91 protein-coding genes and 1 tRNA gene (1 of these 92 running past the window's edge) are annotated in these 112,321 nt (G+C 59.9%); 32 read left to right on the top strand and 60 right to left on the bottom strand.

The genetic code is table 11. The annotated features are described in order from the left end of the window. From C8K61_RS20240 to C8K61_RS20265, 6 genes are all read right to left on the bottom strand, one after another. Positions 1-6,005 carry the 5' portion of a non-ribosomal peptide synthetase gene (locus C8K61_RS20240; RefSeq protein ID WP_108098100.1) on the bottom strand. Its footprint begins 1,873 nt before the window's first position, so only the first 6,005 of its 7,878 coding nucleotides appear in the window; its start codon is at positions 6,003-6,005; its stop codon lies off the left edge, out of view. A gap of 2 nt (positions 6,006-6,007) precedes the next feature. Beyond that, the gene (locus tag C8K61_RS20245; protein WP_108098101.1) at positions 6,008-9,400 is read right to left on the bottom strand and encodes a non-ribosomal peptide synthetase; all 3,393 of its coding nucleotides are present in this window, start codon (positions 9,398-9,400) and stop codon (positions 6,008-6,010) included. Positions 9,401-10,152: 752 nt separating this feature from the next. Further along, the gene (locus C8K61_RS20250; RefSeq protein ID WP_178086483.1) at positions 10,153-11,088 is read right to left on the bottom strand and encodes an aliphatic sulfonate ABC transporter substrate-binding protein; all 936 of its coding nucleotides are present in this window, start codon (positions 11,086-11,088) and stop codon (positions 10,153-10,155) included. After that, positions 11,085-12,125 carry an L-glyceraldehyde 3-phosphate reductase gene (mgrA, locus tag C8K61_RS20255; RefSeq protein WP_108098103.1) on the bottom strand — a complete coding sequence of 347 codons (1,041 nt, stop codon included), beginning with the start codon at positions 12,123-12,125 and terminating at the stop codon, positions 11,085-11,087. The genes C8K61_RS20250 and mgrA overlap by 4 nt, the downstream gene beginning before the upstream one ends. A 49-nt stretch (positions 12,126-12,174) precedes the next feature. Continuing rightward, positions 12,175-13,500 carry an LLM class flavin-dependent oxidoreductase gene (locus C8K61_RS20260; protein ID WP_108098104.1) on the bottom strand — a complete coding sequence of 442 codons (1,326 nt, stop codon included), beginning with the start codon at positions 13,498-13,500 and terminating at the stop codon, positions 12,175-12,177. A gap of 151 nt (positions 13,501-13,651) precedes the next feature. After that, on the bottom strand, positions 13,652-15,877 hold the full coding sequence (locus tag C8K61_RS20265; RefSeq protein ID WP_108098105.1) for a TonB-dependent receptor: 2,226 nt from the start codon (positions 15,875-15,877) through the stop codon (positions 13,652-13,654). 267 nt (positions 15,878-16,144) lie between these two features. Between C8K61_RS20265 and C8K61_RS20270 the strand changes: the two genes are divergently transcribed. Next, on the top strand, positions 16,145-17,191 hold the full coding sequence (locus C8K61_RS20270) for a LacI family DNA-binding transcriptional regulator (RefSeq protein ID WP_108098106.1): 1,047 nt from the start codon (positions 16,145-16,147) through the stop codon (positions 17,189-17,191). A 242-nt stretch (positions 17,192-17,433) separates the two neighbouring features. Beyond that, entirely contained in the window at positions 17,434-18,594 is a 1,161-nt protein-coding gene (locus C8K61_RS20275; RefSeq protein ID WP_256589500.1) for an MFS transporter, read from the top strand. 10 nt (positions 18,595-18,604) lie between these two features. On the opposite strand, the gene msrB is transcribed toward C8K61_RS20275, so the two are convergent. Beyond that, complete coding sequence (msrB, locus tag C8K61_RS20280; protein ID WP_108098108.1) at positions 18,605-18,997, bottom strand: peptide-methionine (R)-S-oxide reductase MsrB; 393 nt, start codon at positions 18,995-18,997, stop codon at positions 18,605-18,607. Between the two features lie 176 nt (positions 18,998-19,173). Here msrB and C8K61_RS20285 point away from each other — a divergent pair, with 176 nt between their 5' ends. The 3 genes from C8K61_RS20285 (at position 19,174) to htpX (ending at position 21,816) form a co-directional block, all read left to right on the top strand. After that, positions 19,174-20,385 (top strand): pyridoxal phosphate-dependent aminotransferase, encoded by a 1,212-nt coding sequence (locus C8K61_RS20285; protein WP_108098109.1) that lies wholly within the window; start codon positions 19,174-19,176, stop codon positions 20,383-20,385. Between the two features lie 15 nt (positions 20,386-20,400). Beyond that, positions 20,401-20,853, top strand: a complete 453-nt coding sequence (locus tag C8K61_RS20290; protein ID WP_108098110.1) for a hypothetical protein — start codon at positions 20,401-20,403, stop codon at positions 20,851-20,853. Positions 20,854-20,943: 90 nt separating this feature from the next. Further along, positions 20,944-21,816 (top strand): protease HtpX, encoded by an 873-nt coding sequence (gene htpX, locus C8K61_RS20295; protein ID WP_108098111.1) that lies wholly within the window; start codon positions 20,944-20,946, stop codon positions 21,814-21,816. A gap of 99 nt (positions 21,817-21,915) precedes the next feature. Here the strand turns inward: htpX and C8K61_RS20300 are convergent, their stop codons facing one another. The 27 genes from C8K61_RS20300 to mtnA all read right to left on the bottom strand — a co-directional run bounded on the left by C8K61_RS20300 (position 21,916) and on the right by mtnA (position 53,065). Next, positions 21,916-22,248 carry a ComEA family DNA-binding protein gene (locus C8K61_RS20300; protein WP_108098112.1) on the bottom strand — a complete coding sequence of 111 codons (333 nt, stop codon included), beginning with the start codon at positions 22,246-22,248 and terminating at the stop codon, positions 21,916-21,918. 68 nt (positions 22,249-22,316) lie between these two features. Beyond that, positions 22,317-24,320 carry a nucleoside-diphosphate sugar epimerase/dehydratase gene (locus C8K61_RS20305; RefSeq protein ID WP_108098190.1) on the bottom strand — a complete coding sequence of 668 codons (2,004 nt, stop codon included), beginning with the start codon at positions 24,318-24,320 and terminating at the stop codon, positions 22,317-22,319. Positions 24,321-24,402: 82 nt separating this feature from the next. Further along, entirely contained in the window at positions 24,403-25,413 is a 1,011-nt protein-coding gene (locus C8K61_RS20310; RefSeq protein WP_108098113.1) for a glycosyltransferase family 4 protein, read from the bottom strand. Beyond that, on the bottom strand, positions 25,410-26,390 hold the full coding sequence (locus C8K61_RS20315; protein ID WP_108098114.1) for an SDR family oxidoreductase: 981 nt from the start codon (positions 26,388-26,390) through the stop codon (positions 25,410-25,412). Before C8K61_RS20315 ends, C8K61_RS20310 begins: the two co-directional genes overlap by 4 nt. Then, a complete protein-coding gene (locus C8K61_RS20320; protein WP_108098115.1) occupies positions 26,390-27,535 on the bottom strand; it encodes a glycosyltransferase in 1,146 nt (381 codons plus the stop codon). The genes C8K61_RS20315 and C8K61_RS20320 overlap by 1 nt, the downstream gene beginning before the upstream one ends. 31 nt (positions 27,536-27,566) lie before the next feature. Continuing rightward, entirely contained in the window at positions 27,567-28,532 is a 966-nt protein-coding gene (locus C8K61_RS20325; RefSeq protein WP_108098116.1) for an NAD(P)-dependent oxidoreductase, read from the bottom strand. Between the two features lie 16 nt (positions 28,533-28,548). After that, the gene (locus C8K61_RS20330; protein ID WP_108098117.1) at positions 28,549-29,466 is read right to left on the bottom strand and encodes a glycosyltransferase family 2 protein; all 918 of its coding nucleotides are present in this window, start codon (positions 29,464-29,466) and stop codon (positions 28,549-28,551) included. A 74-nt stretch (positions 29,467-29,540) separates the two neighbouring features. After that, positions 29,541-30,458 carry a glycosyltransferase family 2 protein gene (locus C8K61_RS20335; RefSeq protein ID WP_146174316.1) on the bottom strand — a complete coding sequence of 306 codons (918 nt, stop codon included), beginning with the start codon at positions 30,456-30,458 and terminating at the stop codon, positions 29,541-29,543. A 44-nt stretch (positions 30,459-30,502) separates the two neighbouring features. Further along, positions 30,503-31,282 carry a methyltransferase domain-containing protein gene (locus C8K61_RS20340; protein WP_146174317.1) on the bottom strand — a complete coding sequence of 260 codons (780 nt, stop codon included), beginning with the start codon at positions 31,280-31,282 and terminating at the stop codon, positions 30,503-30,505. 28 nt (positions 31,283-31,310) lie between these two features. Beyond that, the gene (locus C8K61_RS20345) at positions 31,311-32,243 is read right to left on the bottom strand and encodes a WavQ (RefSeq protein ID WP_108098120.1); all 933 of its coding nucleotides are present in this window, start codon (positions 32,241-32,243) and stop codon (positions 31,311-31,313) included. An 11-nt stretch (positions 32,244-32,254) separates the two neighbouring features. After that, positions 32,255-33,712, bottom strand: a complete 1,458-nt coding sequence (locus C8K61_RS20350) for a lipopolysaccharide biosynthesis protein (RefSeq protein WP_158272528.1) — start codon at positions 33,710-33,712, stop codon at positions 32,255-32,257. Positions 33,713-33,767: 55 nt separating this feature from the next. Then, complete coding sequence (locus C8K61_RS20355) at positions 33,768-34,877, bottom strand: DegT/DnrJ/EryC1/StrS aminotransferase family protein (protein ID WP_108098122.1); 1,110 nt, start codon at positions 34,875-34,877, stop codon at positions 33,768-33,770. A gap of 330 nt (positions 34,878-35,207) precedes the next feature. After that, positions 35,208-35,492: an integration host factor subunit beta gene (gene ihfB, locus C8K61_RS20360; protein ID WP_108098123.1), complete on the bottom strand. Its 285-nt coding sequence runs from the start codon at positions 35,490-35,492 to the stop codon at positions 35,208-35,210. Between the two features lie 211 nt (positions 35,493-35,703). After that, a complete protein-coding gene (locus C8K61_RS20365) occupies positions 35,704-36,717 on the bottom strand; it encodes an aromatic ring-hydroxylating dioxygenase subunit alpha (protein WP_108098124.1) in 1,014 nt (337 codons plus the stop codon). A gap of 34 nt (positions 36,718-36,751) precedes the next feature. Continuing rightward, complete coding sequence (locus C8K61_RS20370; RefSeq protein WP_108098125.1) at positions 36,752-37,771, bottom strand: ketoacyl-ACP synthase III; 1,020 nt, start codon at positions 37,769-37,771, stop codon at positions 36,752-36,754. A gap of 2 nt (positions 37,772-37,773) precedes the next feature. Next, a complete protein-coding gene (locus tag C8K61_RS20375) occupies positions 37,774-38,409 on the bottom strand; it encodes an acetyltransferase (protein WP_108098126.1) in 636 nt (211 codons plus the stop codon). A gap of 1 nt (position 38,410) precedes the next feature. After that, positions 38,411-39,178: an SDR family NAD(P)-dependent oxidoreductase gene (locus C8K61_RS20380; RefSeq protein ID WP_108098191.1), complete on the bottom strand. Its 768-nt coding sequence runs from the start codon at positions 39,176-39,178 to the stop codon at positions 38,411-38,413. Between the two features lie 7 nt (positions 39,179-39,185). After that, positions 39,186-40,253, bottom strand: coding sequence for a ketoacyl-ACP synthase III (locus C8K61_RS20385; RefSeq protein WP_108098127.1), 1,068 nt, complete (start codon positions 40,251-40,253; stop codon positions 39,186-39,188). 9 nt (positions 40,254-40,262) lie between these two features. After that, a complete protein-coding gene (locus C8K61_RS20390) occupies positions 40,263-40,469 on the bottom strand; it encodes a phosphopantetheine-binding protein (RefSeq protein ID WP_108098128.1) in 207 nt (68 codons plus the stop codon). Positions 40,470-40,736: 267 nt separating this feature from the next. Then, complete coding sequence (gene rpsA, locus C8K61_RS20395) at positions 40,737-42,416, bottom strand: 30S ribosomal protein S1 (RefSeq protein WP_108098129.1); 1,680 nt, start codon at positions 42,414-42,416, stop codon at positions 40,737-40,739. Between the two features lie 124 nt (positions 42,417-42,540). Next, positions 42,541-43,230, bottom strand: a complete 690-nt coding sequence (gene cmk, locus C8K61_RS20400) for a (d)CMP kinase (RefSeq protein WP_108098130.1) — start codon at positions 43,228-43,230, stop codon at positions 42,541-42,543. Continuing rightward, a complete protein-coding gene (locus C8K61_RS20405) occupies positions 43,227-45,470 on the bottom strand; it encodes a bifunctional prephenate dehydrogenase/3-phosphoshikimate 1-carboxyvinyltransferase (protein ID WP_371920012.1) in 2,244 nt (747 codons plus the stop codon). Before C8K61_RS20405 ends, cmk begins: the two co-directional genes overlap by 4 nt. Continuing rightward, positions 45,463-46,575: a histidinol-phosphate transaminase gene (gene hisC, locus C8K61_RS20410; RefSeq protein ID WP_108098131.1), complete on the bottom strand. Its 1,113-nt coding sequence runs from the start codon at positions 46,573-46,575 to the stop codon at positions 45,463-45,465. The genes C8K61_RS20405 and hisC overlap by 8 nt, the downstream gene beginning before the upstream one ends. A gap of 26 nt (positions 46,576-46,601) precedes the next feature. After that, positions 46,602-47,696, bottom strand: a complete 1,095-nt coding sequence (gene pheA, locus C8K61_RS20415; RefSeq protein ID WP_108098132.1) for a prephenate dehydratase — start codon at positions 47,694-47,696, stop codon at positions 46,602-46,604. Then, on the bottom strand, positions 47,696-48,781 hold the full coding sequence (serC, locus tag C8K61_RS20420) for a 3-phosphoserine/phosphohydroxythreonine transaminase (protein ID WP_108098193.1): 1,086 nt from the start codon (positions 48,779-48,781) through the stop codon (positions 47,696-47,698). Before serC ends, pheA begins: the two co-directional genes overlap by 1 nt. A 101-nt stretch (positions 48,782-48,882) precedes the next feature. Beyond that, positions 48,883-51,708: a DNA gyrase subunit A gene (gene gyrA / locus C8K61_RS20425; RefSeq protein WP_108098133.1), complete on the bottom strand. Its 2,826-nt coding sequence runs from the start codon at positions 51,706-51,708 to the stop codon at positions 48,883-48,885. Between the two features lie 280 nt (positions 51,709-51,988). After that, positions 51,989-53,065 carry an S-methyl-5-thioribose-1-phosphate isomerase gene (mtnA, locus tag C8K61_RS20430; protein WP_108098134.1) on the bottom strand — a complete coding sequence of 359 codons (1,077 nt, stop codon included), beginning with the start codon at positions 53,063-53,065 and terminating at the stop codon, positions 51,989-51,991. 173 nt (positions 53,066-53,238) lie between these two features. On the opposite strand from mtnA, the gene C8K61_RS20435 reads away from it, so the two are divergent. From C8K61_RS20435 to C8K61_RS20455, 5 genes are all read left to right on the top strand, one after another. Next, positions 53,239-54,579 (top strand): TRZ/ATZ family hydrolase, encoded by a 1,341-nt coding sequence (locus C8K61_RS20435; protein ID WP_108098135.1) that lies wholly within the window; start codon positions 53,239-53,241, stop codon positions 54,577-54,579. A gap of 51 nt (positions 54,580-54,630) precedes the next feature. Beyond that, positions 54,631-55,329 (top strand): bifunctional 2-polyprenyl-6-hydroxyphenol methylase/3-demethylubiquinol 3-O-methyltransferase UbiG, encoded by a 699-nt coding sequence (gene ubiG / locus C8K61_RS20440; protein ID WP_108098136.1) that lies wholly within the window; start codon positions 54,631-54,633, stop codon positions 55,327-55,329. Next, complete coding sequence (gene mupP / locus C8K61_RS20445; RefSeq protein WP_108098137.1) at positions 55,329-56,000, top strand: N-acetylmuramic acid 6-phosphate phosphatase MupP; 672 nt, start codon at positions 55,329-55,331, stop codon at positions 55,998-56,000. Before ubiG ends, mupP begins: the two co-directional genes overlap by 1 nt. Before the next feature lie 50 nt (positions 56,001-56,050). Continuing rightward, positions 56,051-56,791, top strand: coding sequence for a YciK family oxidoreductase (locus C8K61_RS20450; protein WP_108098138.1), 741 nt, complete (start codon positions 56,051-56,053; stop codon positions 56,789-56,791). Positions 56,792-57,169: 378 nt separating this feature from the next. Then, positions 57,170-58,096, top strand: coding sequence for a GGDEF domain-containing protein (locus tag C8K61_RS20455; protein ID WP_108098139.1), 927 nt, complete (start codon positions 57,170-57,172; stop codon positions 58,094-58,096). Between the two features lie 160 nt (positions 58,097-58,256). On the opposite strand, the gene C8K61_RS20460 is transcribed toward C8K61_RS20455, so the two are convergent. The 8 genes from C8K61_RS20460 to C8K61_RS20495 all read right to left on the bottom strand — a co-directional run bounded on the left by C8K61_RS20460 (position 58,257) and on the right by C8K61_RS20495 (position 66,656). Then, positions 58,257-59,858 carry a YdgA family protein gene (locus tag C8K61_RS20460; RefSeq protein WP_108098140.1) on the bottom strand — a complete coding sequence of 534 codons (1,602 nt, stop codon included), beginning with the start codon at positions 59,856-59,858 and terminating at the stop codon, positions 58,257-58,259. A 129-nt stretch (positions 59,859-59,987) separates the two neighbouring features. Continuing rightward, a complete protein-coding gene (locus C8K61_RS20465; RefSeq protein ID WP_108098141.1) occupies positions 59,988-61,055 on the bottom strand; it encodes an AI-2E family transporter in 1,068 nt (355 codons plus the stop codon). 62 nt (positions 61,056-61,117) lie between these two features. Then, positions 61,118-61,945, bottom strand: a complete 828-nt coding sequence (locus C8K61_RS20470) for a DUF4892 domain-containing protein (RefSeq protein WP_108098142.1) — start codon at positions 61,943-61,945, stop codon at positions 61,118-61,120. After that, positions 61,942-62,607, bottom strand: coding sequence for a glutathione S-transferase family protein (locus C8K61_RS20475; protein ID WP_108098143.1), 666 nt, complete (start codon positions 62,605-62,607; stop codon positions 61,942-61,944). The genes C8K61_RS20470 and C8K61_RS20475 overlap by 4 nt, the downstream gene beginning before the upstream one ends. 59 nt (positions 62,608-62,666) lie before the next feature. Further along, positions 62,667-63,530, bottom strand: coding sequence for an alpha/beta fold hydrolase (locus C8K61_RS20480; protein ID WP_108098144.1), 864 nt, complete (start codon positions 63,528-63,530; stop codon positions 62,667-62,669). Continuing rightward, positions 63,527-64,327: an alpha/beta fold hydrolase gene (locus tag C8K61_RS20485; protein ID WP_108098145.1), complete on the bottom strand. Its 801-nt coding sequence runs from the start codon at positions 64,325-64,327 to the stop codon at positions 63,527-63,529. Before C8K61_RS20485 ends, C8K61_RS20480 begins: the two co-directional genes overlap by 4 nt. A gap of 199 nt (positions 64,328-64,526) precedes the next feature. Then, positions 64,527-64,970: a hotdog fold thioesterase gene (locus C8K61_RS20490; protein WP_108098146.1), complete on the bottom strand. Its 444-nt coding sequence runs from the start codon at positions 64,968-64,970 to the stop codon at positions 64,527-64,529. 18 nt (positions 64,971-64,988) lie between these two features. Further along, the gene (locus tag C8K61_RS20495; RefSeq protein WP_108098147.1) at positions 64,989-66,656 is read right to left on the bottom strand and encodes an AMP-binding protein; all 1,668 of its coding nucleotides are present in this window, start codon (positions 66,654-66,656) and stop codon (positions 64,989-64,991) included. Between the two features lie 236 nt (positions 66,657-66,892). Here C8K61_RS20495 and C8K61_RS20500 point away from each other — a divergent pair, with 236 nt between their 5' ends. Next, a complete protein-coding gene (locus tag C8K61_RS20500) occupies positions 66,893-67,768 on the top strand; it encodes a DUF2242 domain-containing protein (protein ID WP_108098148.1) in 876 nt (291 codons plus the stop codon). A gap of 102 nt (positions 67,769-67,870) precedes the next feature. On the opposite strand, the gene sixA is transcribed toward C8K61_RS20500, so the two are convergent. Genes sixA through C8K61_RS20515 form a run of 3 tightly spaced genes read right to left on the bottom strand, consistent with a single transcriptional unit; the run spans position 67,871 to position 69,741 of the window. Next, positions 67,871-68,329, bottom strand: a complete 459-nt coding sequence (gene sixA / locus C8K61_RS20505; protein ID WP_108098149.1) for a phosphohistidine phosphatase SixA — start codon at positions 68,327-68,329, stop codon at positions 67,871-67,873. Then, positions 68,329-68,679 carry a DUF4389 domain-containing protein gene (locus C8K61_RS20510; protein ID WP_108098150.1) on the bottom strand — a complete coding sequence of 117 codons (351 nt, stop codon included), beginning with the start codon at positions 68,677-68,679 and terminating at the stop codon, positions 68,329-68,331. Before C8K61_RS20510 ends, sixA begins: the two co-directional genes overlap by 1 nt. A 39-nt stretch (positions 68,680-68,718) precedes the next feature. Further along, the gene (locus C8K61_RS20515; protein WP_108098151.1) at positions 68,719-69,741 is read right to left on the bottom strand and encodes an NAD(P)H-dependent glycerol-3-phosphate dehydrogenase; all 1,023 of its coding nucleotides are present in this window, start codon (positions 69,739-69,741) and stop codon (positions 68,719-68,721) included. A gap of 247 nt (positions 69,742-69,988) precedes the next feature. Here C8K61_RS20515 and C8K61_RS20520 point away from each other — a divergent pair, with 247 nt between their 5' ends. The 3 genes from C8K61_RS20520 (at position 69,989) to fabB (ending at position 73,977) form a co-directional block, all read left to right on the top strand. Continuing rightward, complete coding sequence (locus C8K61_RS20520; protein ID WP_108098152.1) at positions 69,989-71,923, top strand: ATP-binding protein; 1,935 nt, start codon at positions 69,989-69,991, stop codon at positions 71,921-71,923. A 306-nt stretch (positions 71,924-72,229) separates the two neighbouring features. Next, positions 72,230-72,745: a 3-hydroxyacyl-[acyl-carrier-protein] dehydratase FabA gene (fabA, locus tag C8K61_RS20525; RefSeq protein ID WP_108098153.1), complete on the top strand. Its 516-nt coding sequence runs from the start codon at positions 72,230-72,232 to the stop codon at positions 72,743-72,745. 11 nt (positions 72,746-72,756) lie between these two features. Continuing rightward, complete coding sequence (gene fabB / locus C8K61_RS20530; RefSeq protein WP_108098154.1) at positions 72,757-73,977, top strand: beta-ketoacyl-ACP synthase I; 1,221 nt, start codon at positions 72,757-72,759, stop codon at positions 73,975-73,977. A gap of 104 nt (positions 73,978-74,081) precedes the next feature. On the opposite strand, the gene rluB is transcribed toward fabB, so the two are convergent. Next, complete coding sequence (gene rluB, locus C8K61_RS20535; RefSeq protein WP_108098155.1) at positions 74,082-75,347, bottom strand: 23S rRNA pseudouridine(2605) synthase RluB; 1,266 nt, start codon at positions 75,345-75,347, stop codon at positions 74,082-74,084. 361 nt (positions 75,348-75,708) lie between these two features. On the opposite strand from rluB, the gene C8K61_RS20540 reads away from it, so the two are divergent. Beyond that, positions 75,709-76,185: a hemerythrin domain-containing protein gene (locus C8K61_RS20540; RefSeq protein WP_108098156.1), complete on the top strand. Its 477-nt coding sequence runs from the start codon at positions 75,709-75,711 to the stop codon at positions 76,183-76,185. A gap of 85 nt (positions 76,186-76,270) precedes the next feature. Continuing rightward, complete coding sequence (locus C8K61_RS20545) at positions 76,271-76,558, top strand: DUF6021 family protein (RefSeq protein WP_108098157.1); 288 nt, start codon at positions 76,271-76,273, stop codon at positions 76,556-76,558. Between the two features lie 12 nt (positions 76,559-76,570). On the opposite strand, the gene C8K61_RS20550 is transcribed toward C8K61_RS20545, so the two are convergent. Further along, the gene (locus C8K61_RS20550) at positions 76,571-76,798 is read right to left on the bottom strand and encodes a hypothetical protein (RefSeq protein ID WP_108098158.1); all 228 of its coding nucleotides are present in this window, start codon (positions 76,796-76,798) and stop codon (positions 76,571-76,573) included. 255 nt (positions 76,799-77,053) lie between these two features. Between C8K61_RS20550 and C8K61_RS20555 the strand changes: the two genes are divergently transcribed. The 3 genes from C8K61_RS20555 to C8K61_RS20565 are packed head-to-tail and all read left to right on the top strand — an operon-like array spanning position 77,054 to position 82,390. After that, a complete protein-coding gene (locus C8K61_RS20555; RefSeq protein WP_108098159.1) occupies positions 77,054-78,226 on the top strand; it encodes an efflux RND transporter periplasmic adaptor subunit in 1,173 nt (390 codons plus the stop codon). Beyond that, complete coding sequence (locus C8K61_RS20560) at positions 78,226-79,314, top strand: efflux RND transporter periplasmic adaptor subunit (protein WP_108098194.1); 1,089 nt, start codon at positions 78,226-78,228, stop codon at positions 79,312-79,314. The genes C8K61_RS20555 and C8K61_RS20560 overlap by 1 nt, the downstream gene beginning before the upstream one ends. A gap of 13 nt (positions 79,315-79,327) precedes the next feature. Further along, positions 79,328-82,390 carry an efflux RND transporter permease subunit gene (locus C8K61_RS20565; RefSeq protein WP_108098160.1) on the top strand — a complete coding sequence of 1,021 codons (3,063 nt, stop codon included), beginning with the start codon at positions 79,328-79,330 and terminating at the stop codon, positions 82,388-82,390. On the opposite strand, the gene C8K61_RS20570 is transcribed toward C8K61_RS20565, so the two are convergent. Continuing rightward, positions 82,387-82,680 (bottom strand): DUF1652 domain-containing protein, encoded by a 294-nt coding sequence (locus C8K61_RS20570; protein WP_256589502.1) that lies wholly within the window; start codon positions 82,678-82,680, stop codon positions 82,387-82,389. The two genes, C8K61_RS20565 and C8K61_RS20570, sit on opposite strands and share 4 nt — an antisense overlap. Before the next feature lie 177 nt (positions 82,681-82,857). Between C8K61_RS20570 and C8K61_RS20575 the strand changes: the two genes are divergently transcribed. Together C8K61_RS20575 and C8K61_RS20580 are read left to right on the top strand one after the other, a co-directional pair. Then, positions 82,858-83,949, top strand: coding sequence for a DUF3182 family protein (locus C8K61_RS20575; protein ID WP_108098161.1), 1,092 nt, complete (start codon positions 82,858-82,860; stop codon positions 83,947-83,949). Continuing rightward, the gene (locus C8K61_RS20580) at positions 83,936-84,706 is read left to right on the top strand and encodes a S9 family peptidase (RefSeq protein ID WP_108098162.1); all 771 of its coding nucleotides are present in this window, start codon (positions 83,936-83,938) and stop codon (positions 84,704-84,706) included. The genes C8K61_RS20575 and C8K61_RS20580 overlap by 14 nt, the downstream gene beginning before the upstream one ends. A gap of 6 nt (positions 84,707-84,712) precedes the next feature. Here C8K61_RS20580 and C8K61_RS20585 read toward each other — a convergent pair whose 3' ends face one another. Together C8K61_RS20585 and C8K61_RS20590 are read right to left on the bottom strand one after the other, a co-directional pair. After that, on the bottom strand, positions 84,713-85,057 hold the full coding sequence (locus C8K61_RS20585) for a response regulator (protein WP_158272529.1): 345 nt from the start codon (positions 85,055-85,057) through the stop codon (positions 84,713-84,715). An 88-nt stretch (positions 85,058-85,145) separates the two neighbouring features. Next, a complete protein-coding gene (locus C8K61_RS20590; protein ID WP_158272530.1) occupies positions 85,146-88,439 on the bottom strand; it encodes a response regulator in 3,294 nt (1,097 codons plus the stop codon). 493 nt (positions 88,440-88,932) lie between these two features. On the opposite strand from C8K61_RS20590, the gene C8K61_RS20595 reads away from it, so the two are divergent. From C8K61_RS20595 to egtB, 6 genes are all read left to right on the top strand, one after another. Next, positions 88,933-90,132, top strand: a complete 1,200-nt coding sequence (locus C8K61_RS20595) for an EAL domain-containing protein (protein ID WP_158272531.1) — start codon at positions 88,933-88,935, stop codon at positions 90,130-90,132. A 58-nt stretch (positions 90,133-90,190) separates the two neighbouring features. Then, the gene (locus tag C8K61_RS20600) at positions 90,191-93,883 is read left to right on the top strand and encodes an ATP-binding protein (protein WP_108098166.1); all 3,693 of its coding nucleotides are present in this window, start codon (positions 90,191-90,193) and stop codon (positions 93,881-93,883) included. Positions 93,884-93,899: 16 nt separating this feature from the next. Further along, positions 93,900-94,526, top strand: coding sequence for a response regulator transcription factor (locus C8K61_RS20605; protein WP_108098167.1), 627 nt, complete (start codon positions 93,900-93,902; stop codon positions 94,524-94,526). A gap of 137 nt (positions 94,527-94,663) precedes the next feature. Further along, entirely contained in the window at positions 94,664-95,167 is a 504-nt protein-coding gene (locus tag C8K61_RS20610) for a response regulator (RefSeq protein ID WP_108098168.1), read from the top strand. A gap of 102 nt (positions 95,168-95,269) precedes the next feature. Next, a complete protein-coding gene (locus C8K61_RS20615; protein WP_108098169.1) occupies positions 95,270-95,587 on the top strand; it encodes a hypothetical protein in 318 nt (105 codons plus the stop codon). Between the two features lie 272 nt (positions 95,588-95,859). Continuing rightward, the gene (gene egtB / locus C8K61_RS20620; RefSeq protein ID WP_108098170.1) at positions 95,860-97,986 is read left to right on the top strand and encodes an ergothioneine biosynthesis protein EgtB; all 2,127 of its coding nucleotides are present in this window, start codon (positions 95,860-95,862) and stop codon (positions 97,984-97,986) included. A 49-nt stretch (positions 97,987-98,035) separates the two neighbouring features. On the opposite strand, the gene C8K61_RS20625 is transcribed toward egtB, so the two are convergent. The 5 genes from C8K61_RS20625 to C8K61_RS20645 all read right to left on the bottom strand — a co-directional run bounded on the left by C8K61_RS20625 (position 98,036) and on the right by C8K61_RS20645 (position 100,470). Then, complete coding sequence (locus C8K61_RS20625) at positions 98,036-98,479, bottom strand: hypothetical protein (RefSeq protein WP_108098171.1); 444 nt, start codon at positions 98,477-98,479, stop codon at positions 98,036-98,038. A gap of 298 nt (positions 98,480-98,777) precedes the next feature. Then, on the bottom strand, positions 98,778-99,209 hold the full coding sequence (locus C8K61_RS20630) for a surface-adhesin E family protein (RefSeq protein ID WP_108098172.1): 432 nt from the start codon (positions 99,207-99,209) through the stop codon (positions 98,778-98,780). 34 nt (positions 99,210-99,243) lie between these two features. After that, positions 99,244-99,600 (bottom strand): Rap1a/Tai family immunity protein, encoded by a 357-nt coding sequence (locus tag C8K61_RS27330; RefSeq protein WP_108098173.1) that lies wholly within the window; start codon positions 99,598-99,600, stop codon positions 99,244-99,246. 35 nt (positions 99,601-99,635) lie between these two features. Continuing rightward, the gene (locus C8K61_RS20640) at positions 99,636-100,088 is read right to left on the bottom strand and encodes a hypothetical protein (RefSeq protein ID WP_108098174.1); all 453 of its coding nucleotides are present in this window, start codon (positions 100,086-100,088) and stop codon (positions 99,636-99,638) included. A 292-nt stretch (positions 100,089-100,380) separates the two neighbouring features. Next, positions 100,381-100,470: transfer RNA gene (locus C8K61_RS20645), tRNA-Ser, on the bottom strand. Between the two features lie 246 nt (positions 100,471-100,716). Between C8K61_RS20645 and C8K61_RS20650 the strand changes: the two genes are divergently transcribed. Both C8K61_RS20650 and C8K61_RS20655 read left to right on the top strand, forming a co-directional pair. Further along, positions 100,717-101,406: a crotonase/enoyl-CoA hydratase family protein gene (locus C8K61_RS20650; protein ID WP_108098175.1), complete on the top strand. Its 690-nt coding sequence runs from the start codon at positions 100,717-100,719 to the stop codon at positions 101,404-101,406. A 164-nt stretch (positions 101,407-101,570) separates the two neighbouring features. Further along, complete coding sequence (locus C8K61_RS20655) at positions 101,571-102,329, top strand: 1-acylglycerol-3-phosphate O-acyltransferase (RefSeq protein ID WP_108098176.1); 759 nt, start codon at positions 101,571-101,573, stop codon at positions 102,327-102,329. Positions 102,330-102,382: 53 nt separating this feature from the next. On the opposite strand, the gene C8K61_RS20660 is transcribed toward C8K61_RS20655, so the two are convergent. Continuing rightward, on the bottom strand, positions 102,383-102,919 hold the full coding sequence (locus C8K61_RS20660; RefSeq protein WP_108098177.1) for a hypothetical protein: 537 nt from the start codon (positions 102,917-102,919) through the stop codon (positions 102,383-102,385). Between the two features lie 11 nt (positions 102,920-102,930). Next, positions 102,931-103,719, bottom strand: a complete 789-nt coding sequence (locus C8K61_RS20665) for a DUF2092 domain-containing protein (protein WP_108098178.1) — start codon at positions 103,717-103,719, stop codon at positions 102,931-102,933. A gap of 188 nt (positions 103,720-103,907) precedes the next feature. Between C8K61_RS20665 and C8K61_RS20670 the strand changes: the two genes are divergently transcribed. The 3 genes from C8K61_RS20670 to C8K61_RS20680 are packed head-to-tail and all read left to right on the top strand — an operon-like array spanning position 103,908 to position 106,706. Beyond that, positions 103,908-104,879, top strand: coding sequence for a magnesium and cobalt transport protein CorA (locus C8K61_RS20670; RefSeq protein WP_108098179.1), 972 nt, complete (start codon positions 103,908-103,910; stop codon positions 104,877-104,879). Positions 104,880-104,924: 45 nt separating this feature from the next. Beyond that, positions 104,925-106,082 carry an MFS transporter gene (locus tag C8K61_RS20675; RefSeq protein WP_108098180.1) on the top strand — a complete coding sequence of 386 codons (1,158 nt, stop codon included), beginning with the start codon at positions 104,925-104,927 and terminating at the stop codon, positions 106,080-106,082. Between the two features lie 33 nt (positions 106,083-106,115). After that, entirely contained in the window at positions 106,116-106,706 is a 591-nt protein-coding gene (locus tag C8K61_RS20680; protein WP_108098181.1) for a GNAT family N-acetyltransferase, read from the top strand. 60 nt (positions 106,707-106,766) lie between these two features. Here C8K61_RS20680 and C8K61_RS20685 read toward each other — a convergent pair whose 3' ends face one another. From C8K61_RS20685 to imuA, 3 genes are read right to left on the bottom strand one after another with little or no spacing between them, the layout of a single operon-like run. Continuing rightward, the gene (locus C8K61_RS20685) at positions 106,767-109,850 is read right to left on the bottom strand and encodes an error-prone DNA polymerase (RefSeq protein ID WP_108098182.1); all 3,084 of its coding nucleotides are present in this window, start codon (positions 109,848-109,850) and stop codon (positions 106,767-106,769) included. Next, complete coding sequence (locus C8K61_RS20690) at positions 109,847-111,271, bottom strand: DNA polymerase Y family protein (protein ID WP_108098183.1); 1,425 nt, start codon at positions 111,269-111,271, stop codon at positions 109,847-109,849. Before C8K61_RS20690 ends, C8K61_RS20685 begins: the two co-directional genes overlap by 4 nt. A gap of 2 nt (positions 111,272-111,273) precedes the next feature. Beyond that, a complete protein-coding gene (gene imuA, locus C8K61_RS20695) occupies positions 111,274-111,924 on the bottom strand; it encodes a translesion DNA synthesis-associated protein ImuA (RefSeq protein WP_108098184.1) in 651 nt (216 codons plus the stop codon). Positions 111,925-112,321: the final 397 nt, after the last annotated feature.

Raw genomic sequence — 112,321 nt, forward strand, 5'->3', positions numbered from 1 at the left:
GCCGATTGGTTGAAGGTGTGCAGCAGTTGCTGACGTTCGCTGGCAGCCAGCACCGGCAAGGCGTCGAAACGTTGCTGCGGCTCGGCGGCCAGTTGCAGCAGCAGGTAGCGAAAGTCGTTGAGCAGCTGCTGCACGGTGCTGGCGTCGAACCAGCGCTGGTCGTAAGACAGGTGCAAGCCCAGCGCCGGGCCTGGGTAGACGACCACGGTGAGCGGGTAGTTGGTGTGGGTGCGGCCGGAGTCGGCGGTCACGTTGAGGCTCTGCGCCTGCTCCATCACGCCCTCTTCCATCGGCGCGTTTTCGAACACAAACAGGCTATCGAACAGTGGCTGGCCCTTGCCGATTTCGCTGCAGGCCTGGATGTCCACCAGCGGCAGATGCTCGTGCTCACGCAGGCGCAGGTTGAGGGCGAACAGCGCCTGCAACCACTGGCCAACGCTGGTCTCGCTGCCGGCCGGCGGCAGTTGCACGCGCAAGGCGATGCTGTTGATAAACAGGCCGACGGTGCGCTGCATCTCCGGCATGTCCACCGGGCGCCCGGCCACGGTGACGCCAAACAGCACATCACGCTCGCCGCTGTAGCGCTGCAGCACCAGTGCCCAGGCGGCTTGCACCAGAGTGTTGACGGTCAGTTGCAGGCGCTGCGCGGTGGCTTGCAGTTGCTCGGTTTGCGGGCGGTCGAGCTGGGTCTGCAGGTCACCGATCAGCGAATGCCCGGCATCGCGCAGCGGCTGGCGGTCGAACGGCAGGCAGGTGGGCTGCTCGAAACCGGCCAGTTGCTCGCGCCAGAAGTGCTCGGAAGCTGGGCGGTCCTGCTGCTGCAACCAGCCGATAAAGTCGGCATAACGCGTGGCCGGCGCCAGGTTGGCCACACGGCCTTCACCGAGGGCGGCATAGATGGCGAAAAACTCGTCCATCAGCAGCGAGCGGCACCAGGCGTCGATAAGGATGTGGTGGTTGCTCAGGACAAAACCGAAGCGCTGAGCGTCGAGCTGAATCAGGCGCAGGCGAAACGGCACGGCGTGCTGCAGATCGAAACCGGCGCGGCGCTCTTCGGCGAGCATCTGCAGCAGCTTGGCCGGGTGCTCGCTGGCCGGCAGTGCACGCCAATCGTGAATCTGCACGTCCGGCGTGGCGGTGCGCTGCACCACCTGCACCCAACGCTCGGCGACGCCCCAGGAGAACCGTGTACGCAAGGCATCGTGGCGCTGGGCCACGGCCTGCCAGGCCTGACGGAAACGCTCGGGGTCGATGGCGCTGTCGACGGTGTAGCAGTACTGCATCATGTAGATGCCCGACCCCGGCTCCAGCAGGGTGTGCATCAGCAGACCTTCCTGCATCGGCGACAGCGGGTAGATGGCCTCGACCTGACGCAGGTCCAGCGGCAGTTGTTGCAGCTGCTGCTGGGTAAAACCGGCCAGGGGGAAATCGCTGGGGGTGGCGCCGCCGGCTGAATCGCTCAGGCAATGGGCGATCAGTTGTTGCAGCTCGTTCAGGTAGCGTTCGGCCAGGGTGGCGATGACGGATTCGTCGAACATCGCCCGGCTGAAGGTCCAGCCCAACTCCAGCTCGCCATTGAGCACCTGGCCATTGATGGTCAGCCAGTTGCCGAGGTCATGGTCGGCACTCTGGGTGGCGCCGACGCTTTCGCTGGCCGGCGCGAACAGGCCATCGGCGGCCAGGCTCTGGTCGAACTGACCGAGGTAGTTGAAGGTCACCCGCGGTTGCGGCAGCGCGGCCAGCGCCGTTTGCTGTTCGGCAGTGCCAAGGTAACGCAAGGCGCCAAAACCGACGCCCTTGTTGGGCACCCCGCGCAGTTGTTCCTTGATGCTCTGGATCGACTCGGTGAGCTCGGCGGCCGGAGTCAGCGCCAGGGGGAACAGGCTTGTGAACCAGCCGACACTGCGCGACAGATCGATGTCGTCAAACAGCCCCTCGCGGCCGTGGCCTTCCAGTTGAATCAGCGCGCTACCCTGCCCGCTCCATTGGCACAGAGTGCGCGCCAGGGCGGTAAGCAGCAGGTCGTTGACCTGGGTGCGGTAGGCCGCCGGGGCTTGCTGTAACAGCTGGCGGGTGTGCTCGCTGTTCAGGCGGCAATACAGGCTGTGGCCGTCGGCGATTTGCAGGCTGGCGTCGGTGCGCGCGCCCGGCAAGTCGGCATGCACACCCTGCAAGGCACCCTGCCAATACTCCAGCTCCTGAGCAGCGGCCTGCTGGGTCCACTGGGCCAACTGTTCGGCCCAGCGCTGTTGGCTGGGGGCCGGTTCGAGGGGTTGCCCGGCGCACAGTGCGTGCAGGTCTTCCAGCAGTACGCGCCAGGACACACCGTCCACCACCAGGTGATGGACCACCAGCAGCAGGCGCTGGCTGCCATCGGCCAGGTTGAACAGCACGGCGCGCAGCAGTGGGCCGTTGTGCAGGTCGAGGCTGCGCTGGGCTTGGTCGGCAATGGCGCTCAGATCGGCAGCATCGGCGGCTTCGCGTTGCCAGAGCAGGTCGGCATCGGTGGTGGCGCGGGTGCGGGCCAGCCACTGGCCGTGTTCTTGGATAAAGCTGAAGCGCAGGGCTTCGTGGTGTTGCTGGAGGCGTTGCAACGCCTGGCTCAGGACTTCTGCTGCCAGGGGATGACGAGGTGTCAGCAAGATGGCCTGGTTGTAGTGCTGCAAGCGCATCGCGGCTGAAGCGGATCGCCGCCCGGCCGCTCCTTCAGCCCCTACTCCGTCATCCCAGCGCAGGCTGGGATCCAGGTACGGTACTGCCCGCTCAAAAAAGCGTTTCTGCACGGGCAGCAGTGCGGTGTCGGTATTGGCTGCAACGGGCGCGGCCACCTTGGCGGCCACCGGTTTGGCCACTTGCGCGAGCTGCGCCACGGTCTGTTTTTCAAACAGCTGACGCGGGGTGAGTTTCAGGCCCTGGCGTTTGGCGCGGGCGATGATCTGCAGGCTGAGGATCGAGTCGCCACCCAGTTCGAAGAAGTTGTCGTGTACACCCACTTGAGCAACCTTGAGCACCTCCTGCCAGATCGCCGCCAGGGTGCTTTCCACCTCGTTGGCCGGGGCGGTATAGGCCGACTGTTGCTGCGCTTGCGGGCTGGGCAAGGCGCGGCGGTCGAGCTTGCCGTTGGCGGTCAGTGGCAACCGCTCCAGCACCAGGATATGGGCCGGCACCAGGTAGTCGGGAAGCTGCGCTTGCAGCTGGTGTTTGATTGCTGCGGCATCCAGCACGCCGACGCAATACGCCACCAGTTGCAGTTGTTCCTGCACCGGCAGCGCCAGCACGGCGGCGTCCTGCACGCCGGGCAATTGGCGCAACACTTTGGCCACTTCGCCGGGCTCGACGCGGTAGCCGCGGATCTTCACCTGGTCGTCACTGCGGCCAAGGAACTGCATCAGACCATCGGCGCCACGGCGTACCCGGTCGCCACTGCGGTACACCCGTGCTCCGGGCGGGCCAAAGGGGTCCGGTACAAACCGTTCGGCAGTCAGTGCGGCCTGGCCGAGATAGCCCTGGGCGACGCTGGCGCCGCCGATATACAGCTCACCGGCAACCCGCTGCGGCACCGCGTTGAGCAGTTCATCCAGCACATACAGATGGGCACCGGGCAACGCCGTACCGAGCGGCACACTGCCCGCGCTCAGCTCACCCTCCTGCTCATGGGTAAGCACGCCTACTGTGGTTTCGCTGGGACCGTAGTGGTTGATAAACCGGCAGCCCGGTTTCAGCTCACGCACACGCTGATAAAGCGCCTGGGAGCAGGCCTCGCCACCCACCAGCAACGCATGGCTGGGCAGTACATCCGCCGCCTGCGCGGCTTGCAGCAAACCATTGAGGTGGCTGGGGACAATCTTCAATACGGCGATCTGTTGCGCGGCCATATAGGCGGCAAAACGGTCGGGGTCAAAACCCAGTTCCTGCTCGACCACATGCAGCGGTCGCCCGGAGCACAGGGCACCGAATACCAGGGTGTGGCCAAGGTCGGCGGCGATGGTGGAGACCAGCGCCATGCTCGCGTCCTGTGGCAGCGCCAGGCGCTCCAGCAGGCCATCGACATAACTCGCCAGCGCGCCATGGCTGACCACCACGCCCTTGGGCTGGCCGGTGGAGCCGGAGGTGTGAATCACATAGGCCGGGCTTTGTGCATGCAGCACCACGGGATAAAGCGTGCTCTGCACTGGCCACTGTTCAGGCGCAAAAAACACAGCCTGACAGCCCAATTGAGCGTGACGGGCATCGTCGGCCGCCATGACCACCACGGCCGCCTGCGCGCGCTCAATCATCTGCGCCAGGCGCTCGCTCGGCGCTTTTATATCCAGCGGCATATACACCGCGCCGGCCTTGAGGCTGGCCAGCAGGCTCACCAACCAGTCCAGCGAACGCTCCAGCAGCACCGCCACCGGCATGCCCGGGCGCACGCCGCAGCGCTGCAGTTGCGCGGCCAAACGATTGGCCTGGGCGTCCAGGTCGGCGTGGCTCAGGCGCGTGTCGCCATACACTGCGGCCAACGCTTGCGGCTGGCGGGCGACTTGCTCATTCCAGCGTTGCAGCACCAGCGGCAGCTGGCTGCGGTCATGGGCGGGCACCACCTCGGGCTGGGCCAGCAGGCTCAGCAGTGGCGCGTCCGGTTGCGCCAATACCTGTTCGAACAGTTCACGCAGGCTGGCAATAAACCCGTCGATGCTGGCGGCCTGGTAGAGGTCGCTGGCATAGGTCATTTCCCCGAGCACACTGCTGCCGTTGTCGGTGATATCCAGGGCCAGGTCGAAGTGCGTGCCGACCTTATTCAGCGGGTATTCGCTGACGCTCAAGCCCGGCAATTGCAGGTGGCGCTGCATGCCGACGTTCTGGTTGAACTTGGCCTGGAACAGCGGGTTATGCCCCAGGCTGCGCTCCGGTTGCAGCGCCTCGACCAACTGCTCGAAGGGCAATTGCTGATGGGCCTGGGCCGCCAGGCTGGTGTCGCGCACCTGGGCCAACAGGCTGTTGAAGCTCTGGCGCAGGTCGACCTGGCAGCGCAGCACCTGGGTGTTGATGAAAAAGCCGATCAGCCCTTCCACTTCCTCGCGGCCGCGGTTGGCATTCGGCACGCCGATGCGGATGTCCTGCTGACCGCTGTGGCGGGCGAGAAACAGGCCATAACCGGCCAGGGTCAGCATAAACAGAGTCACGCCCTGGCTGCGCGCCAACGCCTGCATGCGCTGCGACAGCGGCGCGCCAAAGTCGAAGCGCACGGTGGCGCCGGCGTAGCTCTGCACCGGCGGGCGAGCGAAGTCTGGTGCCACTTCCAGCAGCGGGTGCTCATCGCCCAGCTGCTCACGCCAATAGGCCAACTGCCGCTCGCCCTCGCCCGCCTCCAGCCAGCGCCGCTGCCACAGGGCGTAGTCGGCGTATTGCAGCGGCAGCTCCGGCAGGCTGGCCTGCTGATAGAGCTGCACGAACTCACGCACCATCACGTCCATCGACCAGCCATCGGAGACGATGTGGTGCATGCACACCAGCAGCACGTTTTCCTGCTCGCCGAGGCTGAACAGGCTGGCGCGCAGCAGCGGGCCGTTGAGCAGGTCGAACGGCTTGGCCACCTCGGCGTCCACCTGCGCCTGCAGCTCGGCCTCGCTGGTTTTGATCCGGTGCAGCACCAGGCCCTGCACGGGCAACACCCGCTGCTCGGCCTGTTCGCCGTCGATCTGGAACACCGTGCGCAGCGCCTCATGGCGTTGCAGCAGGCCATCGAACGCCGCTTGCAGACGCTGCTCATCCAATTCGCCCGTCAGGCGCAGCGCAGCGGCCATGTTGTAGGCGGCGCTCTGCGGCTCCATCTGCCAGAGAAACAGCAAGCGCTGCTGGGCGTAGGACAGCGGCAGGCTGCTCTGGCTATGGCGGCTGGCGACGATGGGCAGCAGGCTGAAGTCTTTGCCGTCTTGCTGCAGCTTGGCGAGGAACTGGCGACGTTGTTCGAGCGACAACCCGATGAACTTTTCCGCGATGCGTGCTGTGGTGTTCGGGGTCATGCTCAAACCTCTTCCAGGGAATTCATAAAGGCTTCCATCTCGTCCCAGTCCTGGGCGCTATGGCGGTGCTGCGCGGCCAGTTCAGCGGCCAGCGCGGCCAGGGTCGGGTGCTCGAACAGGCTGCGCAGCGGCAGGCTCAGGCCCAGCTCACGCTTGATCCGCGCCACCACCTGGGCAGCCAGCAAGGAGTGGCCGCCGAGGTCGAAAAAGTGGTCATCAAGACCGATGCGCGGCACCTGCAACACCGCCATCCAGATGCTCGCCAAGCGCTGCTCAAGCTCGCTTTGTGGCGCCCGGTAGTGGCCTTGCAGCTGGCTGGGATCGGGGGCCGGCAAGGCCTTGCGGTCGAGCTTGCCGCTGCTGGTGAGGGGCATTTTTTCCAACAACAGCAGGTGGCTGGGCACCATGTAATCGGCCAGCGAGGCCTGCAGGCTGGCGCGCAGTTGCTGGCGGAAAGGCTGCTGGCTGGCGCTGTCGGCCAGAGCCAGCTCGGCCTGTTCGGGAACGATATAGGCCACCAGGGTGGCGCCGCTGCCGAGGTCTGGCGCCACCACCAGGGCTTCGCGCACGCCGGCGCAGTGCTGCAAACGTGCTTCGACTTCGCCCAGCTCGATGCGGAAACCGCGGATCTTCACCTGGTGGTCGACACGGCCGATGTACTCCAGCGCACCCTCGGCGCGGCAACGCACGCGGTCGCCGCTGCGGTACAGGCGCTGGCCCGGGTTGAACGGGTCGGCGACAAAACGCTCGGCGGTCAGCCCCGGCTGGCCGTGGTAACCACGGGCCAGACCAGGGCCACCGATATACAGCTCGCCGATGGCGCCAGGCGGCAGCAGGTTCAGTTCAGCATCCAGCACATACAGACGGGTGCCCGGCAGCGGCCGGCCAATGGGAATGCCACGCCAGCTCACCTGTGCGGCACGCAGGCCACTGCAGTCGTGAATGCTGGAGACCACCGTGGCCTCGGTCGGCCCATAGGTATTGAGCAAACGCACGGCGCCGAGACCAGCCTGCTGCGACAGCTCCAGGCCCTCCACCGCCATGGCTTCACCACCGACATGGATCTGCCGCAGATTGCCGAACGTGCGCGGTGCGCCCTCGGCAAATTCCTTGACCAGCATGTGCCAGTAGGCCGCCGGCAAATCGGCGACGGTGACGCCATGTTCTTGCACCGCCTGCAACCAGGTTTCGCTGTCCCAGCTGCGGCTGTCGCGCATGACCACAGCGGCACCGCGAATCAGCGGCGGGTAGAACTGCTCGACAAAGCCGTCGAAGCTGGCGGTGGCGAACTGCAGCACGCGGTCCTGGGCCTCCAGCTCGCTGTAGTCAGCGGCCAGGTGGCTAAAACCGGCCAGGGCGCCGTGGCTGATGGCCACGCCCTTGGGCAGGCCGGTGGAGCCGGAGGTGTAAATCACATAGGCCAGTTGTTCGGCGGCGGTCGGCAGGTTGAGGTTGCTGTCGTCCTGCCAAGCGGCGCCCTGCTCCACGCACAGCGCGGGAACGTTTGGCAGCGTTGGCAGGTTATCGCCCTGCCCCAGCAGCAAGCGCACGCCGCTGGCGGCACACATCTGGGCCAGGCGCTCGGCGCTGAGGCTGAGGTCCAGCGGCACATAGGCAGCACCGCTTTTCAGCACCGCGAGCAAGGCCACCGGCAGGTTCAGGTCGCGACCCAACTGCACCGCCACCAGGCTGCCATGACCGATGCCGAGGCTGCGCAAGCGCCAGGCCAGGCGGTTGGCGCGCTGGTTGAGCTCGTGGTAGCTGAGGCTCAGCAAACTGCCCGCCAGTTGCACCGCCAAGGCCGTTGGCGTGCGCGCGACCTGCTGCTCGAACAGCTGCTGCACCGCCGGGGCGGCGGCTGGCAATTGCAGGTAAACATTGTTGGCGTGCTGGCGTTGCACCTCGGCGGCATCCAGCAACGCAAGGCTGCCAATCGGCTGCTCCGGGGTCTGGGTGATCGCCCGCAACAGGTTCTGCCAATGCGCCGCCATGCGCTCAATGGTCGCCGCCTCGAACAAATCGGTGGCGTAGGTGATGGCGGCCAACAGCTGCTCGCCCTCCTCGCGCGTTTCCAGCATCAGGTCGCTGGCCGCCGCATGTTGACGCGCCACCCCGGCGCTCTGCGCGGCCTGCAGATGGGCGACCTGCACACCATCGGCCAACTGCATGCCGGCGATATCCGTTACCAGCGGCTGGTGATTGAACATCACCTGAAACAGCGGGTTATGGCTCTGACTGCGCGCCGGCTGCAAGGCTTCCAGCACCGCATCGAACGGCAGCTCCTGATGGGCCTGGGCGCCGGTGGTGGCCAGCTTGACCTGCTCCAGCAAACGGCTGAACGGCAGCGCGCCAGTGAGCTGACTACGCAGCACCTGGGTATTCACAAAGAAGCCAATCAGCCCCTCGCTTTCGCTACGGGTGCGGTTGGCAATCAGGCCACCGACGCGGATATCGCCCTGGCCGCTGTAGCGGTGCAACAGCACCTTGAAACTCGCCAGCAGCACCACAAACAGGCTCACGCCACTGCGCTTGGCCAATGCTTTCAGCGCCTGCTGCAAGCCAGCCTCCAGCCCGAACTCCAGCCGAGCCCCGGCATGGCTGGGCAACGCCGGGCGCGGGTGGTCGGTGGGCAACTCCAGCAACGGGTGCTCGTCGCCCAGGTGAGCGCGCCAGTAATCCAGCTGCCGCTCGGCTTCACCCGCCTCCAGCCAACTGCGCTGCCACAGCCCATAGTCGCGGTACTGCACAACCAAGGCCGGCGCCTGCAGCGGCTGGCCGCAGACAATGGCGTTGTAACCGGCCATAAATTCCTGGATCAGGATGTTCATCGACCAGCCATCGGCAATGATGTGATGCATGGTCAGCAGCAGTACATGCTCATCCGCCGCCAGGCGCAGCAACTGCACCCGCAGCAACGGCCCCTGCTCCAGATCGAACGGCTGCGCCGCCTGCTGTGCCACCACCTGCTGCGTACGCAACGGCTTGTCGGCCTCGGCCAACGTGCTCAGATCGGTGAACTGCAACGCCAGCGTCGCCTGCTCCGCCACCTGCTGCCAGGCCACCTCCCCCTCCTGCACAAACGTGGTCCGCAGGCTTTCATGGCGCTGCACCAACCCATCGAAACTGGCCTGCAGCGCCTCACGATTGAGCGGCCCGAGCAAACGCACCGCACTGGGCAAGTTGTACGCCGCACTGAGCGGCTCCAGTTGCCAGAGAAACCACATACGCTGCTGCGCATACGACAGGCGATTGCGCTGCGCATGCTCCGGCACCGCCACGATCGGGTACTGCCCGAAATCAATCTGCTCAGCCGCCAACGCCGCCAGAAACAACCGCCGTTTTTCCGCCGGCAACTCAATAAAACGGCGCGCCAGAGAGGTATCAGAAGTGCTCATGTATCGTCCGAACCGGTGATGGGAGTGCGGGAACTCCGCGATACCAGTTGAACGAAGAATGGGGGGTGGGATTTAGGGGGAAGTGCTGATCAAGAGCATCGCGGCTGAAGCCGCTCCTACGGACACAGTTTGCTCAGCCTAGAGCTTTTGAATTTGATCTGGCTTGTGATCTGGCTTGTGATCTGGCTGTTGATCTCGCTTTTGATCTTGATCCACCCGCCCCGTTAGCGAAGGCCGAGTGCAGGCGCTGCGTAAGGGGTTGAGCGGCCGGGAGCCGCGAAAGGCAGAGACAGGCCATGGATGGCCTGTTCTGCTGGCCCCTGGAGCGGCGCCGGAATGAGGGGACCCGAAGCGCAGCGGAGGGCCGAGGTTGGGGCAAGATTTTTTGGTTTCTTTTTTATCGACTGAAAAAAGAAACTCGCGCGTAAGGCGCGAAACAAAACGCCCAGCGCTCCCGGTAATGCAGAACACCGAAGCACGAAAAGCCAACAGCCACCGTTTGCAGGAATCGCGGCTGAAGCCCCTCCCACCAAAGCAGATCGAGCAAGCAGCACGCTTGTGACCTGGTTTGTGATCTTGATCTGGCTGTTGATCTTGCTCCACCCGCCCCGTTAGCGAAGGCCGAGGTCGGGGCAAGCGTTTTGCCTACTTTTTCGTGGCCGGCACTCCGGCGACTGGAAAAGTAGGTCGCGCGTAAGGCGCGAAACAAAACGCCCAGCGCACGCGGTAATGCAGACAAAAGCAGCCCCTACTCAGGGCCGCCAGACGGCCGCCCCAACATCCACCTTCTTCGGCAACAACCGATTAGCCAAAAACAAATCCGCCGTCGCCTGCTGCGCCGCCACAATCTCCTCACTCACCGCAATCGGCGGCGACGCCGGCCGGTGCGTAAACGTCCGCTCAATCACCGCCTCCGGCAAGCCCATAAACCCCGCCAACAAACGCACACTCGCCTCTTTATCCGAACGCGTCAGCGCCTCCGCCTTACCCAACTCATCCAACAACGCCGGAATAAACTCAGGATTGGCCTGCGCATACGGCCGCGCCGCCAGAAAAAACGGCCCGATCAAGCCCAGCCCCTCGCCATTGGCCAGCAACCGCGCCTTGCCCTCCAGCTCCAACGCCGAGTAATACGGGTCCCAGATCACCCAGGCATCCACACTGCCCTGCTCGAACGCCGCCCGCGCATCCGCCGGCGACAGGTACACCGGCTGAATATCGCTGAACGCCAAGCCCGCTTTGTTCAACGCGCGCAGCAACAGGTTGTGCGAACTGGAGCCCTTCTGAAACGCCACCTTCTTGCCCTTGAGCTCGGCCACGCTGTGAATCGGGCTGTCGTTGCCGACCACAATCACCTCGGCCTGCGGCTTGGCCGGTTCAGCGGCGATGTACAGCAGATCGGCGCCGGCCGCCTGGGCGAACAGCGGTGGGATATCGCCTGTCGAGCCGACATCCAGGGCGCCAATGTTCAGCGCCTCGAGCATCTGCGGTCCGGCCGGAAACTCGATCCATTTGATCTGCGTCTGGGCAAAGCGCTGCTCCAGCAGCTTGTGCTCTTTGGCCAGCACCAGGCTGGCCGAGCCCTTCTGGTAGCCGATGCGCAGGCTGGCCGGATCGGCCAGCACCAATTGGCTGGCGGCCAGCAGCGCCAACAGCGCAGCAACCCGTGTTGATAGCGTCATGCTCATTCCCAATCGGTGGAGGGTTTTTCCCAGAGGTTGATCCCGCCTTCAACGGCGAAGCGGTCGATCTCGGCCAGCTCCTCCGTACTGAAGGCCAGGTTGTTCAAGGCGCCGACGTTTTCGATGATCTGCTCCGGGTGGCTGGCGCCGATCAATGCAGAGGTCACCCGCGGGTCGCGCAGGGTCCAGGCCAGGGCCAGTTGCGCCAGACTCTGGCCACGGCGTTTGGCGATTTCATTGAGGGCGCGGGCGCGCTCGATATTGGCCTCGGACAGGTGCGAGGGCAGCAACGAACCGCCACCGGGACGGTTGACCCGCGAGTCCTGCGGCACGCCATTCAGGTACTTGTCGCTGAGCAGCCCCTGGGCCAGGGCGGTGAACACGATCACCCCGGCGCCGACTTCCTCGGTGGCATCCAGAAGGTCTTTTTCGATCCAGCGGTTGAGCAGGTTGTAGGCCGGCTGGTGAATCAGCAGCGGCACCTTGCGCTCGCGCAGTAAGGCGGTGAGCTCACGGGTTTTGCCGGCTGAATAAGACGAGATGCCGATGTACAGCGCCTTGCCCTGCTCGACGATGCTGGCCAGCGCGCCGGCGGTTTCTTCCAGCGGCGTAAGCGGGTCGAAGCGGTGCGAATAGAAGATGTCGACGTAGTCCAGGCCCAGGCGCTGCAGGCTCTGGTCGAGGCTGGAAATCAGGTATTTGCGCGAGCTGCCGCCCTGGCCATAAGGGCCGGGCCACATGTCCCAACCGGCTTTGCTGGAGATGATCAGCTCGTCGCGATGGCTGCTGAAGTCTTCCTTGAGCAGGCGACCGAAATTGGTTTCGGCGCTGCCGTAAGGCGGGCCGTAGTTGTTGGCCAGGTCGAAGTGATTGATGCCCAGATCGAACGCCGTGCGCAGCAGGGCGCGCTGGGTGGAGATCGGCGTGGCGTCGCCAAAGTTGTGCCACAGGCCCAGGGACAGGGCCGGCAACACCAGGCCGCTGCGACCGACGCGGCGGTAAGGCATGGAGGTGTAGCGGTCGGGGTTGGCGAGGTAGGTCATGGAGTGTCCTTTGGGTGTCGACGATCCTTGTGGGAGGGGCCGAGTTGTGTCAGAAAAATGGGTTACCAGGCTGCGCTAGCCCCAGGTGCTCACGCAATGTACGGCCCTGGTACTGACTGCGAAACAGCCCGCGGCGTTGCAGTTCGGGCACAACATAGTTGGCGACGTCTTCCAGGCCTGCCGGCAGATGTGGCACCAGCACGTTGAAGCCGTCGGCGGCGCGGCCTTCGAACCAGGCTTGCAGTTCATCGGCGATGTCAGTGGCGGTGCCGATCAGGCTGTAGTGCCCGCGCCCGCCGGCAATGCGCCGGCCCAGCTGGGCCAGGGTCAGGTGCTCGGCACCAGCCAGTTCGGTGAGCAGTTTCTGCCGGCTTTGCTGGCCGTTTTCGGTCAGCGGCAGCTCCGGTAGCGGACCGTCCAATGGATAACCGGACAGGTCGAAGTTACCCAGCATCCTGCCGAGCAAGGCGACGCCCACTTGCGGCTCCACCAGCTCCTGGAATTGCTCGAACTTTTCCTGTGCCTCGGCGGTGCTTTGCCCGACTACGACAAACACGCCCGGCATGATTTTCAATGAGTCTTCACTGCGGCCAAATTTGCCCAGGCGGCCTTTGAGGTCGGCGTAAAACGCCTGGGCCTTGGCCAGTGAGGTTTGCGCGGTGAACACCACTTCGGCGGTTTCGGCGGCCAGTTCGCGGCCGGTTTCCGAGGAGCCAGCCTGGACGATCACCGGCCGGCCCTGGGGCGAGCGCGCGACGTTGAGCGGGCCCTTGACCTTGAAGTGTTCACCGCTGTGGTTGAGCACGTGCAGCTTGGCCGGGTCGTAGAACTGGCCGGCGGCTTTGTCGCGCACAAAGGCGTCGTCGGCCCAGCTGTCCCACAGGCCCGTGACCACCTGGTGGAATTCGCGGGCACGGGCATAACGCTCGGCGTGGGGAATATGGGCGTCGCGGCCAAAGTTGTAGGCCTCGGCGGCGGCATCGCTAGTCACCAGGTTCCAGCCGGAGCGGCCACCGGAAAGGTGGTCCAGCGAGGCGAATTTGCGTGCCACGTGGTAGGGCTCGTTGTAGCTGGTGGTAACGGTGCTGATCAGGCCGATACGCTCGGTCACGGCGCTGAGGGCAGCGAGCAAGGTCAGCGGCTCGAAGTACACCGAACGCGAGGTGTGGCTGGCGATTTCATCGGTACTCGCGGCCACGCTGTCGGCGACGAACAGCGCATCAAAACAGGCCGCTTCGGCGATCTGCGCGGTGCGTTTGTAGCTGGAAAAATCCAGCGGGTTGGCCGGCACGTCGGGGTGACGCCAAGCGGCGACATGGTGGCCGCCTGCCATAAGAAAGGCGCCGAGGCTGAGTTGACGGGGTTGCTTGCTCATAACATCTGTACCTGCTCTGACGGAAAAGCCGTGGCTCGCTCTGCGGCGGTTGCCACGGGGTTTTGCACGTAGGTTGGGTTGAGCTCAAGGCGAAGCCCAAGAGGCCGGCCGAGGCCGGCGCTTGTCGGTGGATGGAAGAACCGCGTATTGCTTAAAAATCCTTACGCACCTCTACGCCGAAGTAACGTTGGTCATCCCGTGGCACGGAGCGGTACACGTAGTTGGTGCCGCTGTAGGCCAGGCCGTTGGAGTAGCTCTTGTCGGCGAGGTTCTTGCCCAGCAGCGCCACGCGCCAGCCCTGGTTGTAGTTGGCCAGGGCGACACTGGCGTTCCAGATGCCGTAGGCGCCTTGAATGGTGTTCTCGTTCTGGTCAAGGCTGTACTGCACTTGGTCTTGCCAGGCGTAGTCGGTGCTCAGCTCGATATCCAGGCCGTTATCCAGCGGGATGGTGTAGTCGCCGCGTACATAGGTTTTCCAGTCCGGGCTGTACGGCAGCGGCTTGCCATTGATGTCGCAGTTGGCGGCCGCATTGGCTGGGCAGGTGAACTCATCCACGCGCGCTTTGGTGTAGGCCAGCGCGCCAGAGAGTTTGAACTGGCTGGTGACCTGGAACGCAGTATCGAGCTCCACGCCTTCGGTTTTCACGCTACCGGCGTTGATCAAGCGGGTTACCACCGTGCCGCCGACCACGTCGTAGAAGTTGGCCTGGTAGTTGTCGTACTCGGTGTGGAACACCGCGACGTTGGCCGTCAGGCGATTGTTGAACGCCGTGCTTTTCAGGCCCACTTCCCAGGAGTTGGAGGTTTCCGGTTTCAGCGGTTGTTCATCACGCGCCTGCATGTTGAAGAACACGTTGTAGGCCGGCCCTTTGTAGCCGCGGGAATAGGTGATGTAGCTGGTCAGGTTGTCGTTGATGTCGTACTGGAAGCCCGCGCGGCCGGTAAAGCCGTCCTCGTCCACCGAGCCGTCGCTGGCGTAGTTCGGGTTGATCCCGGTAGCAGCGCCCGTGCGCACGCGCTGATGTTTGTATTCGAGGTCGTCGTGGGTCCAGCGCAGGCCGAGAATGCCGCGCAAATCATCCGTGAAGTTGAAGGTGTTTTCACCGAACAACGCGACGCTGTCGTTGGTTGCCTCGTAGTCGGCGCGGCCAGACTGGGTGGACGCCGCAGTAGTGACTGCACGCCGGTAGGTCTCCTCGCTCTTGCCGTGCATGTAGAAGGCGCCGAGCACGTACTCGTTGAACTCACCTTTGGGCGACGCCAGGCGCAACTCCTGCGAGTACTGGTTGTAGTCCAGCTGGCCTTTGTCCTGGGATTGCGGTGCGCCAACGGCGATCTGCGACAGGCGATCACCGTCCTGGTACTGGGTGTTGTTCCAGCCACGCCATGCCGTGATCGAGGTCAGGGTGAAGTCGCCCAGCGCCCAGTCCACTTGCCCGGACAAGCCCTGGTTGCGGTCGTCGACGCGGGTGTTCATTTCGCTGCTGATGCTGCGGTTGTGGTCACTCGGCGACACGCTGCTGTCGACCAGCGAACCGAAGGCAGCGCCGGTCTGGGTCAGCACGCCGTTGGGGATAGTGTCTTTGCCCTGGGTGTAGTCGGCGATCAGGGTCACTTTCAGTTCGTCGTTGGGTTCGAACTCAAGTTTGCCGCGTGCGCCTTTGCGGTCGTAGCCGTTGGCGTCGTCGCCGTTGTATTCGTTGTCGACGTTGCCGTCGTACTTGCCCAGCAAGGTGGTCAGCGAGCCTTTCAGGGTGTCGGTCAGACGCCCGCCGATGCCGAAGCGCAGGCGGTTTTCATTGCCACCACCAAAATGCGAATAGTCGACGTAACCCTGGGTTTCTTCCGGCGCCTCTTTGCTGACGATGTTCAGCACACCGGCCGAGGCGTTCTTGCCGAACAGCGTGCCTTGCGGGCCGCGCAGCACTTCGATGCGTTCGAGGTCGAGCAGGTCGAGGGTCGACTGCCCCGGGCGGCCGAGCACCACGCCATCGATTACGGTGGCGACGGTAGGCTCGATACCTGGCGAGGTGGTGATGGTGCCGACGCCGCGAATAAACAGCGAGGTGTCTTTGTTCGACGCGCCGCTGCGGTAGTTGAGGGTGGGCACTTGCTGAACGATGGTCGACACGTTGTTGCGGTTGTCGCGCTCCAGTTGTTCGCCATCAACCACCGAAACGGCCACCGGCACCTTCTGCAGCGACTCTTCGCGGCGGGTGGCGGTAACCGTCACGGTGTTCAGAACCGGCGCGTCTTCGGCTTGTGTGCCGGTAGTGGCCGGCTGCTCGGCAGCGACACTGTGTTGGCCGAGTACGGCCAGCAGAACCGCAACAGCCAGGGGGCTGCGACGGGCGATAAAAGTGTGAGTGGTATGCATCGTGAACTGCCCCTTCTAGACCAGACGTTGCCCACTGCTGCGGTGGGCTTGGGTTGAAGCTGTCGGTGTCTGGTCTCGCTCGTACGAGTGGCAGTGCGTGGCGACAGCGCGGCGCTTGTTAGCGCTAACATCGCCAGTATCAGCGGCCGATTAATAGACCGTCAAATACTATTAAATTACTTTTATATTCCATAAAGTGATTTACGAATCCTCTTTTGTTAGCGCTAACGTGGCCGCCATTCTCCCCGCCCAGGAACGGCTTTTACCGTGAGCAGCGACAAAGAACCCACCCGCAAACGCCGTGGCGCCGGCCGCGTAACCTTGAGCACGGTCGCCAAGCAAGTGGGCGTTTCGGCAATTACCGTGTCGCGCTATTTCAACCAGCCGGAGCAGGTTTCCCCGGACCTGCGCGAGCGCATTCAGGCGGTGGTGAACGAGCTGGGTTACGTGCCCAATCTGGTAGCCGGTGGGTTGGCCTCGGCACGCGGACGAATCGTTGGCATGGTGATTCCGAACATCTCCGGGCCGATCTTCGCCAACACCATTCAAGGCTTCAGCGACACCCTCGCCGCCCACGGTTATCAGCTGCTGCTGGCCTCCAGCTACTTCTCCGAAGAACAGGAAGAAAACGCCGTGCGGGCGTTTCTCGGTTGGTCGCCGGCGGCCCTGGTGGTGACCAGCCATTTCCACTCGCCCGGCACCGACAAGATGCTCGCCGAGGCCGATATCCCCCTGGTGGAAATCTGGGACTACCGCCCCGAGCGTGCGCCCATGCAGGTCGGTTTTCTCCACCATGACGTTGGCGTGCGAGCCGCGCGCTATCTGCTCGACAAGGGCTACCAGCGCATAGCCTTCGTGCAGAACAGCGTGGCCGGCGACTTCAGCGCCCTGGAACGCCGCGATGGCTATGCGCAAACCCTGCGCGAAGCCGGGCGCGAGCCCTGGGTGTTCGTGCCCAGCAGCGATGCCACACCGTTTGAAGGCGGCAAACAGGCGATGGACGCCTTGATGAAACGCAGCCCGCGTCCGGACGCGATCATCTTCGCCAACGACAACCTCGCCGCCGGTGGCCTGCTGGCCGGCCAACGCGCTGGCGTGCGCATTCCCGAAGAGTGCGCGGTGGTGGGTTTTGGTGACTACGCCTTCGCCGAAATGCTGCTGCCCAGCCTGACCACCATCAAGCCGCCGGCCCGGCAGATTGGCGAGGTGGCAGCATTACGGGTGCTGCAGGCGTTGGGCGTGATCGAGGCCGATGAGCCGTTGCAGCCACTGAATTTGCTCGAATGCGAACTGGTGGAGCGCGAAAGCGCTTAAAATGCCCGGCCTCGTTCGGGTGGGCTAAGGTTTGATCTCCGTTTGCTGAACCATTCTGGATCCCAGCCTGCGCTGGGACGACGGATGTTTTGCATGCGCTCATAGTCGTCCCAGCGCAGGCTGGGACCCCGATTCGTGAGGGTGACACCCTATTCCGCACCATCCGAAGATTCTTGCAGCCACAAGCCGCACCGTACCTTCGCCCCGATTGGAAACCCCGCTTAATGCACGCCCGCACGCTTATGTCCCTGCCCCTGCTTGCCCTCGCCCTTGGCGGTTTTGTGGTGGGCAGCAGTGAATTCATCATCATGGGCCTGCTGCCCGAACTGGCCACCGACCTGCACGTGAGCCTGGCCGACGCCGGCCTGTTGGTCAGCGCCTATGCCCTTGGCGTGGTCGTCGGTGCACCGCTGCTGGGGCCAATGCTTGACCGCGTGCCACGTCGCCAAGCGGTGATTCTGCTGATGCTGGCCTACAGCCTCGGCAACCTGGCTTGCGCCCTGGCGCCGGACTATCACTGGCTGCTGGCCGCGCGGCTGGCCACGGCGATCAGCCATGCCGGCTTCTTCGGCTGCGCCACCCTGCTCGCCCGCGACCTGGCGCCACCACATCGGCAAGCGTCGGCCATGGCCATGGTGATCAGCGGCCTGACCATCGCCAACGTACTCGGAGTGCCCTTGGGCGCCTGGCTGGGGCAAACCACCAGTTGGCGGGTGACCTTCTTTGTGGTCGCTGGCATTGGCGCGGTAACCGTCGTGGCGCAGTTCTTCTGGCTGCCAGCCACTGCCAGGCCCGTACGCAGTGCGGCGGGCAGTTGGGCCGGAATCTTTCGCCCGCCGGTGCTGCATGCGCTGCTGGTGTGCAGCCTGACCTCGGTGTCGCTGTTTACCCTGTTTACCTATATCAGCCCGTTTCTGCGCGAGGTCACCGGCTTTACCCCGGACCAGAGCAACGGCGCCCTGCTGCTGATGGGCATCGGTCTGACCCTGGGCAATATCTTTGGCGGGCGCCTGGCCGACAGGGGCGTACAGCGGGCAGTACCGAAGGCCTTGGCCACCAGCGCGCTGCTGGTGTTGGGTTTGTACTTCTTTGGCCATCTGCAGATTCCAACCCTGCTGATTCTGCTGGGCTGGGGGATTGCCACCTTTGCCGTGTCCACCCCTCTGCAGTTGCTGCTGGTGGAACAGGCCGGCGAGTCTGCGAGCTTGGCGGCGACGCTCAGTCACGCCGCCTTCAACCTGGGCAATGCGGCCGGCGCCTGGTTCGGAGGGTTGTGGTTGAGCGCCCAGCTGGGCTTGCCGCTACTGCCGGTGTTTGCCGTGCTGCTGTTGACGTTGAATGTCGCCGTGGCCTGGTGGCTGCCACGGCTCAAAGCCGTGTCGCACGATATTCCGCTGCATTAACAACGGCGCGTTAGCGCGGTACCAGTTTCAGCGACGCCGAGTTGATGCAGTAGCGCATGCCAGTCGGTGGCGGACCATCGGGGAACAGGTGGCCCAGGTGGGCGTCACACTTGGCGCAGGTGACTTCAATGCGGTGCATGCCGTGGCTGAAGTCGTCCTTGCTGGTGATCGCGGCGTTCGACGCCGGTTGGTAGTAGCTCGGCCAGCCGGTGCCAGAGTCGAACTTGGCTTCGGAGTCGAACAGCGCCGTGCCACAGCAGGCACAGTGGTAGACGCCGGGGGTTTTGTCGTCGTGGTATTTACCGGTGAAGGCACGCTCGGTGCCGCCCAGACGGCACACGTGGAACTGCTCGTCGGAGAGCTCCTCGCGCCAGGTATCCAGCGGTTTTTCAAGCTTGTCCATGGGGCTACCTCATTGGCTGAAAAAAGCCCGAGCTGTACCTTTTCCGAGGCTCGGGCCACACGTATGATTGCGGCACTTTGTTAGACGCCAGTCTGTCATCCGCGTTACAGACTGCCAAGCCGCACGGCCCACGGCGACTCGCCACGGCGCCGGCTCTTTTATTCAGGATCCCCACCATGCAGGTCAGCAAATCGAACAAGCTCGCCAACGTCTGCTACGACATTCGCGGGCCCGTGCTCAAGCACGCCAAACGCCTGGAAGAGGAAGGCCATCGCATCCTCAAGCTGAACATCGGCAACCCGGCGCCGTTCGGTTTCGAAGCCCCTGAAGAAATTCTCCAGGACGTGATCCGCAACCTGCCCACCGCCCAGGGCTACAGCGACTCCAAAGGTCTGTTCAGCGCACGCAAGGCGGTGATGCAGTACTACCAGCAGAAGCAGGTGGAAGGCGTTGGCATCGAAGACATCTACCTGGGTAACGGGGTGTCCGAGCTGATCGTGATGTCCATGCAGGCGCTGCTCAACAACGGCGATGAAGTGCTGATCCCGGCCCCTGACTACCCGTTGTGGACAGCTGCCGTGAGCCTGGCTGGCGGCAACCCGGTGCACTACCTGTGCGACGAGCAGGCCAACTGGTGGCCGGACCTCGATGACATCAAGGCCAAGATCACCCCGAACACCAAGGCACTGGTGATCATCAACCCGAACAACCCGACCGGCGCGGTGTATTCCAAAGAAGTGTTGGAAGGCATGGTCGAGCTGGCGCGTCAGCACAACCTGGTGCTGTTCTCCGACGAGATCTACGACAAGATTCTCTACGACGAAGCCGTGCATATCTCCACCGCTTCGCTGGCCCCGGACGTGCTGTGCCTGACCTTCAACGGCCTGTCCAAGTCCTACCGGGTGGCCGGTTTCCGCTCCGGCTGGGTGGCCATTTCCGGGCCCAAGCACAAAGCCCAGAGCTATATCGAAGGCATCGACATCCTGGCCAACATGCGCCTGTGCGCCAACGTGCCGAGCCAGCATGCGATTCAGACCGCCCTCGGCGGCTACCAGAGCATCAACGACCTGGTGTTGCCGCAAGGCCGTTTGCTGGAACAGCGCAACCGCACCTGGGAGCTGCTCAACAGCATTCCAGGCGTCAGCTGCGTGAAGCCGATGGGTGCGCTGTATGCCTTCCCGAAAATCGACCCGAAGGTCTGCCCGATCCACAACGACGAGAAGTTCGTGCTCGACCTGTTGCTGTCGGAGAAACTTCTTGTCGTACAAGGCACCGCGTTCAACTGGCCATGGCCGGACCACTTCCGTGTGGTGACGCTACCGCGCCTCGACGACCTCGACCAGGCAATCGGACGCATCGGCAACTTCCTCAAAACCTACAGCCAATAAGCCGCCGGGCCGACCATGGATCTGCAGATCGACGACTTCTATAAAGATGCAGCTGCCGGCTTGCTGGCGCTGTATCTGGCCTTTCCACGCAAGGTCGGGCTGTATGTCGAAGACCTGATCGGACGCGAAGAGCCGGACGAGTTCGGCCTGCCCAGCAAGCGCCACCAGGCGTGCCTGGGCGCGTTGCTGTGGTTGGCCGACGAAGGTTACCTGCGCTACGAGTCGACCATTCATTACGACGCGCTGGACCAGGCGGTGCTCAGCGAAAAAGGCTTTCTGCGCCTATCGCGCGGCGTGCCACACGCACTGCCCGAGGGCGAGGCCTTGCCGCCCAGCGTGCGCCGCGTGCACGCCACCCTCGCCCACCAACTGCGTGAAGCGCTGCATCAGCAACACAGCGAACGCATCGCACGGCTCACCCGCCTGCTGTTTACCAGCACCCTCAACGGCACAAACGACACAGTTTGAAATAGTCGCCGAGTTGTATAGGGCGGGGGGCCGCCCTTATATAGCCCGCACTAGTCGTATGTCTTTTGCTCAAAGGAGAAACCTCACACCATGATGCGCATTCTGTTGTTCATGGCCACCAACCTGGCGGTTCTGCTTATCGCCAGCATCACCCTCAAACTGCTCGGGGTGGATCGCTTCACTGGCCAGAATTACACCAGCCTGCTGATCTTCTGCGGCGTCTTCGGCTTTGCCGGTTCGCTGGTTTCGCTCTTCCTGTCCAAGTGGATGGCGAAGATGAGTACCGGTACCCAGATCATCAGCCAACCCCGCACCCGTCACGAACAGTGGCTGCTGCAAACTGTTGAAGAGCTGTCGCGCAACGCCGGGATCAAAATGCCGGAAGTCGGTATTTTCCCCGCTTACGAATCCAACGCTTTCGCCACCGGCTGGAACCGCAACGATGCCCTCGTCGCCGTCAGCCAGGGCCTGTTGGAGCGTTTCTCCCCGGATGAAGTGAAAGCCGTACTGGCTCACGAGATCGGCCACGTCGCCAACGGCGACATGGTTACCCTGGCGCTGATCCAGGGTGTGGTGAACACCTTCGTGATGTTCTTCGCGCGGATCTTCGGCAACTTCGTCGACAAGGTTCTGCTGAAGAACGAAGAAGGCAACGGCATCGGTTTCTACGTGGCGACCTTCTTCGCTGAAATGGTTCTGGGCATTCTCGCCAGCACCATCGTCATGTGGTTCTCCCGTCGCCGCGAGTTCCGCGCCGACGAAGCCGGCGCCCGTCTGGCCGGTACCAGCGCGATGATTGGCGCCCTGCAGCGTCTGCGTTCGGAACAAGGCGTTCCGGTGCACATGCCGGAAACCATGAGCGCGTTCGGCATCAACGGTGGTGTGCGTGAAGGCCTGAAAGCCTTGTTCATGACCCACCCGCCGCTGGAACAACGTATTGCCGCCCTGCAAGCTCGCGGCTGATAGCAGCGAAACAAAAAGGGCGACTTGCACAGTCGCCCTTTTTATTGCCTATAAAAAAGCCGATCACAGGATCGGCCTTTTTTGTTACACGCCTCGAGCTTAGTGCACACTCAACTTCGCTCGATTTTTCTCCAGTGTCGCCGCACCGATGCCCTTCACTTCCAGCAACTCATCCACCGAAGTGAACGGCCCATTGGCCTCACGGTGGTCGACGATAGCCTTGGCTTTCACCTGACCAATCCCATCCAGCTCGCGTTCCAGCGCCGCAGCATCGGCAGTATTGAGATTGACCATCCCCACCTCCGGCGCCTTGGCAGGTTGAGTGACAGCTGGCTGAGCAGGGTCGACCTTGGCCGGCGTTGTAGCGAAGGTGGCGAGGGAGAAACAAGCGAGGGTGGCGAACAACAGGGAAGACACGTATCCATTACGCATGGTGACACTCCTTAAGTGGTTTTACGCGGGGTGTTCAGCACCCCACGAAAGCCAACTTAGGCGCTGTCTCAATGCAGCGTCAAATCACCCGACGCCGGTGCTTCGAGGCGTTTTTTATGAATTAAATCAACGATTTCGCACTCGGGCAGATAACCGTTAACGTGCTCACGCAGCAATTCGCGCAGGCGCTCGTAATCGTCACTCTCGACCGCCAGAAAGATCGCGCTCAACACTTCCTTGAAAGTCACCCAAGGCAGGTGCTCTTCGTTGGCGCGCATGATCATCGGGTGTTCAGTGGGGCTGACGTTGTCGCCAATAAGCAGCTCTTCATAGAGCTTTTCACCCGAGCGCAAACCGGTGAACTCGATGGCAATATCGCCATGGGGGTTCTGCTCGCTGCGCACGGTCAGACCGGACAGGTGCACCATCTTTTCCGCCAGTTCGGCGATCTTCACCGGCGAGCCCATGTCGAGCACGAACACATCACCGCCCTGCCCCATGGACCCCGCCTGGATCACCAACTGCGCGGCTTCCGGAATGGTCATGAAGTAACGGGTAATATTCGGGTGGGTCACCGTAATCGGCCCGCCGCGCTTGATCTGCTCACGGAACAGAGGAATCACCGAACCGGACGAACCCAGTACGTTGCCGAAGCGGACCATGGTGAAGCGGGTTTTATTCGCCTGCCCACCGGCCTTGCTACCCATCAGCAACGGCTGCTTCTCGGCACTCAGCGCCTGCAACACCATCTCAGCCAGACGCTTGGTACTGCCCATCACATTAGTCGGCCGTACCGCCTTGTCGGTGGAGATCAGCACAAAGTGCTCAACCCCTGCCTGCACCGCCGCCTGCGCGGTTTGCAGTGTGCCAAAGACATTGTTCAACACACCTTCGGCGACGTTGTGCTCAACGATCGGCACATGCTTGTAAGCCGCCGCGTGATAGACCGTATTGACGCTCCAGGTGCGCATCACATCCAGCAAGCGCTCAGGGCTGCGCACCGAGCCCAGAATCGGAATCAGCTTGGTGCCCAGGCCCTCATGGCGAATGCGTCCTTCCAGCTCGCTCTGGATGCTGTAGAGGTTGTACTCACTGTGCTCGAACAGCACCAGGGCGGTGGGCGCCGAAGAGAGAATCTGCCGGCACAGCTCCGAACCAATAGAACCACCCGCCCCGGTGACCATTACCACCTGATTGCGAATGCAGCGCTCGAACAGATCGCTGCGCGGCGGCACCGGATCGCGCCCCAGCAAGTCGGCGATATCCACTTCCTGCAGGTCGCTGACACTGACCCGTCCGCTGGCCAGATCCATAAACCCGGGCACGGTGCGCACATGCAGCGGATACGCCTCCAACGCCGCGAGAATTTCCCGCCGCCGCGAGCGCGACGCCGATGGAATGGCCAGCAGCACTTCCTGCACACCGGCTTCTTCGATCATCAGCGGGATGTCGCGCGAGGTGTACACCTTCAGGCCGGCGACCACACGGTTGGCAATGCCCTCATCGTCATCAATGAAAGCTACCGGGCGCATGCCCTTGCCCATACGCAGCGCGGCAACCAGTTGGTTGCCAGCGGCGCCGCCGCCGTAGATGGCGACTTTAGGGAGGCCGTCGTCCTGACGAAAGAACGGCACGTGCTGGCCCGCGAGCAGCCAGTCACCCAAAAAGAACTGGCGCATGAACAGGCGCAGGCCGCCGATCATCAGCAAGCACAACCACCAGTAATTGAACATCAACGAGCGCGGCACGATGACATCGGCGCGGTACATGTAGATGTAAACGCCGAGCAGCAGCGCCGACAACGACACCGCTTTGAAAATCGCTACCAGGGCTTCATTGCCGAAATAGCGCATCACCGCGCGGTACATACCCAAGCGGATAAAAATAGGAATGGAGATGATAGGTGCGGCCAGAAACAGCCAGGCGTAGTCGCCGAAAGGATCGATCGGCCGATCAATGCCCAAACGCACTATAAATGCCATCCACAGCGCCACCCACACCAGCGCCACATCGGCAAACACCTGGAGCAAGCGCTTGTACCGCCGACGCAAGCCCACCAGGCGCTCACGCAGTACCGTACCGTTTTTTTCACTAATCCGCGCCACGCTCTCTCCTATCCTTGATCGTCCTGCCGGTTACCCACGGCATTATTCACTACTCTTGCTTCCCTGCGTCGTACCGGTTGGCCAAAAAGACTAATGGAACACAGGCCAGCACAAAGCCTAGCAACCCATCCAGCCCCCCTGCACCCACCCACAGCGCAATGGGCAGCAACCAGCAGATATTGATAACCAGCACCGCCAACGTCACCGGCAAATGGCTACCGGCGCGGCGCGACGCATACTGATAGGCGTGGCTGCGATGGGCCTCATAGACCTTGTCACCACGCAGCAGGCGCCGCATCAACGTCCACGTGGCATCGACAATGAATACCGCCAACAGAATCAACCAACTCCACAGCAACTGGGGGGCAACCCAAGCGGCCTGCAGCGAGAGAATACCCAGTACCAAACCGAGGAAACCGCTGCCGGCGTCCCCCATGAATATTTTCGCCGGAGGAAAATTCCAATACAGAAAGCCCGCGCTGGCCACAGCCAACAGGAGCGGAACCAAAGCCAGATCAGCATGGCCAACCAGCGCGTACAACGACGCTCCGGCCAGACAAACGCTCACCGCCTCGACGCCAGCGATGCCGTCGATGCCATCCATAAAGTTATAAAGATTGAGCAGCCAGACCAGATAGAACGCCGCAGCGATATGGCCGAACCAGCCTAGATTCAGACTGACCCCAGCGAACTGCAGCGGCGGCAAACCACCCAGCCAACCCAACGCCCAGATAGCCCCTGCGAAATGCGCCAACAGACGCCAGCGCGCGGCGATGTGGCCGTGGTCATCGAGAAAGCCAATTACCGCTACCCAGCCACCGGCGCCGAGTAACGCCAAGGTAAGCGCCCAGGAGATACCGCCCAGAAAAGCCACCAGCGGCAAGGCCAGAAGGAAACTCAGGACAATCGCCACACCGCCACCACGGGGAGTTGGGATGGTGTGGGAGCTGCGGGCGTTGGGGATGTCCATCAGGCTGCGGGACAAGGCATAGCGACGCAAAACATAAGTCATCAATAGCGAAGCAGCCGCTACCAAGGCGAGAAACAAGCAAATAATCATTGCGGTCTGTGCTCTAGAAAATGGCTTGCGGTTTTCTCCAATGCCGCATCAACAGTCACTACTGGATGCCAATCGAGCAGCCTTCTGGTTTTGCCGATATCCACCTGCAACGAACCGCACAGTCGCTGGGCTATATCTTTTTTGCCCAGCAGCGAGGCAGCAACACTCAACAACCACGCTGGAACGGGGACCAGACGAGCCGGCTTGCCCAGTGCACGGCCCATACGACGCAGTAACTCGCTGGTGGACAGGTCTTCACCATCGCTGGCCAGGAAAACCTGATTGGCCGCAGCCGGGTGGTCCACACAGGTCAGGATCAAATCGACCAGGTTATCCAGCGCTACCAGGCTGCGCTTGTTATCAATTGCCCCCAGAGGCAATGGTATGCCTTTGCTCAACCACTTCATCATGCTGTGGAAGTTGGCTTTTACGCCCGGACCGTAAACCAACACCGGGCGCACGATCACCACCTCCATGCCTGTCTCACGCGAAATCGCCAACAACCCCTGCTCGGCCTCCCACTTGGAAATACCGTAGGGGTCGATCGGGTTGACTACCTCGTCGGCGGAAAAAGCGCCGTTTGGTGCCGTTTGCTCACCGTTCACTTTGATGGTGCTGATAAAAATAAACCGCCGCACGCCACGCTCGGAAGCCTGCTGAGCCAGCGTCAAGGTGGCGGCCACATTGTGCTGCCTGAACGCCTGCAGCGGTTGTTGCGCCTGCTCGTTCATCACATGAACACGCGCTGCCAGGTGGATCACGCTATCGACGCCGTTGAACGCCTGCTCAAGGTCGAGGGGTTCAAGCAGATCGAACGGCACATGCTCAACATGGGGCCGCTGTACCGCGGGCGCCTGCCGCGAGGCGACAACCACCTGAGTACCTGGCATGGCGAGCAATTTTTCCAGCAACGCACGGCCGACAAACCCTGTGGCCCCGGTCACGACCACTTTTCTACTTTTTTCTTGATCAATCATCACGGCCACAACGTTTGATAAAAAAGGACCATCTGGCCAACGATATATTCTTGCGAAAAACTGCTGTTGGCTCGGTTTTGTGCAGCCTCCGCCAACTGTTCCCGTAGCGCCGTGTCGGCATACAACCTGGCCATGCAGTGGGCGATGGTGTCGATATCGCCGGGCTCATGCATTAGCCCCGTGCGCCCTTCATCCACAGCATCGGTCAGGCCATAAATTCTCGATGCAATGGCGGGCAAGCCAGCACCGGCCGCTTGAATGGTGGCCAGGCTGAAACCCTCGCGATAGCTCGGCAGACAAAACACATCGGCCGAAGCCATGAAGTCTTCCGGGCGATCGGTGAAGCCGACTCGGTGATAGCGGCCCTTGAAAGCGACCAGCAGTTTGCTCAACTCGCTGTCGAGCGACTCCTCGTCGGGCCCAACCACCAATAAATGCGCCAACGGCGCCACCTCTGCCATCTGAGCGAAGGCCTGAACCATATCGATAGCGCCTTTGGCCCGAGTGACACGGGCCATAAACAGGTACACAACCGCATCGGCCGGAATGTTCAGTTGGGTTCTGATGGCAGCGCGTGCGGCCGCATCCGTGTGAAAGCGCGTACCATCCACACCACTAATGGATCCCGGCCCCAACACGGTGATTTTTTCCCGCCGCACAATGCCCTCGTCGACCAGAAAGTCGCGCTGAGAGGGGCTGTCCGCCATCAGATGGGTTGCACAGGCGGCCAGCAGGATATCCATGGCTTTCAGCACTTTTCGCTTCAGCCCAATAGCAGTGGACCAGACCTGACCGGTGAAGATATGCACCCTGACCGGAACCCCCACCATCTTCGCCGCGATCATCGCCAACAGACCGGATTTAGGCATTAGCGCATGCACACCCGCGAAGCGTTCTGCGCGAAAGAAACGGCAGAGCTTGAACAACGAAACACAGTCATCCAGCAGTGAAATCTTTCGCTCGATGTCCAGCGACACGCAGCGCACATCAAGGCCAGCGAACAGCGCCTGCAACTCCCGAACATCGCCTGAACAAACCAACGTAATGGCGTAGGTCTGCGATAGACGCACGATGTGTTCGCGCATAAAAACCTTCAGCGCCACCGGCACCGTCGCGACCAGGCATACTTTCTTCTTGACTACCACCTGACAAATTCCCAATTCATGGTGACCCGGATCATCGACGGCCCTGCAAAATCGCGGGAATGCTCTCCGGCAAGGAACACTGGCTGCGCACTCCATAGTGCAAAGCCAACAGCGCCGGCGAGTAGGACGTGCGCTTGAGCAACGCATCGATCCGACTTTGCGTCAGCGGGAAACGGGGCACTTTGCTAAAGAGCGCGGCGAGGAAACGCGTGACTGATTGCGGAACAACGACCTTCGGCCGCGACACCTGGTAAAAATCGGCGATGGCGTTGATGACATCGCGCAGCGGGCAATCATTGGCGACGATATAGACGCCGCTCTCCTGGCGCTGCGCAAAACCACAGACCACCAGCGCTGCAATTACATCGTCGACATGGACATAATTGGCAATCGCATGCCGGTCAGCCACGTAGAAGAACATCTTCTTTTTGACCGCTAGCGACAGCTGGAAGAACGACTGATTGGACATTTCCGCGCCCACCACAATTGTTGGGCGCAGTACTACACAGCTCAATAGCTCCACTTTATTGGCTGCATTCAAAACCAGGTGATCTGCCACGGTCTTGGTAATTTCATACACGTCTTCCGGCCTTTCAGCCGTGTGAACATCAACGGTTCTCTCGCTGCTTGCTGGATGATTGCTCAACCCATAGGCACCGACGCTGCTTAACTGAATCCAGCGCACAGGCTTGGACCTGAGCACCATCTCCTGCTGAAGGAAACCGAGCAGATTGACCGTGCCATCCACATGCAGCGACAACATCCGAGCGGGGTCTACTATCTCGCCGGCACAATTGAAAAACAAATCAACACCCGCAAAAAAACCGCTGAAATCACCCTCTCCGGTGGAAATATCACCGTAAAAATATTCGACGCCTTGGATGGGTTTTTTTTGCATGTCGCGAGTGATGCCACGCACGACATAACCATGGCCAAGCAACGCCGCGCACAAATGCCGGCCAATAAAACCCGATGCTCCGGATACACATACGATCATGAGGTTCGCCCAGCCACTAGAAACGGCCGATTAATAAAATAACGCGCAACAGGAAGTCATCTACGCGGCTATTTCTGTGATAACCGCCGGTAAAAATCAGCCTCACGCGTAGAAGTAACGACTTGTTCGCAGAGCAAAGCTGCGCCAACTTGAGCTTGCGCTGCACATCCAGTTCGGTTTCGTACAAGCGGTAAAACTCCGCTAACTGTAACGATGCAGCAGAATTCTTGGTGGCCGCCAAAAACCGCTTTATACGACGGGCATAGACACCGAGAACGGTGTCTGCCGCACCAATCGCGTTACCCGCATGCTGCCTGTATTTGATGTAAACTTGGGGATCGTAAATAACCTCGCCAAACGCCGATACCACGAGATATACCCACCAATCATGCACTAGACAAAACGCCGGCAGCTTGGCAATCACCCTTTCACGCGCCACGCGGTTAATTACAATGGTGCAACCTGTCGCTACGTTTTGAACAAGCGCGTTTTCATAGCCTATACGCGATCGATTCAGCTCGGCGGAATAACCAAGGTGCTGCAGCTGCTCATTCACATACTCGGTACGCGAGAAATACATCACTGGGACGGCAGTATCTCTGGCCGCAATCTGCTCAATCGCGGTGATCAACTTCCGGGGGAGCCAAACATCATCCTGATCGCAGAAGGAAAAATACTCACACGTGCGGTCTGCACCATTCAACAATTCAAAAAAGCTGGCGACGTAGCCGAGATTATTTCCCGCGACCACGTTGATATTTTCATGCTTTGACTCGAACTCGCGAAGAATAGCGAGGGTGCCATCCTGAGAGCCATCATCTCTTATATGCAGCAGCACATGCACATAAACTTGCGAAAGCAGGCTTTCGATCTGCTCGGCGACATAACGCTCTCCGTTGTAAGTAGAGAGCAGGACATTGACGCGGGGTATCATCACCAAACCTAACCTACCTGACTATATGTTCAACCAACTTGAAACGAGAGACTCTCACGCACGGCGACCGGTCATTACTGACCTTTGCGTCCCATCTTGCCGATTAATCCATTACAAAATCCAGAAGCAAAAGACCAGAGATACTTTGCTTTGTGCGGAGCAAAAAACAGGTACGCACGAAACAATCCGAACCTGTAAACGAGGTCGTTAATCTTCCAGGCCAAAGGAATAGATAAATCCTTATACAAGTAGAAGGCATTTCGGAACTGATAGTACAAACGTAATGGACTGTGCATAGGCACATCGATTTTCTTGAAGAAACCTATACGCATCAATTCGTCGCCAACCGGGTGGACCATGCGCGCATGATATGCGCCATAACAACCGTAGCCCGCGACACCTGCGCGCAAACACCACTCGGTATCGACCAGATCAATAAATAATTCTTCGCGCATATCACCCACGGCATCAAGCACTGACAACGGGATAAGTGAACCAGAAGAAATTAATGCCGACACCTTGATGATGGGCTCAGCGCTGGACGGCGCCGCAAACCTGTATCTGAACCCGCCGACCCGGGCAAAGGGCGAAACGCTACCGTCACGCCCATCCACGTACACTGGGCCAACTGCGGCAACTTTATTCTCTGCGCAAAGACGCAACTGCTTCAGCGCAGCAAACAATTGCGGAACCATATCCTCAGCCGGGCAACTGTCTTGATCGCTTAGCAAAACATAGTCGGCACCTTGTGCTCTGGCGATGTTGATTCCGACATTCAACGCAGTGGCAATACCTTTGTTGTCGTGCAAAGCATGAACTTCAACACTGGAAAAATCCTTGAAAAGCGCAGCGACATCAACATTGGCTTGCAGCGGCGTATTATCAACGACTACCACCCGAGTGACTGCAGACGAAAAATAACGCACCAGTTCTGTAACTGCTGCCTCATCCGGATAAAATGTGACCACTACCGCAACAATATGAGCATCCATAAAAACCAACCCCAAGCTCCATATAAAAAATCAACTAAGCAAATCTAATTATCGCCTCTTTTTCGTCCAAGGACAAAAAAGTCACTTTGAGTAACGTGGCGCTGCAGAACATCAAAACCAGTAAATTCGAGAATTTCCTCTATCAGCCCCATATCAAATACATGCTGATGCAACGTTCTATTATTAAAATTATTCAGGCTACGCTGCTTGAACTGCTCTAGCGTCCCTGCATGTGGATCTCTTGCCAGGTCGTGCAACTGCAAAATCTCTGGCAAATGGGTTAGGTCATCCTCACCCACATTTTCTGTGTAATCCTCAAGCAGATGCTCGAACGTCGAAATTGGTCTTCGGTGATCAAAATTGCTTTCTTTCTTGGGTAAAACCAAAACAAATACGCCTTTGGGCTTCAGTACCCTGCACCATTCGCTAACAGCCTTCAAGGGGTTGGCGACGTGCTCCAGGCAATTGGAGGACAATAAAAAATCATATGCAGCGGATTCAATGCCACTTAAATCGGCAGCATCACTCACGTACTGCACACCCTCCTTGTTTTTGTAGAAATTATATTCACCCCCAGGCCGTAACGCCCCTTCCCAAATCGTTTCATTTGAAAAATTCACCCCATCCAGGCGATTAGCCACCTGATACAAGGGGAGAATGGTTTTAAAAACCGCGCTCGGACCACCAATTTCGACACCGTTCTTGCCTCTCACAGCGACCTGATAAGCTTTATAGAAGGGAATCTTTCGACCAAATACTGAACGCAACAAGTCAAAAATTACAGGAGGCAAAACCGCTTTCAATATTTTTGTTTTCAGCAGCATAAACTTCCCCACAAACCAAATTGATTAGCTAACGCTTATTGAAGTACTCCTCAACGTTAGCGACGAATTTCATTACTGAAGCGACAGACCTGGCCTCGCCCTTACGAAGCGTCGGCTCTAACAGCGGTGCCGTTTCCTTCGCCCATTCACGGTCCTCAAAGCCATACGCCAACCCGTAGCGCATCTCCGGATTTTTATACCACGACAACTTTTCCACGCCGGTGTCCGGCACCACAATTGACTCCGCACCACAGAGTACCGCCAGCGCAGAGTAGGCCGTATAGGTGTCGTACGAAATGAATGTTTTGACCCGCTTGAAGATAGTCGCGACTTCCGCATGCTCCAGGCCGTCGATTAAAATCGAGTCACTCAGATCGTGTTCGACCGGTTTACCTTTGCCCTTGCGAACACAATACGCCGTACCGGTGCGCGTCTCATCGCTTGCAGCCCCTGTCAGATTATACAAGTCGAATGGGTAGTGAACGACGTTGAGGGACTCCTGCGACTTATAGCAGCCAGGCAAGGCGGCATCGGTGAAGAACTCATTGAAGTCAACATGAAATTCGCCCTCACCAATGGAAATACGCCCCATATGGTAACCAGGCCGATGCAAGAACCAGCGCACCACGTTGCTGGCATGCAATGGGTTACCGAGCACGATTTCGGGGTAGATGACAATCCAGTTGGTGTTCAGATCAGCCGGCAACGAGGCCAATAACCGGGTGTTGAAAGCTGGGTTCTGAACAAACTTTCTGCGCCACGCAAATAGCCAACTGGCAAAAAAACCTGACAACTCACTGCGCCAGCGCTCCTGGCCTATCTCGAACGTTCTGAACAGCGGGTATAAGCAAGCCTCATGCCCCAAATCATTCAACAGGGAGCACAGCTTATGCAATACCACCGCCCCGCCTTCATTCGGGTTGTAAGACGGTGAAAAAATCAGAAACTTGTACGCGCGCAAAACAGGCTCCATCAGCGTGCCGGTATTATGGACTTTATCAGCCCTACCGCTCTCAGTCTAAATACATAACAAAGCGCCAGATACAGGAGAACCGCCCCCGGCCCGACCAGTAAAATATTCACCAGCGCTGGCAACGTTACCAGCACCGTCGATAAAACGTGGCACAGCCCAGCGACGATCAACGACACAAGGATATAAGGCGAAAAATCCTTGACTTGTTCAATGTATGAGTAGCCGATCAACGTCTTTGCATAGTGACTATTGACCACATAGCAAAGAATTGAACTCAACAACTGGCCAAAGAGCACGGCATACAAACCATAGTTGATTGAAACGGTGAGAATAGACACCACGATTGCAGCCTTTATAACCTCGAGCTTCAGATAGATATCTGATCGCCCTTTGACTTTAAGCAGATTGAGATTGATGGCGTGCAACGGATAAAGAACATACACGGCGCACATTACTTGAAAGTAAGGCACCGCAGCATTCCATTTGTCATTGAACAGCAAATTGAAGACTGGCGCCGCCAGCCCGGCGCCTATCGCTAAAACCGGACTGACCACGGCGGCGGATATGATGATTATTTTTTGGTAGAAGCTCTTCAGCGCTTCATCATTGGAACCAACTTTCGACAACGCTGGGTAAGTGACATTCTGAATCGCGTAAACCAACTGGCCCATCACCAGTTCCATTATCTTATCCAGCAGATAATAGATGCCGGCAGACGTAAGTCCCAAGTAGCGACCGAGGATCGTAGGGGTAATATTTCTGACGATGATAGAAATGATATTGGCAAAAAACAGCTTATAACCGAAGCCGTAGAGGATAAGGATCAGCTTCAAATCAAATTCAAACTTCGGCCGCCAGCCTGCTTTCAGAAAGATAAACACCGTAGACACCAGAGCGAACACCGCGCTCTGCATGACCAACGCCCAAACCCCGGCACCCGCATAGGCCGCGAGTAACGCTGCAGCGGCGGAAATCACCGAAGCTGGAAAATTAGCCAATAGCAGCGATTTAAATTCCAGCTTGTTTGCCAGCAGCGCTGAAGGCACGATTTGAACGGAACTGATGATAATAACGAGGCCCGCCGCACGAATCACGTCGAGCACTTTGTCATTATCATAAAACTCGGAGACAGCAGGCGCAGCCACGTACAGTAGCGCGTAGGCTACCAGGCCCATAAACAACCCGGCAAAGAACGCGGTATTCAGCAACCTGTCATTTAATTTTCTTCGACGAATTAACGCATCGCGGATCCCCGAATCCATCAAACCGCTGCCCAGCGCGAGGAAAATGGAGATAGCGGCAATTAAACCAAAGTCTTCTGGTGCGAGAAAACGAGCAAGCACCAGGGTTGCAATGGCCGCAACTCCGCGCCTCAAGAAAAATTCGAAGAAATTCCAGATAACGCCAAAAAACGTTGTATTTTTCAAAGACACGTTTTGCTTACGCTCATATTGCAAGTCGATTCGTTCATTACAAACCAACCTGGCAGTGATCTCATACGCCAGCGGTTGGCTAGCGCGCAGCGATTATCGAGATGATCCTGAGCTGATCCTCATGGCTCAGTTCCGGATAGATCGGAAGGCAAATAACCTTCTGCGACACCTGCGAAGCAATCGGCAAATTAGTCGGGTTTGCCGACTGCATACCTCGGTACATTGGAAAGTCACTGATCAGCGGATAAAAATAACGGCGAGCGAATATGTTGTTATCTTTCAGCTTCTGATACAACTCATCGCGACTCAGCGGGTATTCATCCTCGACAAGAATAGGAAAATATGAATAATTTCCCGCTACGCCCTCAATCATTTCGACCGGTCGAACACCCACTATCGCATCAAACTGCGCTCGATAATGTTCGTCTATAGCACGCCGGCGGGACACCGCACCTTCAATGTACTTGAGTTGCAGAAGACCGAACGCTGCATTGATTTCACTTAACTTCCCGTTTATGCCAGGGGCAACCACGGTTACCTCATCGACATAGCCAAAGTTTTTCAACTGGTCGATGAGTTTTTTAGTTTTTTCATCGGGGCTGACAATCGCGCCCCCTTCAAACGTATTGAATACTTTGGTGGCATGAAAGCTCAATACACTTAGATCGCCGTGACGAAGAACGCTGCCGCCACCGTCTTTTACGTTGAATGCATGCGCGGCATCATAAATCACACGCAAATTGTAATTGTCGGCAATCCTCTGGATAGCGACAACATCGCATGGATTGCCATAACAATGAACTGGCAGAATAGCTGTCGTTTGCGGAGTAATGGCAGCTTCTATTTTTCTTGGATCAAGGTTTAACGTATCGGGATCAACATCCACAAACACCGGTTTGATACCGTTCCACAACAGAGAGTGAGCCGTTGCAACGAACGAATAAGGGGTGGTAATCACTTCACCGGTAACGCGCATCGCCTGGAGGGCAGTCAACAATGCGATGGTGCCATTATTAAATAACGAAATGTACTCCACACCTAGATACTTACACAGAGCCGACTCCAGCTCCTGATGCATGGGACCGCCGTTGGTAAGTATTTTATTGTCCCAGATCGTTTGCAGATACGGGATAAACTCTTCTAAGGGCGGCAAATGGGGCTGAGTGACAAAAACCGGCTTATTATCCATTTCTTTTCTCAAAATATAAAAATCCCCACGACAGCCCGGGAGACTTTTTAAAATACTTAATTCTGGCTCTGAACACTAACTTGGATATTTAAACCGCATCAAGCCGGTTTGCTGAATTTTTCTAGAGGCTAAACGCCAGCATACTGACACTTGATCTGCCACGGCATGATGCATTGCAGAGCAGCATGCACGCCTGGGCGCAGCGGTCGCGCGATAGTCTACCGGAAATTATTATTGGAAGTGACTTCAAGAGACCTACTCTCGCCGCTATGGATGAGAGCGGAGAAAATTCAGCCCGGGCACGTCAATTCCCGGACCTGTTACAGCGGATTATTCATCCTCGTTCACTCTATCGCGCAGTTCCTTACCGGGCTTGAAGTGTGGGACAAATTTGCCATCCAGCCTGACGGACTGGCCAGTCTTTGGGTTTCGACCAACTCGAGGGGCGCGAAAATGAAGGGAAAAACTACCGAAACCGCGAATCTCGATACGATCACCAGTGGCAAGCGCCTGAGACATCTGCTCCAGCATGGTCTTGATCGCCAGCTCGACATCCTTCGGTGAAAGCAATCCCTGATGAGTAACGATGCGTTCGATCAGCTCCGACTTGGTCATGATTTTCCCTTCGTTTTCAAGCGACTAGATCATCTCTAAAGAGGTTTTAGCATGACCGAATCGGTTTGAACAGCCTTAATACGTCGAAGGAACACAAGCCGACACAGAAAACAGCAACCGCCCCCCACTCCCCCCTTGAAACCTCGCATTTACAGCCAATACCGGCGCTTTATAAGGCCAGCTGAGTCTCAACGAACTGGATCGAAGCGGCTCAATCATCCACCCATCTACGGCAGGACTGCCTGAAGTGAATAATCTTTTCTTCATGCTGCCCATAATATTTTGGGTTGTCGGTCGACCATGTTTTAGCCGGAATACGTTTGCAGATCGTGTGGTCTTCGTCGAAAACAGCTCTATTGGTACTCGCGCTTGAGAGCATGAGCGACTTCACCATTTCATCATAACGAGGATTTGATTCCCGCGCCTGGTAAAGCCGACTGGTAAAAAATGTCTTGGTTCGATCGCCAGGGAAGAAATTTTGCATCGAGTAGGAGTAGCCATGGGTGGAGGAGATCATGGCGAATGGAAAGATATAGATACTCATATAACCGGGATAACGTTCCGCAGGCTCGAAGAACTTGCCCAATTTCACCAACTTCTCATCAATCGCGTTATTTCCCAGCGGAGAAAACCAAATCGAGTTTTCTCCGTAGTAAATATTTTCGCCCGCTTGCAGTCTGAGCGGGGCAAGTGAATCGCCATGAATCATGGGAATATGGTCGGGTTCCAGCGCGTTCTCTACCGCTATCGGCCAGTACGACTCAAAAGGATATCTATTAAAGTCACTTCGGCACTTGATCGCTTGGGAGATGCTCTCCAGCCGACAAACTAGCTCAGCACCCAGCTGCTGCTGGAGATTCTGTTCGGCCGTCGGCGAAAAGAAAATAAAATCCCCGCAGCGCGCCACCTTGAATTGATTCAGCGCCGCCGAACCGATATCGCAATTGATGAACTCTTCTTTCTTTGGAATTTTCGCTTGGCCGGCAATAAAACTCCAACCGTGATACTCACATTTGATGCGACTGCGTCCAAAGTCATCCAGAAAAAAACGAGCACCTCGGTGAGGACAGAGATTATCGAATGCGATGATAGTCCCTTTGTCGTTATAGGCGACCACTTCGAAGTCGAGAAGATTAAACCGGACAAAATCCTTGTCTTCGGCCAATTCACTGGCGTGACACAGCGGATGCCAGTAGCTGTTGATTAGGCGCAGACTCAAATCCATTCACTTAACTCTTATTCAGACGTGCAGAAACCAGCTACCATTTGATGATGCAACCAGCCCACGAATAGCCAACCCCAAAACCTAGCGCCGCCATTAACGTATCATCCTTCAACAAGCCTTTTTCCTGAACGGCTTTCAACGCAATGGGAATAGTGGACGAAACAGTATTCCCGCAATGCTCATATTCAGCGATGAACTTATCTGCCGGGATCTTCAAACGCCGTCGAAGCGAATCAAGCATAAATTTGTTCGCCTGGTGCAGCACGAAGTAGTCTATCTTCTCGACAGATAAAGCCTGATCAAACAATCGATCAAATAGCTGCGGCACCCGCGTCATGGAAAACTCAAAGACCGACGGACCATCCATAAATAAGTTCGAGCTATTACGGACATTGCCGCTGTCGTCGACCGTGTCTGTCAGCAAGGACTGATCAGTAATAAAATTTCTCGCCCCGCCACTCGGTACAATCAGGTTGTGTGCACCGGCACCATCAGTCCCGTAGTTGAATCGACTTAGATACTCCTGTTCGCCCTCACACGCGGAAACCAGCGTCGCAGCCGCCGCATCCCCAAACAAGGTACGAACGCTTTTATCACCGGGATTGATGTACTTACTGTAGGTTTCTGCCGTCACCAACAAAACATTTTTAGCCTGACCGGTTTCAATCAAACCCTTGGCAATTCCAAGCCCGTAAACGAAGCCTGAGCACCCTTGGTTAAAGTCAAATGCGCCGCAGGTGATGGACAACCCAAGACGGTGCTGCAATACACAGGCAGTAGCGGGTAAAAAGTAATCCGGACTTTGGGTACAGAGAACCAGAAAATCAACATCGGCTTTTTTTATGGCTTCTGTGGCGAACAACTTCTCACACGCTTTAAATGCCAGATCAGATGCGCACTCGCCGGCACCCACTACTCGCCGAGTATTGATGCCGGTTTTGGAGAATATTTTTTCCACGTCCCACGCCGGATAGTCCGCCGCAAGCGTTTCATTACTTAAAACCCCATCAGGGAGCACATACTCGATAGCGCGTATCCGTGCATATTCTTTCATGATTACCCCGATATCTTTTTTGCAGGAACACCAAATACTGTGGATCCCGCTTTCACCGCCCGCATGGCGACACTTCCGGCGCCGACCACAGCATGACTCCCCACTTTGACCTTTGGCAAAACGACGGCGTGAGAACCGAGAAATGCACACTCCTCAGTGCTCGCCCCCCCCGTGATATCGCAGTGGGAGCTCAGGGTACTGTAAGCACCTAAGACCACGTCGTGGCCAATGGAAGTCGCTATATTGATGTTAACGAAGTCGCCGATAACACTGTCGGTTGAAATGACTACATTCGGACAAACAATTAACCCCTGACCCAGCGCAGCATTTTCCGCAACGATGGCGGTCGGGTGAATCATTGAAATGAACTCAGCGCCACGCGCGAGCATTTTCTCGACCACCCTCTTCCGATCCTGGGGCTTGGCGATGGCGCATATATGGTAAGAATCTGGTGCTGGCTGATAGTCGTCGATGGCGCCCACGATCGGAGGAAGGCCGGGAAACTTATCCAGCGCAGTGGAGTCATCGGCGATGAATCCGGCTAGTTGCCAGCCCAGGTTGGACTTGAGCCAGTCCTTCAGCCAGATACGCGTTTCACGGGCAAAACTACCAGCACCGACGATATATATATTCTTCATTTCACTCTGCCAAATAACCGCCATCGACAACCAACGACGTGCCGGTAACCCAACGTGAAGCCGCCGATAACAAGTAGTGAACGGCATAGGCCACATCCAAGGGGGTACCGATGCCTAACGGATGCTTTTGCTCAATAGCATTCATGGAATCGGTGCCCACCAATTGCCCGAGCGATTCAGCCATCTCGGTCTTTACCACTCCAGGAGCCACTGCGTTGATTCGGATGGACTCACGCGCAAGCTCAAGTGCTGCAGCGCGAACCATGGATTCAACCGCACCCTTGCTAGCGCAATAGCCCAACAGAGCAGGCTGACCAACTTTGGCCATTACTGAAGAGAGCAGCACAACACTACTGTCGGGGTTGCAAACGCCTTTTTGGCGAAACGCCTTGATCAGTGAAAACGCAGAAGTGACGTTGGTATTCATTAACGTCTCCCAATGATTAAGGCTCATCGCACGGATAGGCATGGGCGATTGCACACCTGCCGCGTGAACCAACCCATCCAGAGCAGCACTCATAGTTAGGCTTTTTAGCCAGGACGAAACATCTGACTTATCCAGAAAGTCTATGAGTGCTTGCACATGCCCGGAGCCGGTTAACGCGTTAAACGTAATATTTAACCGCTCAGAGTCACGAGCAGTAATAATCAACTGTGCACCCTGTTGACTCAGCCAGATGGCAATTTCTCGCCCGATACCTGAAGAGGCACCGGTTACCAGAATTCTTTTGCCCTGCAAACTAAAAGGAGAGCGACCAACGTTTTCCATGTTAACCCTAAGCAGCAATGGTGACCGGAGAGATATGAACATTATCAAAATCAATAATGCATGCACCCCACGAATAGCCCACTCCAAAACCAACTAACATATGCAAGCCATTTGCCGTTGAATTGGCACTTGCGTATTCAGTAGAAAGCGCCAATGGAATAGATGCACTGCTGGTATTTCCGTAATTTTCCAAGCTCATTAAAAACTTTTCAGCTGGCAACTTCATGCGCTTACCCAGATGTTCTAGCATAAAGCGGTTGGCTTGATGAAATACGAACTTCTGGATGTCTGCCTCAGCGTAGCCGGTCTCCTTTAGCAAGCCGTTAACCAGCGCAGGAATCCTCGCCAGGGTAAACGAAAAAATCTCGGCGCCGTTCATATAGAGATCAAAAGGCGTCCTTACATTGTCATGGACAAACTCACCCTGCCCCTTACGATCCCTGAAACCACCACCTGGAACAATCAAGTTTTTGGCGCCACGGCCGTCGGACCCCAGAATAAACCGCATATCAGCAGCTTGGTCGTCGTACTCAAGGAGCGTAGCCGTACCCGCATCACCAAACAGCGCTGCCACAGAACGATCGGTTTCGGACACCATCTTGCTAATGGTATCTCCTACCAACAGCAGCGCCTTGCCGCCACCATTAGCAGACAGCAAAGAGCCCGCCAGCCAGAGTCCGTAGACGTAACCGGAACAGCCCAACGCGACGTCGAACGCAGCGACAGTGACAGGTAATCCGAGCCGTTCCTGCAGAACACAAGCCGTAGCGGGCAAGGCGTAGTCGTGCGTCTGCGATACAAACACCAGCGTGGTGATGCTATCGAGATCGACGGACAGGTCTTCAAAAAGCCTAACGGCTGCAGAAACACAAAGATCGGACGTGCATTCACCGACTACAACGTGCCGACGCTTAACACCAGTACTGGAAATTATTTTCTGGATGGACTCCTCTCCGAATTTCTCCGCCAGGCTTGAGACCTCAGCCACCGTAGTTGGAACAGCGCTGGATATGCCAGCCACTCGAACATTACTTACTCGGCGAACTTGACTTTGACCATTCGAAGAATTCTCCATGACCAACCCCTAGCTATTTACAAGTTCAGCGACCGCATCAACGGTTTCACATTTATTAAGTGCATCAGCCGAAAGCGTTTTGTTCAGACGCTCATCTACAAGAGCCATAAAGGTAATAACAGCAATCGAATCCCATTCCAGCGCCTGACCACTTTTAACAGCCCCTTCATCAGCTTCCATTGCCTCTTCGATCAAACGAAATACTTCGACGTGCATGGTGTACTCCAATTATTTGATTCTTTAACGAATAAATTTTCTATATTCGAAAATGGTATTTAAAATCGATATTAACGCAATGATACGAGCGAGAGCCTGGAGGGGCAAGTGCAGCACCATTTCACCAAGAGCGGCATTTAGCCGCCGACCCGCCGCAAGGGTAGCGCATTTTAAACCATAACCCTGTGTTCACAACCTCCCCTCCTGAATGACGGAAACAAAAAAGGGCGACCGAAGTCGCCCTTTTTCTTAATGGAAGCTCAGAACTTAGTTCTGGTTTTCCATTTGTGCGCGAATCAGATCACCGATGGTGGTCGGACCAGCAGTTTCAACTTCCTGCTTGCGCATTTCTTTGATGGCTTCTTTTTCGTCTTCAACGTCTTTCGACTTGACCGACAAGCTGATTACGCGGCTCTTACGGTCAACGCTGATGATCTTGGCTTCTACTTCTTCGCCTTCTTTCAGCACGTTGCGGGCGTCTTCAACGCGGTCGCGACTGATTTCGGAGGCTTTCAGTACAGCTTCGATGCCTTCGGCCAGGGTGATTACAGCGCCCTTGGCGTCTACTTCTTTGACGGTGCCGCGAACGATCGCGCCTTTGTCGTTGGTAGCAACGTATTCGGAGAACGGATCGCTTTCCAGTTGCTTGATGCCCAGGGAGATACGCTCACGCTCTGGGTCAACCGACAGGATCACGGTGTCCAGCTCGTCGCCTTTCTTGAAGCGGCGTACAGCTTCTTCGCCTACTTCGTTCCAAGAGATGTCGGACAGGTGAACAAGGCCGTCGATGCCGCCATCCAGACCAATGAAGATACCGAAATCGGTGATCGACTTGATGGTGCCGGAGATCTTGTCGCCTTTGTTGAACTGACCCGAGAAATCTTCCCACGGGTTAGTTTTGCACTGCTTGATGCCCAGGGAGATACGACGACGCTCTTCGTCGATGTCCAGAACCATAACTTCCACTTCGTCGCCAACTTGTACGACTTTCGACGGGTGGATGTTCTTGTTGGTCCAGTCCATTTCGGAAACGTGTACCAGACCTTCAACGCCTTCTTCCAGCTCAGCGAAGCAGCCGTAGTCGGTCAGGTTGGTAACACGGGCAGTGACGCGGGTGCTTTCTGGGTAACGAGCTTTGATAGCAACCCATGGATCTTCACCCAGTTGCTTCAGGCCCAGGGAGACACGATTGCGCTCGCGATCGTACTTCAGCACTTTTACATCGATCTCATCGCCAACGTTGACGATTTCCGATGGATGCTTGATGCGCTTCCAAGCCATGTCGGTGATGTGCAGCAGGCCGTCCACGCCACCCAGATCGACGAATGCGCCGTAGTCGGTGAGGTTTTTGACGATACCTTTGACTTGCTGGCCTTCTTGCAGGGATTCCAGCAGAGCTTCACGCTCGGCGGAGTTCTCGGCTTCGAGGACGCTGCGACGGGAAACGACAACGTTGTTGCGCTTCTGGTCGAGCTTGATGACTTTGAATTCCAGCTCTTTGCCTTCGAGGTGCGTGGTGTCGCGCACTGGGCGAACGTCAACCAAAGAACCTGGCAGGAACGCACGGATGCCGTTAACGTCGACAGTGAAGCCGCCTTTAACCTTACCGTTGATAACGCCCTTAACCACTTCTTCAGCTGCGAAAGCCGCTTCCAGAACGATCCAGCACTCTGCACGTTTGGCTTTTTCGCGGGACAGCTTGGTTTCACCAAAGCCATCTTCAACCGCGTCCAGCGCAACGTGTACTTCGTCACCGACCTTGATGGTCAGCTCGCCAGCGTCGTTGTAGAACTGCTCGAGCGGGATGACGCCTTCAGACTTCAGACCGGCGTGGACAGTAACCCAGTCACCGTCGATATCAACAACGATACCGGTGATGATGGCGCCCGGCTGCATGTCGAGGGTTTTTAGGCTTTCTTCAAAAAGTTCTGCAAAGCTTTCGCTCATGTTAATTCCTGATTGATCTAGGACGGATAAACCCGCCCAGCATCCACATTCCAGACAACGTGGGTTTCGTTAGTTTAAAAGCCGGCTGTGGGATAAAGACTGGGTTCCCTACAGACCTGCTTGGTCATCCGGCGAGATCGCGGTTGGCGACTTCGCTCAGAATGCGTTCCAGCACCTGCTCGATCGAGAGTTCGGTGGAATCCAGCTGAATGGCGTCAGCCGCTGGTTTGAGCGGTGCCACCGTACGCTGAGTGTCGCGCTCATCGCGCAAACGAATCTCGTCTAGCAGACTCGCAAGATTAACATCATCACCCTTGGCCTTCAACTGCAAGTACCGGCGTCGAGCGCGCTCTTCGGCGCTGGCGGTCAGGAAAATCTTAAGTGGCGCATCGGGAAACACCACGGTACCCATGTCGCGACCATCCGCCACTAGCCCTGGCATTTCCTGGAAAGCACGCTGCCGCTGCAGCAGCGCATCCCTTACCGCGCCTAGTGCGGCGACCTGCGAAGCACCGGCACCGATCTGCTCGTTGCGGATCGCATCGGTGACTTCTTCGCCCTCAAGAATGATGCGTTGCGGCTGGCCATTGGCGGCGGCAACGAATTGCACATCCAGATGAGCGGCCAGCAGCTTCAGCGCTTCTTCATTGGTCAGGTCGACGCCATGGTTACGTGCCGCGAATGCCAGCAGCCGATACAGCGCGCCGGAGTCGAGCAAACTCCACCCCAGCTTCTTCGCCAACAGGCTGGCGATGGTGCCTTTACCGGAACCACTTGGACCGTCAATCGCGATGACTGGCGCCTGGTTGCTCATGATTTTCCCTCTTCAGTAACACGGATACCCACTTGCGCGGCCAGGCCGAGGAAGTTCGGGAAGGAGGTGGCGACGTTCGCACAGTCGTGGATGCGGATCGGCGCCGTGGCGCGCAACGAGGCGACGCTGAACGACATGGCAATGCGGTGATCGCCGTGGCTGTGCACGTCGCCACCACCCAGGGTGCCGCCGTCGATGATGATGCCGTCCGGGGTCGGTTCGACTTTCGCGCCCAACGCCAGCAGGCCGTCGGCCATTACCTGGATACGGTCGGACTCTTTCACCCGCAGCTCTTCCGCGCCACGCAGCACGGTGCGGCCTTCGGCAACCGACGCGGCGACGAACAGCACCGGAAATTCATCGATGGCCAGCGGCACCAGGTCTTCAGGGATGTCTATACCCTTAAGCTTGGCCGAACGCACGCGCAGGTCAGCAACCGGCTCGCCGCCCACTTCACGCGGGTTTTCCAGGGTGATGTCGGCGCCCATCAGGCGCAGGATGTCGATAACGCCAGTACGGGTCGGGTTGACACCGACGTGTTCCAGCACCAATTCGGAATCTTCGGCAATCGAACCGGCCACCAAAAAGAAGGCGGCCGAGGAAATATCCGCGGGCACTTCGATATGGGTAGCGATCAGCTTGTGGCCAGACTCAACGGTAGCCCTGTTGCCTTGGACACTCACCGGGTAGCCAAAGCCGCGCAGCATGCGCTCGGTGTGGTCGCGAGTCGGCGCCGGCTCGATCACCGTGGTGGAACCAGCGGCGTACAGACCCGCCAGCAACAGGCAGGATTTCACCTGAGCGCTGGCCATCGGCATTTCGTAAGTCATGCCGCCCAGGCGGCGACCGCCATGAATGGTCATCGGCGGACGACCTTCAGCAGCGGTGTCGATCAGTGCACCCATTTCCCGCAGCGGCTTGGCCACGCGGTTCATTGGCCGCTTGGACAGCGAGGCATCACCGGTCAGAGTCACGTCGAACGACTGCGCGGCCAGCAGACCAGACAGCAAACGCATCGAGGTGCCGGAGTTGCCCAGGTAGATCGGGCCAGGCGGCGCTTTCAGGCCGTGCAGGCCGACACCATGAATGGTTACGCGGCCGTGGTGTGGACCTTCGATCACCACGCCCATATCGCGGAATGCCTGCAGGGTCGCCAGGGCATCTTCACCTTCGAGGAAGCCTTCTACCTCGGTAGTACCTTCAGCCAGCGAGCCAAGCATGATCGAGCGGTGGGAGATGGATTTGTCACCCGGCACCCGAATTCGACCGGACAAACGGCCGCCAGGGTTGGCGAGGAAAATCACATTGTTGCTGTGCATGGCATCCACATAGGCCCGACGCGCCAGAATCTTGCTGAAATGTTCACGAGCCACCCGGGCGCGGGTAAAGACGCCCAGAAGCTGATGGCCATCCCCGGCATCGACCGCGTCGCGCAGGGCGTCGAGGTCGCTGCGAAAGGTGTCCAGGGTGCGCAGCACCGCCTCGCGGTTGGCGAGGAAGATGTCGTGCCACATCACCGGATCGCTACCGGCAATCCGGGTGAAATCACGGAAACCGCCGGCGGCGTAACGGAAAATCTCCAGGTTCTCGCTGCGCTTGGCCAGCGAGTCCACCAGACCGAATGCCAGCAAGTGCGGCAAGTGGCTGGTGGCGGCCAGCACCTCGTCATGGTGCTCCACGGCCATATGCTCGACATCCGCGCCGAGTGCGCGCCACAGCGTGTCGACCAGTTGCAGCGCAGCCGCATCGGTCCGCTCCAGCGGCGTCAGAATCACCTTGTGGCGACGGAACAGCTCCGAATTGGACGCCTCTACCCCGCTCTGCTCGGAACCGGCAATCGGATGACCAGGCACAAAGCGTGCTGGCAAACCGTCGAAGGCCAGGCGCGCCGCGCGCACCACGTTGCCTTTGGCGCTGCCGACGTCGGTCAGCACCGCGTCACCGAGGTCGAGCTTGGCCAGTTCGCGCAGTAGCTTTTCCATGGCCAGAATAGGGACCGCCAGCTGAATCACACTGGCGCCCTGACAGGCGGCAGCCAGATCTGCTTCGCAGCGATCGACCACACCGAGCTCTACCGCCAGGCGGCGCGACTCAGGATCGAGGTCGACACCGACCACTTCCCGGCACAGCCCGCTTTCACGCAGACCTTTGGCGAAAGAGCCGCCGATCAGCCCCAGGCCGATCACCACCAGGCGCTCGATGATAGGTGGGCGCTGTTGCGCCGCCATGACATCAGCCACTGGCCAGAACCTTGGTCAGGGCCGCCAGGAAGCGGGTGTTTTCAGCCTGAGTGCCGATGGTCACGCGCAAGAAGTTGGGCATGCCGTAGTTGGCCACCGGGCGCACGATCACGCCTTCGCGCAGCAGGCCTTGATACACGGGCATCCCTTCGCGGCCGACATCCACGGCAATGAAGTTGCCCTTCGACGCAATCCAGCTCAGGCCCAGCTCACGGAAACCCTGCTCCAGTTGCTGCATACCGGCATCGTTCAACGCACGACTGTCATTCATATAGTCAGCGTCAGCCAGCGCTGCACAGGCGGCGGCCTGGGCCAAGCTGTTGACGTTGAAGGGCTGGCGTACGCGGTTGAGCACATCGGCGATGGTCGGCGACGACAGACCATAACCAACGCGCAACGCGGCCAAGCCATAGGCCTTGGAGAACGTGCGCGAAACCAGCAAATTCGGATGATCCGCCAGGTAATCAAGGCCATCCGGCAGCTCGCCACCGCTGGCGTATTCGATATACGCCTCATCCAGCACGACCAGCGCATGCTCCGGCACCTTGGCGAGGAAACGCGCCAGGGCATCAGCGCCGAACCAGGTGCCAGTAGGGTTGTTCGGGTTAGCGATGAACACCACGCGGGTGTTGGCGTCGATGGCCGCCAGCATGGCGTCGAGGTCATGCCCCCACTCGTTGGCCGGCACCACTTTGGCCTGCGCGCCGACAGCCTGGGTGGCAATTGGGTACACGGCAAAGGCGTGCTCGCTGAACACTGCATTGAGGCCGGGCGCCAGATAGGCGCGGGCGACCAGTTCGAGAATGTCGTTGGAGCCGTTACCCAAGGTCACCTGATTGGCCTGCACGCCACAGCGCTCAGCCAGGGCGGCTTTCAGCTCGAAGCCGTTGCCATCGGGATAGCGGGTCAGCTCGGCAGCAGCCAAACGAATAGCCTCCAGCGCTTTCGGACTGGGGCCCAGCGGGTTTTCGTTGCTGGCCAGCTTGACGATGCTAGCCGGGTCCAGGTTCAGCTCACGAGCCAGCTCGTCCACCGGTTTGCCGGGGACATAGGGCGAAAGCTTTTGCACGCCGGGCTGAGCCAGGGCGAGAAAATTACTGCTCATGGGTTCTCCTCAGAGAATCAACGGGGTCACAGCACTGCCTTGGGGTAGGAACCCAATACTTTCAGTGCGACCGCTTCCTGATTGATCTTCTCCAGCACGTCACGGATCAGCGGATCACGGTGATGGCCGGCGAAGTCGATAAAGAACACATAGGTCCATTTACCGCTGCGCGATGGGCGGGTTTCGATGCGGGTCAGGTCGATGCCATTGGCATGGAACGGCACCAACAGCTCGTGCAGCGCGCCCGGCTGGTTGCGCATCGAGGCGATGATCGAGGTCTTGTCGTCACCGGTCGGCGGCACTTCCTGGTTGCCGATGATCAAAAAGCGCGTCGAGTTGTCCGGACGGTCTTCGATCTTCTCGGCCAGCTTGCTCAAGCCGTACAGGCTCGCCGCCATATCGCCGGCGATGGCCGCCGAGTTCCACTCGCTCTTCACCCGTTTGGCCGCATCAGCGTTGCTGGACACCGCTACGCGCTCAACATTCGGGTAATGGGCATCCAGCCACTTGCGGCACTGGGCCAGGGACTGGGCATGGGAGTAGATACGGGTAATGCGGTCGGTCTTGGTGACATCGCCCACCAGCAAGTGGTGGTGGATGCGCAGCTCAACTTCGCCACAGATCACCATGTCGTGTTCGAAGAAGCTGTCGAGGGTGTTGTTCACCGCGCCTTCGGTGGAGTTTTCCACCGGCACCACGCCGAAATTCACCGCGCCGGCGGCCACTTCACGGAACACTTCGTCGATGGCCGCCATCGGCACGGTAATCACCGCGTGACCGAAATGCTTCATCGCCGCCGCTTGGGTGAAGGTGCCTTCCGGACCCAGATAGGCCACTTTCAGCGGCTGTTCCAGCGCCAGGCAGGAGGACATGATTTCGCGGAACAGACGCGCCACTTCCTCGTTGGGCAGCGGGCCCTTGTTCAGTTCCATGATGTGCTTGAGCACCCAGGCTTCACGCTCAGGGCGGTAGAACACCGGTATCTCGCCTTCGGGCAGCGCGGCCATTTTCACCCGCGCCACTTCCTGGGCGCAGCTGGCGCGCTCGCTGATCAGGTCGAGGATCTTCTTGTCGAGACTGTCGATGCGTACCCGCAGCGCTTTTAGTTCGTGCTCGCTCATCAAGCGTGCTCCTTCTCGAACTCCGCCATGTAAGCCACCAGCGCCTCGACCCCGTCGAGACCGACGGCGTTATAAATAGAAGCGCGCATGCCGCCCACCGAACGGTGACCTTTGAGGTTGAGCAGGCCGCGGGCGTCGGCACCAGCCAGGAACGGCTTGTCCAGGCGCTCATCGGCCAGGCGGAACGGCACGTTCATCCACGAGCGGGCATTGATGGCAATCGGGTTGCTGTATAGGCCGCTGGCGTCGATGGCGCCGTACAACAGCTCCTTCTTGGCACGGTTGCGCTGCTCCATGGCAGCCACACCGCCCTGCTCTTTCAGCCACTCGAACACCAGGCCGGACAAGTACCAGGAGAAGGTCGCCGGGGTGTTGTACATCGAGCCGTTATCAGCCGCGACTTTGTAGTTGAGCATGGTCGGCGTGCTGGAGCGGGCGCGACCCAGCAGGTCTTCACGCACAATCACCACCACCAGACCAGACGGGCCGATGTTCTTCTGCGCACCGGCGTAGATCAGGCCGAACTTCGACACATCGAGCTCGCGGGACAGAATGTCGGAGGACATGTCCACCACCAACGGCACGTCACCGGTTTCAGGGATCCAATCGAACTGCAGACCACCGATGGTTTCGTTACTGGCGTAGTGCACGTAGGCCGCGTCTTTGCTCAGCTGCCACTCGTTCTGGCCAGGAATGGCGAAATAGTCGTAGGGCTTGGCGCTGGCTGCGACGTTGACGTTGCCGTAGCGACGAGCTTCTTCGATGCTTTTCTTCGACCAGATACCGGTATCGATATAGTCGGCCGTGCCGTCTTCGGGCAGCAGGTTAAGGGCGATTTCGGCAAATTGCTGGCTGGCGCCACCTTGCAGAAACAGCACTTTGTAATTCGACGGGATAGCGAGCAAATCGCGCAGGTCCTGCTCCGCCTTCTCGGCGATGGCCACGTAGTCATCGCTGCGATGGCTCATTTCCATGACCGAAAGGCCTTTGCCGTTCCAGTCCAGAAGTTCGGCCTGGGCACGTTGCAGTACAGCTTCGGGAAGCGCGGCTGGGCCTGCGCAGAAGTTAAAGGCTCGCTTGCTCACGTCAGTCTCTCTCAGTTCACCCACACCGCCAACGATGCGGCAGTGCATGCTGTCATTCGTGCAGGGTTAGGGCGCTCACCTCAAGTGAGCGCCCTGCCCGCTTACTCTTCGCTTGGCTGCTCTTCGTCATCAGCAACAACGTCGTCGGACACCGCGTCGATGGCATCGCTGAGATCAGCACTGTCCATGTCAGCCGCTTCCAACTCAGCGCCTTCCAGCACCTCGCCGTCTTCGCCCAGCAGCACCTGGCCTTCCACTTCCGAAGGCTCTTGCACACGCTCAAGGCCAACCAGTGTTTCGTCGCTAGCCAGCTTGATCAGGGTCACGCCCTGGGTGTTACGGCCCGAGCTGGACACTTCGTCAACGCGGGTACGCACCAAGGTGCCCTGGTCGGAGATCAGCATGATCTCTTCGCCGTCCTGCACCTGGATGGCGCCGATCAGCTTGCCGTTACGCTCTTTGGTGACCATACCGATCACGCCCTGACCGCCACGACCGCGACGTGGGAACTTGCTCAAGGCAGTGCGCTTGCCAAAGCCGCGCTCGGAGGCGGTAAGGATCTGCGCACCCGACTCCGGAATCAGCATGGAGATCAAGGTCTGACCTTTGCCCAGACGCATGCCGCGGATACCGCGAGCGCCACGGCCCATCACGCGAATGGAGCTTTCAGCGAAACGGATCACTTTGCCGGAGTCATTGAACAGCATGACTTCCTTGGCACCGTCAGTGATGGCGGCGGCGATCAGGGTGTCGCCTTCTTTCAGCTTGAGGGCGATCAGGCCGCTGGTGCGCGGACGGGCGAACTGCGACAGCGGGGTCTTCTTCACGGTACCCATGGCGGTGGCCATAAAGATGTACTCGCCGGTAGGCTCAGCCACCCATTCAGCGGTCTCGCCTTCGACTTCTTCGACCTCGGCCGCTTCTTCAGCCTCAACCACTTCGCCTTCGATCACGTCTTCAGCGTCGTCCAGATCCTCGTCGGCACCGGCGGTTTTCTGCAGGGCTTCGAGATCGATCTGCAGCATGGTGGTGATGTATTCACCTTCATCCAATGGCAACAGGTTAACCAACGGACGACCACGGGCAGCGCGGGACGCTTCCGGAATTTCGTAGGTCTTCAGCCAGTACACCTTGCCCTTGCTGGAGAACAGCAGCAGGGTGGCGTGGCTATTGGCGACCAGCAGGTGCTCGATGTAGTCCTCATCTTTCACACCGGTCGCCGACTTGCCTTTACCGCCACGACGCTGAGCCTGATAGGCCGACAGCGGTTGGGTTTTGGCATAGCCGCCGTGGGAGATGGTTACTACACGTTCTTCTTCGGTGATCAGGTCACCCAGAGTCAGGTCCAGACGGGTATCGAGAATCTCGGTACGACGCTTGTCACCGAACTCGGCCTTCACGCCTTCGAGCTCTTCGCGGATCACTTCCATCAGGCGCGTGGCGCTGGTGAGGATGCGGATCAGCTCGCCGATCTGTTCCAGAATTTCCTTGTACTCGGCCAGCAGCTTTTCGTGCTCGAGGCCGGTCAGGCGGTGCAGGCGCAAGTCCAGGATGGCCTGAGCTTGCTCAGGCGAAAGATAGTACATGCCATCGCGCAGACCGTATTGCGGGTCGAGGTCCTGCGGGCGGCAGGAATCGGCACCAGCGGCTTCGACCATGCCTTGTACGGCGCTGGATTCCCAGGCGCGGGATACCAGGGCTTCTTTCGCTTCAGCCGAGCTTGGCGAGGCCTTGATCACGGCGATGACCGGGTCGATGTTGGACAGGGCAACCGCCTGACCTTCAAGGATATGGCCACGTTCGCGGGCTTTGCGCAGCAGGTAAACGGTACGGCGGGTCACCACTTCACGACGGTGAAGGATGAACGCTTCGAGCAGATCCTTGAGGTTCAGAATCTTCGGCTGGCCGTCGATCAGCGCCACCACGTTGATACCGAACACGCTTTGCAGCTGGGTCTGGGCGTAGAGGTTGTTGAGGATCACCTCAGGCACTTCGCCGCGACGCAGCTCGATCACGATGCGCATACCGTCCTTGTCGGACTCGTCGCGCAGCTCGGTGATGCCTTCCAGTTTCTTCTCTTTCACCAGCTCGGCGATCTTCTCGATCACCCGGGCTTTGTTGAGCTGGTACGGCAGCTCGGTGATCACGATCTGCTGGCGGCCACCGACCTTATCGATGTCTTCGAACATCGCGCGGGCGCGAATCTGGATACGGCCACGACCGGTGCGGTAGGCCTCGATGATACCGGCACGACCGTTGATGATCGCCGCGGTCGGAAAGTCCGGACCCGGGATGTAGTGCATCAGGTCATCGATCGACAGCTCAGGGTTGTCGATCAGCGCCAGGCAGCCGTCGATAACCTCGGTGAGGTTATGCGGCGGAATGTTGGTCGCCATGCCCACGGCAATACCGCTGGAACCGTTGACCAGCAGGTTGGGGATCTTGGTCGGCATGACCGCCGGGATGATTTCGGTGCCGTCGTAGTTGGGCACCCAGTCGACAGTTTCTTTGTCGAGGTCGGCCAGCAGCTCGTGGGCGAGCTTGGTCATGCGCACTTCGGTGTATCGCATGGCGGCGGCGTTGTCGCCGTCCACCGAACCGAAGTTACCCTGGCCGTCGACCAGCAGGTAACGCAGGGAGAACGGCTGCGCCATCCGGACGATGGTGTCGTAAACCGCAGTGTCACCGTGAGGGTGGTACTTACCGATTACGTCACCGACCACACGGGCGGATTTCTTATAAGCCTTGTTCCAGTCGTTACCCAGCTCGCTCATCGCGTAGAGCACGCGGCGGTGCACGGGCTTGAGGCCGTCACGTGCATCCGGCAAGGCGCGCCCGACGATTACGCTCATTGCGTAGTCGAGGTAGGACTGTTTCAGCTCGTCTTCGATATTGACCGGGAGGATTTCTTTGGCCAGTTCGCCCATGAGAAGCCTGGTTCCTTTTTCTGGTGAAACTCCGCGCATTCATCCTGAATGACGTGGAGCTCGCCGTCGCGGCCTTGGGGCCAGCAACGACTCATGACAAATCAACGAGTTATGGCATGGATCTGCGCAATTTGGGTGACCATGGCAGGCCCCCTTGAAAACTGACGGAGAGTACCACACCCGATGCCCCGAACCTATCCCCGCAGAGCACGCCGCGCGTCAGGCAGCGCCATATAAATGACATCACCTGAACGCACGGAACAGCTCTTAAATGAAGGAGTTAGTGCAAACGCTTGCGGCACATCAGCAACGCCATCTTGGCCTTGTCCGGACGCTCAACCACACCCTTCTCGGTCACGATGAAATCGATCAAGTCAGCCGGGGTCACATCGAACACCGGATTCACCGCCGGCACGTCTGCCGCCACCCGTTTGCCGGCCAATTCCAGCAGCTCGCTGCCAGCCCGCTCCTCGATCGGAATGTCGTCGCCGCTTTCCAGGTTCATGTCGATAGTCGAACTCGGCGCCACCACCATGAAACGCACACCGTGGTGCATGGCATTGACCGCCAACTGGTAGGTGCCGATCTTGTTGGCCACATCGCCATTAGCGGTGATGCGGTCGGCGCCGACGATCACCCAGGTAATGCCCTTGGTCTTCATCAGATGGGCCGCCGCCGAGTCGGCATTCAGGCTGACCGGAATGCCTTCATTCAGCAGCTCCCAGGCGGTTAGCCGTGAGCCTTGCAACCACGGCCGGGTCTCGTCGGCGTACACACGCTCGACCAGGCCGTCCAGGTACGCCGCGCGAATCACCCCCAATGCCGTACCGAAACCGCCAGTGGCCAGGGCGCCGGTGTTGCAGTGAGTCAGCAAGGTTTGCAGGTTGCCCTGGTGGCGACGAATCAGGTCGACGCCCAGTTGCGCCATGGTCAGGTTGGCTTCGCGGTCACTGTCATGAATGGCCACGGCCTCGGCGTTCATGATCGCCAGGGCGTCGTCGCTATCTTTCAGGCGATACAGGCGCTCACGCATGCGGTTCAGCGCCCAGAACAGGTTAACCGCGGTCGGTCGCGAGTTATTCAGGACTTCGAAATCTTCTTCCAGGGCCATCTGCCAGTCGTCACCCTCGGCCAGGCGGGCGCGCACGCCCAAGGCCAAGCCGTAAGCGGCGGCAATGCCGATCGCCGGGGCGCCGCGCACCACCATGTCCTTGATCGCCTGTGCCACTGCCGCTGCGGATTCGTAGCGCACCCAGGTTTCCTCGAAAGGCAACGCACGCTGATCCAGCAGGTACAGCGCGTCATCCCGCCAATCGATGGCCTTGACCTTCTCTGCCGCCAACAATTGCTCGCGCATGACCATCCTCGTACTCAGAAGCGAAAAGCCGCGGATTATAGCGAGCCCCCGACTTGGGTGCTCGGGTATACTTCGCCAGCGCTAAAACCTGTCCAGGTTCTCCTTCTCAACCTGGCGTAGCCGTCGCACTACATTGCTGTAAGCCCTGTCGTTATAAACCAATGGATGCCGCCATGCCCAACACTGCCGCCCCGCTCGACCTGTTGCTCCTGCCGACCTGGCTGGTGCCTGTCGAGCCCGCCGGCGTGGTGTTGCAGGATCATGGGTTGGGTATTCGCGACGGCCGTATCGCCCTTATAGCCCCGCGTGACGAGGCCTTGCGCCATCCGGCAACGGAAGTGCGCGAGCTGCCCGGCATGCTCCTCACACCCGGCCTGGTAAATGCCCACGGCCATGCGGCGATGAGCCTGTTCCGCGGCATGGCCGACGACAAGGCGCTAATGAACTGGCTGCAAGACCATATCTGGCCGGCCGAAGCCAAGTGGGTGGATGAAGCCTTTATTCGCGACGGCACCGAGCTGGCGATTGCCGAGCAATTGCAAGGCGGCATCACCTGCTTCTCCGACATGTACTTTTTCCCGGAAGTCTCCAGCGAACTGGTGCACACCAGCGGCATTCGCGCGCAGATCACCATCCCAGTGCTGGACTTCCCCATTCCCGGCGCCCGTGATGCCGATGAAGCACTGCGTAAAGGCCTGAGCCTGTTCGATGACTTGCGCCTGCACCCGCGCATCAAGGTCGCCTTCGGCCCCCATGCGCCCTATACCGTCAGCGACGACAAGCTGGAAAACATCCGCATGCTCGCCGAAGAGCTGGACGCCGGCATTCAGATGCACGTGCACGAAACCGCCTTCGAGGTGCAGCAAAGCCTGGAACAACGTGGCGAACGGCCAATGGCCCGTCTGGCCCGCCTGGGCCTGCTGGGCCCGCGCTTCCAGGCGGTGCACATGACGCAAATCAACGATGAAGACCTGCACCTGCTGGTGGAAAGCAACGCCAGCGTCATCCACTGCCCGGAGTCCAACCTCAAGCTGGCCAGCGGTTTCTGCCCGGTGGAGCGCCTGTGGCACGCTGGGGTCAACGTGGCGATCGGTACCGACGGCGCCGCCAGCAACAACGACCTCGATCTGCTCGGCGAAACCCGCACCGCCGCCATGCTGGCCAAGGCCGTGGCCGGTTCCGCCACCGCCCTGGATGTGCACCGCGCGCTGCGCATGGCCACCCTCAACGGCGCCCGCGCCCTGGGCCTGGAAGACCAGATCGGCTCGCTGGAACTCGGCAAAGCCGCCGACATTGTGGCATTTGACCTCACCGAGCTGGCCCAGCAACCGGTGTACGATCCGGTATCCCAGCTGATTTATGCGAGTAACCGCAACAGCGTCAAACATGTCTGGGTCGGTGGTAAGCAGTTGCTCGACAACCGCCGCCTGACCCGCATGGACGAAGAAAAACTGCACGCCAGCGCCACCGCCTGGGGCCGCAAGATCGCTGCCGGCCGCGCCACTGTAGGTTAATTTGCCGCTGCCTCGCCCAGCCGCACAGAATTCGATTCGAGGAAAACCCGTATGAGCAACGTCGACCACGCCGAAATCGCCAAATTTTCCGCCCTCGCCCACCGCTGGTGGGACCGCGAGAGCGAGTTCAAGCCGCTGCACGACATCAACCCGTTGCGGGTCAACTGGATTGACGAGCGCGTCGGCCTGGCCGGCAAGAAGGTCCTCGACGTTGGTTGTGGCGGCGGCATCCTCAGCGAAGCCATGGCTCAGCGTGGCGCCACCGTCACCGGTATCGACATGGGCGAAGCGCCGCTGGCCGTGGCTCAACTGCATCAGCTGGAATCCGGCGTGCAGGTGGAATACCGCCAGTGCACCGCCGAAGCCCTGGCCGAAGAAATGCCCGAGCAGTTCGACGTGGTCACCTGCCTGGAAATGCTCGAGCACGTGCCCGACCCGGCCTCGGTGATTCGCGCCTGCTACGCCATGGTCAAACCCGGCGGCCAGGTGTTCTTCTCCACCATCAACCGCAACCCCAAGGCCTACCTGTTCGCCATCGTGGGCGCCGAGTACCTGATGCGCCTGCTGCCGCGCGGCACCCACGACTTCAAGAAATTCATCCGCCCCTCGGAACTGGGCGCCTGGAGCCGTGCGGCTGGCCTGGAAGTGAAAGACATCATTGGCCTCACCTACAACCCGCTGACCAAGCATTACAAGCTGGCCAACGATGTAGACGTCAATTACATGATCCAGACCCTGAAGGAAGCCTGATGCGCCTGCGAGCCGTTCTTTTCGATATGGATGGCACCCTGCTCGACAGCGCGCCAGACTTCATCGCCATTGCCCAGGCCATGCGCGCCGCCCACGGCCTGCCGCCGATGGCCGACAAGGACATCCGTGACCACGTTTCCGGAGGCGCCCGCGCCATGGTCCTGCGTGCCTTCGACGTAGACCCGATGTCCGAGCAGTTCGAGGCCCTGCGCCTGGAATTCCTCGAGCGCTATCAGCAGCACTGCGCAGTGCTGACCAAGCCCTTCGATGGCATTCCCGAGCTGCTTGCCGACATCGAACAGGCCAAACTGATCTGGGGCGTGGTGACCAACAAGCCGGTGCGTTATGCGGCGCCGATCATGGAGCAGTTAGGCCTGGCCGAGCGCTCGGCGATCCTCATCTGCCCGGACCATGTGACCAACAGCAAGCCTGACCCCGAGCCGCTGCTGCTGGCCTGCTCGCGCCTGGGCCTGGACCCGGCCAGCGTGTTGTACGTGGGCGACGACCTGCGCGATATCGAGTCGGGCCGCGCCGCCGGCACCAAGACTGCCGCCGTCACCTACGGCTATATCCACCCCGACGACAACCCCAACCACTGGGGCGCCGACGTGGTGGTCGATCACCCGCAGGAACTGCGCGCGGTACTCGACCGCGCCCTGTGCAGCTGCTGACCGTTCTACTGCAGGCCCACGGCCTGGCATTTTATTAAGAGAGATTGCTGATGTTCGATTACTCCGCCCGCCCCGACCTGCTCAAGGGCCGTACCATCCTGGTGACCGGCGCCGGCCGTGGCATCGGCGCTGCCGCTGCAAAAACCTATGCCGCCCATGGCGCCACCGTGTTGCTGCTGGGCAAGACCGAAAGCAACCTCAGCGCCGTCTACGACGAGATCGAAGCCGCTGGCCACCCGCAGCCGGTGGTGATTCCGTTCAACCTGGAAACCGCCCTGGCGCACCAGTACGACGAACTGGCGGTGATGATCGAAAACGAGTTCGGCCATATCGACGGCGTGCTGCACAACGCCTCGATCATCGGCCCGCGCACGCCGCTGGAACAGCTGTCGGGCGACAACTTCATGCGCGTCATGCAGGTCAACGTCAACGCCATGTTCATGCTCACCGCCACCCTGCTGCCACTGCTCAAGCTGGCGCCAGACGCCTCGGTGGTGTTCACCTCCAGCAGTGTCGGCCGTAAGGGCCGCGCGTACTGGGGCGCGTATGGCGTGTCGAAGTTCGCCACTGAAGGGCTAATGCAGACCCTGGCCGATGAAGTGGCCGACGTCACCAACGTGCGCGCCAACAGCATCAACCCCGGCGCCACCCGCACCGACATGCGCGCTCATGCCTACCCGGGCGAAAACCCGATGAACAACCCACTGCCCGCCGAGATCATGCCGGTGTACCTGTACTTGATGGGGCCGGACAGCCAGGGCGTGAATGGCCAGGCTTTCGACGCGCAGTAAGAAAGCCACACCCCAGCGGGGCAATCTCCGTCATCCCAGCGAAGGCTGGGATCCAGAATTTTCCGGGAAAACGCACTCGCCAAGCCATTCTGGGTCCCGAATCGTCGGACCGCAGCCTTCGCTGGGACGACGGTTGCTGGGTAACGGACCGCGCGGGAAACCCCTGACAAGAAATTGGCGATCACCCTCAGACGCCCACCGGCAATTTGCCACCCCTCGCCAAACAACCGGCAAACCGGCGGCAAAAGCTTGCCGCTGGCACTGTATAGATACTGATAAGTAGCTGATTTTATTAGCTTAAAAACACAAATGTGACACCTGGCACACTATTCGCAAAAGGGAAGCTGTCGCCGCATTTCGCGCTCGAGGTTCCCCGGTATGGTCCCCCCAAGCAAAACCAACACAATCGACTTTGATGCCGCCAAGCTGCAGCGTCTGGGTTTCGCCAGCAACCGCACGCAGTCCGTGCGCCCCGTTTCGCTGGCGCAACTGCGGCAGAAGCTGAACCTGCAATTGCAGACCAGCCTGGAAGTCGAGCGCATTCTCGACATTTTCTTCCGTGAAGTTCAGCGCCTGGTGCCGTTGCACGCCCTGGCCTACCAGCAGCCGTCCAGCGACCTGCGCCTGGAGCTTGGCACCCGCGCCACGCATTCGGCTGGCTACCGCCTGAACCACGACGGCGAATACCTGGGCGAGCTGATTTTCCGCCGCAACCAACGTTTTTCCGAAGAAGAGCTGACCCAGCTGGAATCGCTGCTGGCCTGCATGCTCTTCCCGCTGCGCAACGCCCTGCTCTACCGCAAGGCCGTGCAGTGCGCCCTGCGTGACCCATTGACCGACACCGGCAACCGCATCGCCATGGACCAGGCCTTGCAGCGCGAAGTCGATCTGGCGCGCCGCAACCTGCAACCGCTGTCGGTACTGATGCTCGATGTCGACCACTTCAAGAGCATCAACGATACCTACGGCCACAGCACCGGCGATGAAGTGCTGCGCGCCATGGCCGCGACGCTGAAGGCGCAGCTACGCAATATCGACATGATCTTCCGCTTCGGTGGCGAAGAGTTTCTGGTGCTGCTGTCCAACACCAGCCGCGAAGGCGCCGCGATGGTTGGTGAGCGCCTGCGCTTTGCCGTGCAGGAACTGCAGTGCACCGCGCAAAACCAGCACATCGACGTGTCGGTAAGCCTGGGTTGTGCCTGCCTGCTGCCCGGCGAGTCAGTGGACAGCCTGCTGCGCCGCGCCGACAGCGCGCTGTATGTGGCCAAACGCGATGGCCGCAACCGCTTGACCATGGCGGGCTGATAGCGCAACCGAAATGCCGACAATAAAAAAGGCCAGTCATTTGACTGGCCTTTTTTATTTATGCCTGAACGATCAAGAGCATCGAGGCTGAAGCCTCTCCCACAAGCACCGCAGACTACTTGAGGGAAAAGCTGGGCCTCGATTGCCGAGGGCTAGGGAATCACTGCTCCTCAGGCACCTCTTCCGGCATTTCTTCCGGCGCTTCTTCATCGAGGGCACCGGCTTCTGGCGCCTCGTCGTCCGGCACCATGCCTTCAGGCTGCTCGTCACCGCCCGCGCCGCCCAGGCCACCGGCCTTGGACATCACCAGCATGGCGAACTCTTCCACCGACATTTTCTGGTCGTTGAATACCACTTCGTTGTTGGCGTAGTGCAGGCTGGATTCCAGCTTCTCACCCTTGAGCGCCACCAGTTCGGTGGACAGGGCCATGCCGCTGCCCATTTCGGTGAACATGTTGGCTTGCTCTTCGATGGCTTTTTCGTCGGTCTCGCCAGCGATGGCGGCCTGTACACGCACGCCATCGCCGATCACGGCTTTGTCCACCGACAGCTTGGCGTCCGCCTGGGCGATCAGTTGCTTGGCCAGCTCAGGTGGCGGCAGCTCGAAGGATTCCGGCTTGTTGAAATCCACCGACAGGCTCAACGCGGCTTCGCCGTGGGCAGTCTTGATGCTGAATTTTTCCATCGCAATATGCGGCTTGCCGGCCAGCAATTGGCCGATGTCGGCTTTCAGTTTTTCTTCTTCGGCGGGGCTGAAGGCCATTTCCGGCGCTTCCTGACCCAGGGCCTGGGCTTGTTGCACCGGCGCCAACTTGTCTTTGTACAGTTCAACCAGCGACTGCACGGCAGCGGCATCGAAGTCCTTCATGCGCCAGAGCATTTGCACGCCGGCGATGTCTTTGCCGGCGAAGCTGATCTGACCGATGTCGTAGGACACATGGCCAGCCAACTTGCCAGCAGCCTCTTCGAAGCTACCGGTCTGCGACAGGTTCTTGATCAGCACAGGTGGTTTGTCGGCAATCTTGAATTCGGCGCTGGCCAGCTTGACGCTGCTGTCGCCGAGGTAGAACTCACCGCTGCCCAGCTTCTGGTCGCTGTCCATGGTCAGGTCACGCAGTTCGACCTTGATTGCCTCGCCGTTGGTGTCGGTGCCACTCAGCAGCAGGCTCTCCATAGCGCCTTTGATGGCGACTTTCTCGGCACGGGCACTGGCATCGATATCCAGTTTCAGACCGGAGAACTTAACGTTCTGGCCTTCCTCAGGGGCAAAATCCAACGGTGTCAGCTCGAGGGTGCCCGAGGTGGAATGGTCGTAACCCAGGCTCACCTGGCCGGTCAGCGGTGCCGCGCCTTTGGCCGCGTCGAACCACTTCTGGGTCAGCTCGTTGGGCTCCAAGGCGAAGTTGCTGGTGGCCAGTACCGGCCACAGGTTGAGCTTGGCCAGGCGCGAGGCCGGCAGCGGGCCATGCTGGATGTTGTCGACCAGCAGCACTTCCACGTGGCGCGCTTCGCCTTCGGAAGCCGGCATGTCCAGGGTCAGACGGTAGTGGGCAGTACTGGTGAACAGATGGCTGTCCAACGACAGCAATTCCAGCTTGCTGGTGATGCCGGTACCCAGCAGCGCGTCGGCGCCTTTCTGGTTGGCTTCAGCAATGGAACCTGCCAATACGTCCGGCAGTTGTTTGCCGGTGTACCAGGCACCGCCGGCGCTGAGAATACCTACAGCGACCACTACGCCTACTGCAATTCCTGTTTTTTTCATGAGTCGACTCAACCAATGTCCATGTTTAAGTGAATGTGCCTTCCTGGCCCTGAGCCTTTGCACAGCGAACGCAGTACAGCGAAAGACGGCGGCGATGGTAGCACTGCGCTACCCACGCTGCTGTGTTGCCTATCTCTCTTCGATGATTTTCACCGACGCTGTTGCCGGGTCGGTTTTCACCCAATCGCTGAGCAGGCTGTAAGCCACGGCCAGCAAGGTTGGGCCGAGGAACAGGCCCATAAAGCCGAAGGCCAGCAGGCCGCCGAACACGCCCAGCAGCACCACCACCAGGGGCAGGTTGCCGCCGCGGCTGATCAGGTAGGGCTTGAGCACGTTGTCGACGCCGCTGACGATAAAGGTGCCCCAGATACCAAGGAAGATCGCGTAGCCGTATTCGCCTTTCCAGGCCAGCCAAGCGGTGGCGGGAATCCACACCAGCGGCGGGCCCATGGGAATCAGGCTGAACACAAAGGTGAGGATGCCGAGCAGAATCGCCCCCGGCACGCCAGCAATCCAGAAGCCGATCAAAGCCAGCACAGCCTGAGCCGCCGCCGTACCAATCACGCCGTTGACCACCCGCTGTACGGTGCCGGCAATCAAGTGCAGGTAGTGGTCAGCGCGCACGCCGATCAGGCGATGCAGGCCTTTGCGTACCAGGTCGGCCAGTGCCGGACCATCCCGGTAGAAGAAAAACACCAGCACCAGGCTCAGGGTCAGTTCCAGCACCCCGCCGCCAATCCTGGCGCTACGCGCCAGCAACCAGTTACCCACTTCGCCGAGGTAGGGTTTGACGCTGGCAAACACCGCCGCGCCCTGTTGGTCGATGGTCATCCACCAGCCCACCAGACGATCTCCTACCAGCGGCACGCGGCCTAGCCACTCGGGCGGCGCAGGCAAACCTTGTACTTGCAGGTCTTTGACCAAGTTGACGGCGTCGCGCACATGGTCAGCCAGGTTGAAGCCCAGCCAGACCAAGGGGATGACCACCAGAAACATCCAGCAGGCGGTCAGAATGCCCGCCGCCAGCGATGCGCGCCCGCCCAGCCAGCGGGTCAGCAGCGGCATCAGCGGCCAACTGGCGAACGCCAATACCGCTCCCCAGAACAACGCCGAGAAGAACGGTGCCAGCACCCAGAGGGCCGCACCCAATAGCGCCAGCAGAAGGATCTGGACCAATAAGCGGTCATTGTTCGGCATGTAGCGCTCCAATACGGGAAGAGCCGCCCAGGCAGACCCGGGCGAGCAAAATGAAGCCGAGCTTAACGCAGGAGCTTGAAGGATAGGCCGTCGCTTGGCCCTTGCTGAACTTCCATGCGCGCCGCACGGACCCGCTCGGCCACCAACGCATCGCGCCAGGCCGCTGCATATTTGCCGCTCAGGCTGACGCGCAGAGTGCTGTCCTGATTGAGCGTGCGCCCCAGCAATTCGGCCCAGGCCGCCACTGGCTCGCCGTCGAGGCTGACGAAGTCCAGCTCGCCGGTGTTGCGCAATTGCCGCAGCAGGGTCGCCGGGCCTGGCAGCAGTTCGCCGAGGTCGGCTTGATTGTCCAACTGCTCCACGTGCAGATACGCGCGGCGGTTACCGCGGGTAATGCTATAGAGCGCCACGAGGGTGTTCTGCTTGGGTTCGGCGAGGCGCAACAGCAAGTAGGCCTGCTGGTCATCGGCGCCGAGCAGCTTGGCGTTGCCGAACACCGAGTTGGCCCACAGGCTGCTGGAACCGCATTCGCGGCTTTCACACCAGTAGAGCAACTCGGCGCCCTGCTCTTGCAAGGTGTCGCGGGCGGCGTTGAAGGCTTGGCCGGAGGTGTGTTCGGCCGGCAGTTCGTAAGTCACCGAGCGCATGTGGCCCTGACTGTCGATTTGCCGCTCATAACGCAGGGTGCCGCTGATGCGGCGAATCGAGCCGAGGGGATAGATCCGCTCCTGGGCGGCGACATCGCGAAAATCGACGATTTCGGCACGCGGGAAGCGCGGAAGAATTTCCAGGTCCTGGCTGCCAGGCAAGTCGGCGGCGGACAGCGGTTGCACGGCCAGGCAGGCCAGGGAAAGTGCCAATAGGCTAAACAGTCGCATTGTTCCTCTCATCGAATCAGCATGCTCTGGGCGGATTTCACCACCTTGTCGGGCGTGCCCATGGTCGCGGCCGGCACATTCAGGCCACGCTGCACCGCCGGCCGCTCACCTACCTGCTTCAACCAGCGCTGCAGGTGCTCAAGGCCTTCCACCGAAACGCCAGCCCACTCGTGGCGCAGCACCCAGGGGTAGGTGGCAATATCGGCAATGCTGTAGGCGCCAGCCAGGTATTGCTCGCGGCCCAACTGGCCGTCGAGCACTTCATAGAGGCGGCGGGTTTCGTGCTGGTAGCGGTCGATGGCGCCCTGCAGTTTTTCCGGAAAGTAACGGAAAAAGACGTTGGCCTGGCCCTGCATCGGGCCCACCCCGCCCATTTGAAACATCAGCCACTGCATCACCTGCGAACGGCCTTTGACGTCCTGGGGTAGCAGTTGGCCGGTCTTCTCAGCGAGGTAAATAAGGATGGCACCGGATTCAAAAACCGCGAAGTCGTCGTTTTCACGATCGACGATGGCCGGAATCCGGCCATTGGGGTTGATTGCCAGGAAGGCTGGGGTTTTCTGTTCTTTCTTGTCGAAGCTGAGGCTGTGCACCTGGTACGGCAACCCCAGCTCTTCGAGGACGATGGAGGCCTTGTGGCCGTTCGGCGTGGCGGCGGTATAGAGCTCGATCATGGCGAAACCTGTCTCTGCCGGGCGGAAGCTGCCGAGCCTGCGCAGTTGGCCGAGGCAAGTCAAGGCACGGCGAAGAACCGATTGAAACAGGCTGCTACCGCCTCGGCGCCGGCTTCGTCATCCAGGTGCAAATGGTGCCCGCCCGCCAGGCGCTGCACGTCGAACGGCAACCCTTGCAGCGAGTTCACCACCGCCGGCTGCGCATGCAGCATGCCGCCCTCCGCGACCACCAGGCACGCCGGGCAGGCGACGCTGCGCACGAACACCTCGGTGTGGGCCTGGGTAAAGCGCAGCGGCGATGGCAGGGTCAGACGGCTGTCGGTGCGCCAGGTGTAGCCGCCGGGCACCGGCATCAGGCCACGCTGGGCCAACAACTGCGCCGCTTCCAGGCTGACGCCACCGACCCCTTTCATCCGCGCTTTGACCGCCTGCTCGACCTTCTCGTACACCGGCTTACGCTTACCCGCCAGTGCCAGCTGCTCACGCAAAGCCGAGCCCAACTTGGCCGGCGCCGCCTCGGCTTCGCCGGTAAACGGCACCAAGCCATCGATCAACGCCAGGCGCTCGATGCGCTCGGGCATCGCCCCGGCCAGCAACACGGAAACGATGGCGCCCATCGAATGGCCGAGCAGCGAGAAGCGCTGCCAGCCGAACTGCTCGGCCACCAGCAGCACGTCATAGGCGTAATCCCACAGCTGGTAATGCGCGCCGGCCGGGCGATGGTCGGAGTGGCCATGGCCGGCGAAGTCCAGGGCAATGATGCGCAAACCATCGAGCTTGGGCGCCAGACGCGCGAAGCTCATCGCGTTGTCCAGCCAGCCGTGCAGGGCAATCACCGGGCGACCGTCTTCCGGGCCGAACACGTGGGCCGACAGTTCGATGTGCGGCAGGCTCAGGCGCACTTCTTCAAAGGAATAATTCATGCGGACTCCACGCGGGTTTGCCAACGGTCGAACAGGGTTTTCAGCAGCTCGGCAGTCGCCTGCGGGCGCTCCAGGGGAAACATGTGGCCGCCGGGCAAGGTCAGGTACTGGCAGTGCGGCAGGCGGCGGATCGAGCGGGTGTGATGGGGCAAGACCACCCGGCTGTGGCGACCACGGACCATCGCCAGCGGCACCTGCAACTGCTGCGGCCGGCCGGGGTTGCTGTGGGGCACACTGCGGTAAATGCTGATTTCGGTGGCCGGATCGAACAACAGGCGCAGGCCCTCGCCGTCGGCTTGCAGGCCGTGCTGCACGTAGGCGTCCAGGCATTCAGGGTCGAAGCGGCGGAACAGCGATTTGGCCGAGAAATAATCCCGCGCTTCAGCAAAATCGCTGAACGCTTCGCGGCGGCCCAGGGTACGCCCGGCCGGGGTGATACGGTCGATAAAGCCGAAACGTTTGGCGGCGCGGATGACGATGCGATCGGCCAGGGTCAGCACCGGCGAGTCGAGCATCACCACGCCGTGGTACAGCTCAGGGTGGCGCAGCGCCGCGTGGTAATGCAGCACACCGCCGAGGGAATGGCCTACGCCCCACACCGGCTCGGGCAATTCGCGCAGGTGGTGGACCAGCTCATCGACCAGGTTGCCCCAGTTGTCATCCACTGGAAACCGCGGGTCATGGCCGTGTTGCGGCAGGTGCAGCACTGAATACTCAGGCGCCAGCGCGGCAAACAACTTGCCGTAAGTAGCTGAGGGAAAACCATTGGCGTGAGCAAAAAACACCGATTGCGACATACGCGGAACGTCCAGAAACAAAACTCGAGCGATTGTCCGCAAGCCAGGCGCTGGCAGCAATGACCGTAACTGCCGGGAATGATGGCGATACGGCCAGGGGCAATAGAACACCTTCTCGTAGGAGCGGCTTCAGCCGCGATGCTTTTGCTTGACGGTCAAAAGCATCGCGGCTGAAGCCGCTCCTACAAAAAAATTGGGGTTAGACCGGCGGCGGCATATTACCTAAGGGCACTATCGCCATGGTCAATCGCGAGATGCAGCTCGGCTTGCCGTCATCGCCGCTCAGGCGGATATCCCAGACATGAGTGGTGCGGCCCAGATGCACCGGCCGCGCCACGGCGGTGACGCGGCCGCTGCGCACGCCACGCAGGTGGTTGGCGTTCACTTCCAGGCCCACGCAGTAGAATTTGCTGCTGTCGATGCACAGGTAGCTGGCGGTGCTGCCAAGGGTTTCCGCCAGCACCACCGAAGCGCCGCCGTGCAGCAGGCCGTAGGGTTGGTGGGTGCGCGAGTCGACCACGATGCTGGCAGTGATCGACTCGTCGTCAAAGGCATCGAAGCGCACATCCAGCGCTTCGTTGATGGTGTTTTTACGCAGGTTGTTGAGGGCCTGCAGATCCGGGGTGGTGCGCCACAAACTCATACCAGTTCCTTGTTCCAGTCAGTCATGCCAGACCAGCGCTTCGCGCCGCCCGGACCATTCGGCAAAACGCCCCGCGTAGGCGTCTTCGACCACGCTGCGTTTGATCTTCAAGGTAGGCGTGAGAAAGCCGTTGTCCACTGCCCAGACTTCCCTGAGCAGAATCAGGCCACTGAGCTGTTCGTGTTTATCGAGTGCCGCGTTGACGTCGGCCAGCAGGGTTTTAAAGCTGCCTTCCAGGGCCGGACGCGAGCCATTCAGGGCTTCTTCACGGCCCACATCGGACAGCACACACAAGGCCATCGGCTGCGGCATGCCGTCGCCGACCACACACACCTGCTCGATGCGCGGGTGCACCGCCAGCAGGTTTTCGATTGGCGCCGGGGCGACGTACTTGCCCTTGCTGGTTTTGAAGATTTCCTTGATCCGCCCGGTCAGGCGCAGGTAGTGCTCGCCGTCCTGCTCGCCTTTGTCGCCGGTGCGCAGAAAGCCGTCTTCGGTGATGGTTTCGGCGGTGCGTTCCGGGTCCTTGTAGTAGCCCTGCATGGTCGCCGGGCTGCGCACCTGCACTTCGCCCAGCTCGCTGATGCGTACTTCGACGCCGGGGCTGGCCTGGCCGATCCAGCCCGGCCGATTCTTGCCCTGGCGACAGATATGCGAGTAGCCGCAATTCTCGGTCATGCCGTACACCTCGAGCACGTCCAGGCCCAGGCGCTGATACCAGCGCAGCAGGGTTTCCGGCACCGGTGCCGCGCCCGACAACGCGCAACGCACGGCATCCAAGCCGAGACCGACCAACACCTTGTGGCCGACACGCTTGCCAATGAAGGGAATTTTCAGCAGGAAATCCAGACGCTCGGCCGGCATCTTGCTGTACACGCCCATCTGGAATTTGGTCCAGATCCGCGGCACGCCGAAGATCAGCGTCGGCCGCGCGCGACGCAGATCGACCAGGAAGGTGTCGAGGCTTTCGGCAAAAAACACCGTCTCGCCGGCATACAGCGAGTTCATCTCGACAAACATGCGCTCGGCCACGTGGCACAGCGGCAGGTAGGACAGCAGGCGGTCATCTTCGCCGGCCTCGAACAGCGCGCTGCCATGCCCGGCAGCGAAGGCGAAGTTGCCAAAGTTGTGCATCACCCCTTTCGGCGTACCGGTGGTGCCGGAGGTGTAAACGATGGTGGCGAGCTGGTCGTGGCCGCCGATGGGATTGTCGCGGATCGGCGTGCAGGCCTGCAGGTCACTCCAATCAACGTCGAAGCTGCCTTCGGGGTGCAGCGGCATGGCGATGGTACGCACGCCTGACGGCACGCCCGGGGCCATGGCTGCCCAGTCGTCAAGCTTGCCGACGAACACCAGCGCGGCCTCGGAGTGAGTCAGCACCTGGCGCACGGAATCGGCGGTGAGATTGGGGTACAGCGGCACCGACACATGGCCGGCCATCCAGATCGCCAGGTCGGTGATGATCCAGTGCGCGCAGTTTTTCGACACCAGGGCAATGCGGCTGCCTGCCGGCAGCTCTTGGGCACGAAGCCAATTGGCGGCGCGGCGGGCCTGGTCGCCAACATCCGACCAGCTCAGCTCCAGCACCTGGCCGCCGGGCAGCGGCTGCACCATGTAGCGTTTGTCCGGGTGGCGAGCTTCGCGCTGAAAGAAGATCTCTAAGGGCAAAACGGCAGCATTCGTCACAGGGCCTCCTCCTAATTATTTTTGTGGGGAAACAACATGCGGAGCACAACGTTTAAAACCAAACCAAGCACTTGCTTGGTTGGACTATTCCACGCACAACCCGCCACGCGCAAGGGGAGAAATGTTTAGAACTGTAGCCGCGGCGCCTGGCGCCGTGTCACGCGGGAAAGCGCACACCTTGTAGGATGATTCTGAGGCACAATAGGCAACGCATTATTTTTTGGCCCGGACCCCCAATGTTCAAACCATTCCCTCTGCAGGGCGCCGCCTTGGCGCTGTTGCTGGCAGGTGCTGCCGGCTGTTCATCGAACAACAACGCTGTGTATGAACATGAAGACTTCGCCGACTCGGGAACCTTCTCGCGCAACTACGCCAGCAGCGACGCCGTGTCCTGCGAGGCAGCGCGTCGTGCACTGCTGAGCCAGGGTTACATCATTACCAGCGCCGACCCCAAGCAGGTCAGCGGCCACAAGAGCTTCCAGCAGAGCGGCGACAACCACCTGGAGATTACCTTCAACGTGGTCTGCACCGACGGTGGCGCCAGCGATCACCACTCGACCATGTTCGCCAACGCTCTGCAGGACCGTTACGCGCTGAAGAAGCTGAACAACTCGGCGAGCCTGGGGGTGGGCGTGCTGGGTTCGGTGTCGATGCCGATCGGCTCCACCGACGATTCGCTGGTGAAAGTGGCGAGCGAAACGGTGTCGTCGGCCAAGTTCTATGAGCGCTTTTTTGCCCTGGTGGAACTGTTCCTGCCGCCGCCCGTGAAGCCGGCTGAGCCCGCGCCTGCGCCAGTACCCGCGCCGCAACAAGACCTCGGCATTCCAGAGCCGCAAGCGCTTGCCCCGACTACTGCGCCAGCGATTCAGGAAGTGGTTACCCCGGTGATCGAGCCGGCTGCGGCGCCGGCCGTGGAGCCGGTGGAAGAACCGCCGCTGCAACCCATGGTAATCATGCGCCCGATCAGCGATGCGCCGGTGGCGGAGCAACCAGCGGTCACACCGGATGCCACCAGCCTGCAGAACGCACCAGCAGTGGTGGAACAGCCGCTGACGGAAACCCCGGCTGACGTTGCGCAACCCAGCAGCGAAGGCGAATCAACAGCGCAATAACGCTTTTGCTGTTGTGGGAGGGACTTTAGCCGCGAGCTTTCGAGATCAAGAACTCGCGGCTAAAGCCCCTCCCACCAAAGCACATCAGCGTGGGCCGCTGCTCTAGTGCGGGTGCACCAGCGCGAGCAAATTCATCAGCCCGGCCGCAGCGAAATCCCCTTCCAATTCAGCCAGGCTTGCGGTGCGCATCGCCAGCGGCTGCTGGCGATGGCCGTGAATCAGCAAGCCGCCCAGCTCACCCAGAAACGGGTTATGGCTGACCAGCAGAATCTCCGCTTCTTCGCGCTCATCCAGATAGGCCAAGGCTTCACGCACATCGCTGTCCGGCGTTGCCCACGGCGCCGTGCCGACAGCGCCACGAAAGCCTATGGCCTGACGCACCAACTCCGCCGTCTGCTGGGCGCGTAAATAAGGGCTGGCGAGAATCGCGGAAATCGGCCGGCCTTCCAGTTGCACCGCACTGTGCCGCACTTCTTCCCGCCCATGGGCCGTCAGCGGTCGTTCAGCATCGGTGGCCGCCTGGGGCGCGGCCTCACCGTGGCGCAATAACCACAGCCGCATCAGAGCTTCGGCTCTTCGTCGCGTACCGGGTGCGGCGCAGGCGGAATGCTGTGGGCGACTTCGCCATCGGGCGCCCGCGCGGTCGGCCAATCGGCGAATGGCCAGGGTTTGTCTTCGGTATTGAAGGTGCCGAAGCGACCGATCTGCGCCAGGTACTGGCTGAGGCTGTCACCAAAACCCAGCAAACCGGCATTCGGCGCGCCGTAGAACAGGCGATAGACCAACTGCACCAACACCACGAAACCCAACAGCGTCGCCGCCACTTGCCAGCACAGGGTGAAGAGCAGCATCCAGATAATGCGCAGACCAATGGACTCGCGCTCGAGGCTCTTGTCGAAGTTGTCGCTCATGGCACTCTCCCTTTCACTAAGAAACGATCAGGTAACGGATCAAAAACCGGTGGTGGAAATGAAGTCGACGTCGGTTTTCGGCTCGGCCAGCATCAGGCGTTCAATCACCTGGGCCAGGGTACGCCCTTCGAACAGAATGGCGTGCAAGCCTGTCACCAGCGGCATATAGGTTTGCAGCTGCTCGGACTTCACCTTGAGCACTTTGAGGGTGTTGACCCCTTCGGCCACCTCACCCAGACGGGTAACGGCGTCTTCCAGGCTCAGGCCTTCGCCCAGGGCGTAACCAACCTGGAAGTTGCGGCTCTTGGGTGAGGAACAGGTCACGATCAGGTCGCCGACTCCGGCCAGACCGAGGAAGGTCATCGGGTTCGCGCCGAGCTTCACTGCAAAGCGGGTCATTTCCGCCAGGGCGCGGGTGATCAGCATGCTCTTGGTGTTTTCGCCCATCTCCAGCGCCGCCGCCATACCGGCGATGATCGCGTAGACGTTCTTCAACGCCCCGCCCAGCTCCACGCCGAAACGGTCGCCGCTGGCATATACGCGGAACGTGCGGCCATGCAGCGCGGCCTGCACGCGCTGGCAGAGTTCGTCGTCTTCGCTGGCGACCACCGTGGCGGTCAGCTCATGGGCGGCAATCTCTTTGGCCAGGTTCGGCCCGGACAACACACCGATGCGCGCCTGCGGGGCGATTTCTTCGATGATCTGACTCATCAGCTTGAAAGTCTGCGCCTCGATGCCCTTGGTCAGGCTGACCAACAGTTTACCGGCCAGCACCTCAGCGAATGGCTGCAGCACGGTGCGCAAGGCGCTGGACGGCAAGGCGACAAAGATCAGTTCACAGCTGGCAAGGGTGGCAGCCAGGTCGGTGACCGCGTCGACGTTGGGGTGAATCTTCACCCCTTTCAGGTACCGCGGGTTCTCCCGGTTGGTACGAATCGCCTCGGCCTGCTCCGGGTCGCGCATCCATTGGCGGACCGGGTTGCCGTTCTCGGCCAGAAGGTTGGCAATCGCGGTGCCGAAGCTGCCGCCGCCAAGAACTGCAATAGGTTGCTGAACTGTCATAACCAATCCGTAGTGAGCCATTGTGCATGGCGGGCTGGCGGCATTATTACGGAGCAACTGCGCTGCGACCAGTGTTGCGCGCTAGCCTTTCACCAGCCACTGATAAAAACCGCGACGGCTGGGCAAAAAGCCGCTGCGCCGAGCGCCGCGCGAACAGGTAGACTTGCCCGTTTTAAATAACATCCAGCTGCGCCAGGCATGGACAAGGTTGTGTCATGCGATGGGGGCGAAGGAGAGCAGAGATCCCATGAACCTGCGCCGAGGGTGGGACATACATACCCGTACACAGCTGATCAGCGTAGGCCCTGCCCTGCTGCTGACGCTGTTGCTGACCGGCTTTTTCACCTTCGTGCGCCTGCAGGACCTGCGCCAGGAGTTGAACCACACCGGGCAACTGATCGCTAACCAGTTGGCCCCAGCCACTGAGTACGGGGTGATCGCCGGCAATATCCAGGTGCTCAACACCCTGCTCAAGGCCACCCTCGATACACCGCACGTGCGGTTTATTGAGGTGCGCGACCGCCAGGACAACATCCTCGCCTACGAGGAACAGGCCTCCGCCCAGGACAAGAGCGCCACCCAAGTGGAAATCTTCCACGCGCCGATTCACCTGCAACGCCTGGCCCTGAGTAAAGACCTGCCCTATTCCGCCAGCAGCAACGGCAACAGCCACCTCGACAATGATTACCTCGGTCGCGTTGTGGTGGGCATGTCCAACGACGCGTTCAACAGCCAGCAGCAGGCGATTCTGCTCAAAGCCACGGTGTTGGCGCTGTTCGCCTTGCTGCTGACCTTCTTCGTCGCGCGGCGCCTGGCGCGGCGCCTGTCGCAACCGATCAGCACCATGGCCGACGCGGTGAAGGCGATTCAGGCCGGCAACTACCGCACCGCCCTGCCCGAGGTGGACGACAACGAACTCGGCGGCCTCGCCCGGCATATCAATAACCTCGCCAGCGGACTGGAACAGGCCAGCCTCGAGCAGCAACAAAGCATCGCCCAATTGGTCAAGGCGCGGGAAGAATCGGAGCAGGCCAACCGCGCCAAGTCGGACTTCCTGGCGATGATGAGCCACGAACTGCGCACACCCATGAACGGCGTGCTAGGCATGCTGCAGTTGCTGGAAACCACCGAGATGACCGATGAGCAGGCCGAATATTCGGCACTGGCCACCGAGTCCACCGAACACCTGCTCAAGGTGATTAATGACATCCTCGACTTCTCCCGCATCGAGCGCGGCGCGCTGGAACTGGAGCGCATCACCTTCAATCTGCTGGAGCTGATTCAGAGCTCGGCCCAGGTGTTTCAACACAGCGCTCAGCAACGCGGTTTGCAACTGCAGCTGGATACCCAGGCAGGGCTGGAGCAGTTGGTGGTCAAGGGTGACCCGACGCGTATCCGGCAAATTCTGGTGAACCTGCTGGGCAACGCCTTGAAGTTCACCGAGGAAGGCAATATTCGCATCGAAACCCGCTGGCAGGCGCTGGATAACGAGGTGCTGTGGTTCAGCTGCGCAGTGCATGACAGCGGCATCGGCATTTCACCGGAGCGCCTGGAGCACATGTTCGATGCCTTCCAGCAGGCCGATAATTCCATCTCCCGCCGCTATGGCGGCACCGGCCTGGGTCTGCCGATTGCGCGCACCCTGGCCGAGCGCATGGGCGGCACCCTGAATGCCGAAAGCCAGGAAGGACGCGGCTCGATTTTCACCCTGGAAATTCCCCTACCCTTTGCCCGCCAGAGCGAGCGAGCAGCCGAGCACAGCGTCGACGACGCCAGCTCCGGCAAAGGCCACAAGGTGCTGCTGGTGGAAGACAACCCGGTCAATCAGACCGTCATCGAAGCGATGCTACGCAGCCTTGGTTACCAGGTCAGCCTGGTGGGCGATGGCGCCCAGGCATTGAATACGGTCGAGCGCCACGAGTTCGCTGCCGTGCTGATGGACTGCCGCCTGCCGGTGATGGATGGCTATGAAGCCACCCGACAGATTCGCCGCCTTCCCGCGCGGACCGATCTGCCGATCATTGCCCTTACCGCCAACGCCCTGCAGGGCGATCGCGAAGCGTGCCTGCAAGCGGGAATGAACGACTACCTGGCCAAGCCCTTCAAGCGCGCCGACCTACAGCGCATCCTGCAGGCATGGGTGGTCCCCCGACCTTTGGCGAGTAGCCAGAGCACGGACTGACAAGGGAACATGCAAGCTGTCATAAAGTCGTAACCGCGTTACAACATGGTTACGTTGGTGTGAACCCTGGCCGGCGCCGACAGTGATAGAGTGCGTCTGGCACGGTGTGGCGCACTGCCCTGCAGGGGGCAAATGGAACACTGGGTGTACAACTGTGCTCAGAGTCTGTGACTTTCATTTCAACGCAACAGTCTATGACTACGCTGGTAGCTACGATGCCCTAAATAAACGGGTGCCATTCCAATATCGCCACCAGCCTAGATGATTCGCTTAGCCCTGCCGCACGGGGATTATTGAGGAGCTCGCATGTCCAAACAGAACGCTTACACTCGGGAAGACTTGCTGCGCTGCAGTCGTGGCGAGCTATTCGGCCCAGGTAATGCGCAACTGCCCGCCCCCAACATGCTGATGGTTGATCGCATCACGCATATCAGCGACACCGGCGGTAAATACGGCAAAGGCGAGTTGGTCGCCGAACTCGATATCAACCCGGACCTGTGGTTCTTCGCCTGCCACTTCGAAGGCGACCCGGTGATGCCAGGCTGCCTGGGTCTGGATGCCATGTGGCAGCTGGTGGGTTTCTACCTCGGCTGGCAAGGCAACCCCGGCCGCGGCCGCGCCCTGGGTTCGGGCGAAGTGAAATTCTTCGGTCAGGTTCTGCCCACCGCCAAGAAAATCACCTACAACATTCAGATCAAACGCACCATCAACCGCTCCCTGGTGTTGGCCATCGCTGACGGCACCGTGAGTGTCGACGGCCGCGAGATCTACAGCGCCGAAGGTTTGCGTGTCGGCCTGTTCACTTCCACTGACAACTTTTAAGGGTTATCCGCATGCGTCGCGTCGTGATCACCGGTCTGGGTATCGTCTCCTGCCTGGGCAATGATAAAGACACCGTCTCCGCCAACCTTCGTGCTGGCCGTGCCGGTATCCGCCACAACCCGTCCTACGCTGAAATGGGCCTTCGCAGCCACGTTTCCGGCTCCGTTGACCTCAACCTCGAAGAGCTGATCGACCGCAAGGTGTTCCGCTTCATGGGCGATGCGGCGGCCTATGCCTACCTGTCCATGCAGCAGGCGATCGCTGATTCCGGCCTGTCCCCTGAGCAGATTTCCAACCCGCGCACCGGTCTGATTGCCGGTTCCGGTGGCGCCTCCACCATCAACCAGATGGAAGCCATCGACACCCTGCGCGAAAAAGGCGTCAAGCGCATCGGCCCATACCGCGTCACCCGCACCATGGGCAGCACCGTGTCGGCCTGCCTGGCCACGCCGTTCGAAATCAAGGGCGTGAACTTTTCGATCTCCTCCGCTTGCGCCACCAGTGCTCACTGCATCGGTCAGGCCATGGAGCAGATCCAGCTGGGCAAACAGGACGTGGTCTTCGCCGGTGGCGGTGAAGAAGAACACTGGAGCCAAAGCTGCTTGTTCGACGCCATGGGCGCCCTCTCCACCCAGTACAACGACACCCCGGAAAAAGCCTCGCGTGCCTATGACGCCAAGCGTGATGGTTTCGTGATCGCTGGCGGTGGCGGCATGGTGGTGGTCGAGGAGCTGGAACACGCTCTGGCCCGCGGCGCCAAGATCTATGCTGAAATCGTTGGCTACGGCGCCACTTCCGATGGCTACGACATGGTCGCCCCGAGTGGCGAAGGCGCGATCCGCTGCATGCAGCTGGCGCTGTCCACCGTTGACGGCCCGATCGACTACCTGAACACCCACGGCACCTCGACTCCAGTCGGCGACGTCGCGGAAATCAAAGGTGTGCGTGCGGTATTCGGCGACAAGGCTCCACCAATCAGCTCGACCAAGAGCCTGTCCGGTCACTCCCTGGGCGCCGCCGGCGTACACGAAGCGATCTACTGCATGCTGATGATGGAAGGCAACTTTATCGCCGGCTCGGCCAATATCGACGAACTGGACCCGGAAGTGGCGGACATGCCGATCGCGACCAAAACCCAGGAAAACGTCACCCTCAATCATGTGATGAGCAACAGCTTCGGCTTCGGTGGCACCAACGCCACCCTGGTCATGAAGCGCTGGGCTGGCAAGTGATCTGATTGGCGGCATAAAAAAAACGGGGCTCAGTGAGCCCCGTTTTTTTGTCTGCATGTATCGCAAAAAGCATCGCGGCTTTAGCCGCGACTGCGTCCTGACACTTACTTTGGCTTACGCCCAAGCCCCGGACGCTGACCGGCACCACCCGCTGGGCCGCCGCGCTTAGGCGCAGGCTTACGCGCAGGGCGATCAGCCAACTCGATACCTACCCGTACCGGCTTGCCAGCTGGACGTTTTTTGCTGGTATCGCTGGGACGCTCGGCTACCGGAGTGCCACGACCACGTGGCGCGGAATCCGGACGTGGGCCGCTGCGTTGCGGACGCTCACCGTTTTCCGGACGCGGTGTACGCGCTGGACGGTCCGCACCTTCACCACGCGGAGTACGCACCGGACGCTCGGCACCTTCACCACGTGGCGTACGTACTGGACGCTCAGCACCCTCACCACGCGGTGCACGGGCCGGACGCTCCGGGCCACCGTCCAGCGCTGGGCGCAAGGTACGCTCCGGGCGTGTGCCACGGCCAACCGGCTTGGCCGACTTGCGCTGCAAGCGGTCGAGCTTTTCCTTGGTCTTTTGCTTCATGCCTTCTTGCTGCACCGACGCCAGGCCGACTTCGGCAGCGAGGATGTCCACTTCGCGCTGGCTCATTTCGCGCCAGCGGCCCATGGTCAGGTCGGAGGTCAGGAACACCGGGCCGAAACGCACGCGCTTCAGGCGGCTGACCACCAGGCCCTGAGATTCCCACAGGCGACGTACTTCGCGGTTACGGCCTTCCATCACCACGCAGTGGTACCAATGGTTGAAGCCTTCGCCACCCGGAGCAACCTGTACGTCGGTAAACTTTGCCGGGCCGTCTTCGAGCATCACGCCGGCCTTCAGGCGTTCGATCATTTCCTCGTCGACTTCGCCACGTACACGCACCGCATATTCGCGGTCCATCTGGTACGAGGGGTGCATCAAGCGGTTGGCCAGCTCACCGTCGGTGGTGAACATCAGCAAGCCGGTGGTGTTGATGTCGAGGCGACCGATATTGATCCAGCGGCCATCTTTGGGCCGTGGCAAACGGTCGAAAACGGTAGGACGCCCTTCCGGGTCGTCGCGGGTGCAGATCTCGCCGTCCGGCTTGTTGTAGATCAGCACGCGGCGGGTTTCTTCGCTGGTTTCTTCGCGTTTGAGCAAACGCCCATCGACGGCGATGGCGTCATGCAGGTCTACGCGCTGACCCAAGGTGGCGACGTTGCCATTGACCTTGACCCGACCTTCGGCAATCCAGGCTTCAACGTCGCGACGTGAACCCATGCCAATACGGGCCAGGACTTTCTGCAGTTTCTCCCCTGCTGGGCTGTATTCTTGCGACTCACTCATCTGGGCACCTCCCGGTGTATTAACTCATTCGCCGCCAGCGAGGACTCGCCAGCGGGCGCGCATCATACGCTGCGCCGCCCTGCAAGCCTAGCGCAGGATCGCCGGCGCGTTAGCCAAAAGCCGACAATTCTGTCTCGCTAACACCTCCCTCGTACCACTGGCGAAATTGTCGAAGCCTGTGCTCAAAAACTCTGCCCGCTCAGCGCAGGGCCCAGTCATCGGACTGGGGCCTTAGTCGATCTTCGACTGACGGCGGCCAAACACCTCGAACTCCTCGCGACCTCCCCCAGTCCACCTACTAGGGCGCGGCGCAGATCGCGCCTCTTAAACCGCAGATAACCGACCCGATGAGGCACACAACATGAACGCCATTGACCTGCTCAAAGCTGATCACAAAGTAGTCCTCGACCTGCTGGAGCAACTCAGCGCCACCACTGAGCGCGCCTTGAAAAAACGCGTTGAGCTGATCGACAAACTGGAGCTTGAGCTCTTTGCCCATACCCATATCGAAGAAGAGATTTTCTACCCGGCGTACAAAAAAGCCGGCAGCAAGGAAGAGGCCAAAATGTACTTCGAAGCCATCGAAGAGCACCGCGCCGTGGATGCCTTGGTATTACCCCACCTGAAACGTACCGCGCCAGGCAGCGTGGAATTCTCAGGACGCGCCAAAGTCCTCAAGGAGCTGCTTGAGCACCATATCGAAGAAGAGGAAGAAACCCTCTTCAAGCAGGCGAAGTCGCTGCTGAGCGCCGCCCAGCTCAAGGAACTGGGTACCCAGATGGAAGCCCGCAAACTGCAACTCAAGGCTGAGCTGCAGCAACAACGTAAAGCCGCCTGAGTGTTTTAGCGACAACCCGTAAACCACCTGTGCGCCTGGCCGGTAAACCGGACTGGCGCCTGTACAGGTACCGATGGAGGTGAGCATGAAAACGCAGAACGCCACACCGCCCGACCTTGATGGCGCCACTGTGGATACCGAACAAACGCCGGCGCACGATTCGCCCGCTAATAAACGTGGGCTACCGAGCTACCCGAGCACACAGGGCGGCAAACACATCGATCCCGAACTGGGCTTCGACCCGGACTCTCCGGACCTGGCCGACCCGCAGATCGATCCGCCGCACCCGCCACGTATTCCCGATGATGCGCCGGACCCGCGGGCCGAGAAGCGGGCACCCAGTGACCAGTACCCGCCGTATGAAAAGCCCTGATGGGACCGCGTGTTATTTGGCGAAAATGCCCGTGATGGTGATGCCGTAGTCCTTGAGCAGTTGCAGCGGCGGCTCGTTAGCCGGCTCCTGGGGATCGCCGAACTCGCCCTTCTCCAGGTTCTGCTCGGCCCAGGCCAGCACATGGTCCACCGCCTCTTCAATGCTCGGTTTGGCCGCTTGCTCGACATCCAGGGTCGAGGTGTTGTGGTCTTTGCTGTAGCTGATTACCCAATGGGTCATGGGCGTGCCCTCCGCGTCTTGTTGTTGTCAGTCTGTTTAGCTGCTGACTGACCCGCGCGCGGATCGGTTCACACGCAGTTGTAACGGCAATTGCACACGCCGAAGTGCCAGTTAGCCGCTGTGCAGGCTTCGCGCACGATCTCCTGCTATCGGCCGGTAACCGGGCAGAAACTTGAACTTTCCAGCGCAGCGCTTCCTCTCAATCCCATGCATCGACACGGCCTGTCGCCGTCATTAGGGAATTAGGAGCAACAGATGCCCGCTCGGCTTGAGCACCCCGCCCCATTACTCGCCACATTGCTGGCCCTGGCCGCAGGCTTAGCCCTCAGCGGCTGCGACCGGAAAAGCGAACCGCCGCCCCACGTACGGGTCCTGGTGCAAAGCGTGAAACCGGGCGACTTCAGCGATCAGGCGCAACTGACCGGAGATATCCAGGCCCGGGTGCAGGCACAGCAATCGTTTCGGGTCGGCGGCAAGATCATCGAACGCTCGGTGGAGGTCGGCGACCGGGTGAAGGCCGATCAGGTACTGGCCCGCCTCGATCCGCAAGAGCAGCAAAGCAACGTCGACAACGCCCGCGCCGCACTGCAGGCCCAGGAAGCGCAGCTGCGCCTGGCCGAAGTCAGCTTCAAGCGACAGCGCCTGCTGTTGCCCAAGGGCTACACCAGCAAAAGTGAGTTCGACCAGGCCCAGGCGCAACTGCGTTCCAGCCAGAGCGCCTACGCCGCAGCCCAGGCCCAACTGGCCAATGCCCGCGACATGCTGACCTATACCGAACTCAGGGCCTCCGCCGATGGCGTGATCACCGCGCGTCAGGCCGAAACAGGCCAAGTGGTGCAAGCCACCGTGCCGATCTTCACCCTGGCCCGCGCCGGTGAGCGCGATGCGGTGTTCGATGTCTACGAATCGCTGTTCGACCACGAGCTGGCCGAGCAACCAATCACCGTCAGCCTGCTCGATCGCCCGGCCATCAGCGCCCAGGGCAAGGTGCGCGAGATCACCCCGACCATCGACGCCCAGAGCGGCACGGTGAAGGTCAAAGTGGCCCTGCAGGATGTGCCGGAGGAAATGAATCTGGGCGCAGTGGTCACGGCCACCGTGCACCCGAAAACCAGCCAGCGTGTGGTGTTGCCTTGGTCGGCCTTGTTCAAGAACCAGCAGCAGCCGGCGGTCTGGTTGGTCGATGAGCAGAACAAGGTCAGCCTGCAGCCGGTCAGCGATGTTGCCTACGGCAGCGGCACCGTGCTGGTCGGCCAGGGCTTACAGGCAGGTCAGCACGTAGTAGTCGCCGGAGGGCAATTGCTGCATCCCGGCCAGATCGTGGACATTGCCGCGCCAGAAAAAGCCGCTGAGCCGGAGAAAAGCAAAATCGCCGCGCCATCGCCACCGCCACCGCCACCGCCACCGCCAGCGGAGGCGAAACCATGATGCTGTTGCGAACTGCGCCCCTGTGGCTGCTCCTGGCCCTGCTGCTGGGTGGATGCAAAGACGACAAGGCGCAAGCACCGGCGCCGCGGCCGGTGCTGTATAGCGTGGTGAAAACCGAGCAACAGGCCACCGTCGGCCGCTACGCAGGCAGCATCGAAGCGCGTTACGAAACCACCGTGGGCTTTCGCACCAACGGCCGGATCGCCTCGCGCACCGTGAATGTCGGCGACAAGGTCGCCAAGGGAACCTTACTGGCCACCCTGGACCCCAGCGACCAGCAAAACCAGCTGCGTGCCAGTGAAGGACAAATGGCCAGTGCCAACGCGCAATGGCTGGAGGCCCAGGCCGATGCGCGCCGCCAGCAAGAGCTGTTCGACCGCGGGGTAGGCGCCAAGGCCAATCTCGACAATGCCCAGACCCGCCTGAAAACCACCCGCGCCAGCCTCGACCAGACGGCCGCCGATGTGCAGCAGGCCAAAGACCAGGTCGGCTACACCCGCCTGCTCAGCGACTTCGACGGCGTGGTCACGACCTGGCGAGCAGAAATCGGCCAAGTGGTAGCTGCGGGCCAGGAAGTGCTGACCCTGGCCCGTCCCGACGTACGCGAAGCCGTGTTCGACCTGCCGGATGAACAAGTCGCGACCCTACCCGCCAACGCCCGTTTCACTGTCATTTCTCAGCTACAAAGTGAGGTACAGGCTGCCGCACATATCCGCGAAATGGCCCCGCAGGCCGATGCCAACACCCGCTCGCGGCGAGTGCGTCTGACCCTCGAACAAACCCCGGAAGAACTGCGCCTGGGCACCACTATTTATGTCGAGCTGAGCAGCCAGGCCAGCGCCCACAGCCGGCTGCCAGCCAGCGTGCTGATTGCGCAAACCAGCCAGGACGATGCCCACGCTAAGGTCTGGGTCATAGACCCCAGCAGTCAGGCGGTTAGCCAGCGCCAGGTGCAGGTACTGGAGCGCCAGGGCGATCAGGTGCTGATTGGAGACGGATTGAAGGACGGCGAACGGGTGGTTCGTGCCGGCGTGAACAGCTTGCAGCCAGGGCAGATCGTCACCCTCGATGCCGGGACCGGACAATGAATCAGGAGCAGCAATGAGCCAGGAAAAGGGCGGTTTCAATTTGTCGGACTGGGCCCTGCGCCATCAGTCGCTGGTCTGGTACCTGATGGCGGTATCCCTGGTGATGGGGATTTTTTCCTACTTTGAATTGGGCCGCGAGGAAGACCCTTCTTTCACCATCAAGACCATGGTGATCCAGACCCGCTGGCCTGGCGCCACGGTCAACGACACCCTGCAACAGGTCACCGACCGCATCGAAAAGAAGCTCGAAGAGCTGGACTCCCTCGACTATGTGAAGAGCTACACCCGGCCCGGTGAATCGACGGTGTTTGTCTTCCTGAAGGACACCACCGACGGCAGCGAGATCCCGGACATCTGGTACCAGGTGCGCAAGAAAATCAGAGACATCCAGGGTGAATTTCCCCAAGGGTTGCAGGGCCCGTTCTTTAACGACGAATTCGGCGATGTGTTCGGCAGCATCTACGCCTTTACCGGCGACGGCCTGAGTTACCGGCAACTGCGCGACTACGTTGAACAGGTGCGCCTGGATATCCGCAGCGTCGCCAACCTGGGCAAGGTGCAACTGATTGGTGAACAGAACGAGGTGCTGTACCTGAACTTCTCCACCCGCAAGTTGGCTGCCCTGGGCATCGACCAGGCGCAGGTCATGCAAAGCCTGCAGGCACAGAACAGCGTGACGCCCTCTGGTGTGATCGAAGCCGGGCCGGAACGAATCTCCGTACGCACCTCGGGCGAATTCCGCTCCCAGGAAGACCTGCAGGCGGTGAACCTACGGATAAACCAGCAGTTCTATCGGTTGGCCGATCTCGCCACCATCGAGCACCGTTACCAGGACCCGCCCGAGTCGTTGTTCCGTTTCAATGGTCAGCCCGCCATTGGCCTGGCCGTGGCCATGCGTGATGGCGGCAATATCCAGACCTTTGGTCAGCAATTGCACCAGCGCATGGAGGAAATTACCGCAGAGCTGCCGGTCGGCGTCGGTGTCCATCAGGTGTCCAACCAGGCCGAAGTGGTGAACAAGGCCGTAGGCGGTTTCACCAGCGCACTGTTCGAGGCGGTGGTGATCGTGCTCATCGTCAGCTTTATCAGCCTGGGCGTGCGCGCCGGCCTGGTGGTGGCCTGCTCCATTCCCTTGGTGCTGGCGATGGTCTTCGTGTTTATGGAATACAGCGGCATCACCATGCAGCGAATCTCCCTCGGTGCTTTGATCATCGCGCTCGGGCTGCTTGTGGATGACGCGATGATCACCGTGGAGATGATGGTCACCCGCCTGGAAGCCGGCGACAGCCGCGCCGAGGCGGCGACCTTCGCGTACACCTCGACGGCCTTCCCGATGCTCACCGGCACCCTGGTGACGGTCGCAGGCTTTGTGCCCATCGGCCTCAACGCCAGCTCGGCTGGCGAGTACACGTTTACCCTGTTCGCGGTGATTGCCGTGGCGCTGCTGGTGTCCTGGCTGGTGGCAGTGCTGTTCGCGCCGGTGATTGCCGTGCATGTGCTGCCCAAGTCTCTTAGCCATAAAAAAGACCAGAAACCCGGCCGCCTAACCCGCAGCATGGACCGCGGCCTGAAGTGGTCCATGCGCCACCGCTGGCTGAGCATCGGCCTGACCGTGGCGCTGTTCGCCACCTCGATTATGCTGATGCAGTTCGTCCAGCAGCAGTTCTTCCCCTCCTCCGACCGCCCGGAATTGCTGGTGGACCTCAACCTGCCGCAGAACAGCAGCCTGGAGGAAACCCGTCAGGTGGTCGACCGCCTTGAGGCGACGCTGAAAGACGACGCCGATATCCAGCGTTGGAGCACCTACATTGGCGAGGGCGCGGCGCGCTTCTACTTGCCGCTGGACCAACAACTGCAAAACCCCTTCTATGCCCAGTTGGTGATCGTCAGTAACGATCTCGAAGCACGCCAACAGTTGGCCGCCCGCCTGAAAAAACGCCTGCGCGAAGACTTCGTCGGCATCAGCAGCCTGGTGCAACCCTTGGAAATGGGCCCACCGGTGGGCCGACCGATTCAATACCGGATCAGCGGCCCGGACATCGACAAGGTGCGCGACTACGCCATGCAGGTGGCTGGCCTGCTGGATGGCAACGCCAACATCGGCGACATGATTTACGACTGGAATGAGCCGGGTCGCGTATTGAAAATCGACGTGGCGCAAGACAAGGCGCGCCAGCTCGGCCTGTCCTCTCAGGACGTGGCTCAGATGATGAATGGCGTTGTCACCGGCGCCAACGTCACCCAGGTACGCGACAGCATCTACCTGATCAATGTGGTCGGCCGCTCCCAGGAAGGCGAACGCGGCTCACCGGAAACCCTGGAAAACCTGCAAATCACCACCCCGCGCGGCACCTCGATTCCGCTGCGCGCCTTCGCCACCGTCAGCTATGAGCTTGAGCAACCCTTAGTCTGGCGACGCGACCGCAAACCCACCATCACCCTCAAAGCCAGCGTGCACGGCGACAAACAGCCCACCGACCTGATGGCCGACCTGCAGCCGAAAATCGACGAGTTCGCCGCCAAGCTACCCAAGTCCTACAGCATCAAGCCCGGCGGCACCGTGGAAGAAAGTGGTAAGGCCCAAGGACCGATTGGCCGGGTCATCCCGCTCATGCTGTTTTTGATGGCGACCTTTCTGATGATTCAACTGCAAAGCGTGAAGAAGCTATTTCTGGTCGCCAGTGTCGCGCCGCTGGGCTTGATCGGCGTGGTCGCCGCGCTGCTGCCCACTGGCACACCGTTGGGCTTTGTGGCGATTCTCGGGGTACTGGCGCTGATCGGCATCATCATCCGCAACTCGGTGATTCTGGTGACCCAGATCGACGAGTTCCGCGCGGCCGGTTCGGCGCCTTGGGACGCGGTGATCGAAGCCACCCATCACCGCACCCGACCGATTCTACTGACGGCCGCGGCAGCCAGCCTGGGCATGATCCCGATTGCCCGCGAAGTGTTCTGGGGTCCGATGGCGTTTGCCATGATCGGCGGCATCATCAGCGCCACCTTGCTGACCCTGCTGTTTTTGCCGGCGTTGTATGTCGCCATTTACCGCATTCAAGCGCCTGAACAGCAGGCTTAACGGCCGGTTTGCGCCCAGGGCATTTGTCCGGGGAACGTATGAGTTCCCTGGGCAAACTCTTCACGCAGATCCAGGACCAAGCGGGCAATGGCGCGGCTATTGTTGAGGCCCGCGACCGGGATACCAACCACCGAAAAGCCGCCTTGTTCATGGCCGCGCTCCCTGTTGGCGGTAAACAACTGGATGTTCAGCGAGGTGCCATCTACCGACGTGCACACGCAGCGGGTGGGCAAAAATGCCTCTTCAATGATCCGGCAAAGCTCAAGCGGCGAAATACTGTAACCCATCATGAAAAGTCCTCCTTTTACGCAAAAGACGACCAAGAATGTCCGAGCAAAAGCGTAGCGCTTGAGGGAAAACTCCGGCGCGCCGCTGATCCAAAAGGCGGAACTGATCGGACCTCTGGTCCTTCTCAACTTCTGTAGGCCGGCGGGCAGCACCCACCGGCTCAGAAGAGGAGCTGGGCAATGGACCGGACCGCTCGAACCGCTGTGGCCCTGCTGAGCCTGGGCAAACCGCCGCCCGAACACGAACATCGGGTGCACGCCACACTGGCGGAAAAAATCGCCACCCTGCTGGGCGTGCCCGTCCACCTCGGAGCCACACCACCCACCCCCTGCTATTGGATCCCCGACGACACCGTGATTGGTCCAGAACAGCTGCAGGCCTTCGGTATTACCAGCGCCGCGGACTTCTTCGGCGGCGCCGTGGATTTTCCCTTTATGGCCACCAAAGCCATCAGCCACCCGCTGTTCGACCCGTGCAGCGTGAGCCCTCCCGGCTGGAACACAGGCTTCCATCAACAGGCCGCCGCTGCGGTGTTGCGCGGCTATACAGTGTTCGACCCGGGTGACGCCGAACGCGCAGGCCGCGCCATGCTGGCTCAAGGCCCGGTGCGGATCAAAGCAGTACGTGGCAAGGCTGGACGGGGTCAGGAACTGGTCGAAGATAGCCAGCAGTTGGCAGACTCTCTGCAACAACTGGATGCTCAGGAACTGGCCACCTGGGGCCTGGTGTTGGAAGAACACTTGAAAGAAGTGGTGACCTTTAGCGTCGGTCAAGTGGCAGTCGCCAATTTGGTCGCCAGCTACTACGGCACCCAACGCCTGACTCACGACGACGGCGGTATCGAGGTCTACGGCGGCTCAGACTTGGTGATCGTACGCGGGGGCTACGACGCCTTGGACGCCCTGCCCCTGTCGCCCGAGGCGCGTCTGGCCATCAACCAGGCGGTGCTCTACGAGCAGGCTGCCTTCGACTGCCTCGGTCTGGTCGCCTCACGGCGCAACTACGATGTTGCCCAAGGTATCGATGCCCTGGGCAAGAAGCGCTCCGGGGTGCTGGAACAGTCCTGGCGTATTGGTGGCGCCAGTGCGGCGGAGATCTTCGCCCTTGAGGCGTTTCACCTTGACCCGGCGCTAAAGCAACTGCACGCCAGCACCTACGAAACCTACGGCAAAGACCGTCCACCAGGTGCGCAACAGCTCTACCACGGTGCCGTACCACCCCACGGCACCCTCAGCAAATTCGTAAAGGTTGAAACCTATGCCAGCTCATAGCCAGACCGTCGACATTCGCGTCGACGATGAACTGATTGCCGGAACCTTGATGGCCCCCGAACAGAAAGTGCCCGGTGTGTTGTTCGTCCACGGTTGGGGCGGCAGCCAGCAGCGCGACCTGGCACGCGCCAAAGGCATCGCCGGGTTTGGTTGCGTGTGCCTGACCTTCGATCTACGCGGCCACGAACGTACTTCGGGGAGCAAACAGACCGTTACCCGCGAACAAAACCTGGCCGACATAGTCGCGGCCTACGACCAACTGGTCCGCCATCCGTCGATCGACCCGGACAAGATCGCGGTGATTGGCAGCAGTTATGGCGGCTATCTGTCGGCGTTTCTCACCGATATACGCCCGGTGCGCTGGCTGGCCTTACGGGTACCGGCGCTGTACTGGGACGAAGAGTGGAACCTGCCCAAACAACTGCTCGACCGCGAACGCCTGGCGCGCTATCGACGCACCCTGTGCCTGCCGGAACAAAACCGCGCCTTGGCCTGTTGTTCGCGGTTCACTGGGGATGTGTTGCTGGTTGAATCCGAGCACGACGACTACGTGCCGCACACCACCCTGATGAGTTACCGCGCCGCCTTCGAAAAAGCCCACTCCCTCACCCATCGCATGGTCGATGGCGCCGACCATGCCTTGAGCCAGGACAGCGATCAGAAAACGTACACTTCGATTCTGACTAGTTGGGTCAGCGAGATGATCATCGGCGCGCGCACCGCCGACTATCCGCATCATTCGGCGATCTACTCCTGAACCTGCTTAATGCTCGTTTCCAGCGGCCTTCGGCAGGCCCCACAGACCTTCCGCTACCTGCGCTAACGGGTCGGCCATCAGCCCGGAAACAAAGCAACTGCGGTAGAGCACCACATTGCGGTGATGCTGCAGTTGCTCCAGCACGGCGGGACTTTGCTGATCGGGCAGATCAAGGTTGACTAGCACCAGGTCAAAGGGTTTGCCCGGATAACCGAGCAGGCTCAACAGCTCCTGCACCGTGCCGCTCACCGCAACGCCGAAACAGCCGGCCTGATTGAGAAATCTCTCCACGGTGAAACGACGGTGAGGGTCGGAGTCGGCGATCAGGATGCGCATCTGTTTAGCGTGCATGGGCGTGACTCGGTGGCGGGCTGTGCGGCCAGTGTCAGCAACCCCTCCCGCCAGCAGAACCCCCTGGTTCCGACTGGCCTGTCGGAGCTTACGCCTCGATGCTGCGCAAACTGCTGATGACCAACGACAACTGATCCACCAGCGCATTCAGCTGCACGCTGATCTGCGCTGCGGCCAGGCCCTGCTGGCAGCTCAACTGCAAGGCTTCGGCTGCACTCTGTACACCTGTGGCGCCGATGTTTCCGGCGGTCCCTTTGAGGGTATGGGCCAAACGAATCATCGCCACCGTATCGCCCGCTTCCTGCCGCGCCGCGAACTCGGCCTCGAAGGCTTCAGCTTGGGTACGGAACATGCCGAGCATTTTCGTGTAGAGCTGCAGATTGCTCATACACACCGCCATGCCAGCATCGACATCGATACCCGGTAAAGGCGGCAAGGCGGCAGGCTCGTTGCTGGGGGCCAGCGCTTCGATTGGCGTGGTAGCGCGGCCGAGTGGCTGAATCCATTTGCCGAGGATGGTGAACATGCTGGCGACGTTCAGCGGCTTGCTGATGTAGTCATCCATGCCAGCCGCCAGGGCCTTTTCCCGGTCGCCCTTCATGGCGCTGGCGGTCATGGCGATCACCGGAATCGCGTGGGTCGACGGGTTGGCCCGGATGCGCTGGGTGGCGGTGTAACCATCCATCACCGGCATCTGGCAATCCATCAGGACGCACGCGAACGCCTGGTCCTGTTCCAGCGTGTCCAAGGCCAACTGACCGTTAGCCACTGCCACCACCTGCAGCTCGGCCTGGGCCAGCAGCGCTATGGCCAGTTCCTGGTTCATCTCGTTGTCTTCCACCAGCAGAATACGATTGCCCGCTAGCCGTTCGCGCAGGTCGGCGGAGAGTTGGTACGTGTTGGAGATGGCCACCGGTAAATCGGCCGACGCGCCCAACACTGTGGTCAGAGTGGCTCGCAGCGAGGCCGCTGTTACCGGCTTGGCGATTACTGCATCAAAGGTCACCGCCTGCTGCTGCACGGTACGCCGGGCATCTTCAACACCGGCGGCGGTAACCATGATGATCTTGGCCTGACGGTGGTGCTCGCGCTGACGGATCAGTTCGACACAGTCCACCCCATCCATGATCGGCATCTGCCAATCCATCAGCACCAAGTCGTAATGGCTGCCGCCGTGCTCCAACTGATCCACCGCGATTAGCGCATCGATACCATTGGCCGCCTCATCGACCTGCAGGCCCATCGCCCGGCCCATGGTCACGAGAATCTCCCGGGCGCTGGCATTGTCATCAACCACCAATAAGCGCAAGTGCTGCAGCTCTGCTGCCGGCATCGCCGCCGGTCGCGGCGCGTCGACATTCAGGCAGTCGACCTTGACCTCGAAATGAAAGATCGAGCCCGAACCGAATTGCGACTCCACCCAAACCTGGCCGCCCATCAGCTCGACCAATTGTTTGGAAATCACCAGGCCCAAGCCACTTCCGCCATAGCGGCGGGTGGTAGAGGAGTCGGCCTGGGTGAAGCTATTGAACAGCTTGGCTTTGTGCTCGTCGGTCAAGCCGATGCCGGTGTCCTTGACCCAAAAATGTAAGGTCAAGCCGTTGCCCTCGACAATAACCGGCTCGACGCCGACCACCACCTCGCCCCGCTCGGTGAACTTCACCGCGTTGTTCCCCAGGTTGATCAACACCTGTGCAAGCCGCAGGCGGTCGCCCACCAAGCCATGGGGAATACCGGGATGGATGTCGAACAGGAGCTCCAGCTTTTTCTGAGTGGCACGTAGGCTGATGGCGTTAGAAAGATCGTCGAAAACATCCTCCAGATTAAACTCCGCGTGCTCGATATCCATCTTGGCCGATTCGAGTTTGCTGAAATCGAGGATGTCGTTGATCACATCCAGCAGCGAATTGGCTGCCTGGTGCACCTTGACGATGTAGTTGCGCTGGGCCGGCGGTAATTCGCCCTGCAAGGCCAGCGACGACATGCCCAGAATCGCGTTCATGGGCGTGCGAATTTCGTGACTCATGTTGGCGAGGAACTCGCTTTTGATCTTGGTGGCGTCCTCTGCCGCCGTCATCGCGTTGAGCACTTGGCGTTCAGCCACCTTGCGCGCGGTAATGTCGATCAGCCACCCCAGCGCGCCGACCTCGCCATGGAAATCGACACGCAGCAAGTTGACCAGCATGTCGCGGGCCTGGTGGTTGCAGTCATACATCTGGGTTTCGTACTGTTCGACTATGCCTTCGTCGCGCAGCCGGTCGCGAATCTTGTCTCGCTCACCGCGATGGACATACAGGCGCGGCAACGAGCTGCCTACCATCACATCGAAGGTCTTGGCGAACAGCGGGTTAGCGAATTGCACAACACCTTGCGAACCGGGCCGCAAATTGTCGGAAAGGATGCACACAGCGACTGGCGCGTTATCCAGTACCAGCTGCATGCGTTGCCGCTGCCGAACGATCTCTTCCGCATCGATTTCACGCTGCCGTTGATCCGCGAGCCGGCGCAAGGCAAACCACAACAGCAACGCGCACAGCGCCGCCGTCGCCAGCCCGACCCACGCTCCCTTCTGCACCGCGGCCACCGGTTCCAAGGCGCTGATGAACACCAACCGCCACTTGCCGCCAGGGTCATTCCAGTCGACGGTGGTCGATGACACGGCGTAGCGCTGGTCGTCAATGCGCACCGTGGACCGATTCGGGTTGAACGGTAGACTGCGCACTTGGGTTGGATCATCAAAGTAGCTACCAAACTGCCGGCTGCGGGCGATGGCCTGAATCTGACGCGGAGTTTTCGGCTCATCGGTGTGCAGGCTCCACCCGCGTTGACCGGCGCTGAATACCACGCCCTGTGGCGAAATCAGCATGCCGGTGCGCTGCGCATTGTTGACCACGAACTGGCCGAGCTCGTCGGCTTCGTAGCGGGCCACCAGCGCACCAATCACCTCCTCCCCCTCGGCCTGCAGAAAGACCGGCGCCGCCACGTAATACACCATTCGCCCGGTTACCGAGCTGATGCCACCGTAGACGCTAGGCGCCCGGCGCATGGCCTGCTGAAAATAAGGGCGATAACTGACGTCGAGGCCGATGGGCGAAAGGTTTTCGTTGTTCCACTCACTCTTGATCGTGCCCTTGCCGTCCACCACGAACACCAGACTGGCCCCTACCCGCTTGGCGATCACGCGCAGGGCCGGCTGGGCAATGTTGAACTGTCGGGCATTGCCGATATCGGTCTCCAGAGAGGCGGCGCGGACCATGGCATTCAACGTACCCGCCAACTGCAAGGCACCCATGGCTTTGCCATTAAGAGTGAACCCTTCGAGGTTCGACGCGTGTTCCTGAATGAGTGCCTGCTCACCATCGCGAAAATGCCGTTCGAGCATATGGCGATAGGCTTCGCTTGCAATAAATCCGACTGCGCAAGAAAAAAGTAGGGCGGTTATCAGAACCGGCACACGATGCAACACCATCCAGTTGGCAACTTTCTTCACAGATTAAAACTCTTGATTGAGGCGTTCGTAGAGGTAGCCCCCATTAGCCGGTGCTAACTGTGTGACGACCTCCCAACAATAATGCTGTGCAGCGTAGACGAAGTTTCGACGGGGAGATGCCAGACAAGCGCGCAGAACTCCGCTCGAAAAGACTGCGACCTCGGTGGTTGCTAAGGACTAACTCAGTGCACGACTAACTCGCGGCCACGCAGCGAACGCGCAGGGTGATTGGAAGAACAGGAACACCCAACCCGACAAAACGCCGTTTCTGTTAAAAATCCACGCTCATAAGATTTTCCCTACAACGCACGAAGAATGTGTCTACATAAAAAAAATAGGGCCACTGGGATATTTCCTCCGCTTATCTTTGCGTAGGAACACGATGATGACCAGCCCCACTATCCTTATCTACGAAGATCATTTCCTCTCCCAACATCTTTTGGCGGCGTCGCTCAAGTCCTTGGGCTTTCAGAACGTATTAATCGCCAATTCCCATGCAGACGCGATAGAACGGGTCAAAACCGAAAAAGAAATCACCGTTCTGATCTGCACAGTCACCAGCGCCGATATGCGCGAATTGAACTTTCTACGTGAGGCCAGAGAATGCGGAAATATCGATTCGCTGCTGCTGATCAGCGACGCCAGCCCTGACATTCGCGTAGCCCTCGCTCAGTTGGCCCGCCATGCCGGCTATACGCTTCTCGGCATCCTGCGTCGGCCCTATTCCAAAGCAGACTTGCACACAGCAATCGCCGGCTATCGCTCCAAGCGCGCATTAGGCCCGTCGATGCCGCTGTTCGAAATGCCTTCGGCCGACGACATTGGCCGCGCCGCCTGCAACGGCGAATTCGTGCCGTATTACCAACCAAAACTCGACCTCTGCACCCTGGAAGTGGTCGGCGCGGAACTACTAATGCGCTGGCAGCACCCAGAGCTGGGCCTGCTTGGCCCAGCCGCATTTATCGAAGTCGCGAAACACTTCAATCATCTGGATACGATGACGTTTTCCGTCCTCGAGCAGGCGCTGAACTTCATTGGCACGCAACAACTTGGCGATAGATTCAAGTTGTCAGTAAATATCGATGCGGCGCAGTTGAAAGATCTCTCCTTGCACAAACGAATTAGAAATTTACTGGCTGCGCAAAAATTCCGCCCCGCCAATTTGGTTATTGAGATTACTGAAACCGGTTTTCTGGAATTCCCCGAAGCGTGTCTGGAGAACCTCATTCACCTGCGCATGCTGGGCTGCGAGGTATCCATTGATGATTTCGGCACAGGGCTGTCGTCGCTACAGCGCGTTTGCGAGTTGCCTTGTACAGAAATAAAGCTGGATATGAGTTTCACCAAAGCCTTGTTAAAAAATAACCGCAGCGTTGCTGCCGTGGAACACATGGTTAAGTTCAGCAATGACATTGGCGTGCAACTGGTTGCCGAGGGCATTGAAACCGAAGAACAGCTCAACATGCTGCAAAAACTCAAATGCCCTATTGGCCAAGGCTATTTATTTTCCGCCCCGGTTTGCGGCGAAAAATTGATGCGGTGGATGGCGGAACGAAAAACCGGGCGCCTGTTGAAAACCAACTAACCCCGTTCGCCGTTTGAATAAATAGCTCCACCCACGTCCAAATACCTGAGTCAGTATAATGGCTGTTATCTCCGCAAAACACTTGATGGACATCCTTCTCCCATCACTGCGCCGCTTTCGGCCATGGGGCATATCCCATGCGCTGGCGCTGATCGTGTGCGCGCTCGGCAGCATGGGAGCGGGATCAACACGGGCGGCAGATTTGCTCATCCTTTCGCCCACCATTACCGCCGCCTCACTATCGCCGCCCGTTGAGGCCGAGCAACTGGCCTGGTTAAAAAACAAAAAGACATTGACTGTGGGTGTCAGCAGAGAAAACTTCGAGCCGTACGAAATAATTCAAGGCCAAAACCTTAAGGGGATCGTCGCAGACTATATCCATTTAATCAGTGCCAGCCTGCAACTTGAGCCTCGGGTACTGGTTTTCCCGGACGACTTCTCTGCGTTGGAAGCGTTGAAACGTGGCGAAGTCGATGTATTGGGTAAGGGAATAATAAGCAGTACCGCGAATGAGGTAACGTTATCGGTGCCCTATATATCAAACACACCAATCATCGTGGGTCGCGGCACCGAACTGGGGTTTTCGAAAATAAAGGTACAAGGCAGTATTGCCTTGGCCGGCGATTTCACCCCTATAGAGCAAGTTTCCGGTCAATACCCGAATGCAACAACGGTGCAACACGACTCCGTATTGGAAGCCCTGCATGCCGTTGAGTATGAACGCCAGCGTTGGTTTGTTGGGGACCCCATCGTCACAGGTTTCTACCTGAGTCAGGGAGAGCTCTCCCATTTACGCGCCTACCCGCTAAAAAACTGGAATGAAAACGGCTATGGCTTTTTATTTCGCGCTGACGAGATAAAACTTCGCACACTCTTTAACCAAGTGATTGGGCGCGTCGCAGCCTTTCAAAATCAGCAAATAGAGGAGTATTGGTCTGCCAATATCCACTCCAAAAAGCCAGCAAACACCGTATTCACCGAGCGTGAACAAGCTTGGTTGGCGACCCACACTGATATCAGGATAGCCATCAATGGCTCATTGCCGCCTTACAGTTTTTTTGATGAAACAGGCGAAGTGCGCGGCGTAGTGATTGATGTACTGGCGCAAATTAGCCAAAACACAGGGCTAAACTTCACCATTGTCGACTCGCCAAACCTGGCCGGACTGGAAAAAAGTCTGCGTAACAATGAAGCCGATATGGCTGCCACCATATTGCCGAATCAAGAGCGTGAACAATACCTGCGGTTTACCGAACCTTATCTGCTTAGCAGCTTTGCGCTGGTGATCGATAAAAATTCCAGGGTCGATAATTTTGCGGATCTACGTAACAAGAAAGTAGCCATTCAACGCAGCAATTTCGTCGCCGAGAAAATCGCTCGAGCTGACCCAAGTATTCAATTAGTGAGAAAAAACTCTCAGCTGGACAGTTTGGTGGCAGTCGCCAATGGTGAAGCAGACGCCGCAATTACCTTATTGCCGACTGCTACCTACCTCATACGGCAGTACTTTTCCGAGGACTTGAAAGTTTCAACCTCACTGCCCGACTTCCAGGCCAACCTGCCCTTCGCCATCAGGATCGAGCAAACCCTGATGTACGACGTGATGGTCAAAGCCATCGATCAGCTTGGCCCGAACTACATAAATGGCCTGATGAACAGTTGGAAAGCAGCTGCCCCTGCCAAAGCCAGCGTGTGGAAGGAGTACATCAGCTCGTTCCGCATCCTCAGCATTTTCGCCGCCCTAAGCTCGCTGCTGTTCATCAGCCTGATCCTTTATCTTTTCATCAAACGCAAACATATGCAGCTCGAAGCCAAGCGTTTCGAGTTTCGTAGCACGCTGCTGGACAGCATCCCAATGGCGATTTCGGTGCGCGACCTCGACGGCCGATTCGTGTTTTGCAATCAGGTGTTTTATGCGCAGCTCAGAATCACGCCCGATGATGTGATCGGCAAACGCACCTCCGAATTTCTTCTGTTTGATCGACAACAAGCTGAAGAGCACCAGCGCCAGTACTTCCGAGTGCTAGAGGGTGGCATTGCCGACCAGCGCCAATTGGATGCCACGGTAAATGGCGTGCACCTGACGTTCCGTCAGTGGGATCGGCCGTACACCGATAAGAACGGCAATATCGCCGGTTTGATTTCTGGCTACGCTGACATGACCTCCAACGTATTGCTGCTACAGCAGTTGCGGGATGCACATGATCGTGCGGTCCAGGCCAGTGATGCGAAAAGCCGGTTCCTGGCCGTGATGAGCCATGAGATTCGCACTCCACTCAACGCGATCATAGGCCTGCTGGAGCTGACTATTCAACGGATGGACTGCGGACACGCTTGGGATCGCGACGACCTGGAAGTGGCTTACGGCTCCTCCAAGTCATTGATCGAGTTGATCGACGACATTCTCGATCTGGCCAAAATCGAATCAGGGAACGTTACGTTAATGGCCCATCGCTGCAACTTGTCCGAAATCGTCCGCTCGGTTAACCGAATTTTCAGCGGCGTAGCCAGGCAAAAAGGCTTGTACCTGCGCCTGGAAGAGCACATTGAAGAAAACCTGGATATCGCGCTGGACGCTGGTCGGTTGAAGCAAGTGCTCTCCAACCTACTCAGTAATGCCATTAAGTTCACCGACGCGGGGGGTGTGGTGATCGACGTCAATACCGCCCGTACAGGCGACGACGTCCGACTGCATATTGAAATTTCCGACAGCGGAATTGGCATCTCCGGGGAGGATCAAGCACAACTGTTCAAGCCTTTCACTCAAGCCAAGGTGAAGCACAGTCGCGGCGGCACTGGCTTGGGCTTGGTCATCTGCCGCCAGCTGGTGGAAATGATGGGCGGCACCCTGGAGCTACACAGCGCGCCAGGTGAAGGCACTCGTATCAGCATCGATTTGCTCGCCCCTGCATTGGCACCCGCGCCTGCCGCTCGCCCTCAAACTCCCGAGATCACTCACTCCATGAATCGAAAACTGAAGGTGTTGTTGGTCGATGACCACCCGGCCAACCGGCTGTTGCTTGGCCAGCAACTGCAGTTCCTAGGCCATAGCGTTGAGGAAGCAGAAGACGGCTTGCAAGCCCTGGCCTTGCTCAAGCAGCAGCCTGTCGACTTGGTGATCACCGATTGCAGCATGCCGGTCATGGATGGCTACGAACTGACGCGGGAATGGCGTGCCCATGAAGCACAAACGCACCTGCCGCCTTGCTGGATTATGGGTTTTACCGCCAATGCGCAAGAGGAAGAACGTACACGCTGTATCGATGCCGGAATGGATGGTTGCTTGTTCAAACCCGTCAGTCTGGCAGAACTGCAAACCTGCCTGAACAACCTCCAACCTCGTGCATCCGCGGAACAACGAAATTACCGCATGGATAAACCCGAACACGCACTGCTTATTGATAAGGACAGCATCAATGGCCTGACCAATGGCAACGAAAAGCTCATCACCATGCTATTGACCCAGTTACACACCAGCAACGAACTGGATCTGCAACAACTGAACAACAAAGTCGAGGAACAGCAATGGCAGGAACTGTCGTTGTTGGCACATCGATTAAAAGGTGTCGCCCGCCTGATCAATTGCAAGCCGCTGATTAACGCCACACAAGCCTACGAGGAGGCATTCAACACACCTACATCCGAACTCCACATGAAATCCCTGGCAATCGATATCTGTAACACCCTGGAGAAACTCCAAGTTGCACTTTCTGAACAGCTGAATATCACCAAAACCTCTACCAACTCTTAACAAAACGGAAAATCCCATGGGAAAAGTACTAATTGTCGATGACCATCCCGTCATACGACTGGCGGTCAAACTGTTGCTCGAGCGCGAAGGGCATACATTAGTTGGCGAAACCGACAACGGTGTCGATGCCCTGTCGATCATCAGAGAAAGCCGCCCGGACTTGGTAATTCTGGATATTGGCATCCCCAAAATAGATGGCTTGGAGGTACTGGCGCGGATCAGCACACTCAAGCCTCGCCCGCGGGTGCTTATCTTGACCTCACAACCGGCCGATCTGCTCGCGTTCCGCTGCATGAAAGCCGGAGCGGCAGGTTTTATCACCAAAGGCGACAATCTTGAGGAGCTGCAACGCGCTGTGTGGGCAGCCCTGTCGGGATACAGTTTCTTCCCGACCGACATCCTCAGCACCGTTAACCCGACCATCTCCAACAGCAGTGAGCACGCCATGCTCAACAGTCTGTCCGATCGGGAAATAATGGTCCTGCAAATGTTGGCTCAAGGGAAATCCAATAAAGAAATCGGCGACTCTCTGCTACTTAGCAATAAGACCATCAGCACTTATAAAACCCGTCTGCAACTAAAACTCAACGCTTTTAACCTTGTCGCTCTGGTGGATTTCGCGAAACGCAACGGCCTAGGTTGACGAAAGAAAAATAATTCACCGGAGCTAAACATTACGTTCTGTCCGTTCAGAACGATCCTGCATCAAGAATCCTGAAGCTCCTCCTAACATTGGCCTCATTTCGAGTGGGCTGAACTTTTGAGGAGCGCAGGAAGCGCATGTGTAAAATCCTGATAGCCAGTGATCGTGAAACAAGCAGGGATCGACTTAAAAGTGTGTGCATAGCCCGTGGCTATTCTATTTGCGCCGAGACCGGCCAGCCTGAACAGGCCTTGATATTGAGTGAACTGCATCTACCTGACATCGTGATCTTCAATTTTCGCTGCGCCCTTCGCACGCAAATATTAATCGTGGCGCAGATAGCGCAAATCGGCCGATCCGTAAAAGTGCTGGTCTACTCAACACTCGGCCCTTCCCGCTCCACCCAAGCCTATATTCGCGCCGGGGCGTCAGGCTTTCTCTCGGAAGATGACAACGACAAGTTGACCACCGTTCTGCAGGGGATGGCGGCCGGTTTCACTATGGTGCCGATCAATGCACTCAAACAGCCAAGAGTAAAGTTGGCTCATCGTGATTCCAGCACGTTTATCGACCGTCAGCGCCCGTTACTTATTCCGTTGGCAGCACCGTCGCCCCCAGGAAAAACACCTCCCCAAGACTGACCCTACCGCTAAACGTATGGCCTGCCATTGATCCGCTTTGTCGAACCCTGCCGCGCTCGGCGGGCCCAATGTAAGTAGCGACTATTGCAAAGGAGACATGGCATGAACGAATCCACGCTCATGGCGCTCTGCCTGTCAGCACTGCTGGGTTTCAGCAGCGCAACACTGGCTGCAAGCAGCGTCGACAGCACGGGGCCCAGCCCGGATAGCAGCGGCCCGACCAACCCCACGCCACCAACCTTGCCCACCCCTGGAACCGGAGTGGACAACGGTACCGGCACAGGTATCGACGGCCCCGACAGCGCCCCCGCACCCGGCACCGACGGCACGGGCCGCGAAGAGGCGCCCGGTGGCTCTAGCTCTGGATCAGGCAGCAAAACCCCGGACACCAAGGCCGACCAGCCCGCTGGCGGCAGCTAGCACCACTAGGGTCAGCGACGCCGTCCTGGCCCTGCTTTTATCGCCCGTCCATCCGACACCCTAGCGCCACACAGGTGACAGCCACCTCTGCTGCTACGCTGGTTCAGCCAGCCATTCGACGGCCGCCAGCCAATCGCGACGAACTTTTTTAGAACCCAATGCATCAGACCTATAACTTCAATCGAGGCGCCAAAGAGCGCCTTTTCATCCGCATGCGCCACTGACCAGCCCGCGGGGCCAGCCCTGACAACGGCGCTGCTAGAGGGACCCCGATGAACAGCAGCCTGCTTGAGCGTTATCTTTCTGTACGGCGTTACAGCGAATCACTGATTTCCCCTCTAAGCGACGAAGACATGGTGGTGCAATCCATGTCCGACGCCAGCCCCGCGAAGTGGCATGTAGCCCATACCACCTGGTTCTTTGAGACCTTTCTGCTGGTACCACACCTGCCTGGCTACCAAACGTTCGACCCCACCTTCGCCTACCTCTTCAACTCCTATTACGAAGCCTTGGGCCCCCGCCACCCGAGACCGCAACGTGGCCTGCTGAGCCGCCCGCCGCTGGCCAGAATTCGCGACTACCGCCGCCATGTCGACGAGCATATGCAAGGGTTACTCAACAGCCCCGCCGCCGCCAACCTGAGCGACCTGATCGACCTCGGGCTGGCCCACGAAGAGCAGCACCAGGAACTGCTGCTGATGGACATTCTCCATCTGTTCAGCCTGTCGCCACTCAAGCCTGCCTACGCCGCGAACTGGCGCGAGCCCTCGGGCGATCGCCCCGGCCACTACCAACTGATGGCCGGCGGCATGGTGGAACTTGGCCATATCGGCGAAGAATTTTCCTTCGATAATGAAAACCCGCGACATGCCACCTGGCTGCAACCCTTCGAGATCAGCGATCGCCTGGTCAGCAACGGCGAATGGCTGGCGTTCATGGCCGATGGTGGCTATCAGCGCGCCGAGCTGTGGCTGTCCGAAGGGTGGAATAAAGTCCAGGAGGACGGGTGGCAAGCTCCGTTGTACTGGCAACCACAAGGCCAGAGCTGGCAGCAAATGAGCCTCGCCGGCCTGCGCGGCATCGACGCCGCTGCCCCGGTGATGCACATCAGCTATTACGAAGCCTGCGCCTACGCCACCTGGGCCAATGCGCGCCTGCCCACCGAAACCGAATGGGAAATCGCCGCCCGTTCAGGTCTGCTCGAGCAAATCGAAGACAGCGCCTGGCAATGGACCCAAAGCGCCTACGCCCCTTACCCAGGCTTTCACCCCGCCGCCAGCGCCGTCGGTGAGTACAACGGCAAGTTCATGGTCAGCCAACTGGTGTTGCGTGGCGGTGCTTGCGTCACACCCCGCGGCCACTCGCGGCTCAGCTACCGCAATTTTTTCTACCCCGGCCAACGCTGGATGTTTTCCGGCCTGCGCCTGGCGCGAGACCTCGCCTCACAACAGACCGGCGAAGACGAAAGTGTGGCGCGCTACAGCAGCGCCTTCAGCCAGGACGTACGCAATGGCTTAGGCAAACCGGAGAAAAGTCTCGCCCCCAAGTACTTCTACGACGCGGCCGGCTCGGAACTGTTCGAAGCTATCTGCCGCACCCGCGAGTACTACCCCACCCGCGCCGAAACCGCGCTGCTGAAAGACATCGCCAACGAGCTGTCCACCTGCATTCCGGACGGCGCGGCCCTGATCGAATTCGGCAGCGGCGCCAGCATCAAAACCCGGCTTCTGCTGGAAGCTTCGCCGCAACTCGACGTCTATATCCCACTGGACATCAGCGAATCGGCCCTGCGCAAAGCCACCGTGCAACTGCAAAAAGACTACCCCGCGCTCTGGGTAGCGCCGGAAGTGGGCGACTTCTGCCACCTCGGCGACCTGCCTAATGCCGCACGCACCCGCCTCCGCGTCGCATTTTTCCCCGGTTCCACCCTGGGCAACTTCTGCCAACAAGACTCTGTCGACTTCCTGCGTGCAGTGAGGACGTTTCTCGGCACCGATGCGCGCCTGATCGTCGGCCTGGACATGCTCAAAGACATCGCCACCCTGGAAGCGGCCTACGACGATGCCGACGGCATCACCGCCCAATTCAACAAAAACCTGCTGACCCGCATCAACCGCGAACTGGGCGGCACCTTCAACATCGAACAATTCCTCCACGTCGCTGAATGGAACCCCGAACAGAGCTGCATGGAGATGTTCCTGGTCAGCACTCAGGAGCAAGACGTGGAAGCTGCCGGGCAGTCATTCCACTTCAGCGAAGGTGAACGCCTGCATACCGAATGCTCGCACAAGTACACACCCGACTCGGTCCGGCGCCTGGCGGAACAAGCGGGCTGGACAGTCGAACGCCAATGGCTGAGCCCGGCGCCGCAGGTGGGGATATTTGTGTTGCATGGGTGAGGTGGGAAGCGAGCCAGCGGACTAAATGTGGTACGGACCCCGGCTCGCCTTACATCGGCTTCTGCTTGGCGGCGCGGTCAGCGATGAGGCTTCGCCGTACCGCCGCCATGGCCCAGCACAACAGGTAGAGCCCTGCGCTTAACGCCGACCACTTCAGAACACTGCGGACAACATGAGCGCGTCGTAAACCGGAAAGCTCAGCCAACTGCCTATCTCGCTCTGCCGTCGCTTTGGCAATCCGCGCATCGACATCTTTTTGCGTTCTTGGCCGATCATCAACCACCTTGGCGCTGCCATTGCGCTTCGCCAGGTAGCGCTCTACTTCTAAGGAAGCGATGGTTAGTCCCGACACACTGATCGCGTATTGATGATCCGCCCACGACCGATCCGGATAGGTTTCAACGGTAATCCGAGCGGCAAGGCACCCGAACAGAATCGAGACCAGTAACCAGAGCCATTGCCATCCGTGGAGTTTTATTTTTCGCCAGTCCATTTACCCCCCTTCACAACCCTGGTTAGCTGAGATCGCTAACTACCTCTACAAGGGCGTATTTGGCTTAGTCGCTGTAACAAAAATCCCTGACACCAAGAGTGCAAAGCTGGCAAGAGCAACAAGCAATGCTGACTTTTCGCGGTCCAGGATGAAGCCAAGTGCAAGCGAAACAAATAAACCAGCTATAGCCACTTTAAAGAGCCAGCTGCCAACTCTGAGTTTGCGGTGCAAGTCACTGTGCCAGCGAATGGAGACTCCACACGATTCACACGGAACGGCTGGGAAACCACCCAGAAAGCTAGAGGTTGCCCTTACAGAAACCGTTAAGAAGGGCCTCACCAACTGTCCCAGGAATAACGTATTCGTATTCAACGGAGGACTCTCGCTCGCTGAAGCTTGCTACCACTTCACCCTTTCCGTCTTTGAGTGAATACGCCGTCATAGAGAGAGTCGCACTCATACGTTCTTGGCAGTCAAACTTGTTTAGGTCGACCTGGGAGAGAAATTTCTTTCCGCCTGTAATCTGAGCCTCAGGTAGGTCGGTTCGAGTCCATGCCGTGACGAAACCCCCTACTCTTTTAACTGAGGCTTTGTCATATGAGTAGACGCTGCCATCGCTCTCGAACAACCTTTCCCAATCGGCGGCATGTGCAATATTAGCTCCCGTCAGGCCCAGAGCCGTAATCGCAATGACGAGTGAATGCCCGCGCAGCCATTCATAGAGCTTCATCAAAACCTCCTTGTCGTTAGTAGAAGAATTGAACCTACTTGCAGGGGTACACCTGATTAAAGGCTGTAGTGACGAGTGCTGTCTCATCAAGATTCAAGAAGCTTGGGTTCTCTTTCATCCACTTGGCAACGATCCTCACACCTTGGGTGATAGACGCGCCATCGGGTGCACATGATCTCATTTCAGGGGGTAGCATAGGCCCCAACTGGCCCACTGCCTGTACCAGACCTGCGCAGTGCCCACCTTTAAATGCTTGCGTGGTAGTGGGAGTCTGCCCGTCATCTACAGCGTTTATAAATGCTTGGCACCCAGGTAGCAGGCTGTTGCCATCGGCCAATGCAAATGCTGAGCAGAGGCAAAGCGCGAGTCCTAGAAGGTGGCGAAACTTCATGCAGAATCCTTTCTACTGGAGAGAATCGAGACTGGTTAGTCGGCTACTACCGAGCGGGATAGCGAGTTGGCGTCTTCCGCACTCATGAACAGAAAGAATGTGGAAAAACCCATAAGCACCACTGCCGCAAAAACGACGTTTAAAACCCAACTCACCATAGTGCCGAAGAAGGCACCAATTCCCCAAAGCACTCCCAAATAACTCCCCACTGCTACTGCCCCCATCACCGTTCCTAGGAAAGTGAAAGAGAGCAACGCCAATAGAATTGAAACGAAGAGCCCTAGCCCGGCAACGACCTTACGCCGCAGAATTTTGGAGTGCACAACGACACAGCAAAGGAGGTATGGAGACGTCAGAACCATCACCACCACCTTGATTGGGTAACGACTTGCGGTTTTAAGCAGCCCGGTAAGGGTCGCCCCGCTTCCCTTCGAATTGTTGACGACGCTTTCTAAAACCTTCGCCACAACCAAGCTTAACCCCGCCATACACATCTCCATTTTTATCGTTTTGGTACGTACGTAAGCATGATTACACGCTTCCGAAGGATGGCCAATAGACACCATACTGGCTCGAAGCCACACGCGAGGACCTGCACGACGGTATTAGCTTTCTGCCAAAAGGCATCGTTACCCATAGCGCCAATTCGGGGCCATATAGAGGAGCGATAGAGGAACTAGGCAGGATAGTTTTCGGGACAGTTTTTTACGTACAAATACTACGTACAACCCAAAATGCAAAACGCCCGTAACTCGTTGAAGTTACAGGCGTTTTTATATATGGCGGTGAAGGAGAGATTCGAACTCTCGATACGATTTCTCGTATACACACTTTCCAGGCGTGCTCCTTAAGCCACTCGGACACTTCACCGTGTCTCGACGACGGGTTAGGTCTGTCGAGGCGCGCTAATCTAGCCGAAGCTTCTCTTAAAGGCAAAAGATTTTTTAACAGATTCATGTGCTTAAGCGAAAATTTTGCGCGCCGGTAGCAGTCGCCCGAATGCGCGTCGCAGGGCCTGGGGCGCGACTGGTCGGTCAGCCTTAGCGCTTTACCTACACTCTGGGGCTCGGTAACGTCTGCCCACCTTTATGTACTGCCCGAGCAAGGATTTGTGCCATGAGCGACCTGATCAGCTACCAATTAGATGACGGCATTGCCACCCTGACGCTGAGCAATGGCAAGGTGAATGCCATTTCTCCGGATGTGATCGCGGCGTTCAACGCAGCGTTGGACCGTGCCGAGCAGGACCGTGCGGTGGTGATCATCACCGGCCAGCCGGGCATTCTGTCGGGCGGTTATGATTTGAAAGTGATGACCTCCGGCCCGGAAAACGCGATCAATCTGGTGGCGGCCGGTTCCACTCTGGCGCGCCGTATGTTGTCGCACCCCTTCCCGATCATCGTCGCCTGTGGCGGTCATGCGGTGGCCAAGGGTGCGTTCATTCTGTTGTCGGCGGACTACCGCATCGGCGTCGAAGGCCCGTTCAGCATCGGCCTCAACGAAGTGCAGATCGGCATGACCATGCACCACGTCGGCATCGAGTTGGCCCGTGATCGTCTGCGTAAATCAGCGTTCCACCGCTCGGTTATCAATGGAGAGATGTTCAATCCGCAAACGGCGGTAGACGCGGGTTTCCTCGATACCGTGGTCGCCCCGGAGCAGTTGCTGCCAACCGCCATCGCTGCGGCTCAGCAGTTGAAGAAGATCAATATGAAGGCGCACAAGAACACCAAGCTGAAGGTGCGCAAGGCGCTGCTGGAAACCCTCGACTGGGCTATCGAGGAAGACAAGAAGCACGCTGTTTAAGCATTACCGCGACTCAGAGCCCGGCCCCCGCGCCGGGCTTTTTTATGCCTGTAAGCCGCTCGCCGCTTGGCTTGCAGCCTGTAACAAAACTCCCTCCGAACGGCGATTGCCGAAAATAGTGCACATCCGTACACTGCGCGACCTCATCCAAAACGGGCGTCCCAATGCTTTTCCTTCTGCGCATGTTGTTTATGGGCCTGCATTTTATTCTGGCAGGCGTGCTGGGCATTTTGATCGGCCTGTGCCGCCCGTTTAATCCGGATAACAGCCGCCTGTGCGCCCGCCTTTATTCATGGCCAGCGCTGTGGATTCTGCGGTTGAAGCTGAAGACGCAAACCGAAGGCTTGCGCGATCACTCGTCTTCCTGCGTGATCGTGGCCAACCACCAGTCCAATTACGACCTGTTCGTGCTCGGCGCCGTGGTGCCCAAGCGCACCGTGAGCATCGGCAAGAAAAGCCTCAAGTGGGTGCCGTTCTTCGGCCAGCTGTACTGGCTGGCGGGCAATGTGCTGATTGACCGTGGCAACGCGGTGAAAGCCAAGCGCGCCATGCTGACCACCACCGACACCCTGCAGCACAAAGACACCTCGATCTGGGTGTTCGCCGAAGGCACGCGCAATCTGGGCAAGGGTCTGCTGCCGTTCAAGAAGGGCGCGTTCCAGATGGCTATCGCCGCCGGTGTGCCGATTGTGCCGGTGTGTGTCAGCACCTACAGCACACAGATGCAGCTCAACCGCTGGAACAGTGGCGACATCAGCATCCGTTCCCTGCCGGCGATTTCCACCCAGGGCATGACGGCTGATGACATCCCCGCGCTGATGGAAAAATGCCACGCGCAGATGCAGGCGACCATCGCCGAGCTGGACCGCGAAATCGCCGCCGCGCAGCTCAGCCTGAGCAAGCCGGCACCCGCGGTCAGCTGACCTCCCCCCGAATAAAGAAAGCCCGGCAGCGCTGCCGGGCTTTTTTTATGCCTTCACATCGGCGGCGGCACCACCACGTACTGCAGGCGGGTGCCTACGTACTGCGGCTGATACCAGGTGCTGCCGCACTGCTGGTACGTGAGGCCATTGACCAGCACCGGCACACAATTGGCCGGCACGCTGTTGACCACCGCACCTATCACCAGCGCCGTGGTGGTACCGACAACCACCCCGGCCACCACCGGGTCGTACCAGCCGTCGTGGTAGTGGTACGGCGGCGGTGGAGGTGGCGGAGGCATGGGCCGCGGGGGTGGAGGCGGCGGCATCGGGCCGGGGCCAGGCGGATAGGGTTTTGGCCCAGGACCTGGGCCTGGCTCCGGACGAGGCTCAGGGGGTCGTGGTGGCGGTTCCGGCCGTGGCGGCACTGGGCGCTGCACGCCACCGCCGCCCTCACCCGGGCGCATGCCCATGTTGTGCGGCTGGAACACTTGCGTGCGCGCCCCGCCCCGCGCCTGCCAGGCTTGCGCCAATGGGCTCAGCGCCATCAGCAGGGCCAGGGCGGCGCAGCTGGCTGGTTTTACCTTGCGCATGCTGACCTCCTTCATGGCTGCGCCGCTGGGCTGGATTCGGTTTGACGCGGCACCAGGCTGACGGGCTGCGCATTGGACGGCGGGATAAAGCTGAAGGTGGCCGCATCGAACGTCGGCTGCAGGTTCCACTGCAAGCGCACACGGTGTTGTGGACGGGCTTCGTCGCTGAGGTCAGTGATCAGTACCTGGCAGGGCAAAGGCTGGTCGCCCACCCGCAGCCACAGCTGCCAATCGACGCCCTCCTGGCGGTAGGCGTAGTGCGTACAGGTTTGCTCGCCAAGCTGTTCGTCGCCGATATACAGCGCCGATTTCACCTCATCCAGCGGCGCCTGTTCGGTGCCCCAGTAGAACAGGTCGGCCAGTGGCAGCTGAATGCCGAAGTTGTCCTGTAGCTGAGTGAGCAAGTCGGCGACGCTGGCGGGTGCAGGCAACTTGCTGTAAGCGTTGTGCTGGGAGCCGTAGAGCACAAAGTGCTTACCGTCGTAGTACAGGCTTTTGCTGTGCTGGTGATCGTCGACGGTGATCTGCAGCTTGTTCGGCAGCTCGGCTTTAAGCCGCGTGCGGTGGGCGAACTGCAGGGTCTGGCCGGTATCTAGCACCTGGTCGGTGGTGCTCTGGGCGTCGATCTCGAAACGTTTGATCGCGCGCAACTGACTACCCATGGTCTGCAGGGCCGTCAGCGCCCTGGCATCGCGCTCGTAAACCACCGGCGCCTCGGCCGGCGCGTCCTCTGCGCCAACCGTCGTAGCGGCCAGCGTGCCCAGTAAAACCAGCGCGGTCAGTAATCGTGGTGCAACCATGCTTTACCCTCCCGTGGCGCTGCGGTTTTCCCGTCTGAGCATAGCCGCCCTGGCTGCGCCGTCAGCTAATTTGCCGGCCGATGGATCGCACCGCGCTATGCGCTTGTCTCACCCTGCAACGGCGTCTTGCAGTAGGCTTGCGCCAGGCGCCCAGCGCCACTCGAAACCGGAGCGTACGGATAACAACCATGACAAGAGTCGTTGCAGCAGCGGTTTATTCCCACGGCAAGAAAGTTACCGATATCAACCTCAATGAAGGCAAGGACTGGGCAGCCAAGCCCGAGCACTTTGTTTGGATCGGCCTGCACGACCCCGGCAGCGAAGAGCTGCTGAACCTGCAAAAGCAGTTCAACCTGCACGAACTGGCCATCGAAGATGCCTTGCTGCAACACACCCGACCCAAGCTGGAAACCTTCGGCGACGCGCTGTTCATGGTGCTGTACTCGCCGGTGATGGAAAACGACAAGCTGGTGTTCGTCGAAACCCAGCTGTTCGCCGGCAAGGGCTATGTGATCAGTTGCCGCTATGGCGAATCACCCTCCTACGGCCGCGTGCGTCAGCGCGCCGAAGCGCAGCCGCTGATGCTCGAACACGGCGAAGATTTCGTGCTGTATGCCCTGCTCAGTTTTGTCATCGAAAACTATCGGCCGCGCCTGGAAGAGTTCAACGCCAAGCTGGAAGACATGGAACAGCATGTGCTGCGCAATCCGTTGAGCCAGGAAGATGTCGAGCGCATCCAGGGCATGCGTCGCCACCTGCTGCGCATCCGCCGTTATATCGCGCCGATGGTGGAGATCTGTACCGAGCTGCAACAGCTGGACTTCCCCTTTATCGACAAACATATGCGCCCCTACTTTCGCGATGTGCAGATCCATGTGCAGCGCTTGATGGAAGACCTCACCGGCCTGCGCGAAATGGCCGACCACGCCATTGAAATAGGGTTGTTGCTGGAGTCTTCCCGGCAAAGTATCACCCAACGCAAATTCGCCGCCTGGGCGGCGATTCTTGCCTTCCCCACCGCCATCGCCGGCATCTACGGGATGAACTTTCAATACATGCCCGAGCTCACCTGGCATTACGGCTATGCCGGCGTGCTCAGCGTGATCGGCGTTGGCTGTGTGGGCCTGTATGCCAACTTCAAACGCATGGATTGGCTATGACTGCCGCCCGCCTTTAATTGCCCGACTTAACGTTCAGGAACCTGCATGTCCGCGCTTGAAACCCCGTTCGCCACGCCCTCCCACGCCCGGCAGAAAAGCTCGACGCGCTGGGCATTTTTCATCGCCGGTTTTGCCATGGCCGCTTGGGCGCCACTGGTGCCGTTTGCCAAGGCGCGGGCGGCGCTGTCCGAGGGCTCGCTGGGCATGCTGTTGCTGTGCCTGGGCGCCGGCTCGTTGTTGACCATGCCGCTGGCCGGCGCCCTGGCCTCGCGCTTTGGCTGCCGGCGGGTGATTGTCGCCGCGAGCCTGGCGGTGTGCCTGGTGTTGCCGCTGCTGACGGTGTTTTCGTCCTGGCTCAGCCTGGCCGTGGCCTTGGCTTTGTTTGGCGCCGGCTTGGGTTGCCTGGACTGCACCATCAACCTGCAGGCAGTGATGGTCGAAAAAAACAGCGACACGCCGCTGATGTCGGGCTTTCATGGCCTGTTCAGCGTCGGCGGCATCGCTGGCGCGGCGGGGGTCAGCCTGCTGCTGGCGGTGGGTGCTAGTCCACTGTTGGCCGCGCTGGCGGTGGTTGCCTGTATTGTCGCGGTGTTGCTGAAAACCACCCCCGACCTGCTGCCCTATGGCAGCGCCAGCCAGGGCCCGGCCTTCGCCGTTCCCCACGGCGTGGTGCTGATGATCGGCGTGATCTGCTTCATTCTGTTTCTTGCCGAAGGGGCGATGCTGGACTGGAGCGCGGTGTTCCTGGTGGAGAGCAAACAGCTGGCTTCGGCGCACTCGGGCATCGGCTACGTAGCCTTTGCCTGCACCATGACCATCGGCCGCCTGACCGGCGATGCAGTGGTGCATAAAGTCGGCCGCCGCCGCGTGGTACTGCTCGGCGCCCTGACCGCCGCTGCCGGTTTGCTCCTGGCCACCTGGAGTGACTCGTGGCCGTTGGCCCTGGTGGGCTTCATGCTGGTCGGCGCCGGCTGCTCGAACGTGGTGCCGGTGATGTTCAGCCTGATCGGCAAACAGAAGGTGATGGCCGAGCATGTGGCCATTCCGGCAGTGTCCACCTTGGGTTATGGCGGCATTCTGCTCGGCCCGGCGATCATCGGCTTTATCGCCCACGGCAGCAGCCTGGCCGTGGCCTTGCTGGTGCTGGCGCTGATGCTGGTGGGTGCCGGCCTGCTGAGCCTGACCATGAAACTGGGCGATTGAGCGCCCGAATCCACCGGTAAAAGGCCTGTCGTTATGCCGTTCTCTCTGCAAACCACCCTCGTCGGCTCCACCCTCACCTTGCAGCCGCTGCAGGCCGACGACGCTCCGCGCCTGTTGCAGGCCGCCGCCGATGGTCAGTTGTGGCAAATGACCCTGACCGTGGTGCCCGGCCCGGACACCGTCGAACAGTACCTGGCCACCGCCCTGGCCGGCCGAGCGGCGGGAACGGTGATGCCGTTTCTGCTGGTACGTAACAGCGACGGCCAGGTGCTGGGCAGCACGCGCTTCTGGAAGATCGACCGCGCCAACCGCAAACTGGAAATCGGCCACACCTGGCTGGGGCAGTCGGTGCAGCGTTCCGGGGCCAACACCGAGGCCAAGTTTCTATTGCTGCAGCATGCCTTCGAAGTACTGGAGTGCGTGCGCGTGCAGTTCACCACCGATGAGCTCAACGACAAATCGCGCGCGGCAATTCTGCGTATTGGCGCCACCCAGGAAGGCATCGTCCGCCACGAACGAATCATGCCCGACGGGCGCAAGCGCAACTCGGTGCGCTTCAGCATCATCGACAGCGAGTGGCCGGCGGTGAAGGCCCTGCTGCTGGATAAGATGGAGCGCCGGTAAGAGCATCGCGGCTGAAGCCGCTCCTACAGGGACGTGCGATCCGTACGATGCTGTTGATCGTCAGCGAAAATCCCGGCTACTCACATCCAAGCCACTGAGCAACGGCGTCAGGTCAAACAAGCGCTTGGCGATCAGGTGCTGCACGCCGTCTTTGGCCTCCAGCTTGCCCTCCACCTGCAACAGGCTCGAGCCCACCAGCACCCGCCGCTGCCGCTCGGCGAGTTCGTTCCACACCACCACGTTGACCATGCCGAATTCATCTTCGAGGGTGACAAAAATCACCCCGCTGGCGGTCTGTGGGCGCTGCCGGCCTTTGACCAGACCGGCCACGCGCACCGAACTTCCATCTTCTGTGCCTTTGAGCTGCGCCGAACTGCGGCAGCGGCGGCTGCGCAACTCGCGGCGCAGCAAGGCCAGCGGATGCGGGCCGAGGGTGGTGCCCAACGTCGCGTAGTCCACCCACACGTTGTCGACCACGCTGGGCGCCGGCAGCGCCACCGCCTCTTCGACCGGCATCAGGTCGGCAAACAGCGGCGCCTGCACTTGCACCCCGGCCACCGCCCAGCGCGCGTTGTGCCGATGCCCGGCCAGACTGCGCAGGGCGCCGGCATCGGCCAGCAGTTCACGGGCGCGACCGTCGAGTTCGGCGCGCTGGATCAGTTCGGTCACGCTGGTAAACGGCCGCGCTGCCGCGATGCGTTCGGCGTCCTCTTGGCGAAAGCCTTTGATCATCCGCAGGCCCAGGCGGAGCGCCGGTGCGCCGCGGCAAAACGGGTCATCGGCGGCGAACTCCAGCGAGCAATCCCAGTCGCTGGCCTGCACATCCACCGCACGGGTTTCGATGCCATGGCGGCGGGCGTCTTGCAGCAACTGGTCGGGGCTGTAAAAGCCCATCGGCCAACTGTTGATCAGCGCGCACGCGAAGGCCGCCGGTTCGTGGCATTTGAGCCAGCAACTGGCGTAGGTGAGCAAGGCGAAACTGGCCGCATGGGACTCGGGAAACCCGTAGCTGCCAAAGCCTTTGATCTGCTCGAAGATGCGCGCGGCAAACGCCGCTTCGTAGCCACGTTCGAGCATGCCGTCGGTGAGGCGTTTACGGTGGTGCTCCAGGCCGCCATGGCGTTTCCAGGCAGCCATCGAACGGCGCAGCTCGTCCGACTCGCCGCGGCTATAACCGGCGGCGACCACCGCCAACTCCATCACCTGTTCCTGAAACAGCGGCACGCCGAGGGTGCGCTCGAACACCACTTTCAGCTCCTCCGACGGATAGGTCACCTCCTCCTCGCCATTACGCCTTCGCAAGTACGGATGAACCATATCGCCCTGAATCGGCCCCGGCCGCACGATGGCCACCTGAATCACCAGGTCGTAGAACGTTTTAGGCCGCAGGCGCGGCAGCATGGCCATCTGTGCGCGCGACTCGATCTGGAACACGCCGATGGTGTCGGCGCGGCTGATCATCGCGTAGGTGGCCGGGTCTTCGGCCGGAATGGTCGCCAGACTCAACGCCAGGCCGCGGTGGTACTTGAGCAAATCGAAGGTGCGGCGAATGGCGCTGAGCATGCCCAGGGCGAGGATATCCACCTTGAGCAGGCCCACCAGGTCGAGGTCGTCCTTGTCCCATTGAATGATGGTGCGCTCGGCCATGGCGGCGTTTTCCACCGGCACCAGGGTATGCAGCGGCTGCTCGGAAATCACGAACCCGCCGGGGTGCTGCGACAGGTGCCGGGGAAAACCGATCAGCTCGACGGTCAGTGCCAGCACCCGGTGCAGCTCGGGCAGTGTCGGGTCGAAGCCGGCTTCGCGCAGATCATCCAGCGGTGGGCCGTCTTTGCTCCAACGCCCGCAGCAATCGGCCAGGGCGTTGATCTGATCCGGCGGCAAACCCAGCGCGCGGCCAACATCACGCACCGCGCCGGCACCGTGGTAAGTCGTGGCCACCGCCGTGAGCGCCGCCCGGCTGCGGCCATAGCGGGTAAAAATGTACTGCAGCACTTCTTCGCGGCGGTCGTGCTCGAAGTCGACGTCGATATCCGGCGGCTCGTTGCGCTCTTTGGAGAGGAAACGTTCGAACAGCAGCGTGGTGCGTTCGGGGTCGATCTCGGTAATACCGAGGACAAAACACACCGCCGAGTTGGCCGCCGAGCCGCGGCCCTGGCAGAGGATTTTCTGGCTGCGGGCAAAACGCACAATGTCGTGCACGGTCAGAAAATAGCTCTCGTATTGCAGCTCGGCGATCACCGCCAGCTCGCGTTCCACCTGCTCGCGGGCTTTGTCCGGGACGCCGGCAGGCCAACGCCAGGGCATGCCCTCCTCGGCCAGCTGTTTCAACCAGGAAGTCGCGGTATGTCCCGCCGGCACCAGCTCATGGGGATACTGATAACGCAGTTGGTCGAGGCTGAAGCTGCAGCGCGCGGCAATCGTCAGGGTTTCTGCCAACAACGTCGGCGGATACAGCGCCGCCAAATTCGCCAACGGCCGCAGGTGCCGCTCGCCATTGGCAAACAGCCGCAGCCCGGCCTCGGCCACGGTGCAGTGGTGGCGGATGGCGGTCATGGTGTCTTGCAGAGCGCGGCGACCACGGGCATGCATATGCACATCGCCAGCCGCCACGGCAGGAATTGCCAGGCGCTCAGCGAGCGCGAGCAGCTGCTGCAGACGTCGATCATCGTCGGCGCCCTGGTGCAGCTCCACCGCCAGCCACAGCGCCGCCGGAAAACGCCCGCGCAGCCAGCCGCCCTGCTCGTCGACGTCCGCATCGAGGTCGGCCAGCCACAGCGCGCACAGCCCGTCCAATGGCGTTTCGAAGTCTTCGCGCAGCAAGCGGTACTGGCCCTTTTCACTGCGCCGCCGGCCCTGGGTGATCAACCGGCACAGGTGCTGATAGCCGGTGAGGTTCTCCACCAACAGGACAATGCGCGGCCCGTCCTCCACGGTCATTTCGCTGCCGATGATCAGCGCCAGCTCAGCCTCTTTGGCCGCCTGCCAGGCACGCACGATACCGGCCAGGGTGCACTCGTCGGTAATCGCCAGGGCTTGGTAACCGTGGTGCTTGGCGCGCTCGAACAGCTCCTTGGCGCTGGAGGCGCCGCGCTGAAAACTGAAATTGCTCAGGCAGTGCAACTCGGCATAGGCGGCGCTCATGCGAACCAGCCATGGAGCATAAAGGGGCCCGGTTGGTCCTGGCCGCTGACCTGGCGGTACGCCCACACGCGCTGGCCGCTGCGAGTCAGCAGCAGGTAGTAGTCACGGCGCACGTCGCCGCCGTCCCACCATCCCGACTCGATGCGCTCCGGTCCGGCCAGAATCTGCGGCGCGCGTTCGCGCAGCACCTGCGCCTCGCTCAGCAGCCAGCCCGGGCGTGGCGGGCCGGCAGTGGGCAGCAGCGGTTTGCTGCTGGCACTGGGCAGCCAGGCGCATTCGGGGCGGTGGTCGGCGTGCGCCTGAATGCCCTGCACCGCGTCATCTCCCAGACGGGCGCGCAGGCGTTCGCGCAGTTGCTGCCAAGGCACCGACTGCTGCGGGCGCTCGTCGAACAGCTCGCGGTGCTCGGGCACAAAGGCCGGCAAATCCTTGGCCTGCAAGCGCACCGCGCGCACCGGCGCCTGCACTTGCAGACGTTCCAGGCGACCGCGGACCAGCTCGAACAACAGCGTCGACTCGCGCTCGGCGCTGAGCAGGCCGACGTCGACCTGGCTGTGGCTGCCATCGACATGTTCCAGGTGCAGGACAAACCCCAGCACGCCGCTGTCACGCCCGGCGAGAAACGCAGCCAGGTCGGCCGTCAGACGGCGCAAGGGGAACAGCAGCGCCTGGGTCGACTCGACATCGAAATTCAGCTCGATGCGCAGCTCGAACTGCTCCGGCGGCAGGTAGCAATCCAGCGCCACCGCGCGCTGGCCGAGCAGCGTGTCCAGGTGCAGCAACAGCCCGGCATCAAAGCGTTTGGCCAGGGTATGCCGGGGCAGCGCCAGCACCTGTTGCAGGCTGCGCAGGCCCATGCGCGCCAGGGCGCTGGCGGTTTTGTTGTCCAGCCCCAAGCGGTTCAGCGGCATCTGCCCGAGCAGCTCATGCAGCACCTGGCTGTCGCTCACGGCCAGGCCGTCGTAGGCATTGGCGAGCATGCGCGCGGCCACCGGGTTGGGCGCAGCGACCAGCCGATGGCGAAACCCCAGAGCCGTCAGTTCGCTGCGCAAGCGTGCCTCGAAACGCGGCCAGGGCCCGAACAGACCCAGGCTGGACTCGATCTCCAACAGCAACGCGCGCGGATAACGCAGGCTGACCTGGGAGCTGAAGGAATAAGCCCAAGCGGCCAGGAACTGATGCCAGCGGGCTATGGCACCGTGGTCGTATTCCACCTGGGTAAAGTCGCGGCTCAGGGCCAGGGCAGTGGTCAGGCTCTGCCCCGCCTGCAAGCCCAGCTCGCGCGCCGCCTCATTCACCGCTTGCAGCACCCGCCGCTGCGGCGTGCCGGTGACCAACGCCAACGGCGCCGCCGGGTCGCTGCTGGCGCGCAACACCGCATCCAGCGCCAACTGCGGCAAAACAATACACACCCAGCGCATGCTCAACGCGCCAACGGCACAGGCATGGCCGGCGCCAATCCGCCCCGGCACTTGAGCACCCGCAACTGCGCCGGCTGGGTGTCGATGGCAATGCGCAAGGCCGCCGGCGACGGGTTCACCGCCTCCGGCAGCGGGCGATAGGCAAACGCCAACGTCTGCCCGGTTTCCGCCGCCACCTGCAAACGCCGCAATGCACGGTCATCGGCCTGCTGCGGCCAACTCAACACCGCCCCGCAACTGCCCGAACGCAAACACTGCTCCGTCGCCCACAACGCATCGCGGCCGCTGGCCTGGATCACACTCAACCAGCGCAAATCCACCCCCGCCGCCAGCCAGGCGCTGGGATACGGAATACCCGGCGGCGCCACCAACACCACCCGCTCCCCCGCCTGCGTCAACCGCGCCACAGTCGGCCAAAGCAACTGCAACTCCCCCACCCCTGGAGCACTGAGCAAAATCTCACTCAACGCCGCCTCCGGCCAACCGCCCGTAGGCAACAACGCATCCAACGTCGCATGCCCCGTCGCGATATGCCCCGCCTGCTGCGGCATAGCCCGCCCCTTCCAGACCCGACGACGGTCCAGCAGCGAATCCAAAGAGACGACATTACCGACCGCGGCACTATCGGCAAGGGGCGTTGGGGTAGGAAGCATGGTGAAGCTCAACGGGAAATTACTGTATGGGCATACAGTAAACCCAATTGAGGGAGGAGTGGTCAATGGCTGCCGACAAGAGGTGGAAAAGATCAAAAACATCGCGGCTGAAGCCGCTCCTACAGGGAATCGCTGACAGGCTTTTGATCTTGATCTGGCTTGTGATCTTGCTCTTGATCTACCCGCCCCATGGGCGCAGGCCGAGCGGAGTCGTTGTGGAGGGGGTTGAGCGGCAGGAGCCGCGAAAGGAGCATCGGGCCATGGATGGCCCGTTGTGACGGCCCCCGGAGCAACGACGTAGAGAGCAACCGTGTTTCAAATCAAGCTTTATTCGCATCGAAATGGGTCTGGTCACGGAGCATGGCGTTCAGGATCACTAGCAGCTTGCGCATGCAGG

Origin of the sequence: Pseudomonas sp. GV071 (genome assembly GCF_003050835.1) — a bacterium.
Taxonomy (GTDB): domain Bacteria; phylum Pseudomonadota; class Gammaproteobacteria; order Pseudomonadales; family Pseudomonadaceae; genus Aquipseudomonas.

Bases quoted from the DNA above. Each gene is read 5' to 3' on its own strand.
- ubiG (WP_108098136.1), top strand. From the start codon at position 54,631: ATGAGCAACGTCGACCACGCCGAAATCGCCAAATTTTCCGCCCTCGCC.
- htpX (WP_108098111.1), top strand. From the start codon at position 20,944: ATGATGCGCATTCTGTTGTTCATGGCCACCAACCTGGCGGTTCTGCTT.
- C8K61_RS20550 (WP_108098158.1), bottom strand. From the start codon at position 76,798: ATGACCCATTGGGTAATCAGCTACAGCAAAGACCACAACACCTCGACC.
- C8K61_RS20370 (WP_108098125.1), bottom strand. From the start codon at position 37,771: ATGAAAGAATATGCACGGATACGCGCTATCGAGTATGTGCTCCCTGAT.
- C8K61_RS20560 (WP_108098194.1), top strand. From the start codon at position 78,226: ATGCTGTTGCGAACTGCGCCCCTGTGGCTGCTCCTGGCCCTGCTGCTG.
- C8K61_RS20660 (WP_108098177.1), bottom strand. From the start codon at position 102,919: ATGCGCAAGGTAAAACCAGCCAGCTGCGCCGCCCTGGCCCTGCTGATG.
- C8K61_RS20290 (WP_108098110.1), top strand. From the start codon at position 20,401: ATGGATCTGCAGATCGACGACTTCTATAAAGATGCAGCTGCCGGCTTG.
- C8K61_RS20375 (WP_108098126.1), bottom strand. From the start codon at position 38,409: ATGAAGAATATATATATCGTCGGTGCTGGTAGTTTTGCCCGTGAAACG.
- C8K61_RS20275 (WP_256589500.1), top strand. From the start codon at position 17,434: ATGTCCCTGCCCCTGCTTGCCCTCGCCCTTGGCGGTTTTGTGGTGGGC.
- C8K61_RS20655 (WP_108098176.1), top strand. From the start codon at position 101,571: ATGCTTTTCCTTCTGCGCATGTTGTTTATGGGCCTGCATTTTATTCTG.
- C8K61_RS20285 (WP_108098109.1), top strand. From the start codon at position 19,174: ATGCAGGTCAGCAAATCGAACAAGCTCGCCAACGTCTGCTACGACATT.
- C8K61_RS20555 (WP_108098159.1), top strand. From the start codon at position 77,054: ATGCCCGCTCGGCTTGAGCACCCCGCCCCATTACTCGCCACATTGCTG.
- C8K61_RS20365 (WP_108098124.1), bottom strand. From the start codon at position 36,717: ATGGATTTGAGTCTGCGCCTAATCAACAGCTACTGGCATCCGCTGTGT.
- C8K61_RS20690 (WP_108098183.1), bottom strand. From the start codon at position 111,271: ATGCGCTGGGTGTGTATTGTTTTGCCGCAGTTGGCGCTGGATGCGGTG.
- fabB (WP_108098154.1), top strand. From the start codon at position 72,757: ATGCGTCGCGTCGTGATCACCGGTCTGGGTATCGTCTCCTGCCTGGGC.
- C8K61_RS20510 (WP_108098150.1), bottom strand. From the start codon at position 68,679: ATGAGCGACAACTTCGACAAGAGCCTCGAGCGCGAGTCCATTGGTCTG.
- C8K61_RS20385 (WP_108098127.1), bottom strand. From the start codon at position 40,253: ATGGAGAATTCTTCGAATGGTCAAAGTCAAGTTCGCCGAGTAAGTAAT.
- gyrA (WP_108098133.1), bottom strand. From the start codon at position 51,708: ATGGGCGAACTGGCCAAAGAAATCCTCCCGGTCAATATCGAAGACGAG.
- C8K61_RS20685 (WP_108098182.1), bottom strand. From the start codon at position 109,850: ATGAGCGCCGCCTATGCCGAGTTGCACTGCCTGAGCAATTTCAGTTTT.
- C8K61_RS20470 (WP_108098142.1), bottom strand. From the start codon at position 61,945: ATGAGAGGAACAATGCGACTGTTTAGCCTATTGGCACTTTCCCTGGCC.
- C8K61_RS20625 (WP_108098171.1), bottom strand. From the start codon at position 98,479: ATGGACTGGCGAAAAATAAAACTCCACGGATGGCAATGGCTCTGGTTA.
- C8K61_RS20565 (WP_108098160.1), top strand. From the start codon at position 79,328: ATGAGCCAGGAAAAGGGCGGTTTCAATTTGTCGGACTGGGCCCTGCGC.
- C8K61_RS20670 (WP_108098179.1), top strand. From the start codon at position 103,908: ATGACAAGAGTCGTTGCAGCAGCGGTTTATTCCCACGGCAAGAAAGTT.
- C8K61_RS20570 (WP_256589502.1), bottom strand. From the start codon at position 82,680: ATGATGGGTTACAGTATTTCGCCGCTTGAGCTTTGCCGGATCATTGAA.
- C8K61_RS20245 (WP_108098101.1), bottom strand. From the start codon at position 9,400: ATGAGCACTTCTGATACCTCTCTGGCGCGCCGTTTTATTGAGTTGCCG.
- C8K61_RS20545 (WP_108098157.1), top strand. From the start codon at position 76,271: ATGAAAACGCAGAACGCCACACCGCCCGACCTTGATGGCGCCACTGTG.
- C8K61_RS20605 (WP_108098167.1), top strand. From the start codon at position 93,900: ATGGGAAAAGTACTAATTGTCGATGACCATCCCGTCATACGACTGGCG.
- C8K61_RS20310 (WP_108098113.1), bottom strand. From the start codon at position 25,413: ATGATTATTTGCTTGTTTCTCGCCTTGGTAGCGGCTGCTTCGCTATTG.
- pheA (WP_108098132.1), bottom strand. From the start codon at position 47,696: ATGAGCGAGCACGAACTAAAAGCGCTGCGGGTACGCATCGACAGTCTC.
- C8K61_RS20540 (WP_108098156.1), top strand. From the start codon at position 75,709: ATGAACGCCATTGACCTGCTCAAAGCTGATCACAAAGTAGTCCTCGAC.
- ihfB (WP_108098123.1), bottom strand. From the start codon at position 35,492: ATGACCAAGTCGGAGCTGATCGAACGCATCGTTACTCATCAGGGATTG.
- C8K61_RS20610 (WP_108098168.1), top strand. From the start codon at position 94,664: ATGTGTAAAATCCTGATAGCCAGTGATCGTGAAACAAGCAGGGATCGA.
- C8K61_RS20595 (WP_158272531.1), top strand. From the start codon at position 88,933: ATGACCAGCCCCACTATCCTTATCTACGAAGATCATTTCCTCTCCCAA.
- egtB (WP_108098170.1), top strand. From the start codon at position 95,860: ATGAACAGCAGCCTGCTTGAGCGTTATCTTTCTGTACGGCGTTACAGC.
- C8K61_RS20490 (WP_108098146.1), bottom strand. From the start codon at position 64,970: ATGAGTTTGTGGCGCACCACCCCGGATCTGCAGGCCCTCAACAACCTG.
- C8K61_RS20575 (WP_108098161.1), top strand. From the start codon at position 82,858: ATGGACCGGACCGCTCGAACCGCTGTGGCCCTGCTGAGCCTGGGCAAA.
- C8K61_RS20460 (WP_108098140.1), bottom strand. From the start codon at position 59,858: ATGAAAAAAACAGGAATTGCAGTAGGCGTAGTGGTCGCTGTAGGTATT.
- C8K61_RS20250 (WP_178086483.1), bottom strand. From the start codon at position 11,088: ATGAGCATGACGCTATCAACACGGGTTGCTGCGCTGTTGGCGCTGCTG.
- C8K61_RS20390 (WP_108098128.1), bottom strand. From the start codon at position 40,469: ATGCACGTCGAAGTATTTCGTTTGATCGAAGAGGCAATGGAAGCTGAT.
- C8K61_RS20260 (WP_108098104.1), bottom strand. From the start codon at position 13,500: ATGAGCAAGCAACCCCGTCAACTCAGCCTCGGCGCCTTTCTTATGGCA.
- C8K61_RS20465 (WP_108098141.1), bottom strand. From the start codon at position 61,055: ATGCCGAACAATGACCGCTTATTGGTCCAGATCCTTCTGCTGGCGCTA.
- C8K61_RS20265 (WP_108098105.1), bottom strand. From the start codon at position 15,877: ATGCATACCACTCACACTTTTATCGCCCGTCGCAGCCCCCTGGCTGTT.
- C8K61_RS20300 (WP_108098112.1), bottom strand. From the start codon at position 22,248: ATGCGTAATGGATACGTGTCTTCCCTGTTGTTCGCCACCCTCGCTTGT.
- fabA (WP_108098153.1), top strand. From the start codon at position 72,230: ATGTCCAAACAGAACGCTTACACTCGGGAAGACTTGCTGCGCTGCAGT.
- C8K61_RS20675 (WP_108098180.1), top strand. From the start codon at position 104,925: ATGTCCGCGCTTGAAACCCCGTTCGCCACGCCCTCCCACGCCCGGCAG.
- C8K61_RS20475 (WP_108098143.1), bottom strand. From the start codon at position 62,607: ATGATCGAGCTCTATACCGCCGCCACGCCGAACGGCCACAAGGCCTCC.
- msrB (WP_108098108.1), bottom strand. From the start codon at position 18,997: ATGGACAAGCTTGAAAAACCGCTGGATACCTGGCGCGAGGAGCTCTCC.
- rluB (WP_108098155.1), bottom strand. From the start codon at position 75,347: ATGAGTGAGTCGCAAGAATACAGCCCAGCAGGGGAGAAACTGCAGAAA.
- sixA (WP_108098149.1), bottom strand. From the start codon at position 68,329: ATGCGGCTGTGGTTATTGCGCCACGGTGAGGCCGCGCCCCAGGCGGCC.
- C8K61_RS20325 (WP_108098116.1), bottom strand. From the start codon at position 28,532: ATGATCGTATGTGTATCCGGAGCATCGGGTTTTATTGGCCGGCATTTG.
- C8K61_RS20450 (WP_108098138.1), top strand. From the start codon at position 56,051: ATGTTCGATTACTCCGCCCGCCCCGACCTGCTCAAGGGCCGTACCATC.
- C8K61_RS20650 (WP_108098175.1), top strand. From the start codon at position 100,717: ATGAGCGACCTGATCAGCTACCAATTAGATGACGGCATTGCCACCCTG.
- C8K61_RS20380 (WP_108098191.1), bottom strand. From the start codon at position 39,178: ATGGAAAACGTTGGTCGCTCTCCTTTTAGTTTGCAGGGCAAAAGAATT.
- mtnA (WP_108098134.1), bottom strand. From the start codon at position 53,065: ATGCGCGAGCAATTGTTGGCGGCAGAGAAGGTCAAGGCCATCGATTGG.
- C8K61_RS20515 (WP_108098151.1), bottom strand. From the start codon at position 69,741: ATGACAGTTCAGCAACCTATTGCAGTTCTTGGCGGCGGCAGCTTCGGC.
- C8K61_RS20585 (WP_158272529.1), bottom strand. From the start codon at position 85,057: ATGCACGCTAAACAGATGCGCATCCTGATCGCCGACTCCGACCCTCAC.
- C8K61_RS20665 (WP_108098178.1), bottom strand. From the start codon at position 103,719: ATGGTTGCACCACGATTACTGACCGCGCTGGTTTTACTGGGCACGCTG.
- C8K61_RS20340 (WP_146174317.1), bottom strand. From the start codon at position 31,282: ATGCTGCTGAAAACAAAAATATTGAAAGCGGTTTTGCCTCCTGTAATT.
- C8K61_RS20500 (WP_108098148.1), top strand. From the start codon at position 66,893: ATGTTCAAACCATTCCCTCTGCAGGGCGCCGCCTTGGCGCTGTTGCTG.
- C8K61_RS20455 (WP_108098139.1), top strand. From the start codon at position 57,170: ATGGTCCCCCCAAGCAAAACCAACACAATCGACTTTGATGCCGCCAAG.
- mgrA (WP_108098103.1), bottom strand. From the start codon at position 12,125: ATGACCTACCTCGCCAACCCCGACCGCTACACCTCCATGCCTTACCGC.
- C8K61_RS20435 (WP_108098135.1), top strand. From the start codon at position 53,239: ATGCCCAACACTGCCGCCCCGCTCGACCTGTTGCTCCTGCCGACCTGG.
- C8K61_RS20615 (WP_108098169.1), top strand. From the start codon at position 95,270: ATGAACGAATCCACGCTCATGGCGCTCTGCCTGTCAGCACTGCTGGGT.
- C8K61_RS20520 (WP_108098152.1), top strand. From the start codon at position 69,989: ATGAACCTGCGCCGAGGGTGGGACATACATACCCGTACACAGCTGATC.
- C8K61_RS20485 (WP_108098145.1), bottom strand. From the start codon at position 64,327: ATGTCGCAATCGGTGTTTTTTGCTCACGCCAATGGTTTTCCCTCAGCT.
- imuA (WP_108098184.1), bottom strand. From the start codon at position 111,924: ATGCTTCCTACCCCAACGCCCCTTGCCGATAGTGCCGCGGTCGGTAAT.
- C8K61_RS20580 (WP_108098162.1), top strand. From the start codon at position 83,936: ATGCCAGCTCATAGCCAGACCGTCGACATTCGCGTCGACGATGAACTG.
- C8K61_RS20680 (WP_108098181.1), top strand. From the start codon at position 106,116: ATGCCGTTCTCTCTGCAAACCACCCTCGTCGGCTCCACCCTCACCTTG.
- C8K61_RS20315 (WP_108098114.1), bottom strand. From the start codon at position 26,390: ATGATTGATCAAGAAAAAAGTAGAAAAGTGGTCGTGACCGGGGCCACA.
- C8K61_RS20480 (WP_108098144.1), bottom strand. From the start codon at position 63,530: ATGAATTATTCCTTTGAAGAAGTGCGCCTGAGCCTGCCGCACATCGAA.
- C8K61_RS20600 (WP_108098166.1), top strand. From the start codon at position 90,191: ATGGCTGTTATCTCCGCAAAACACTTGATGGACATCCTTCTCCCATCA.
- C8K61_RS20630 (WP_108098172.1), bottom strand. From the start codon at position 99,209: ATGAAGCTCTATGAATGGCTGCGCGGGCATTCACTCGTCATTGCGATT.
- C8K61_RS20335 (WP_146174316.1), bottom strand. From the start codon at position 30,458: ATGGATGCTCATATTGTTGCGGTAGTGGTCACATTTTATCCGGATGAG.
- C8K61_RS20590 (WP_158272530.1), bottom strand. From the start codon at position 88,439: ATGCTCGAACGGCATTTTCGCGATGGTGAGCAGGCACTCATTCAGGAA.
- hisC (WP_108098131.1), bottom strand. From the start codon at position 46,575: ATGAGCAGTAATTTTCTCGCCCTGGCTCAGCCCGGCGTGCAAAAGCTT.
- C8K61_RS20330 (WP_108098117.1), bottom strand. From the start codon at position 29,466: ATGATACCCCGCGTCAATGTCCTGCTCTCTACTTACAACGGAGAGCGT.
- C8K61_RS20355 (WP_108098122.1), bottom strand. From the start codon at position 34,877: ATGGATAATAAGCCGGTTTTTGTCACTCAGCCCCATTTGCCGCCCTTA.
- rpsA (WP_108098129.1), bottom strand. From the start codon at position 42,416: ATGAGCGAAAGCTTTGCAGAACTTTTTGAAGAAAGCCTAAAAACCCTC.
- C8K61_RS27330 (WP_108098173.1), bottom strand. From the start codon at position 99,600: ATGAAGTTTCGCCACCTTCTAGGACTCGCGCTTTGCCTCTGCTCAGCA.
- mupP (WP_108098137.1), top strand. From the start codon at position 55,329: ATGCGCCTGCGAGCCGTTCTTTTCGATATGGATGGCACCCTGCTCGAC.
- C8K61_RS20640 (WP_108098174.1), bottom strand. From the start codon at position 100,088: ATGGCGGGGTTAAGCTTGGTTGTGGCGAAGGTTTTAGAAAGCGTCGTC.
- cmk (WP_108098130.1), bottom strand. From the start codon at position 43,230: ATGAGCAACCAGGCGCCAGTCATCGCGATTGACGGTCCAAGTGGTTCC.